Annotated in this window: 114 protein-coding genes, 1 tRNA gene, 1 pseudogene and 1 riboswitch (2 of these 117 cut by a window edge); of the genes and pseudogenes, 60 read left to right on the forward strand and 56 right to left on the reverse strand. The window is 68.0% G+C overall.

All coding sequences use genetic code 11. The features are described 5' to 3' along the window. A protein-coding gene (locus tag Q0044_RS02395) for a primosomal protein N' (protein ID WP_298159037.1) crosses the window boundary here: on the forward strand, positions 1-852 show its 3' end. Its footprint begins 1,311 nt before the window's first position; the window shows 852 of its 2,163 coding nt (coding positions 1,312-2,163); its start codon lies off the left edge, out of view; the stop codon is at positions 850-852. A gap of 15 nt (positions 853-867) precedes the next feature. Here the strand turns inward: Q0044_RS02395 and Q0044_RS02400 are convergent, their stop codons facing one another. The 3 genes from Q0044_RS02400 to Q0044_RS02410 form a co-directional block, all read right to left on the reverse strand. After that, positions 868-1,704, reverse strand: a complete 837-nt coding sequence (locus tag Q0044_RS02400; RefSeq protein WP_298159039.1) for a glutaminyl-peptide cyclotransferase — start codon at positions 1,702-1,704, stop codon at positions 868-870. After that, positions 1,704-2,534 (reverse strand): TerC family protein, encoded by an 831-nt coding sequence (locus Q0044_RS02405; RefSeq protein WP_298159042.1) that lies wholly within the window; start codon positions 2,532-2,534, stop codon positions 1,704-1,706. Before Q0044_RS02405 ends, Q0044_RS02400 begins: the two co-directional genes overlap by 1 nt. Positions 2,535-2,603: 69 nt before the next feature. Beyond that, positions 2,604-3,605, reverse strand: coding sequence for a cation diffusion facilitator family transporter (locus Q0044_RS02410; RefSeq protein ID WP_298159045.1), 1,002 nt, complete (start codon positions 3,603-3,605; stop codon positions 2,604-2,606). Between the two features lie 211 nt (positions 3,606-3,816). Between Q0044_RS02410 and Q0044_RS02415 the strand changes: the two genes are divergently transcribed. The 9 genes and pseudogenes from Q0044_RS02415 (at position 3,817) to Q0044_RS02455 (ending at position 10,991) form a co-directional block, all read left to right on the forward strand. Continuing rightward, a complete protein-coding gene (locus Q0044_RS02415; protein WP_298159048.1) occupies positions 3,817-4,371 on the forward strand; it encodes a F0F1 ATP synthase subunit delta in 555 nt (184 codons plus the stop codon). A 116-nt stretch (positions 4,372-4,487) separates the two neighbouring features. Continuing rightward, positions 4,488-6,023: a F0F1 ATP synthase subunit alpha gene (gene atpA, locus Q0044_RS02420; protein WP_298159051.1), complete on the forward strand. Its 1,536-nt coding sequence runs from the start codon at positions 4,488-4,490 to the stop codon at positions 6,021-6,023. A gap of 34 nt (positions 6,024-6,057) precedes the next feature. Further along, positions 6,058-6,936: a F0F1 ATP synthase subunit gamma gene (locus Q0044_RS02425; RefSeq protein ID WP_298159054.1), complete on the forward strand. Its 879-nt coding sequence runs from the start codon at positions 6,058-6,060 to the stop codon at positions 6,934-6,936. A 46-nt stretch (positions 6,937-6,982) separates the two neighbouring features. After that, positions 6,983-8,533 carry a F0F1 ATP synthase subunit beta gene (gene atpD / locus Q0044_RS02430; RefSeq protein ID WP_298159056.1) on the forward strand — a complete coding sequence of 517 codons (1,551 nt, stop codon included), beginning with the start codon at positions 6,983-6,985 and terminating at the stop codon, positions 8,531-8,533. A gap of 2 nt (positions 8,534-8,535) precedes the next feature. Continuing rightward, positions 8,536-8,805, forward strand: a complete 270-nt coding sequence (locus Q0044_RS02435) for an ATP synthase F1 subunit epsilon (RefSeq protein ID WP_298159059.1) — start codon at positions 8,536-8,538, stop codon at positions 8,803-8,805. A 280-nt stretch (positions 8,806-9,085) separates the two neighbouring features. Next, positions 9,086-9,424, forward strand: a pseudogene (locus Q0044_RS02440) (DMT family transporter); the annotation flags it as partial. 18 nt (positions 9,425-9,442) lie between these two features. After that, the gene (locus tag Q0044_RS02445) at positions 9,443-9,679 is read left to right on the forward strand and encodes a DUF1272 domain-containing protein (protein ID WP_298159065.1); all 237 of its coding nucleotides are present in this window, start codon (positions 9,443-9,445) and stop codon (positions 9,677-9,679) included. A 91-nt stretch (positions 9,680-9,770) separates the two neighbouring features. Then, the gene (locus tag Q0044_RS02450; RefSeq protein ID WP_298159068.1) at positions 9,771-10,337 is read left to right on the forward strand and encodes a hypothetical protein; all 567 of its coding nucleotides are present in this window, start codon (positions 9,771-9,773) and stop codon (positions 10,335-10,337) included. A gap of 93 nt (positions 10,338-10,430) precedes the next feature. Continuing rightward, positions 10,431-10,991: a hypothetical protein gene (locus tag Q0044_RS02455; protein WP_298159070.1), complete on the forward strand. Its 561-nt coding sequence runs from the start codon at positions 10,431-10,433 to the stop codon at positions 10,989-10,991. 80 nt (positions 10,992-11,071) lie between these two features. On the opposite strand, the gene Q0044_RS02460 is transcribed toward Q0044_RS02455, so the two are convergent. The 9 genes from Q0044_RS02460 to obgE all read right to left on the reverse strand — a co-directional run bounded on the left by Q0044_RS02460 (position 11,072) and on the right by obgE (position 19,326). Continuing rightward, positions 11,072-11,569: an RNA pyrophosphohydrolase gene (locus tag Q0044_RS02460; protein WP_298159072.1), complete on the reverse strand. Its 498-nt coding sequence runs from the start codon at positions 11,567-11,569 to the stop codon at positions 11,072-11,074. A gap of 140 nt (positions 11,570-11,709) precedes the next feature. After that, positions 11,710-12,909 carry a divergent polysaccharide deacetylase family protein gene (locus Q0044_RS02465; protein ID WP_298159075.1) on the reverse strand — a complete coding sequence of 400 codons (1,200 nt, stop codon included), beginning with the start codon at positions 12,907-12,909 and terminating at the stop codon, positions 11,710-11,712. Between the two features lie 121 nt (positions 12,910-13,030). Further along, positions 13,031-13,423 (reverse strand): hypothetical protein, encoded by a 393-nt coding sequence (locus Q0044_RS02470; RefSeq protein WP_298159077.1) that lies wholly within the window; start codon positions 13,421-13,423, stop codon positions 13,031-13,033. Positions 13,424-13,502: 79 nt separating this feature from the next. Beyond that, on the reverse strand, positions 13,503-14,873 hold the full coding sequence (locus Q0044_RS02475) for a S41 family peptidase (RefSeq protein WP_298159081.1): 1,371 nt from the start codon (positions 14,871-14,873) through the stop codon (positions 13,503-13,505). Between the two features lie 217 nt (positions 14,874-15,090). After that, the gene (locus tag Q0044_RS02480) at positions 15,091-16,140 is read right to left on the reverse strand and encodes a murein hydrolase activator EnvC family protein (protein WP_298159083.1); all 1,050 of its coding nucleotides are present in this window, start codon (positions 16,138-16,140) and stop codon (positions 15,091-15,093) included. Continuing rightward, the gene (gene rlmH / locus Q0044_RS02485; protein ID WP_298159087.1) at positions 16,140-16,604 is read right to left on the reverse strand and encodes a 23S rRNA (pseudouridine(1915)-N(3))-methyltransferase RlmH; all 465 of its coding nucleotides are present in this window, start codon (positions 16,602-16,604) and stop codon (positions 16,140-16,142) included. The genes Q0044_RS02480 and rlmH overlap by 1 nt, the downstream gene beginning before the upstream one ends. Positions 16,605-16,773: 169 nt before the next feature. Then, entirely contained in the window at positions 16,774-17,274 is a 501-nt protein-coding gene (rsfS, locus tag Q0044_RS02490; protein WP_298159089.1) for a ribosome silencing factor, read from the reverse strand. A 136-nt stretch (positions 17,275-17,410) separates the two neighbouring features. Further along, positions 17,411-18,058 carry a nicotinate-nucleotide adenylyltransferase gene (locus tag Q0044_RS02495; RefSeq protein ID WP_298159091.1) on the reverse strand — a complete coding sequence of 216 codons (648 nt, stop codon included), beginning with the start codon at positions 18,056-18,058 and terminating at the stop codon, positions 17,411-17,413. A 215-nt stretch (positions 18,059-18,273) separates the two neighbouring features. After that, positions 18,274-19,326: a GTPase ObgE gene (gene obgE / locus Q0044_RS02500; protein WP_298159092.1), complete on the reverse strand. Its 1,053-nt coding sequence runs from the start codon at positions 19,324-19,326 to the stop codon at positions 18,274-18,276. Between the two features lie 162 nt (positions 19,327-19,488). On the opposite strand from obgE, the gene Q0044_RS02505 reads away from it, so the two are divergent. Continuing rightward, positions 19,489-20,271 carry a hypothetical protein gene (locus Q0044_RS02505; protein ID WP_298159095.1) on the forward strand — a complete coding sequence of 261 codons (783 nt, stop codon included), beginning with the start codon at positions 19,489-19,491 and terminating at the stop codon, positions 20,269-20,271. Positions 20,272-20,455: 184 nt separating this feature from the next. Here the strand turns inward: Q0044_RS02505 and ald are convergent, their stop codons facing one another. Further along, complete coding sequence (gene ald, locus Q0044_RS02510; protein WP_298159097.1) at positions 20,456-21,574, reverse strand: alanine dehydrogenase; 1,119 nt, start codon at positions 21,572-21,574, stop codon at positions 20,456-20,458. 151 nt (positions 21,575-21,725) lie between these two features. Between ald and Q0044_RS02515 the strand changes: the two genes are divergently transcribed. Then, positions 21,726-22,202, forward strand: a complete 477-nt coding sequence (locus Q0044_RS02515) for an Lrp/AsnC family transcriptional regulator (protein ID WP_298159099.1) — start codon at positions 21,726-21,728, stop codon at positions 22,200-22,202. A gap of 22 nt (positions 22,203-22,224) precedes the next feature. Here the strand turns inward: Q0044_RS02515 and Q0044_RS02520 are convergent, their stop codons facing one another. From Q0044_RS02520 to nepR, 8 genes are all read right to left on the reverse strand, one after another. Continuing rightward, entirely contained in the window at positions 22,225-23,454 is a 1,230-nt protein-coding gene (locus Q0044_RS02520; protein ID WP_298159102.1) for a DUF418 domain-containing protein, read from the reverse strand. A 68-nt stretch (positions 23,455-23,522) separates the two neighbouring features. Continuing rightward, positions 23,523-23,744 carry a hypothetical protein gene (locus Q0044_RS02525; RefSeq protein ID WP_298159104.1) on the reverse strand — a complete coding sequence of 74 codons (222 nt, stop codon included), beginning with the start codon at positions 23,742-23,744 and terminating at the stop codon, positions 23,523-23,525. A 1-nt stretch (position 23,745) separates the two neighbouring features. Continuing rightward, positions 23,746-25,209: an NAD-dependent succinate-semialdehyde dehydrogenase gene (locus Q0044_RS02530; protein ID WP_298159107.1), complete on the reverse strand. Its 1,464-nt coding sequence runs from the start codon at positions 25,207-25,209 to the stop codon at positions 23,746-23,748. 66 nt (positions 25,210-25,275) lie between these two features. After that, positions 25,276-26,940, reverse strand: a complete 1,665-nt coding sequence (locus Q0044_RS02535) for an MFS transporter (protein WP_298159108.1) — start codon at positions 26,938-26,940, stop codon at positions 25,276-25,278. Between the two features lie 180 nt (positions 26,941-27,120). After that, the gene (locus Q0044_RS02540) at positions 27,121-27,258 is read right to left on the reverse strand and encodes an entericidin EcnA/B family protein (RefSeq protein WP_298159110.1); all 138 of its coding nucleotides are present in this window, start codon (positions 27,256-27,258) and stop codon (positions 27,121-27,123) included. Between the two features lie 49 nt (positions 27,259-27,307). Next, on the reverse strand, positions 27,308-29,023 hold the full coding sequence (phyK, locus tag Q0044_RS02545; RefSeq protein ID WP_298159113.1) for a sensor histidine kinase PhyK: 1,716 nt from the start codon (positions 29,021-29,023) through the stop codon (positions 27,308-27,310). Between the two features lie 128 nt (positions 29,024-29,151). Further along, positions 29,152-29,766, reverse strand: coding sequence for a sigma-70 family RNA polymerase sigma factor (locus Q0044_RS02550; protein WP_298159116.1), 615 nt, complete (start codon positions 29,764-29,766; stop codon positions 29,152-29,154). Continuing rightward, positions 29,763-29,972, reverse strand: a complete 210-nt coding sequence (gene nepR, locus Q0044_RS02555) for an anti-sigma T factor NepR (RefSeq protein ID WP_298159119.1) — start codon at positions 29,970-29,972, stop codon at positions 29,763-29,765. Before nepR ends, Q0044_RS02550 begins: the two co-directional genes overlap by 4 nt. A gap of 235 nt (positions 29,973-30,207) precedes the next feature. On the opposite strand from nepR, the gene phyR reads away from it, so the two are divergent. Beyond that, a complete protein-coding gene (gene phyR / locus Q0044_RS02560) occupies positions 30,208-31,002 on the forward strand; it encodes an anti-anti sigma factor/receiver protein PhyR (RefSeq protein WP_298159122.1) in 795 nt (264 codons plus the stop codon). 74 nt (positions 31,003-31,076) lie between these two features. Here the strand turns inward: phyR and Q0044_RS02565 are convergent, their stop codons facing one another. Then, positions 31,077-31,349, reverse strand: coding sequence for a hypothetical protein (locus tag Q0044_RS02565; RefSeq protein ID WP_298159125.1), 273 nt, complete (start codon positions 31,347-31,349; stop codon positions 31,077-31,079). A gap of 320 nt (positions 31,350-31,669) precedes the next feature. Here Q0044_RS02565 and Q0044_RS02570 point away from each other — a divergent pair, with 320 nt between their 5' ends. Together Q0044_RS02570 and Q0044_RS02575 are read left to right on the forward strand one after the other, a co-directional pair. Continuing rightward, on the forward strand, positions 31,670-32,689 hold the full coding sequence (locus Q0044_RS02570; RefSeq protein ID WP_298159128.1) for an NADP-dependent oxidoreductase: 1,020 nt from the start codon (positions 31,670-31,672) through the stop codon (positions 32,687-32,689). After that, the gene (locus Q0044_RS02575) at positions 32,689-33,096 is read left to right on the forward strand and encodes a MaoC family dehydratase (protein ID WP_298159131.1); all 408 of its coding nucleotides are present in this window, start codon (positions 32,689-32,691) and stop codon (positions 33,094-33,096) included. The genes Q0044_RS02570 and Q0044_RS02575 overlap by 1 nt, the downstream gene beginning before the upstream one ends. Positions 33,097-33,201: 105 nt before the next feature. On the opposite strand, the gene Q0044_RS02580 is transcribed toward Q0044_RS02575, so the two are convergent. Further along, positions 33,202-33,999: a SapC family protein gene (locus Q0044_RS02580; RefSeq protein ID WP_298159133.1), complete on the reverse strand. Its 798-nt coding sequence runs from the start codon at positions 33,997-33,999 to the stop codon at positions 33,202-33,204. 84 nt (positions 34,000-34,083) lie between these two features. Continuing rightward, complete coding sequence (locus tag Q0044_RS02585; RefSeq protein WP_298159135.1) at positions 34,084-36,105, reverse strand: TonB-dependent receptor; 2,022 nt, start codon at positions 36,103-36,105, stop codon at positions 34,084-34,086. A 103-nt stretch (positions 36,106-36,208) separates the two neighbouring features. On the opposite strand from Q0044_RS02585, the gene Q0044_RS02590 reads away from it, so the two are divergent. Then, on the forward strand, positions 36,209-36,694 hold the full coding sequence (locus tag Q0044_RS02590; RefSeq protein WP_298159137.1) for a transcriptional repressor: 486 nt from the start codon (positions 36,209-36,211) through the stop codon (positions 36,692-36,694). 71 nt (positions 36,695-36,765) lie between these two features. Then, positions 36,766-37,656 carry an alpha/beta fold hydrolase gene (locus Q0044_RS02595; protein WP_298159139.1) on the forward strand — a complete coding sequence of 297 codons (891 nt, stop codon included), beginning with the start codon at positions 36,766-36,768 and terminating at the stop codon, positions 37,654-37,656. Here the strand turns inward: Q0044_RS02595 and Q0044_RS02600 are convergent. After that, positions 37,653-37,994 (reverse strand): hypothetical protein, encoded by a 342-nt coding sequence (locus Q0044_RS02600; RefSeq protein ID WP_298159142.1) that lies wholly within the window; start codon positions 37,992-37,994, stop codon positions 37,653-37,655. The genes Q0044_RS02595 and Q0044_RS02600 overlap by 4 nt on opposite strands. A gap of 112 nt (positions 37,995-38,106) precedes the next feature. Between Q0044_RS02600 and Q0044_RS02605 the strand changes: the two genes are divergently transcribed. Both Q0044_RS02605 and Q0044_RS02610 read left to right on the forward strand, forming a co-directional pair. Then, positions 38,107-38,871: an electron transfer flavoprotein subunit beta/FixA family protein gene (locus Q0044_RS02605; RefSeq protein ID WP_298159145.1), complete on the forward strand. Its 765-nt coding sequence runs from the start codon at positions 38,107-38,109 to the stop codon at positions 38,869-38,871. Beyond that, a complete protein-coding gene (locus Q0044_RS02610) occupies positions 38,871-39,800 on the forward strand; it encodes an electron transfer flavoprotein subunit alpha/FixB family protein (RefSeq protein ID WP_298159148.1) in 930 nt (309 codons plus the stop codon). The genes Q0044_RS02605 and Q0044_RS02610 overlap by 1 nt, the downstream gene beginning before the upstream one ends. A gap of 68 nt (positions 39,801-39,868) precedes the next feature. Here the strand turns inward: Q0044_RS02610 and Q0044_RS02615 are convergent, their stop codons facing one another. Beyond that, positions 39,869-40,627 (reverse strand): SDR family oxidoreductase, encoded by a 759-nt coding sequence (locus tag Q0044_RS02615; RefSeq protein ID WP_298159152.1) that lies wholly within the window; start codon positions 40,625-40,627, stop codon positions 39,869-39,871. A gap of 95 nt (positions 40,628-40,722) precedes the next feature. On the opposite strand from Q0044_RS02615, the gene Q0044_RS02620 reads away from it, so the two are divergent. The 7 genes from Q0044_RS02620 (at position 40,723) to arfB (ending at position 45,684) form a co-directional block, all read left to right on the forward strand. After that, positions 40,723-41,019, forward strand: coding sequence for an autorepressor SdpR family transcription factor (locus Q0044_RS02620; protein ID WP_298159155.1), 297 nt, complete (start codon positions 40,723-40,725; stop codon positions 41,017-41,019). Next, a complete protein-coding gene (locus Q0044_RS02625; protein ID WP_298159157.1) occupies positions 41,016-41,393 on the forward strand; it encodes an SdpI family protein in 378 nt (125 codons plus the stop codon). Before Q0044_RS02620 ends, Q0044_RS02625 begins: the two co-directional genes overlap by 4 nt. A gap of 8 nt (positions 41,394-41,401) precedes the next feature. Then, positions 41,402-41,680 carry a DUF167 family protein gene (locus Q0044_RS02630; RefSeq protein WP_298159160.1) on the forward strand — a complete coding sequence of 93 codons (279 nt, stop codon included), beginning with the start codon at positions 41,402-41,404 and terminating at the stop codon, positions 41,678-41,680. 85 nt (positions 41,681-41,765) lie between these two features. Beyond that, the gene (locus Q0044_RS02635) at positions 41,766-43,256 is read left to right on the forward strand and encodes an amidohydrolase (RefSeq protein ID WP_298159162.1); all 1,491 of its coding nucleotides are present in this window, start codon (positions 41,766-41,768) and stop codon (positions 43,254-43,256) included. Then, complete coding sequence (locus Q0044_RS02640; protein WP_298159164.1) at positions 43,256-44,611, forward strand: amidohydrolase family protein; 1,356 nt, start codon at positions 43,256-43,258, stop codon at positions 44,609-44,611. Before Q0044_RS02635 ends, Q0044_RS02640 begins: the two co-directional genes overlap by 1 nt. Before the next feature lie 195 nt (positions 44,612-44,806). Next, complete coding sequence (locus tag Q0044_RS02645; protein ID WP_298159167.1) at positions 44,807-45,286, forward strand: YaiI/YqxD family protein; 480 nt, start codon at positions 44,807-44,809, stop codon at positions 45,284-45,286. Further along, positions 45,283-45,684: an alternative ribosome rescue aminoacyl-tRNA hydrolase ArfB gene (arfB, locus tag Q0044_RS02650; RefSeq protein ID WP_298159169.1), complete on the forward strand. Its 402-nt coding sequence runs from the start codon at positions 45,283-45,285 to the stop codon at positions 45,682-45,684. The genes Q0044_RS02645 and arfB overlap by 4 nt, the downstream gene beginning before the upstream one ends. Here the strand turns inward: arfB and Q0044_RS02655 are convergent. The 4 genes from Q0044_RS02655 to Q0044_RS02670 are packed head-to-tail and all read right to left on the reverse strand — an operon-like array spanning position 45,681 to position 49,378. Further along, positions 45,681-46,412, reverse strand: coding sequence for an EF-hand domain-containing protein (locus Q0044_RS02655; protein ID WP_298159172.1), 732 nt, complete (start codon positions 46,410-46,412; stop codon positions 45,681-45,683). The genes arfB and Q0044_RS02655 overlap by 4 nt on opposite strands. A gap of 38 nt (positions 46,413-46,450) precedes the next feature. Continuing rightward, positions 46,451-46,990, reverse strand: a complete 540-nt coding sequence (locus Q0044_RS02660) for a hypothetical protein (RefSeq protein WP_298159175.1) — start codon at positions 46,988-46,990, stop codon at positions 46,451-46,453. A gap of 16 nt (positions 46,991-47,006) precedes the next feature. After that, complete coding sequence (ubiB, locus tag Q0044_RS02665; RefSeq protein ID WP_298159178.1) at positions 47,007-48,548, reverse strand: 2-polyprenylphenol 6-hydroxylase; 1,542 nt, start codon at positions 48,546-48,548, stop codon at positions 47,007-47,009. A gap of 44 nt (positions 48,549-48,592) precedes the next feature. Beyond that, positions 48,593-49,378, reverse strand: a complete 786-nt coding sequence (locus tag Q0044_RS02670) for a class I SAM-dependent methyltransferase (protein ID WP_298159181.1) — start codon at positions 49,376-49,378, stop codon at positions 48,593-48,595. 182 nt (positions 49,379-49,560) lie between these two features. Between Q0044_RS02670 and Q0044_RS02675 the strand changes: the two genes are divergently transcribed. Then, a complete protein-coding gene (locus tag Q0044_RS02675; protein ID WP_298159184.1) occupies positions 49,561-49,863 on the forward strand; it encodes a 4a-hydroxytetrahydrobiopterin dehydratase in 303 nt (100 codons plus the stop codon). A 2-nt stretch (positions 49,864-49,865) separates the two neighbouring features. Beyond that, a complete protein-coding gene (locus Q0044_RS02680; protein ID WP_298159187.1) occupies positions 49,866-50,654 on the forward strand; it encodes an SDR family oxidoreductase in 789 nt (262 codons plus the stop codon). 434 nt (positions 50,655-51,088) lie between these two features. Here Q0044_RS02680 and Q0044_RS02685 read toward each other — a convergent pair whose 3' ends face one another. Further along, the gene (locus tag Q0044_RS02685; RefSeq protein ID WP_298159189.1) at positions 51,089-52,381 is read right to left on the reverse strand and encodes a hypothetical protein; all 1,293 of its coding nucleotides are present in this window, start codon (positions 52,379-52,381) and stop codon (positions 51,089-51,091) included. A gap of 167 nt (positions 52,382-52,548) precedes the next feature. Here Q0044_RS02685 and Q0044_RS02690 point away from each other — a divergent pair. The 5 genes from Q0044_RS02690 (at position 52,549) to Q0044_RS02710 (ending at position 57,727) form a co-directional block, all read left to right on the forward strand. Next, a tRNA-Arg gene (locus tag Q0044_RS02690) sits at positions 52,549-52,625 on the forward strand. An 87-nt stretch (positions 52,626-52,712) separates the two neighbouring features. After that, a riboswitch (cobalamin riboswitch) is annotated at positions 52,713-52,918 on the forward strand. A gap of 151 nt (positions 52,919-53,069) precedes the next feature. After that, a complete protein-coding gene (locus Q0044_RS02695; RefSeq protein WP_298159192.1) occupies positions 53,070-55,001 on the forward strand; it encodes a TonB-dependent receptor plug domain-containing protein in 1,932 nt (643 codons plus the stop codon). Positions 55,002-55,098: 97 nt separating this feature from the next. Beyond that, complete coding sequence (locus Q0044_RS02700) at positions 55,099-55,977, forward strand: ABC transporter substrate-binding protein (RefSeq protein WP_298159195.1); 879 nt, start codon at positions 55,099-55,101, stop codon at positions 55,975-55,977. Next, on the forward strand, positions 55,974-56,960 hold the full coding sequence (locus Q0044_RS02705) for a FecCD family ABC transporter permease (protein ID WP_298159198.1): 987 nt from the start codon (positions 55,974-55,976) through the stop codon (positions 56,958-56,960). The genes Q0044_RS02700 and Q0044_RS02705 overlap by 4 nt, the downstream gene beginning before the upstream one ends. Then, positions 56,957-57,727, forward strand: coding sequence for an ABC transporter ATP-binding protein (locus Q0044_RS02710; protein WP_298159201.1), 771 nt, complete (start codon positions 56,957-56,959; stop codon positions 57,725-57,727). Before Q0044_RS02705 ends, Q0044_RS02710 begins: the two co-directional genes overlap by 4 nt. A gap of 24 nt (positions 57,728-57,751) precedes the next feature. Here Q0044_RS02710 and Q0044_RS02715 read toward each other — a convergent pair whose 3' ends face one another. Together Q0044_RS02715 and Q0044_RS02720 are read right to left on the reverse strand one after the other, a co-directional pair. Further along, positions 57,752-59,989 carry a glycoside hydrolase family 3 N-terminal domain-containing protein gene (locus tag Q0044_RS02715; protein WP_298159204.1) on the reverse strand — a complete coding sequence of 746 codons (2,238 nt, stop codon included), beginning with the start codon at positions 59,987-59,989 and terminating at the stop codon, positions 57,752-57,754. Positions 59,990-60,172: 183 nt separating this feature from the next. Next, on the reverse strand, positions 60,173-60,436 hold the full coding sequence (locus tag Q0044_RS02720; protein ID WP_298159207.1) for a hypothetical protein: 264 nt from the start codon (positions 60,434-60,436) through the stop codon (positions 60,173-60,175). Between the two features lie 162 nt (positions 60,437-60,598). Between Q0044_RS02720 and Q0044_RS02725 the strand changes: the two genes are divergently transcribed. Next, positions 60,599-61,078 (forward strand): hypothetical protein, encoded by a 480-nt coding sequence (locus Q0044_RS02725; RefSeq protein ID WP_298159209.1) that lies wholly within the window; start codon positions 60,599-60,601, stop codon positions 61,076-61,078. Between the two features lie 56 nt (positions 61,079-61,134). On the opposite strand, the gene Q0044_RS02730 is transcribed toward Q0044_RS02725, so the two are convergent. Together Q0044_RS02730 and Q0044_RS02735 are read right to left on the reverse strand one after the other, a co-directional pair. Continuing rightward, a complete protein-coding gene (locus Q0044_RS02730; RefSeq protein ID WP_298159212.1) occupies positions 61,135-62,181 on the reverse strand; it encodes a ribonucleotide-diphosphate reductase subunit beta in 1,047 nt (348 codons plus the stop codon). Between the two features lie 485 nt (positions 62,182-62,666). Continuing rightward, positions 62,667-63,557 carry an Ig domain-containing protein gene (locus Q0044_RS02735; protein WP_298159215.1) on the reverse strand — a complete coding sequence of 297 codons (891 nt, stop codon included), beginning with the start codon at positions 63,555-63,557 and terminating at the stop codon, positions 62,667-62,669. A 517-nt stretch (positions 63,558-64,074) separates the two neighbouring features. On the opposite strand from Q0044_RS02735, the gene Q0044_RS02740 reads away from it, so the two are divergent. After that, positions 64,075-64,734, forward strand: a complete 660-nt coding sequence (locus Q0044_RS02740; RefSeq protein WP_298159217.1) for a glutathione S-transferase family protein — start codon at positions 64,075-64,077, stop codon at positions 64,732-64,734. A gap of 6 nt (positions 64,735-64,740) precedes the next feature. Here Q0044_RS02740 and Q0044_RS02745 read toward each other — a convergent pair whose 3' ends face one another. After that, positions 64,741-66,873, reverse strand: a complete 2,133-nt coding sequence (locus tag Q0044_RS02745; RefSeq protein WP_298159219.1) for a response regulator — start codon at positions 66,871-66,873, stop codon at positions 64,741-64,743. 337 nt (positions 66,874-67,210) lie between these two features. Here Q0044_RS02745 and Q0044_RS02750 point away from each other — a divergent pair, with 337 nt between their 5' ends. Then, a complete protein-coding gene (locus Q0044_RS02750; protein ID WP_298159222.1) occupies positions 67,211-67,672 on the forward strand; it encodes a hypothetical protein in 462 nt (153 codons plus the stop codon). A 142-nt stretch (positions 67,673-67,814) separates the two neighbouring features. On the opposite strand, the gene Q0044_RS02755 is transcribed toward Q0044_RS02750, so the two are convergent. Then, positions 67,815-68,648, reverse strand: a complete 834-nt coding sequence (locus Q0044_RS02755; RefSeq protein ID WP_298159225.1) for a class I SAM-dependent methyltransferase — start codon at positions 68,646-68,648, stop codon at positions 67,815-67,817. A 187-nt stretch (positions 68,649-68,835) separates the two neighbouring features. On the opposite strand from Q0044_RS02755, the gene Q0044_RS02760 reads away from it, so the two are divergent. Next, a complete protein-coding gene (locus tag Q0044_RS02760) occupies positions 68,836-69,534 on the forward strand; it encodes a winged helix-turn-helix transcriptional regulator (RefSeq protein WP_298159228.1) in 699 nt (232 codons plus the stop codon). A 105-nt stretch (positions 69,535-69,639) separates the two neighbouring features. Here Q0044_RS02760 and Q0044_RS02765 read toward each other — a convergent pair whose 3' ends face one another. Together Q0044_RS02765 and Q0044_RS02770 are read right to left on the reverse strand one after the other, a co-directional pair. Continuing rightward, positions 69,640-70,296: a hypothetical protein gene (locus Q0044_RS02765; protein WP_298159231.1), complete on the reverse strand. Its 657-nt coding sequence runs from the start codon at positions 70,294-70,296 to the stop codon at positions 69,640-69,642. A gap of 95 nt (positions 70,297-70,391) precedes the next feature. After that, a complete protein-coding gene (locus Q0044_RS02770; RefSeq protein WP_298159234.1) occupies positions 70,392-71,156 on the reverse strand; it encodes a phosphatase PAP2 family protein in 765 nt (254 codons plus the stop codon). Positions 71,157-71,415: 259 nt separating this feature from the next. Between Q0044_RS02770 and Q0044_RS02775 the strand changes: the two genes are divergently transcribed. Both Q0044_RS02775 and Q0044_RS02780 read left to right on the forward strand, forming a co-directional pair. Continuing rightward, positions 71,416-73,308, forward strand: coding sequence for a ribonucleoside-diphosphate reductase subunit alpha (locus Q0044_RS02775; RefSeq protein WP_298159237.1), 1,893 nt, complete (start codon positions 71,416-71,418; stop codon positions 73,306-73,308). Positions 73,309-73,539: 231 nt separating this feature from the next. Beyond that, positions 73,540-74,403: a lipid A-modifier LpxR family protein gene (locus tag Q0044_RS02780; protein ID WP_298159240.1), complete on the forward strand. Its 864-nt coding sequence runs from the start codon at positions 73,540-73,542 to the stop codon at positions 74,401-74,403. 87 nt (positions 74,404-74,490) lie between these two features. On the opposite strand, the gene Q0044_RS02785 is transcribed toward Q0044_RS02780, so the two are convergent. The 3 genes from Q0044_RS02785 to Q0044_RS02795 all read right to left on the reverse strand — a co-directional run bounded on the left by Q0044_RS02785 (position 74,491) and on the right by Q0044_RS02795 (position 77,185). After that, a complete protein-coding gene (locus tag Q0044_RS02785; protein WP_298159243.1) occupies positions 74,491-75,456 on the reverse strand; it encodes a magnesium transporter CorA family protein in 966 nt (321 codons plus the stop codon). 24 nt (positions 75,457-75,480) lie between these two features. Continuing rightward, positions 75,481-76,005: a CHAP domain-containing protein gene (locus tag Q0044_RS02790; RefSeq protein ID WP_298159246.1), complete on the reverse strand. Its 525-nt coding sequence runs from the start codon at positions 76,003-76,005 to the stop codon at positions 75,481-75,483. Between the two features lie 73 nt (positions 76,006-76,078). Beyond that, positions 76,079-77,185 carry an acyltransferase family protein gene (locus Q0044_RS02795; protein WP_298159249.1) on the reverse strand — a complete coding sequence of 369 codons (1,107 nt, stop codon included), beginning with the start codon at positions 77,183-77,185 and terminating at the stop codon, positions 76,079-76,081. Between the two features lie 61 nt (positions 77,186-77,246). Here Q0044_RS02795 and Q0044_RS02800 point away from each other — a divergent pair, with 61 nt between their 5' ends. Continuing rightward, positions 77,247-77,681, forward strand: a complete 435-nt coding sequence (locus Q0044_RS02800; RefSeq protein WP_298159253.1) for a hypothetical protein — start codon at positions 77,247-77,249, stop codon at positions 77,679-77,681. A gap of 21 nt (positions 77,682-77,702) precedes the next feature. On the opposite strand, the gene Q0044_RS02805 is transcribed toward Q0044_RS02800, so the two are convergent. The 5 genes from Q0044_RS02805 to Q0044_RS02825 form a co-directional block, all read right to left on the reverse strand. Continuing rightward, positions 77,703-78,002: a hypothetical protein gene (locus tag Q0044_RS02805; RefSeq protein WP_298159256.1), complete on the reverse strand. Its 300-nt coding sequence runs from the start codon at positions 78,000-78,002 to the stop codon at positions 77,703-77,705. A 9-nt stretch (positions 78,003-78,011) separates the two neighbouring features. Further along, on the reverse strand, positions 78,012-78,467 hold the full coding sequence (locus Q0044_RS02810) for a COG3650 family protein (protein WP_298159259.1): 456 nt from the start codon (positions 78,465-78,467) through the stop codon (positions 78,012-78,014). 22 nt (positions 78,468-78,489) lie between these two features. Continuing rightward, positions 78,490-78,948 (reverse strand): hypothetical protein, encoded by a 459-nt coding sequence (locus tag Q0044_RS02815; RefSeq protein ID WP_298159262.1) that lies wholly within the window; start codon positions 78,946-78,948, stop codon positions 78,490-78,492. An 86-nt stretch (positions 78,949-79,034) separates the two neighbouring features. Next, positions 79,035-79,307: a hypothetical protein gene (locus Q0044_RS02820; RefSeq protein ID WP_298159265.1), complete on the reverse strand. Its 273-nt coding sequence runs from the start codon at positions 79,305-79,307 to the stop codon at positions 79,035-79,037. A gap of 18 nt (positions 79,308-79,325) precedes the next feature. Continuing rightward, positions 79,326-80,153: a phosphatase PAP2 family protein gene (locus Q0044_RS02825; protein ID WP_298159268.1), complete on the reverse strand. Its 828-nt coding sequence runs from the start codon at positions 80,151-80,153 to the stop codon at positions 79,326-79,328. 179 nt (positions 80,154-80,332) lie between these two features. Between Q0044_RS02825 and mutM the strand changes: the two genes are divergently transcribed. The 7 genes from mutM (at position 80,333) to dnaA (ending at position 85,723) form a co-directional block, all read left to right on the forward strand. Beyond that, entirely contained in the window at positions 80,333-81,196 is an 864-nt protein-coding gene (gene mutM / locus Q0044_RS02830) for a bifunctional DNA-formamidopyrimidine glycosylase/DNA-(apurinic or apyrimidinic site) lyase (protein ID WP_298159271.1), read from the forward strand. Continuing rightward, positions 81,196-81,729 carry a DUF1697 domain-containing protein gene (locus Q0044_RS02835; RefSeq protein WP_298159275.1) on the forward strand — a complete coding sequence of 178 codons (534 nt, stop codon included), beginning with the start codon at positions 81,196-81,198 and terminating at the stop codon, positions 81,727-81,729. Before mutM ends, Q0044_RS02835 begins: the two co-directional genes overlap by 1 nt. An 87-nt stretch (positions 81,730-81,816) precedes the next feature. Next, complete coding sequence (locus Q0044_RS02840) at positions 81,817-82,305, forward strand: hypothetical protein (RefSeq protein WP_298159279.1); 489 nt, start codon at positions 81,817-81,819, stop codon at positions 82,303-82,305. After that, positions 82,302-82,520 (forward strand): helix-turn-helix transcriptional regulator, encoded by a 219-nt coding sequence (locus Q0044_RS02845; protein ID WP_298159282.1) that lies wholly within the window; start codon positions 82,302-82,304, stop codon positions 82,518-82,520. Before Q0044_RS02840 ends, Q0044_RS02845 begins: the two co-directional genes overlap by 4 nt. Before the next feature lie 37 nt (positions 82,521-82,557). Then, on the forward strand, positions 82,558-83,346 hold the full coding sequence (locus tag Q0044_RS02850; RefSeq protein ID WP_298159286.1) for an enoyl-CoA hydratase-related protein: 789 nt from the start codon (positions 82,558-82,560) through the stop codon (positions 83,344-83,346). Positions 83,347-83,519: 173 nt separating this feature from the next. Next, positions 83,520-83,789: a 30S ribosomal protein S20 gene (rpsT, locus tag Q0044_RS02855; RefSeq protein ID WP_298159288.1), complete on the forward strand. Its 270-nt coding sequence runs from the start codon at positions 83,520-83,522 to the stop codon at positions 83,787-83,789. Positions 83,790-84,301: 512 nt separating this feature from the next. Continuing rightward, complete coding sequence (gene dnaA, locus Q0044_RS02860) at positions 84,302-85,723, forward strand: chromosomal replication initiator protein DnaA (protein WP_298159290.1); 1,422 nt, start codon at positions 84,302-84,304, stop codon at positions 85,721-85,723. A 137-nt stretch (positions 85,724-85,860) separates the two neighbouring features. On the opposite strand, the gene Q0044_RS02865 is transcribed toward dnaA, so the two are convergent. Further along, positions 85,861-86,565 (reverse strand): glutathione binding-like protein, encoded by a 705-nt coding sequence (locus Q0044_RS02865; RefSeq protein WP_298159293.1) that lies wholly within the window; start codon positions 86,563-86,565, stop codon positions 85,861-85,863. Between the two features lie 167 nt (positions 86,566-86,732). On the opposite strand from Q0044_RS02865, the gene Q0044_RS02870 reads away from it, so the two are divergent. Continuing rightward, entirely contained in the window at positions 86,733-86,909 is a 177-nt protein-coding gene (locus Q0044_RS02870; protein WP_298159296.1) for a YegP family protein, read from the forward strand. On the opposite strand, the gene rimM is transcribed toward Q0044_RS02870, so the two are convergent. The 3 genes from rimM to ffh form a co-directional block, all read right to left on the reverse strand. Then, positions 86,910-87,437 carry a ribosome maturation factor RimM gene (gene rimM / locus Q0044_RS02875; RefSeq protein ID WP_298159299.1) on the reverse strand — a complete coding sequence of 176 codons (528 nt, stop codon included), beginning with the start codon at positions 87,435-87,437 and terminating at the stop codon, positions 86,910-86,912. Positions 87,438-87,541: 104 nt separating this feature from the next. Continuing rightward, positions 87,542-88,120: a 30S ribosomal protein S16 gene (gene rpsP, locus Q0044_RS02880; protein WP_298159302.1), complete on the reverse strand. Its 579-nt coding sequence runs from the start codon at positions 88,118-88,120 to the stop codon at positions 87,542-87,544. Positions 88,121-88,141: 21 nt separating this feature from the next. Next, the gene (gene ffh / locus Q0044_RS02885; RefSeq protein WP_298159305.1) at positions 88,142-89,686 is read right to left on the reverse strand and encodes a signal recognition particle protein; all 1,545 of its coding nucleotides are present in this window, start codon (positions 89,684-89,686) and stop codon (positions 88,142-88,144) included. Between the two features lie 317 nt (positions 89,687-90,003). Between ffh and ppc the strand changes: the two genes are divergently transcribed. From ppc to Q0044_RS02905, 4 genes are all read left to right on the forward strand, one after another. Beyond that, positions 90,004-92,712, forward strand: a complete 2,709-nt coding sequence (ppc, locus tag Q0044_RS02890; protein WP_298159308.1) for a phosphoenolpyruvate carboxylase — start codon at positions 90,004-90,006, stop codon at positions 92,710-92,712. 169 nt (positions 92,713-92,881) lie between these two features. Continuing rightward, entirely contained in the window at positions 92,882-93,193 is a 312-nt protein-coding gene (locus Q0044_RS02895) for a UrcA family protein (RefSeq protein WP_298159311.1), read from the forward strand. Between the two features lie 165 nt (positions 93,194-93,358). Beyond that, positions 93,359-93,673: a UrcA family protein gene (locus tag Q0044_RS02900; RefSeq protein WP_298159314.1), complete on the forward strand. Its 315-nt coding sequence runs from the start codon at positions 93,359-93,361 to the stop codon at positions 93,671-93,673. Between the two features lie 95 nt (positions 93,674-93,768). After that, entirely contained in the window at positions 93,769-95,712 is a 1,944-nt protein-coding gene (locus Q0044_RS02905) for a hybrid sensor histidine kinase/response regulator (RefSeq protein WP_298159317.1), read from the forward strand. A gap of 21 nt (positions 95,713-95,733) precedes the next feature. Here Q0044_RS02905 and Q0044_RS02910 read toward each other — a convergent pair whose 3' ends face one another. After that, positions 95,734-97,914: a M3 family metallopeptidase gene (locus Q0044_RS02910; RefSeq protein WP_298159321.1), complete on the reverse strand. Its 2,181-nt coding sequence runs from the start codon at positions 97,912-97,914 to the stop codon at positions 95,734-95,736. 121 nt (positions 97,915-98,035) lie between these two features. Here Q0044_RS02910 and Q0044_RS02915 point away from each other — a divergent pair, with 121 nt between their 5' ends. Next, positions 98,036-98,887, forward strand: coding sequence for a glutamate racemase (locus Q0044_RS02915; RefSeq protein ID WP_298159324.1), 852 nt, complete (start codon positions 98,036-98,038; stop codon positions 98,885-98,887). Between the two features lie 49 nt (positions 98,888-98,936). Beyond that, the gene (locus tag Q0044_RS02920) at positions 98,937-99,494 is read left to right on the forward strand and encodes an SRPBCC family protein (protein WP_298159326.1); all 558 of its coding nucleotides are present in this window, start codon (positions 98,937-98,939) and stop codon (positions 99,492-99,494) included. Here the strand turns inward: Q0044_RS02920 and ahpD are convergent. Together ahpD and Q0044_RS02930 are read right to left on the reverse strand one after the other, a co-directional pair. After that, positions 99,485-100,018 (reverse strand): alkylhydroperoxidase, AhpD family, encoded by a 534-nt coding sequence (ahpD, locus tag Q0044_RS02925; protein ID WP_298159329.1) that lies wholly within the window; start codon positions 100,016-100,018, stop codon positions 99,485-99,487. The genes Q0044_RS02920 and ahpD overlap by 10 nt on opposite strands. A gap of 178 nt (positions 100,019-100,196) precedes the next feature. Then, positions 100,197-100,751: a peroxiredoxin gene (locus tag Q0044_RS02930; protein WP_298159332.1), complete on the reverse strand. Its 555-nt coding sequence runs from the start codon at positions 100,749-100,751 to the stop codon at positions 100,197-100,199. A 154-nt stretch (positions 100,752-100,905) separates the two neighbouring features. Between Q0044_RS02930 and Q0044_RS02935 the strand changes: the two genes are divergently transcribed. Beyond that, the gene (locus Q0044_RS02935) at positions 100,906-101,793 is read left to right on the forward strand and encodes a hydrogen peroxide-inducible genes activator (RefSeq protein WP_298159335.1); all 888 of its coding nucleotides are present in this window, start codon (positions 100,906-100,908) and stop codon (positions 101,791-101,793) included. Between the two features lie 76 nt (positions 101,794-101,869). Beyond that, on the forward strand, positions 101,870-102,397 hold the full coding sequence (locus tag Q0044_RS02940; RefSeq protein WP_298159339.1) for a hypothetical protein: 528 nt from the start codon (positions 101,870-101,872) through the stop codon (positions 102,395-102,397). A gap of 98 nt (positions 102,398-102,495) precedes the next feature. On the opposite strand, the gene acnA is transcribed toward Q0044_RS02940, so the two are convergent. After that, complete coding sequence (acnA, locus tag Q0044_RS02945) at positions 102,496-105,192, reverse strand: aconitate hydratase AcnA (protein WP_298159342.1); 2,697 nt, start codon at positions 105,190-105,192, stop codon at positions 102,496-102,498. A 203-nt stretch (positions 105,193-105,395) separates the two neighbouring features. Between acnA and ccmA the strand changes: the two genes are divergently transcribed. Both ccmA and ccmB read left to right on the forward strand, forming a co-directional pair. Further along, complete coding sequence (ccmA, locus tag Q0044_RS02950; protein WP_298159348.1) at positions 105,396-106,019, forward strand: heme ABC exporter ATP-binding protein CcmA; 624 nt, start codon at positions 105,396-105,398, stop codon at positions 106,017-106,019. Then, entirely contained in the window at positions 106,016-106,681 is a 666-nt protein-coding gene (gene ccmB / locus Q0044_RS02955; protein WP_298159350.1) for a heme exporter protein CcmB, read from the forward strand. Before ccmA ends, ccmB begins: the two co-directional genes overlap by 4 nt. A 9-nt stretch (positions 106,682-106,690) precedes the next feature. Here the strand turns inward: ccmB and Q0044_RS02960 are convergent, their stop codons facing one another. Continuing rightward, complete coding sequence (locus tag Q0044_RS02960) at positions 106,691-107,005, reverse strand: hypothetical protein (RefSeq protein ID WP_298159354.1); 315 nt, start codon at positions 107,003-107,005, stop codon at positions 106,691-106,693. Between the two features lie 380 nt (positions 107,006-107,385). Between Q0044_RS02960 and Q0044_RS02965 the strand changes: the two genes are divergently transcribed. Together Q0044_RS02965 and Q0044_RS02970 are read left to right on the forward strand one after the other, a co-directional pair. Continuing rightward, complete coding sequence (locus Q0044_RS02965; protein WP_298159356.1) at positions 107,386-108,276, forward strand: alpha/beta hydrolase; 891 nt, start codon at positions 107,386-107,388, stop codon at positions 108,274-108,276. Positions 108,277-108,342: 66 nt separating this feature from the next. Continuing rightward, on the forward strand, positions 108,343-108,399 hold the start of the coding sequence (locus tag Q0044_RS02970; RefSeq protein ID WP_298159359.1) for an AMP nucleosidase. Its footprint extends 1,398 nt past the window's final position; the window shows 57 of its 1,455 coding nt (coding positions 1-57); the start codon lies at positions 108,343-108,345; its stop codon lies beyond the right edge, outside the window.

The raw sequence follows: 108,399 nt of genomic DNA on the forward strand, positions 1-108,399 counted from the left end.
TCGCCCGACACCGACAGCTGGCTGGTCGAGCATCGCTACACCGGACGGCTGGTCTGTCACCTGACCGGCTTTTCCATGGTGCGGCCGAAGCTGTGTCCGTCGTGTGGGGCCGAGGACAGTCTGGTTTCGGTCGGGCCGGGGGTGGAGCGGGTAGAGGAGGAGGTGCGCCAGCTCTTCCCCGAGGCCCGGACGGCGGTGTTCAGCTCGGACACCATTCCTGATCCGAAGGCGATGCGGGCCCTGATCCAGAGGATGACCGACGGGGAGATCGATATTCTGGTCGCGACCCAGGCGGCTGCCAAGGGGCACAATTTCCCGCATCTGACCCTGGTCGGGGTGGTGGATGCGGACCTCGGCCTGCGTGGCGGGGACCTGAGGGCGGCGGAGCGGACCTTCCAGCTGCTGACCCAGGCCACCGGTCGGGCGGGGCGGGCCGACAGGCCGGGCCGGGCCATCCTGCAGACCTGGACACCCGAGCATCCGGTGCTGATGGCGCTGGCGGCCGGGGATCGGGACGCCTTCGTCGAGGCCGAGATGGCTGAGCGGGAGGCGGCCTCCCTGCCGCCGCACGGCCGGCTGGCGGCGATCATCCTGTCGGGCATCGATGCGATGGCCGTGGAGAAGGTCGCCAACGACCTCGCGGCCGCGATCCCGAATGCGGAGCGGCTGGAGGTCTATGGGCCGGCCGACGCGCCCCTGGGGCTGATCCGGGGACGACGGCGCAAGCGGCTGCTGGTGCGGGCCGACCGGGATGTCGACCTGCAGGGGTTCCTGCGGTCCTGGCTCGGCCGGGTGAAGGTCCCGGGGTCGGTCAGGCTGACGGTGGACGTCGACCCCTACAGCTTCCTGTAGGCGCGACGGGGCCGATCAGCGGGGCCCGGTCAGCCGGATCTCGAACAATTTCGGCCAGTTCTTGCCCGTGACGAACAGACGGCGGTTCGCTGCGTCCCAGGCGATGCCGTTGAGGACGTCGTCGATCGGGTTGGCGACCGGATCGGGCAGGATGCCGGTCAGGTCGATGACGCCCGTGACCGCGCCCGTGGCCGGATTGATGCGGACGATGAAGCTGGTCTGCCAGACGTTGGCCCAGACCTCCCCGTCGATGAATTCCAGCTCGTTCAGCATGTTCAGCGGCCGGCCCATATAGGTGACGGGGACCGAACCGGTCTGTTGCAGGGTGACGGGGTCGAGGAAACGCAGCGAGGCGGTGCCGTCTGACAGGATCACCCGCGTGTCGTCGTGGGTCAGGCCCCAGCCTTCGCCGGAATAGGAGAAGGTCCCGGCCGGTTCGAGGTCGTCGATGTCCCAGACGAAACCGTGCCCGCCCTGCCAGGTCAGGGTCAGGATGCGGTCGCCGACAGCGGTCAGACCCTCACCGAAGAACTGGGTGTCCAGATCGTGCTTTGCGAGGACCACGCCGTCCTCGAGGCGCACGCGACGCACGCTGGAGGGGTGGCGGCCGGTGCTCTCCAGCAGGATGCCGTCGTGGAACTCCAGCCCCTGGGTGAATGCCGCCGGGTCGTGCGGATAGACGGCGACGATCTCGTAGCCGTAGCGCGGCGGTCTGGCGGGCTGGGTCGCGGGCGCGACGGCCTGAGCGACGGGGGCGGCGGGCGCCGACGTCTGTGCAACCACGGTCGGGGCGAAGGCGAGGCTGATCAGCCCCGCGAACGCGGCGATTAGACGGAGCGCCGGCCGGGTCATCAGTGCCTCGGATCGGCGGCGGCTTCCGCCTCCGCGGCCCTGGCGCGCTCTTCCGCCTGATCGGCGGCCTGACGCGCGATCCTGGCCTTCTCCTGTTTGGATGTGGCCGCCCGTCCCATCATGTTCAGCGCCTCCACGCCGGCCGAGAAGGCCATGGCGGCGTAGATATAGCCCTTGGGCACGTGGAAGCCGAAACCGTCGGCGATCAGGACCAGGCCGATCATCAGGAGGAAGCCGAGGGCCAGCATGACCACGGTCGGGTTCTTGGCGATGAAATTGGCCAGGGGGTCGGCCGCCAGCAGCATGACGGTGACGGCGGCGAGAACGGCGACCACCATGATCGGCAGGTGCTCGGTCATGCCGACGGCCGTCAGGATGGAGTCGATCGAGAAGACCAGGTCCAGGATGATGATCTGGACGATCGCCGCGCCGGCGTTGGAGATGACCACGTCCTTCTTGTCGAGGACGTCGTGCGACGGGGTCGGATCGACCGTGTGGTGGATCTCCTTGGTCGCCTTCCAGATCAGGAACAGGCCGCCCGCGATCAGGATCAGGTCCTTCCACGAGAATTCGTTGCCGAGGACCGAGAAGACCGGCTGGATGAGGCCGACCAGCCAGGCGATGATCGACAGCAGGCCCAGACGCATGATCAGGGCCAGGCCGATGCCGATGCGGCGGACCCTCTGCCGATGCTCGGGCGGGAGCTTGTTCGACAGGATCGAGATGAAGATCAGATTGTCGATGCCGAGCACGACCTCCATCACCACGAGGGTGACGAGGGCGGCCCAGGCGGCCGGGTCGCTAAGCAGCGGAAGAATGCTGTCGAACATCAAGGTCTCTCTGGCGGGAAGATTTTGTCCTGTAGCGCATGCCGCGCGACAGAGTTCAAGTTGACCTTATCACACAGTGCGCGACGAAGTGACTTCAGGAACCTGCTCGACCAGGGCTCCCGCCCCGCCGCCGGCCATCACCGCGGCCCGGACGGCCGCGTGGCTGGCCAGGCTCTGGGCCTCGACATAGATCCGGCCGGCCTGGGGGTAGGCGGCGCGGATGCGATGTTCCAGCCGGGCGACCGTGTCCTCGACGTCGGCAGCGGCGAGGTCGTCGCGGAAGTCGAGGCTGAGGCAGACGAGGATCTCGTTCGGGCCGAAATGCATGGTGCGGGCGTCGTTCAGCCCAATGACGCCGGGCTCGCTGCGGGCGATCGCCTCGATGCCCTCGCGCGTGGCGGGGTCGGCCGCCTCTCCGGTCAGCAGGCTCTGGCTCTCGACGGCGAGGAAGGCGGCGGTGGTCGCGAGGATGAGGCCGATGACGACCGAGGCGACGCCGTCCAATACCGGCAGGTCGAACAGATGGCTGCAGACGACCCCGGTGAGGGCGACGACCAGACCGGCCAGGGCGGCGGTGTCCTCGAACAGGACGGTGAAGATCGTCGGGTCCTTGGATGAGCGGATGACGGCGAAGAAGGGCCGGCCCTCGCGCTCCCTGTTGAACGCGTTCAGCGCCACCAGCCACGATGCGCCCTCGAACAGCACGGACAGGCCCAGAACGACATAGTTGACCCAGGCGTTCTGGATCGGCTCGGGCGACTGGATGCGCTCGATGCCGTGGGCGATGGAGATCACTGCGCCGACGCCGAAGATCAGGACCGCGACCACGAAGGTGTAGAAATAGAGCTGCAGTCCGTGGCCGAACGGGTGGCTGACGGTCGCCGGCCGGGCGGCGCGTCTGAGCCCGATCAGCAGGATGATCTGGTTGCCGGTGTCGACCGCCGAGTGGATCGCTTCCGACATCATGGCGGCCGAGCCCGTGAACAGGGCGGCGGCCAGCTTGGTCGTGGCGATGGCCAGGTTGCCGGCCAGGGCGGCGAAGATGACGTTCTTTGAGGTGGAGGCTGCCATAATGTCGCAGGGGTGAAAGCGGGTGCGACCGTATCGTTCCCCGGCTTCGGTTGCGACAGCGAAAAGCCCATGCTATCAGGCGCCCGGCTTCCAGGGGGCGTTTCTAGCGAGACGGCCCTTGGCGTGCTTTCCTTAAGCATTACAAGCCTTTGACCGGCGCGAGTTTCGCGGCCGGTCGTTTGAACAGATACGCACAGCGGACGGACAGGCCTTGGCTGACGATTTCAGAACGACGGAAGTCGGCGCGCGCTACGCTCAGGCGCTGTTCGACCTGGCCCTGGAAACCGGCCGCCTGGAGGCCGTTCGCGCCGACCTGAAGTCGCTGAAGGCCGCCTGGATCGAGAGCGCCGACCTGCGCCGTCTCGCCCACTCGCCGGTCATCGCCGCCGAAGACCAGCAGAAAGGCCTCGTCGCCATCGCGACCAAGGCGAAGTTCGAAACCACGACGAAGAACTTCCTCGGACTGCTGGCGCAGAATGGCCGCGCCCGCGACCTGGGCGCCGTGATCACCGGCTTCGAGACCCTGTATTCGGCCCACACCGGCGTCGTCGCCGCCGAGGTCGTCTCGGCCGTGGCCCTGTCGACCGCCCAGACGACCAAAATCCACTCGGCCCTGTCGCAGGCGCTGGGCAAGGCCCCCGAAATGACCGCCCGCGTCGATCCGTCGATCCTGGGCGGACTGAAGGTCAAGGTCGGCTCGAAACTCTTCGACGCCTCGCTGAAGACCAAGCTCGACCAGATGAAGTTCGCCCTCAAGCGGGCCTGACGTAAACTGCAATCCGCCGCTCGCGGGAAACGCCAACACTGCTGAACGGCTCCGCCGACAGCGCCAAGACAGCCGCCGACGCTGACAGCGCCGAACGACAAGACAGAGAGACAGACATGGACATCCGCGCCGCCGAGATTTCGGCCATCCTCAAGTCCCAGATCGCCAACTTCGGCGTTGAAGCCGACGTCTCGGACGTCGGTCAGGTTCTGTCGGTCGGCGACGGCATCGCCCGCATCCACGGTCTGGACAACGTCCAGGCCGGCGAGATGATCGAATTCCCCAAGGCCGGCGTGAAGGGCATGGCCCTGAACCTCGAGCGCGACAACGTCGGCGCCGTGATCTTCGGTCAGGACAGCCAGATCGCCGAGGGCGACGAGGTCCGCCGCCTGGGCGAGATCGTGGACGTTCCGGTCGGCAAGGGCCTCCTCGGCCGCGTCGTCAACCCGCTGGGCGAGCCGATCGACGGCAAGGGCCCGATCCAGTTCACCGAGCGTCGCCGCGTGGACGTGAAGGCGCCGGGCATCATCCCCCGGAAGTCGGTGCACGAGCCGATGCAGACCGGCCTGAAGGCCATCGACACCCTGATCCCCGTCGGCCGCGGCCAGCGCGAACTGATCATCGGCGACCGTCAGGTCGGCAAGACCGCCGTGGCGATCGACACCATCCTGAACCAGAAGTCGATCAACGTCGAAGGCGCGTCGGAAGGCGAGAAGCTCTACTGCATCTACGTCGCCATCGGCCAGAAGCGCTCGACCGTGGCCCAGATCGTCAAGACGCTCGAGGAGCGCGGCGCCCTGGACTACACCATCGTCGTCGCCGCCACGGCTTCGGAACCGGCCCCGCTGCAGTTCCTGGCCCCGTTCGCCGGCACCGCCATGGGCGAGTATTTCCGCGACAACGGCATGCACGCCCTGATCGTGTATGATGACCTTTCGAAACAGGCCGTCGCCTATCGCCAGATGTCCCTGCTGCTGCGCCGCCCGCCGGGCCGCGAAGCCTATCCGGGCGACGTCTTCTATCTGCACAGCCGCCTGCTGGAGCGTTCGGCCAAGCTGAACGAGGACAACGGTTCGGGCTCGATGACCGCCCTGCCGCTGATCGAGACCCAGGCCAACGACGTTTCGGCCTATATCCCGACCAATGTGATCTCGATCACCGACGGCCAGATCTTCCTGGAATCCGACCTGTTCTACCAGGGCATCCGCCCGGCCGTGAACGTCGGCATCTCGGTGTCGCGCGTGGGCTCCTCGGCCCAGATCAAGGCGATGAAACAGGTCGCCGGTTCGATCAAGGGCGAGCTGGCCCAGTATCGCGAGATGGCCGCCTTCGCCAAGTTCGGCTCGGACCTCGACGTCTCGACCCAGAACCTTCTGGCCCGCGGCGCGCGCCTGACGGAACTGCTGAAACAGCCCCAGTACTCGCCGCTGACCGTCGAAGAGCAGGTCGTGTCGATCTACGCCGGCACGCGCGGCTATCTCGACAAGATCGCGGTGGCCGACATCGCCCGCTTCGAACAGGAACTGCTGGCCCGCATGCACTCGGCGCACCAGTCGATCCTCGACGCGATCAAGTCGACCAAGGCTCTCTCCAAGGAGCTGGAAGCCGAGCTGAAGTCGGCGATCGAAGCCTTCGCCAAGACCTTCGCCTAAGCCTGACCCCCGGAAGCTGAAAGAGTAGCGCCCGATGGCCAGCCTCAAGGAAATGCGCAATCGGATCGACAGCGTGAAGTCCACGCAGAAGATCACGAAAGCCCTGAACATGGTCGCCGCGGCCAAGCTGAAGCGCGCCCAGGACCAGGCCGAAAGCGCCCGTCCGTACGCGAAGAAGATGGCCGCCGTGATCGCTAACCTGGCGGCCGGCGTGTCCGGCGACGGCGCGCCCAAGCTCCTGGCCGGCACCGGCAAGGATCAAAAGCACCTGATCGTCGTCGCCACCGGCGACAAGGGTCTCGCGGGGGGCTTCAACACCAACGTCATCCGCGCCGCCCGTGACCGGATCAACACCCTGATCTCCAACGGCAAGGATGTCCGCATCATCGCCGTGGGCCGCAAGCCGCGCGACGGCCTGACCCGCCTGTTCGGCGACAGGATCATCGAGACGTTCGAACTGTCGGACCACAAGGTCATCGGCATGGCCGCCGCCGAGCCGATCGCGAAACTGATCGCGGACGAGTTCGAGGCCGGAAACGCCGATGTCGTGACCCTGTTCTACAGCCGCTTCCAGTCGGTGATCTCCCAGATCGCGACGCCCAAACAGCTGATCCCGGCCGTCGTCGACGGCGACGCCCCGCCGATCAACCTGAACGGCGCCGTCTATGAGTACGAGCCGTCGGAAGAGGAAATCCTCGACGTCGTCCTGCCGCGCAACATCACGACCCAGGTGCTGGCCGCCCTGTACGAGAACCAGGCCAGCTTCTTCGCGGCCCAGATGGGCGCGATGGACAACGCCACGCGCAATGCGGGCGACCTCATCAATGCCCTGACCCTGCAGTACAACCGCAAGCGCCAGGCCCAGATCACCACCGAACTGATCGAGATCATCGCCGGCGCGGAAGCGCTCTGATCCTCCGATCCTGACAGACATAAAAGACCGAAACGGACCCCTCCCGATGACCGACACCGTCGCCAAGAAACCCGCCGCCCGGAAGCCTGCCGCTCCGAAGGCTCCCAAGGCCGCCGCCACCGGCAACACCGTGATCACGGCCGGCACCGGCGTGGGCAAGATCGCCCAGGTCATCGGCGCCGTCGTGGACGTCGAGTTCACCGGCCAGCTGCCGGCGATCCTCAACGCCCTGCACACCCAGAACGTCGACCAGAAGACGGGCGAGCCCTTCACCCTGGTCCTGGAAGTCGCCCAGCACCTGGGTGAGAACATGGTCCGCACCATCTCGATGGACACGACCGAAGGCCTGACGCGCGGCCAGGCCGTGACGGACACGGGCTCCTCGATCCAGGCCCCGGTTGGCCCAGGCACCCTCGGCCGCATCATGAACGTCGTCGGCGCGCCGATCGACGAACAGGGCCCGATCAAGACCACGATGTATCGCCCGATCCACCGCGAGGCGCCGTCGTTCGAAGAGCAGTCGACCTCGTCGGAAATCCTCGTCACGGGCATCAAGGTCATCGACCTGATGTGCCCCTATACCAAGGGCGGCAAGACCGGCCTGTTCGGCGGCGCCGGCGTGGGCAAGACCGTGACGATGCAGGAACTGATCAACAACATCGCAAAGGCCTACGGCGGCTATTCGGTGCTGGCCGGCGTGGGTGAGCGCACCCGCGAAGGCAACGACCTGTATCACGAGATGATCGAGTCCAACGTGAACGTGGACCCGGCCAAGAACGGCGGCTCGACCGAGGGCTCGAAATGCGCCCTCGTGTACGGCCAGATGAACGAGCCTCCCGGCGCCCGCGCCCGCGTCGCCCTGACCGGTCTGGCCCAGGCCGAGTACTTCCGCGACGAGGAAGGCAAGGACGTGCTGCTGTTCGTCGACAACATCTTCCGCTTCACCCAGGCCGGTTCGGAAATGTCCGCCCTGCTGGGCCGTATCCCGTCGGCCGTGGGCTATCAGCCCACCCTGGCGACCGAGATGGGCAATCTGCAGGAGCGGATCACCTCCACGAAGAAGGGCTCGATCACCTCGATCCAGGCCATCTACGTTCCCGCCGACGACCTGACCGACCCGGCCCCGGCCGCCTCGTTCGCCCACCTTGACGCCCGCACCGTTCTGTCGCGCGACATCGCCGCCCAGGCCATCTTCCCGGCCGTGGACCCGCTGGACTCCTCCTCGCGGATCATGGACCCGCTGGTTATCGGCGAAGAGCACTACAACGTCGCCCGTTCGGTCCAGGAAGTCCTGCAGCAGTACAAGGCCCTGAAGGACATCATCGCCATTCTGGGCATGGACGAGCTGTCGGAAGACGACAAGCTGATCGTGTCGCGCGCCCGCAAGATCTCGCGCTTCCTGTCGCAGCCGTTCTTCGTGGCCGAGCAGTTCACCAACTCGCCCGGCAAGTTCGTGTCGCTGGAAGACACGATCCGCTCGTTCAAGGGCATCGTGGCCGGTGAATACGACCACCTGCCGGAAGCCGCCTTCTACATGGTCGGCGCGATCGAAGAGGCCGTCGAGAAGGGCGCCAAGCTGGCCGCGGAAGCCGCCTGATCATGGCCGGCAAACTCTCCTTCTCGCTGGTGTCGCCTGAGCGCGAGGTCTTCAACGGCCTCGTCGATCAGGTCGACGCGCCGGGCGTCGAGGGCGACTTCGGCGTCCTCGCCGACCACGCGCCCTTCATGACCGCCTTGCGCGAAGGCCCGGTCACGGTGTTCGACGGCGCCTCGAAGCGCGTCTTCAACGTCCACGGGGGCTTCGCCGACGTGACCCCCGCCGGCCTGACCATCCTGGCCGAGGCGGCGACGGAAGTCGCAGCGGCCTGAGGCTTCGGCGCCGTCATGACGGCGCTCATCCATCTGCTGGCAGCCGGCGAGGACATCGCCGGCTGTTTTGCGTTTCGGTCGTGTCCGCCAGGGCAGGTCCGAAGGTGACCAATTTCCGTCGCCAAACTGGTCAAACCCCGACGCCAATCCCGCCAACCTGACCAATCGACTTGATCGGGGCCGAAACCGGACTAGATAACCGCCCCAAGACGAGGCCACGTCCTCGCCCCGGCGGCACGCCGGGCCAAGCCCGGGACGGCCCGGCCTTTCGCAAGGAGGGCCGAATCCGATGGCCTGGGTCTATCTTCTCATCGCCGGCCTGTTCGAGATCGTCTGGGCCTATTTCATGAAACAGTCCGAGGGTTTCACCCGGCTGTGGCCCAGCCTGGCGACGCTGGCCTTTATGGGCGTCAGTTTCGCCCTGTTGTCCCTGGCGATGAAGTCGCTGCCGATGGGGACGGCCTATGTGATCTGGACCGGGATCGGGGCCGTGGGGGCGTTCGTGGTCGGCGTGGTGCTGCTGGGCGAGAGCCTGACGGTGATGCGGGTCGTGGCGGCCTTGCTCGTCGTGACCGGTCTCGTCATCTTCCGGCTGGCCCCCGGCGGATCGTCGCACTGAGGCCCCGGGGAGGCGCGAATGCTGGAACTTCGGCCCAACTGCGAAGGCTGCGACCGGGATCTTCCGTTCGACAGTCCGGACGCCCGGATCTGCACCTTTGAGTGCACCTTCTGCGCCGACTGTGTGGCGGGGCCGCTGAAGGACGTCTGTCCGAACTGCGGGGGCAATTTCGTCCCGCGTCCGATCCGGCCCGCCGCCGCCCTGGCGCGCTTTCCCGCGAGCACCCGGCGGATCACGCGAGCGGCCGGTTCCTGACGGTTTCCGATGAAGGGGCCGGTCGCGATCCGCCCCTCTGGCTCCGCCCCGCGTCAATGGCTAGGCTTTCCCGGTCTTCAAGGGATCCGCCATGACGCGACCACGCCTGATCGCCCTCGCCCTCGTCCTGGCCTGTACGGCGCCGCCGCCGGTCCTGGCCCAGACGAACGACTCCCTGCCCGCCGATGCCCTGCTGCATGCCGTGCGCCATGTCTGCGGGCCCAATGTCGCCGGCCGGCTGCCGTTCGACATTCTGAACGCCGACCTGAACGGGCCTCGGGTCGTTCTGGCCGACGCCTCGGGCGATCCCGCCACCCTGGCGGCCTTCCACGACATGGAGACGGATCGTCTGGCCTTCGGCTTCGTCGTCTCGGACACCGGACGGATCAATATCGGCGTCGATGAGACCCTGGCCTGGTGCCGGGTGGCCGCGCTGGAGGTCACCCCGGCAGATGTCGAGGCCATGAAGGCCGGGCTCCAGACCCTCGACGACTGGGCCGAAACCGGTCAGGTCGCGCCGGGCGTGACCCAGTCTCTGGCCACCCTGGACGGAGACGTCGTCTTTGTCAGGGTCGCCGATCCGGCCGTCGCCCCCGGTTTCGGACCGTCAGCCGGCCTGATCGTCACGGTAATGAACCCGGCCGCCCAGGAGGAGTGAGCCTCTGGCCCCTCACTTTGCAAAACAACGATTTTCGACTCGCGGCCCGAGCGGATGCGGGTCTAGTCTGCGGCATCAGGACAGGAGAATGACATGACGACCTTCCGCTGCCTCGCTCTCGTGGCGACCCTCAGCCTCCTCGGGGCGTCCCACGCCCAGGCCCAGACCGCGACCGCCACGCCGGCCGAGGCGTTCATGTACGCCGTTCAGAGCGTGTGCGCGAAGAACGCCATGGGCGACCTGCCTCTGAACCCGCCCTCGGCCGCGCTGACGGCCGCCCATGTCGATCTGGTCGACGGCGGCAGCGATCCGGACACCCGGGGCGCCTTCCACGACATGCCGGCGACCATCGACTACGGCGCCGTGGCCTCGGCCAGCGGCCAGATCACCATCGGCGCCGACGAGGCGGGCAGCTGTCGCGTCGCCGCGATCAATGTCGCGGCCGCGGACGTCACGGCCATCACCGCCGCCCTGCGGGCCGCCGGGGGCGACTGGAACGAGATCGCGGCGGACGCCACGGCGGGGTCTGCCACCTTCAGCGGCACGATCGGGTCGGAATCTGCCATGATCGAGATCGTCACCCCGCCGGCCGGATCCCACTGGGGCAAGGCGGGCATCATGGCCACGGTGATGAACCCGGCCGCGGGGTCTTAAGAGACGCTACCGCTCGCGACGCGGTCGCTCGCTACTTGAGCACTTTCTTCGGGCGCTAACGCTCGCGACGCGGTCGCTCGCTACTTGAGCGCAGGGGCCGCAAACGGCTCGAAGGCCGCCACGACCTGTTCGTAGGCCTGGCGCTTGAACGGCACGATGAGGTCGCAGGCCTCTGACAGGTCGCCCCAGCGCCAGGCGTCGAACTCGATCTCGTCATGCCGGTCGAGTCGGATCTCGGCCTCGTCGCCGGTGAAGCGGAAGGCGAACCAGACCTGTTTCTGGCCGTCCCATGGCTTGCGGCCGTCGCGCCTGTGCTGAGCCTTCAGGGCCTCGGGGAAGTCGTAGACGATCCAGCCTTCGGTGCGGCCGATAAGGTCGGCGGAAACGACGCCCGTCTCCTCCTCCAGCTCACGGCGGGCGGCGGCCTCGATGTCCTCGCCCTTGTCGACACCGCCCTGAGGGAACTGCCAGGCGTGCGCGCCGTCCTGTCCGGCGCGGTGGCCGAACCAGACCTTGCCGTCCCGGTTGAACAGGACGACGCCGACGTTGGGGCGGTGGGTGGGGAAAAGATCAGCCATGGAGGCAGTAGGCAGTAGGCAGTAGGCAGCAGGAAGCAAGGAGAAATCGGGTGGCCCGCAACCCGTGCGCTGGCCAACACGCAGGCTGGGCGAAGATCTTACTGACTACTGCCTAATGCCTAATGCCTAATGCCTGCGCGTCAGCGTCCCGGCCGCTGCGTCATCGCCGAGGCCGGGGCCAGTTGCAGCCCGCGCGCGTCCAGACCGGCGGTCCAGCGGGCGGCGGCCTCGACCGTGACCGGATAGGCGAAGCCGGTGCCCAGGGCCGCGCCCCGCGCCTTGGCGGCGGCCTCGAGGGCGTTCAGGCGGCCGATGATGGCGGCGGGGGTCTGGGTCTCGTCGATGATGGTGTCGGCGCTGGCGCGGGCCCAGGCGCCCGGCCGGCGACGCGCCGTGCCGTCGTCTAGGAAGGCGACGCCGCGCTGGCGCAGGACGCCGAGGAAGGAGGCCATGCCGGTGTCCGAGGTCACGAACCGGTCGCCCAGATAGTTGGTGACGCCGAAATAGCCGGTCGCGCGGCCCAGCAGCCAGTTCATCCGGGCCGTGACGTCGTCGGGGGTGGCGTTGGCCAGCAGGGTGTAGGGGCCGGGATCGTTGTTGGGATAGCCGGTCGGCTCCATCGGGATCTCGATCATGACCTCATGCCCCTGGGCGCGGGCGAGGTTGATCCAGCCCTGAAGGCCCTGGGCGTAGGGCACGAAGCTGAGGGTCACGTCGGCCGGCAGGCGTTCGATGGCAGCGCGGGTGGTGACGGCGTTGAGGCCGAGGCCGCCGACGATCAGGGCGACGCGCGGCTTTCCGTTCGACTGGAAGGGACGGGCATAGGCCTGGGCCGGGACGCGGCCGTCGGTGGCGATGACCGGCAGGGCGCCTTGCGGACCCGGCTGGCTGAGGCCGGCGATGGGGGCCTCGGGCAGGGGCGAGGCGGGCAGGGCAGGGGCGGCGATGGCCGAGCCGCCGGCGACGGTGGCACCGTCGGGCAGGGTGATCAGGGCGTCGCCGCCGGCCGCGCCGGAGGGGTCGCCCATCGGATCGCCGCCGAGACCCTGCCAGGCGGCGAACCCGCCCATGGAGAAGGCTTCAAGACCGGAGGGGGCGGGGGCCTCGACCGGGGCCTCACGATGCAGGGCGACGCGGGCGGTCGGGGTTCCCGCGCGCGGATCGCCGAGCACCGTCAGGAACAGGGCGACCGTGCCGAGCAGCAGCAGGCCCGCGGCGCCGACGGCGACCGGCGGCTTCCTGAGTACGGCGAGGGCGGACTTAAGGTCGAGTTTCGGCAGCCGGCCGGTGGGCGCGGCGCCGGCCGTGGCGGCGAGGGCGGACTGACGCTTGGCGAACATGGACGGCGAACGCTCTGGAAGCTGGCGGCCGGACGGATTCCGGACGACGATCATCGCCTGCGACTATGAACGGGCGGCGGTTAAGAAAGCCTAACGCGCCGTTATCCATGTTTGCGGTCGGTCAGAGCGAATGCTCGAGGGCGCAGACCTCGGTGGCCAGTTCTACGAAGCCCGGGGTGTTTTCGCTCCAGGCCTCGCCGGTGGCGGCGGTGCCGTGCACGATCTCCGAGCCGTCGGCGGCGTAGTTCATGCCGGTCGTCCAGTCCGCCGTGCGCGCGGCGCAGTGGAAGGTGATCCGGTGAATCGAGTAGGCGACCGTGACCGAACTGTTCTCGACCGGCAGGGGGGTGACGTAGCGGGCGAGCACCGACGTCGTGTGGGCGTCGCCGTCGACCGTCACGTCCCCGGACGTGAACGACCAGGCGGCGAAGGTGTCTGAGCCGACCCCTTCATAGGCGGACAGGTCTTGCGGGGCGGCCAGCGCCAGGGCGCCGACGAACAACAGCAGGTTCACGTTCGCACTCCAATGTTATGCGAGTGCAGGATTCCGCCGATGGCGACGCTTTGCAAGCCGGGAAAGGCCGGTTTTCCGGTCAGTCCCCTTCGGGCTCCTCGGTCGACTCGACGGCGGCGACCTCGACGGTCCCTTCGCTGATCACAATGCCTTCCGGCGCGGCGGCGAGCCGGGTGAGGTCGCCGCCGGCGCGCAGGACGTCGAGGGCGCGCTGCAGCTGGTAGTCTGCGTCTTCGTCATAGTCCTCGCCCGGCGCCTCGCGCGGCGTGTGGGCGCCCTTGCGCTCGGCGCCGATGGAGGCGTCCAGGGCCGTGGCATAGGCGGCCTCCGAGTAGATGAAGCTGGAGCGGGACACGATCCGGGCCTCGGCCTCGGTGCGGGCGACCTCCAGATCGGGCTCAATGCCGATCTTCTGGATCGAGGCGCCGGAGGGGGTGTAGTAGCGCGCCGTCGTGATCGACAGGGCGCCGTCGCGACCGCCGCCGAGGGGGATGACGGTCTGGACGGAGCCCTTGCCGAAACTGGTCAGGCCCACGAGCGTCGCCCGCTCCTGGTCCTTCAGGGCGCCGGCGACGATCTCGGACGCCGAGGCGGATCCATAGTTGATCAGCACCACCAGGGGCAGGCCGCCGGTCAGGTCGCCCGGACGGGCGGCGTAGCGTTCGATCTGGTCGGGCTTCCTGCCGCGCTGGCTGACGATCTCGCCGCGCTCCAGGAAGGCGTCCGAGACGTCGATGGCCGCCGTCAGCAGGCCGCCGCCGTTGTTGCGCAGGTCGAGGACGAAGCCCTTCACGTCGGGATGGTCGCGCCGGATCTTCTCGATCGCGGTGGTCAGCTCCCGGCCGGTGTTCTCGTTGAAGGTCGAGATCCGCAGATAGCCGAAGTCGCCCTCCATCCGGCTGGTCACGGATTCGACCTTGATGACCTCGCGGACGAGGGTGACCACGCGCGGCTCCTCGCCGTCGCGCAGGAAGGTGACGGTGACCGAGGTGCCCATGGCGCCGCGCAGCTTCTCCGAGACCTGGGTCACGGTCATGCCTGACGCGTTCTGGCCCTCGATGGCCGAGATGACGTCGCCGGCCTGGACGCCAGCGCGGGCGGCGGGGCTGTCGTCCATCGGCGAGATGACCTTCACCAGGCCGCCCTCGGCGGTGATGGTCAGGCCGACGCCCGAATACTCGCCGCTGGTCCGCTCCTGCAGGTCTTCGAACCCCTGGGGCGGGAGGTAGTTGGAGTGGGGGTCCAGCGCGGTCATCATGCCCGCGAGCGCCGCCTCGATCAGCTTCTTGTTGTCGACCGGCACGACATAGGCCTGTTCCACGACCGCCAGGACGTCGCCGAACAGCTGCAGCATCCGGAAGGTTTCGTTGCGCGGCGTCTGGGACGCCACGGTCATGCCGCTGAGACCAAGGGCCGCGACGGCGGCGCCGGCGATGAGCAGTTTACGCATTCGGTCTCTTTCGGAGCCGCCGAAAGGCGGCGAGGCGGGAAGTCAGCCGCAGGACCTCACGATGAAATCGTGGCGGCCCCGCGTCCGCTGGATAAAATCAGCGTCATGTCGGCTTGGGAAGCGGTTTCGGCTTTGAGGAGGCAATAGGCAGTAGGCAATAGAAGCGTTGAGCCGCGCCATGCGGCAGCGCTTCGACCCTACCGCCTACTGCCTCGCTTCAAAGATACGGCTCCGGATCGACCGCCCGATCGTCGCGGCGGAGCTCGAAATAGACTTCGCCTCCGCGGCCTGCAGAGCCCAGGGCCTGACCGTCGGCGACGCGTTCGCCGGTCCCTACCGAGACCGTGTCGAGCCCGGCGATGACGGCCCGCCAGCCGCCGCCGAGATCGAGGATTACGACCTCGCCCCAGCCGCTGAGCGGGCCCGCATGATCCACCCGGCCCCCGGCGGGCGAAGCGACCGGCCCGGCGGGCGCGGCCCAACGGACGCCCTGACCTGATTTCGTCGACGCCCCGCTGACCGGGGTCGTCAGCCGGGCGCGGCCGGCGGGCAGGCGGCTGGAGGGCGTGGGCGCGTCTGTGGCTGTCGCGGGACGGCCGCCGAGGTTGCGGATGCGGGCCTCTAGGGCGGCGGCGGCGCGTTCGGCCCGGGCGGCGTCGGCGCGCAAAACGGCCAGGAGGGCGGTGCGGCGGGCGGACAGGTCCTCGATCTCGGCACGGCGGTCGCCCTGGGCGCTCTCTGTGGTCAGCAGGCGTTCCGAGGACAGGACGGCGAGGCGGCGGATGCGGGCGACCTCGGCCTGACGGGCGGCGAAGGCGGCGGCGCTTCGCTGCATCCCGGGGGCCATGGCCTTCATCAGGATGGCCGCCCGGACGGTGTCCACGGCCCGGTCGGCGGGGACCAGCAGGGGCGGCGGGGGCTTGCGGCTCATCATCTGCAGGGCGGACAGGAGGCGGCCCTGACCGTCCCGGGCCCGGGCCAGTTCGGAGACGATGGCGGCCTCGCGTCGGCCGAGCTCGCGCAGACGCTGGCGCTGGGCCGACAGCTGGAAGTCATCGGCTGTCTGGTCGGTGCGAAGGGTCGCCAGTTCGCGGTCGAGGGCGGTGATCTCGATCTGGGCATCGCGGGCGTCGGCGCGCAGACGGCGGGCGCGGACCTGCTCGTCGCGGTACCGGGTCTGGAGCTGTTCGAGATCGTCCTGGACCGAGGCGGCGGCGGGCAGGCCGGCGAGGGCGATCAGCAGGCTGAGGACGGCGGCGCGGTTCATCAATCGCGATGATAGGGTGATCCGGCCAGGATCGTCACGGCGCGATAGAGCTGTTCGGCCAGCATCGCCCGGGCGAGGGCATGGGGCCAGGTCTGGGGGCCGAAGGCCAGGGTCGATCCGGCGGCGGCGAGGACGCTCGCGTCCAGTCCGTCCGCCCCGCCGATGACGAAGACCAGACGCCGCTCGCCCCTGTCGCGCAGGGTCGCGATATGGTCGGCGAAGGCGCGGCTGGCCCAGGTCTTGCCGCGTTCGTCGCAGGCGATCAGATGCGCGCCCTCCGCCGCCGCCAGCAGCAGTTCAGCCTCGGGCGCCTTGCCGGTCTTGCGGGGCTCCAGATCAATCAGATCGAGCGGGCCGAGTCCCAGGGCCCGGCCGGCCGCCGTGGCCCGGTTCGCATAGTCCGAGGCGAGCGTCGCCTCGGGCCCGCGACCCGGCTTGCCGATGGCGGCGATGGCGAGTTTCATATGCGATCCTTCTCCCCTTGCGGGAGAAGGTGGCCGAGCGAAGCGAGGTCGGATGAGGGGTCACGCTGACGTTTGAAATCAGCCACGCCAGCCCTCACTCCAGCCATCGGTGTGACCCCTCATCCGTCAGCCTGCGGCTGCCACCTTCTCCCGCAAGGGGAGAAGGACCCTAGGCGTTCGCCGTTCTGTGGGCGCTGTCGACGGCCCAGATCTTTTCGATGTTGTAGAACATCCGCACTTCGGGCCGGAACAGGTGGACGATGACGTCGCCGGCGTCGATCAGGACCCAGTCGCAGTGCGGCAGGCCCTCGACCTTGGCGCGGCCGAGGCCGTTCTCCTTGAGCGTGCGCAACAGGTGGTCGGCGAGAGCGCCCACGTGGCGGTGCGAACGGCCCGAGGCCACGATCATGGTGTCGGCCATGGGCGACTTGCCGCGGAGGTCGATCAGGACGATGTCCTGCGCCTTGTCGTCGTCCAGCTTGGACAGCAGGGCGATCTCGAGCGGAGTCGTGCCGGTCGGGACGACGCCCTGGCGGTCGAAATTCGCGGCGTCTTCATCGCCGTCGTCGGCGCTGAACAGCGGGAAATCTTCGGCGGAATCGTCGGAGAGGTCTTCGTCGTGACCGTCTTCGGCCCCGTCTTCCGGGTGGATGGGCGCGATCGGCTCCATCTCGTGGGCCGTGTTCGAAACGGCGTCTTCTTGCGCGTCGTGCGCGGGCGAGGGGGTCAGCGGAAGGCTCCGGGAGGGTTCACTAAAGAGGCTCTCTAGCACGAAAGCCCGAAAACGTCACCCGGACCGCTCAAGGTCATTTCTGGGCACGAAGAGCCGTCGAGGAACTCGGGTTCAGCGGGGCCCGGAGATAGGTCCAGGCCGGGGCCGTCATCATGGGCAGGAGACGGGCCTCGCGCGATGAGACCCGGTGGCCGGCGAAGCGGCGGGCGGCGGGGGCGGCGCGGCTTTCCAGCAGGCTTCCCGGCCGGGCGATCACGGCCACGGGCATCATCCGCATGATGTCGGTCCAGCCCCGCCAGCGGTGGAAATTCTCCAGATTGTCCGAGCCCATCAGCCAGACGAAATGCACGCCCGGGTGCCGCCGCCTGAGCGCGCGCAGGGTGTCGACGGTCCAGGTCGTGCCGACCCGGGTCTCAAAGTCCGACACCACCATGTGCGGACCGCGCGCGAAGGTCCCGGCCGAGGCCATCCGGTCGGCCAGGGGGGCGGTCTGACGCGTCTCCTTCAGGGGGTTCTGAGGGGAAACGAGCCAGATCACGCGATCGAGATCGAGGCGCTGGAGCGCCGTTTCCGCCACATGGGCATGGCCGTCGTGGGCCGGATTGAAGGAGCCGCCGAACAGTCCGACCTTCATCCCGGCGGTCAGGCCCAGACCATCTCTCAGCCCCCCGGATCGGGGGCCGCTCGCCTGGGGCGCGGGACCGGCGTGGAAGAAGGGCAAGGCGGGCGGGCTCGCGGCGGACTTATGCTCACGGATGAGCAAACGAAAACGCAGCTAACACGACGGCGGTCGGCTTGTCGCCATGGAGGGCGAACTTCGCGACGGAGCGCAGCGCCGGGCGGGACCGGGTCGATGGCGCAAGCGCCCGCTTCGGTCCCCGTCCTCAGCCAGGCTGACGTCTCACCGTCCCTCCCGATGCAGGGAAGGAAGTCGGATCAGGGCTTCCAGCCTTCGGCGGAGGTCTCGATCTCGTCGCCCTCCTCGTCGATCTCGCCGCGCGTCTTGCGGACCTCGGCCCAGGCGGCGCGGAGCAGTTCGGGCACGCCCTCGCCCGAGACGCCCGAAACCAGCATGGGGCGACGTCCGGCGACGGCCTCCAGTTCGGCGGCCTTCTCCTCGCGCGCCTCGGGGGTCAGGGCGTCGATCTTGTTGAGGGCGAGGATCTCCTGCTTGTCGCCCAGGCCCTCGCCATAGGCGTCGAGCTCGCCGCGGATGATGCGATAGGCCTCGGCCACATCGTCCTGGGTGCCGTCGATCAGGTGGATCAGGGAGGCCGAGCGCTCGACATGGCCGAGGAAGCGGGTGCCGAGACCGGCGCCTTCGGACGCCCCCTCGATCAGGCCGGGGATGTCGGCGATCACGAACCGTTCGCCCGGGGACAGGTCGACCATGCCGAGGTTGGGGGCCAGGGTCGTGAACGGATAGTCGGCGATCTTGGGCCGGGCCGCCGACGCCGCCGCCAGGAAGGTCGATTTGCCGGCGTTGGGCAGGCCGGCCAGTCCGATGTCGGCGATCAGCTTCAGCCGCAGCCAGATCCACATCTCCTGGCCTTCCTGGCCGGGGTTGGCGTGGCGCGGGGCCTGGTTCTGGGGACCCTTGAAGCGGACATTGCCCCAGCCGCCGTTGCCGCCGGAAAGCAGCAGCTCGCGCTGGCCGACCTCGATCATGTCGAGCACGACCGTTTCCTTGTCCTCGCCCAGCACCTGGGTGCCGACGGGGACTTTCAGGACCACGTCCTCGCCCTTGGCGCCATGCATCTGGCGGCCCATGCCGTGCGTCCCGGTCGCGGCCTTGAAATGCTGCTGGTAGCGGTAGTCGATCAGGGTGTTCAGCCCCTCGACCGCCTCGACCCAGACATTGCCGCCATTGCCGCCGTCGCCGCCGTCCGGCCCGCCGTTGGGGATGAATTTCTCGCGCCGGAACGAGACGGAGCCCGCGCCCCCGTTGCCGGAGCGGATGTAGATCTTGGCCTGGTCGAGGAACTTCATCGAGGATTTCTAATCAGGGGCGCTGGCGCGTGCGACGCGATCGCGCGCTGCTTGACCGGGGGCCATAGCCCAAGAGAGCGGCGATTTACAGGCGGGTGCGTTTAAGCGGATCGAAAGCGTCCCCGGTGCACGGTGTCGGCGAACACTGATGGAGAGATCAGAATGATCTCGTTGACGACCGCTTCGGCCCAGCCGCTGCCGTTCTGGCGCACCCCTCTGCAGGGGAAGTCCCCGTCCGCCGGGGAGACGTCGCCGGGCTTCGGCCTGCCGTCGCTGACGGAGATGCGCGACAGCGCCCGGTCGATGAAGAAGGAGTTGGCCGCCAAAAAGGTCCAGGCCGTGCGGGAACGTATGGATGCGCTGAAGCTGATGGTGAAGATCGACCCGAAGGCGGGGCTGAAGATGACCGCCGAACTGGCCAAGGAGCTGAAGTCGGCGGTGAAGGACTATGTCGAGGCGGGCGGCAAGAACGTCACCGACGGCGAGATGGCGATGATGCGCCGCGACGCGAAGGACGCCCGCGAGGCCGCCGATACGGCGCTGAAGGGCCTTCCGGCGGAACCGACGGACGCCGACGGCGAAGCCGTCGAGGCGGAGGCCGGGGCTGAAACCGCGACGGTTGGTGCGGAGATCAAGCGGGCCCAGGCCGCCTATGCCGCCGCCTTCGAGATCGCCGACGGGCGCGACGAGACGGCGGACCGGGCCGAGGCCCTGCTCGGCGCGGCCATGGTCGACCGGGGCTTTTTCGAGCAGGTGAAGATGGCGGTCGCCGAGCTGAAGGAGGCGCGCGACAAGATCAAGGCCAACTGGACCCATCCGAGGTCGCCGGACAAGGACGACTGGAAGGCCGCCGACAAGGAGATGGCCGAGCTCGAGAAGGCGATCGACATGGCCCCGACCGGAGCGCCGGAGCTGACGTCGGGCGGGGCGTCGGTTCAGGCCTGAAGCGCAAAACCCTCTCCCATAGGGAGAGGGCTTGAGGCCCGCAGAGCGAAGCGATGCGTCTTCAGCCGAAAGGGTGAGGGGTTTGGTCGCCAGCCGGTGAGGGCATGACCCCTCACCCTTTCGCGCAAGGACGACGGCTATCGCCGTCGTGCGCTCAAGCCCTCTCCCTCCGGGAGAGGGAAGCTTACCCCTTGGCCCAGACGCCGAACGGATCGCTCCAGCCGAGGCCCATGGCCTCGGCCACGGCCGGATAGGTGATCTCGCCCTTGAGGACGTTCAGGCCGCGCGCCAGGTGCGGGTCCTTCTTCAGCGCTTCCAGACCGTGGTCGGCGAGGGCCAGACCGAAGGGCAGGGTGGCGTTGTTGAGCGCTTCCGACGAGGTGCGCGGGGCGGCGCCCGGCATGTTGGCGACGCAGTAGTGGACGACGCCGTCGACGGTGTAGGTCGGGTCCTCGTGGGTCGTGGCGTGGCTGGTCTCGAAACAGCCGCCCTGGTCGATGGCGACGTCGACGAGGACGCTGCCCGGCTTCATCGCCTTCAGGTGGGCCTTCTTGATCAGCTTGGGCGCCTCGGCGCCGGGGACCAGGACGGCGCCGATGACAACGTCGGCCTTGACCACCTCTTCATCGATCGCGCCGATCGAGGAGTAGCGGGTGATGACGCGGCCGTTGGTGACCTCGTCGATATAGGCCATCCGCGGGATCGAGCGTTCCAGCACCACGACCTCGGCGCCCAGGCCCATGGCCATGCGCGCGGCGTTCAGGCCGACGACACCGCCGCCGAGGACGAGGACGCGGGCCGGGGCCACGCCGGGCACGCCGCAGAACAGCAGGCCCATACCGCCGTTGTGCTTGAGCAGGGTCTCGGCGGCCGAGAAGACGGCGATCCGGCCGGCGACCTCGGACATCGGGGCCAGCAGGGGCAGGCCGCCGCGCGCGTCGGTGACGGTCTCATAGGCGATGGCGGCGCATTTGGAGGCCAGCAGGCCCTTCGTCTGTTCCGGATCGGGGGCCAGGTGGAGGTAGGTGTAGAGGATCTGGTCCTCGCGCAGCATCTCCCACTCGACCTTCTGGGGCTCCTTCACCTTCACGATCATGTCGGCGTTGGCGAAGATGGTCGCGGCGTCGGCGACGATCTCCGCACCGGCCCGGGTGTAGTCGTCGTCAGTGAAGCCGGCGCCGAGGCCGGCGCCCGTCTGGACCGAGACGGTGTGGCCGTGGGCGACGTATTCGCGGACCGCCGTGGGGGTCAGGCCGACCCGATGTTCGTTCTTCTTGATTTCCTTGGGAACGCCGACACGCATCAGATCTCTCCGGTTCAGACGATGGACCCCGCGAGACCGACGGCCGCCGCAGGCTATGGCTGCATCTTCTAGCGATCCGCGCCGTGCAGGTTCCTGTTCTTTTCAGCAAGTGAACAGCGTAAAGTCGCAGAAACTTGCGCAGAGTTTAGCTATGAAGACCGTTTCCGCCGTCGCTCTGGATGCGACCGACAGAAAGATGCTCCGTGCGCTGCAAACGGACGGGCGGATGACCAACACGGATCTGGCCAGGACGGTGGCCCTGTCCGAAAGCGCCTGCCTGCGTCGGCTGCGGGCTCTGGAGGGGGCGGGGGTGATCAGCCGCTACGCCGCCATCATCAACGAACGGGCCGTGGGCCTGCCGATCAGCGTCTTCGTCACCGTGACCCTGTCGTCCCAGGCCGAGAGCGCCCTCACCGCCTTCGAGACCGCGATCACGGGCGTGCCCGAGGTGGTCGAATGCTATCTGATGACCGGCGGATCGGACTATCTGCTGCGGCTGGTGGTGCGCGACGTCGACGATCTGGAGCGGGTCCACGCCAAGGCCCTGACGACCATTCCCGGGGTGACGCGGGTCTCGTCCAGCGTCGCGATGCGGACCGTGGTCAAGCGCGGGGCCCTGCCGGTCTGACGCACGCCGCCAAGAGGGCGATTCAGTCTTCCGCGCGGAGAAGGGGCTGCCATCGCCCGTAGGTGGCCGAGCGCCACAGCCATTCCGCCGGCCCGAAACGGAACCGCGCCAGCCACCACCGACTGATCACGATCTGGACGGCGTAGACGACGAGGGCGAGCGCCAGACAGAAGGTCGGTCCGGCATATTTCAGCCAGCCGAGACCGAGGCCGTAGAGCACGAACACGAAGACCAGGCTCTGGGTCAGATAGTTGGTCAGGGCCATCTGACCGGCGGCGCCGAGGCCGGACAGCAGCCGCCGCCAGACAGTGGTCTGGCACAGGACGACGATCCCTGCGGCATACCCCAGGGCGAGGACGAGTTGGCTCGCCTCATCCGCCAGCGTCCTGGGAATCTGGGACCAGCGGGGAAGGCGAAGGCCGGCCAGCTCAATGCCGGGCGTCACGGCCGCCAGACCCAGGCCGATGACCAGCAGCCACGGCGCCACCCGGCGAAAGGCGTCGGCATATCGGGCAGTGTCCTGCATCCAGCCCTGCCGGAACAGCCAGCTGCCCAGCATGAACCGCCCCAGGATGGTGGCCAGGAAGGCGGGCCCGATGGCCGTGAGGTAGAACTCCCGGCCGTTGGCGATCCACAATTCCCGGACCAGGGCGCTGTAGTCCTGGCCCATGAAGATCGGCCACCGACGTGCGGTCCCGGCCGCCTGCAGGGCGACGAAGTCGGGCGGACTGCCGCGCGGGGTCACCGCGACATACCAGGCGATGGCGGTCGTCAAAGCCCCGAGGGCGAGGACGAGACCGAGGATCAGCAGCAGGCGGGACGGCCAGCGCCGCGTCAGCATCAGCGCCAGACCCATCAGCGCATAGGCATGCAGGATATCGCCCATCCAGAGCAGGAACAGATGGGCCAGTCCGATGACCAGCAGGATCAGGACGCGACGCAGGTAGAGGGCGTGTCCGTCGACGCCCCTGGCCTCGGCCCTGTGGCTCAGAATGGCGAAGCCAAAGCCGAACAGGATCGAGAACAGACACTGGGCCTTGCCCTGGGCCAGCCAGTCTCCGACCAGACCGATCCAGCGATCGAGCCCGGCCGTCGGCAAGGCCGCCAGCACCTGCGGGGGGACGGCGAACTCCGCATTGCTGTTCAGATTCATCCACAGCACGCCGAACAGGGCGAGGCCGCGAATGATGTCGATCTCGCCGATCCGGTCCGCCTGGCGCGTCGGGATCGCCGCTGTCGTGCTTTCGGTCATGTCGTGAAGCCCCCTGACCCAAGGCGGCTATCATGCGACTCAGCGCTCGTCGATCGATGACCGGCGGTCTACGGGCCTGAGCGATCAGGGTCGCGGACCACGGCGACGACGGCCAGGACCAGCCACCCCGTCGCGATCAGAAACACGAGATCGCTGACCAGCTTGATCATCCCGTAAAGGGTGACGGTCTCGACCGACCGGGTCGTCGCCTCGGCCAGGAGCGCCGTCAGGCCGCCCGCGATCAGCAGGGCGAGCGGCCAGACGAGCGGCTTGAGGCGTCGGCGGTTCATGTCAACGCCCCTGTTTCAGGGCCAGGGTGACCTGTTTGATGTCGACATATTCCTCGATGCCGTGGGTCGAGCCCTCGCGGCCGTAGCCGGATTGCTTGACCCCGCCGAACGGGGCGACGGCGGTGGAGATCAGGCCGGTGTTGATCCCGATCATGCCCGCCTCGATCCGCCGGCCGATGCGCAGGGCGCGGTCGAGGTCGCGGGTGAACAGATAGGAGGCGAGGCCGAACTCACTGTCGTTGGCCTTGCCCAGGACCTCGTCTTCCGTGTCGAACGGGAAGACGGGGATCAGGGGGCCGAAGGTCTCTTCGTGGCGGAACAGGGTGTCGTCGCCGCCCAGGGTCACGGTCGGCTGGAAGAAGCGGCCGCCCAGTGCGTGCCGCGCCCCGCCGGTCAGGACCCTGCCGCCCGAGGCCTGGACCCGTTTCAGATGATCCTCGACCTTGGCGACGGCCCTGTCCTCGATCAGGGGGCCGACCTTGACGCCGTCCTCGAAGGCGGGGCCGACCGGGATCTTCGCGACTTCCGCCGCCAGTTTCGTCGCATAGGCCTCGGCGACCGAGGCCTGGACATAGACGCGGTTGGGGCAGACGCAGGTCTGGCCGGAGTTGCGGAACTTGCCCTTGATGGTCTCGGCCACCGCGAGGTCGAGATCGGCGTCCTCGAACACCATCAGGGGGGCGGCGCCGCCCAGCTCCATCGACACCCTCTTCAGGGTCGGGGCGCACTGTTCGGCCAGCTTGCGGCCCACGGGCGTCGAGCCGGTGAAGGACAGTTTGCGGATCAGGGGCGAGGCTGTCAGGACGCCGCCGATGGCGGCCGCATCGCCGGTGATGACGCTGAGCGCGCCCTTGGGCAGGCCGGCGGCGTAGGCGAGTTCGGCCAGGGCGATGGCGGTGAAGGGGGTCTGGCTGGCCGGCTTGACCACGGCGGTGCAGCCGGCGGCGAAGGCGGGGCCGAGCTTGCGCGTCAGCATGGCGGCCGGGAAGTTCCACGGGGTGATCAGGGCGCAGGGGCCGACCGCCTCGCGGAAGGTCAGGATGACATGGCCCAGCGGGCTGTCCTGGGTCTCGCCGATCAGACGCTCGGCCTCGCCGGCGAACCACTTGATGAAGCCGTTGGCGTAGGTGACCTCGCCCTTGGCCTCCTCGAACGGCTTGCCGTTTTCGATGGCCATCAGGGCGCCGAGACCCTCGACGTTCTCATCGATCAGGGCGGCCCAGTTGCGGAGGAATTTCGCGCGTCTGTGCGGGTCGGAGCGCGACCAGTCGGGGAAGGCGTCGTGGGCCGCCTGGATGGCGCGTTCGGTCTCGGCGATGCCGAGGTTCGGGATATGGCCGACGATCTCGCCGGTCGCGGGATCATCGACCGCGATGCCGTCGGCGCCGGCCGGGATCGTCTCGCCGGCGATCAAGGCATGTTCGCGCAGGAGCTTCAGTCCGGCGGTGCGGGCGGCGGTGTTCATAAGGGCGTCCTCGGTCTTGTCCCTCCCCCTGCGGGGGAGGGACAAGCCGTTGTCTGATCTAATGCCTCAGTCGCCGATCGTTTCCAGATCCCGGCCCCGGGTTTCGGGCAGGAACAACAGGGCGACCACGGCGGCGAGGGCGGTGAAGGCAGCCGCATACCAGAGGCCGAAATAGATATTCCCCGACCAGGCCACCAGGGCGAAACTGGCTGCAGGCAGGAGGCCGCCGACCCAGCCGGTGCCCACATGATAGGGAAGGCTCATGGCCGTATAGCGCACCCGGGTCGGGAACAGTTCGACGAGGGCCGCGGCCTGGGGCCCGTAAAGCGCCGTCGCCGCCACGATGAAGACCATCAGGATGGCGAAGATCATCGGCAGGTCGATCCGGTCAGGATCCGCCTTGTCAGGATAGCCCGCCGCCGTCAGGGCCCCCTTGATGCCGGTTTCGACCCCGGCCTTGGCGGTTTTCAGTTCGTCCGGCGACAGACCCACGCCCTCGACCGAGGCGATCGTCGTCTCGCCGATCCGCACCGCCGCGACCGAGCCCGGTTCGGCGGCGACGTTGACGTAGGAGACGCCGGCGTTGGACAGCACGGTCTTGGCGATGTCGCAGGAGCTGGCGAAGGCGGTCTTGCCGACCGGGTCGAACTGGAGCGCACAGGTCGCCGGGTCTGCGATGACAGATACGGGTGCGGACGCCTGGGCCTCCGCCAGGGCCGGATTGGCCGCCCGCGTCAGGGCCTGGAAGCCGGGGAAGAAGGCGACGAGCGCCAGGATCATGCCGAACAGCATGACGGGCTTGCGTCCGATCCTGTCTGACAGCCAGCCGAAGAAGACATAGAGGAAGGCCGACACCAAGGTCAGCGCCAGCATGATCATATCGACCGTGGCCACCTCGACCTTGAGGACCCGCTCCATGAAGAAGCGGGAATAGAAATAGCCACAGTACCAGACCGCGCCCTGGGCAATCATGATGCCGAACAGGGCCAGAAGGACGAATTTGCCGTTCTTCCAGGTCAGGAAGGATTCGCGGAACGGCGCACGCCGGGCCCCGCCCTCGGCCTCCATCTTGCGGAAGGCCGGGCTCTCGTTGAGCTTGAGCCGGATCCACAGGGAGACGATCAGGAGGAAGATCGAGAGCACGAACGGGATCCGCCAGCCCCATTCATTGAACGCCGTCTCGCCCACGATGGCGCGGGTCGTCAGGATGACGGTCAGGGCCCCGATCAGGCCGAGCGCCGCCGTCGTCTGGATCCAGCCGGTCAGGTATCCCCGTTTCGGGGCCGGCGAGTGCTCGGCCACATAGATGACCGCCCCGCCGTATTCTCCGCCGAGGGCGAAGCCCTGAAGGATGCGCAACACGATCAGCAGGATCGGCGCGGCTATGCCGATCGCCTCATAGTCCGGCAACAGACCGATGCCGACCGTCGCCACTCCCATCAGGGTGATGGTGACCAGGAAGGTTTTCTTGCGCCCCGTCCTGTCGCCGAACCAGCCGAAGACCAGGGCCCCGAGCGGTCGCACCACAAAGCCGACACCGAAGGTCAGAAGCGCCAGGATATATCCCGTCGCCTCACCCACATCGGCATAGAAATGGCTGGCGATCACCGCCGTCAGCGAGCCGAAGATGAAGAAGTCGTACCACTCGAACGCCGTGCCGGCGGCCGAGGCCGCGACGACGGTCCTGAGACCGGGCTCGCCCGCGTCGTCCTGGGTGGTGGTGTCGGTCATTGTCTTCCCCGCCTGCTATCCCGGGCGTCGTCTGCCGGACGCCTCCTCGCCAGCCTAGCGGCGGTTCGCGTCAGGGCAAGCGGACAAGCGCGCCGGACAAGCGAAGGCCCGCCGGACGGGGGGGACCAGCGGGCCTTCTTCACCGTTCCGCGCCCGAAGGGACGCGATGCGGGAAAGGGATCAGTTCTTGGCTTCTTCCGCCGCACCTGTGACGGCCTGGCCGGCGGCGGTGGTGTCGCGGCCGACGCCCGAGATGGTGTTGCAGGCAGCGGTGGTCAGGGCGGCGGCGGCGGCGATCAGCACGAAAATCTTGCGCATGGGAGACTCCTGAAACTCGCGGGCGGAAGGAGGCCCGCCCTCTGGGAGATCAACGCGATGTGCGGCTGAGAGTTCCCGGGGTCACCCTGGCGTCGCTGGGTTTGAGATCGTCGGGGTTGGTCGGGACGACGGCCTCGGGCGTGGCGAAGATCATGCGGGCGATCGTGCCGCCGCCCGGCGCTGGCAGCAGCTCGACCTCGCCGCGCAGCTGTTTGGCGAAGGCCCCCATCAGGGTGCGGCCGACCCCGCTCCGGACGGCGTCATTAGCCGACCCCGGACCGTCGTCCTGGACCTCCAGGGTCGAGGTGTCGCCGTGGACGCGGAAGCGGACCTGGAGCGCGCCGCCACGACCCGCGAAGGCGTGCTTCTGGGCATTGGTGATGGCTTCGACGAGCCAGAGGGCGAGCGGGGCCAGCTTGTCGGGATCGACCACCAGACTGTCGGCGTCGATCGAGGAGGTGACTGCGTACCCCCGCCCCGATTCCGAGGCCACCATCTGGCCGACCAGTTCGGTCAGGAACTCGCGCGCATCGGCGTGGCGGATGTCGTCGGACTGGTAGAGGGTGCGATAGATCAGGGCGAGGGCCGAGATGCGCTGGCGGGTGTCGCCGAGCGCCGCTCGGGCCGGCTCGTCCTTCAGCGCCCGCTGCTGCATCGACAGCAGGGACGAGATGATCTGCAGATTGTTCTTCACCCGGTGATGGATCTCGCGCATCAGGGCGTCCTTCTCCGACAGACTGTCGTTCAGGGAACGGTCGCGGGCGGCGATGGCCTCGGCCAGTTCGTCGAGCGTCCGGGCCAGGAGGCGGATTTCGGCGGGGGCGTGGGCGGCCTGGACGGGGCGCACGGAATAGCGGCCGCGCGCATAGAGGGCCGCGATCCGCTCCAGATAGTCGAGCCACCGCACCACGATCCGCTCGGACACCAGCATGACGGCCGCAAAGGCGGTCAGCCAGGCGGCCAGGGGCAGGATCAGGACGCCGATCGGGTTCAGGCGCGCCCAGGACAGGAGGCCGGGCGACGGGGCGGAGATGATCACATAGATGTCCCGACCGGCCAGGGCCGCCCCGGCGTAATCGCGATGCTCACCGGTGGCGTCGTCGGCCTCGAACACCGACGACCGGCCCTGGCGGGCGCGCTCGACCCAGCCCGGCAGGCCGGGGTGTTCGTCGAAGGTGAAGGCGCGGATGTCGGTGGAGACCAGGACGCGACCGCCGGCGTCGGTCAAGGCGGCCTGGGCGCCGTCGGGCAGGGCGGGATCGGTGATGTCGGGCTGAAGCTCGGCCAGGGGCAGGACCGCCGCCATGGCCCCGGCGAACACGCCACGCGGCTGCTCCCAGCGCACCCCGATGACCAGGGCCGGGGTGTCGCTGAGATCCGGCGACGCGCGCGCCAGGGCGATACTCTTTCCCGCTCTCAATCGCTGGAACCACGGCTCCCCGGCGAAAACCGGGCCGGCGGCGATCAGCGGGGCCGGTCGGGAATCGCAGACGATCTGACCGCCGGCACCGATCCGGTAGAGGGCTTCATAGTCATCAAGACGCTGCACCAGACCGGCCAGACGCGGCCCGCAGATCGTCTCTGACGCCTCGGGCGCCACGGCCGCGAGCAGTGCGGCGGCGGCGTCGAGCCGGAACCGGGCCGCCTCGGCGGTGCGTTCGGCTGCGAACTGCAGGTCCGAGCGGCGGTCCTCGGCCTGACGCCTGAATTCGACCTGGGTCTGGACGGCGCCCAGCAGCAGGATCGGCAACAGGGCGACGGCCATGGCAAGGCCCAGACGAAAGCGGATGCCTTGCGCGCGGGGCCTCGAAACCCCGCGCGCCCAGAACCGTCCGAGGGAGGAGGCTGCCCGCCGGGCGATGCGGCCCCGCGCGGGCCCGGAGGTCTCCATGGTCAGCCTTGTCGAGCGCCGCTCAGACGGTCGGCGTCTGCGAGGATGGATCGCATCGCGTCGCCGGCCGCACGGCCGTCACGGCCGTAGCCGCCGCGTTCCAGCGTGGCCTGAAGCGCCTTTCGGGCACGGCTGACGCGGCTCTTCACGGTGCCGACGGCGCACTGGCAGATCTCGGCCGCCTCTTCGTAGGCGAAGCCGCCGGCGCCGACGAGGATCAGGGCCTCCCGCTGTTCCTCGGGCAGGGTGTTCAGGGCCTGACGCAGTTCGTCCAGGGCGACCGGAGCCTCCGGATCGTCGACGGCGACCAGGGTCCGTTCGGCCGCCTCCTGGTCCAGCTGGGACGAGCGCCATGACCGGCGCTTCTCCGAGTAGAACTGGTTGCGCAGGATCATGAAGGTCCAGGCCTTCATATTGGTGCCCATCTGATAGGAGGCGCGCGCGTCCCACGCCTTCATCATGGCGTCCTGCGCCAGGTCGTCGGCGGCGGTCGGATCGCCGGTCAGGGTGCGGGCGAAGGCGCGCAGATGCGGGATCAACTGAACGAGTTCGCGCTTGAATCCTTCGTCGTCTGCGGAGGGGGGCTTGGGCGCAGTCGAACGACCGGAGCCGCTCACGCCTTGTCCTCGTCGATCTTTCGCTGGTCAGCGCGGCGCAGGATTTCGAGGAACTCGTCCGGTACAGGCTCGTTGACGACCTCGTCGAACATGTGGCGCAGCTTCACACCGATGGCCTGCTGGCGCAGACGGGCTTCCTCAAGCGGCGGCCCTGCATCCGGTCGGGCGGGTTTGGATTTGCGCCCGGGGTCCGAAGAATCGATCATGTCTGTCTGCGCCGCCAATCGTTGATCTCATTCACGCGTCTGGGCCGGCTTTGCCCGCCGGGCTCATTGTTCAGCGTGGTCAACGTCGCTGACAAACACGAGTTCCGTCGCTTGCTTATTTTATGGTGAAGCTAAATCGCAAGCCTCGGGAACCGTGGCGGTAGTGATACGTTTGAACCGCCAAGCGAGCCGCCATGGACGGCGCGCAGTGTCGAATTTTGTCGGGGATACCTAGATGAGCCTATTGGCCAGACTCGCGCCGCACCTGCCCTACGTCCGTCGCTATGCCCGGGCCCTGACGGGCGATCAGGCGACGGGTGACAACTATGTGCGTGTGGCGCTGGAGGCCCTGGCCGCCGGCGAACGTCAGCTGTCCTCCGACATGACGCCGCGCGTGGCGCTGTACCATGTCTTCCACACCATCTGGTCGACGACCGGCGCCCAGCTGGAAGACGCCAGCGGCCTCGAAGCCCGGACCGACGCGTCCAGCCGCCTGATGCGGATCGCCCCGCGCTCGCGCCAGGCCTTCCTGCTGACCGCCCTGGAGGGGTTCACCCCGTCCGAAGCCGCCCAGATCCTGTCGGCGGACGCCCATTCGGTCGAGCGGCTGATCGGGGACGCCCAGGCCGAGATCGATGCGGAACTGGCCACCGACGTCCTGATCATTGAGGACGAGGCCATTATTTCGGCCGACATCGAGAGCCTGGTCCGCGAACTGGGGCACAATGTCACCGCCACCGCCACGACCCACGACGAGGCTGTCGACGCTGTCGCCCGTCACCGTCCGGGTCTGGTCCTGGCCGATATCCAGCTGGCCGACGGTTCGTCGGGGATCGACGCCGTCAAGGACATCCTCAAGAAGTTCGACGTGCCGGTGATCTTCATCACCGCCTTCCCGGAACGGCTGCTGACCGGCGAGCGTCCGGAACCGACCTTCCTGATCACCAAGCCCTTCCAGCCGGAAACGGTGAAGGCGGCCATCAGTCAGGCCCTGTTCTTCCACCCCACGCGTCAGAAGGAAGCCGCCTGACCCCGAGGCGCGTCTCCAGCGATTGAAGAAAGCCCCGCCGGATCGATCCGGCGGGGCTTAATGTTGAGCCGAAGTCAGTTCGTGGGGGCCGTGGGCGTCGGCGGCGCTGAATCGTCGAACGCCGCCGTGTCGACGGCCTGATCGCCGGTGTTGGCGTTGGTGGTCGCGAAGCCGCCGTTGGACACGAACCACATGCCGAGCAGCAGGACCGCTGCAGCCCCGGCCGAGACGATCAACAGAATCAGAATGCGTTTGCCCGGCCGGGCGCCGCGCACATACTGGGCGTCGACGGGTCGGCCCTCATGGACGGCGTCGGCCGCTTCGGAATGAGGATCGTGATGGGTCATGGGCTTGCCTTCCGACGGTGACTCTCAGGCCCGGACAACGCTGCGGCGAACGCGGCCGTTCCGTCGCCGTTGCCGCTCAAGCGCGATGCGAAAAAAGTTCAACGGCCAGGGGAACGGTTATCGGATGTCGCCGTTCTCAATCCGTGGAGGCGGCGACGCCCCCCCGACCTGGACCGGCCTCAGCTGGTCCTGCCGCCTCCACGCCTCATTCTCGATGTTGCCACTTCAAAGGCGATCCTCACGGATCGCCTTTTTCTTTGGTCCCGGACCGCGGCTGGGCCATTATGGGTCTGCAAAAGAAACCATCCGGAGACGACGCCATGACCCTGACCAACCGCCAGTGGGTGCTGCGCCAGCGGCCGCAGGGCCTGATCAAGGACGGTGATCTGGAGCTGGTCTCGAACGTGGTGCCCGAGCTCAAGGACGGCGAGGTCCTGGTCCGCACCATCTATCTGTCGCTGGACCCGACCAACCGGACCTGGATGAACGACGCCGTCGGCTATCTGCCGCCCGTCGGCCTCGGCGACGTGATGCGCGGTCTGACCCTCGGCGTCATCGAGCAGTCGAAATCCGGAAGGTTCGCGGAAGGCGACCTCGTCACCACGGCCATGGGCGGCTGGAGTGATTACGGCGTGGTGCCGGACTCGGGCGTCAGCCGCGTGCACCGCGCGCCGGGCCTGCCGCTGACGGCGAACATGTCGGTGCTGGGCATGACGGGCCTGACCGCCTGGGCCGGCGTCACCGATGTTCTGCGGCCCGAGCCCGGCCAGGTCATGGTCATCTCGGCGGCGGCCGGCGCCGTCGGCTCGATCGCCGGCCAGATCGCCAAGCAGAAGGGGGCCCATGTCATCGGCATCGCCGGCGGACCCGAAAAGTGCCGCTGGCTGACCGAAGACCTCGGGTTCGACGCCGCCGTCGACTACAAGAACGAGGATGTGGGGGAGGCGCTGGACCGTCTGGCCCCGAACGGCATCGACCTGAATTTCGAGAATGTCGGCGGCGACATCATGGTTGCGGTGTGGAACCGGCTGAACATCCACGCCCGGATGGCCGTCTGCGGCATGGTCTCGGCCTACAATGCCACCAGGCGCCCGCCCTCGCCCGACCTCAGCCGGCTGATCACCCACCGGATGACCATGCAGGGGTTCCTGGTGATGGACTATTCGCCGCGCGCCAAGGAGTTCATCGCCGAGGTCGGACCGTGGCTGGCGTCCGGCAAGGTGCAGTGGAAGGTCCACGTCGACAACGGCCTGGAAGGCGCCGTGACATCGCTGAACCGGCTGTTCACCGGCGACCACGACGGCAAGCTGCTGGTCCGCGTGTCCGAAGAGCCCGCCTGATGGCGGACCCGCTCCACGTCCATTTCGAGGATCTCGAGGTCGGTCAGGTGCTTCAGCTCGGCGCCTGCGCCGCGGACGAGGCGGCGATCGAACTGTTCGTGGCGCATTTCTCCCCCGGCTGGGACGCCGCCTATGGCGCACCCGACGCCCTCGTCTATGCGCTGTGGAGCCGTCTGGCGGCCGACAAGGCGGCCGGCTGGGCCCAGTCGAAACTGCTGGCCGTCGACGGCCTGCGCTTCATGCGCAATCCGCCTGCGGGCGAACTTCTGCGCGGACGGATGACGGTGATGGGCAAGGACCCCGTGGGCGACGAGAAGGGGATCGTCATCGCCCAGCATGACCTCCTCGATGAAGGCGGCCGGCTGGTCTTCTCCTGCCTGACGCGGGGCGTGTTCGTCAGGAGATAGGCAGTAGGCAGTAGGCAGTAGGCAGTAGGCAGTAGGCAGTATCGCAAGGGCGGTGGGCCCATCAAGACCGCTACTGCCTAACTCCTACTGCCTACTGCCTTATCCTCAGGCGTTGCCGGCGATCTCGCCGTTGTCGTTCGCGCGCTGGAAGGCCAGGGCGATCAGGCGATCCCAGCCGAGCAGCGACACCAGGTGGGCGTAGATCTGGCCCAGGGCGCCGTTGTCGCGCAGTTCGGCCAGCTTCTCGGCCGGCAGGGCCTTCAGCTTTTCTTCCGAGACGGCGAAATAGTCGGCCAGCTTCTGCGGCTGGCCCGCCTCGCCGCGCTCGTTGCGTGGGGTGAAGACGGCCTCGCGGACGTCGAACAGGTCAAGATCGGTGAGCAGCTTGACGAAGCTGTCGGTGCGCTGGCGCTCCTGCTCGAAGTTGTTGCAGAACTCCATGGCCTGATTGACGTAGTCCGACGGCTTGCCGTCGTTGAACAGGGGAGCCTGACCGCCTTCGACGATGAAGGGCGCGTCGCGGTCGATGCACAGGATCAGGCGCTGGTTCTGCGGGTCGTTGGCGAAGACGAATGGATAGCGGCGGACATAGGCCGGGATGTAGGCCTCGGGGCGGAAGTCGCCCGTGGCGGTCACGTACAGGTTCTCGGACTGGCGCAGGCCCATGACGGCGACCGGCTGTTTGGAATCGCCGAGGAAGACGACCGGGTAGCTGAGGGCGGCCGGAGCGAACTCGGTCACGGTCAGCGGCACGACGTGCGACGCCGCGACGAAGGCGTAAGGCTTTTCGACCGGGTTGACGCCCAGCTTGCCGTGCAGGTCGCTCGAGAGCGGCTCGGGCTTGCTGTAGAACAGGACATTGCCGTCGAGGCCGGTGTCTTGGGGTGCGGTGGTGTCGGTCATGAACGCGAGAGCTCTGCGAATGGCGGGAAGGCGGGCCTTCTAGCGGAACCCGCCCGCCGCCGCAAACCGGTGCGCCTGTGAGGCTTAAAACCGGTAGGTGACGCCGACCCGAAGATTCCGTCCGGCCTGGGGCGCGATGTCCTTAAGGAAGGAGGCGTGTTCGCGCGCCTCTTCGTCAGTCAGGTTGTGGGCCTCGGCGAAGACGGTGACGTTGCGGTCCGCGAACGGCCGGATCGAGCCCGACAGATTGACCATGGTGTAGCCGTCGGTCGGCAGTTCGAAGGCGGCGGTCTCGTCCTGTTCGCCGACGTGGCGGACCTCCAGCTCCGTGTCCCAGTTGCTGTCGGTCCAGGTCAGGCGGCCGGTGATTGAATACGGCGGGATGCGCGCGGCGGGGCCCAGGTCGGTGTCGGCCTTCACATAGTCGGCGGCGGCGCCGAGCTTCAGGCTGCGCGCGCCGGATTCCCAGAGGGCATAGTCGCCTTCCAGCTCGAAGCCGGTGAAGGTGGCGTCGGTCTGGACATAGGCGAAGATCGGGAAGGGCTCGCCGTCGAAATCGAAATCGGCGCCGGTCGGCCGCTGGTCGATGAAGCCGTCGTATTCCGCCCGATAGATGTGCAGGTCGCCGTCGAGCGGTCCGCGCGAGAGGTGGACGGTCCCCTCGAGGGTCAGGACCTTCTCGGAATCGAGGGTCGGGTCGCCCAGCTCATAGGCTGCGGTGGCCACGTGGACGCCGTCGGAGAACAGTTCGACCTCGCTGGGGGCCCGCTCGCTGGAGGACAGGCTGAGGCCCAGGAACAGGCCCTGGGCCGGTTTGAAGAAGACGGAACCCGAGGCGGACCAGTTGTCGAACTGGCGGTCGATGTTCGTCGAACCGCCGATCGGAGTGGCGGACAGTTCGCGCCGGTCGTAGCGGAGGCCGCCCTCGAAGCCGTAGGCGCCGAGGTCCAGCCGCTGGACCGTGTAGAGGCCGGTTTCCTTGATCGAGGTCGCAGGCACGAAGGCCTCCTCGCCGATGGCGTCGAAGTCGCGGTCCAGCACCTGGAGGCCGACGACACCCTGCCAGCCGTCGCGCTGGCGCTGGATCAGTTCGGCCCGGCCCTCATAGCCCGAAGACTGGAAGATTGTGCCGACCTTCGGGCCTTCGAATTCGGTGTGCTCGTAGTCGGCGTAGCCGGCCGAGAGGTTGAACGACTGGAACCAGGCCGTGTCGATGTCGCGTCGGGCACGGAAGTCGTAGCGGGTCTGTTCCAGATCGATCGAGACCTCGGGTTCGGCCACCGTGCCGTAGTTGGACTGCGTGTTCTTGACCGAGACGCCGATGAAGCCGCGGTCATCGACCCGGGAAACACCGGCCCCGACCTGTTCGATCTCCGCGTAGGAGTTGATCACGGTTCCTGCATTGTCACGGGCCACGCCTTCGGCGTCCGCGAGACGCTGAGAGATCGCCGAACCGGGGATGTCGTAGTCGCCGCTGTCGCGCTTGAACCCGTCGATGGTGAAGACGAACGGACCGACGTTGGCCGCGAGACGGGCGCCGAGACCATAGCCGTCGTCGACGCTGGAATACTGGGTCGAGACATGGCCGTCGACGCCGCCCTCGACGGCGTGGGTCGGGATGCGTTCGTCAAGGATGTTGACCACCCCGCCGATGGCCGAGCCGCCGAAGGTCAGGGTCGAGGGGCCGCGCACGACCTCGATGCGGTTGGCCTCGGCCGGATCCACGGCGACCTGGTGATCCGGCGAGACGGCGGAGGCGTCGATCATGCCCAGCCCGTTGGTCAGGACCTGGACGCGCGGACCGGACAGGCCCCGGATCACGGGACGGCTGGCGCCCGGCGCGAAGCTGGAGGAGCGCACGCCCGGCAGGCCAGCGACCAGATCGCCGAGGGTCTGGACCGGGGCGACCGCCAGGGCTTCCTCATCCATCACGTCCACGGCGATGAGGCTGGCATTGTCCGTGACGCCGAAGGGTCGGCCCGTGACGATCACGTCCTCGACCGAGTCCTCCTGTTGCGGCGCGTTTTGCGCATGGGCGGCGCCGGCCAGGGCGCTCGCGGCGACGGCGACGAGGAGGGCGGAGCGGGATACGGAAACAGGGCGCATGACGATCTCTCGGGGAGGAGGAGATCAAGTGTTATGAGATAACATCACGCACAGTCAAGCGGCGGTGGTTGCGGCGGGGCGTCAGGCGGCCTAGCTCTGGGCCATGGGTTCCCATTGCGACCATGAGCACCACGAGACCGGCCTGACCGCCGGTGAGGTCGACCGGGCCCTGGCCTCGGCCGAGGCGCGCTGCGTCCTGCAGGGCGAACGGATGACCGCGCCGCGCAAACGGGTGCTGGAACTGCTGCTCCAGGCGGGTGAGGCCGTGAAGGCCTATGACCTGATCGCCCGCTACGGCGTCGACGGCGTGGCCGCCAAGCCGCCGACCGTCTACCGGGCGCTGGAATTCCTCGAAAAGACCGGCCTGGCCCACCGCATCGCCTCGATCAGCGCCTATGTCGCCTGTTCGGTCGGGGACCGGGCCCATGCCGCAGCCTTCCTGATCTGCGACTGCTGCGGCGCCACCGAGGAGGTCACCCCGCCCGAGGGCGAGGCCCTCCAGCAGGCCGCCATAGCCGCGGGCTATGCCCTCGAACGGACAACGATCGAAGGTCACGGGCGCTGCCCGGCCTGCCGGGTCGCGGCTTAGGCGGGACGTCGCGTCGCCGCACAGGCCGATAGACGCTGGCGTCGGGGGCTCCGGCTCCCTAGATTCCCGACATGGACGCTGCCCGGCTCTCCCCGCCCCGCCGCATGACCGTGCCCATCGACAACCGATGGGGCGTGGGCGAACTGTCGGTGCTCGATTTCGGCGATCCGAAGCGGCCGGTCGACCTGGTCTTCTGTCACGCCAACGGGTTCAACGCCCGGACCTATCGCTCCATCCTGGCGCCTCTGGCCTCGTCCCTGCGGATCCTCGCCCCCGATCTGCGCGGCCATGGCGCAACGACCCTGCCGACGAACCGCCAGGGCCGGAAGGGCTGGCAAGATCACCGCGACGATCTCGTCGCCCTGCTCGACAGCCTCGACGGCCCGCCGGTGGTCATTGCCGGCCATTCGATGGGGGCGACCAGCGCCATTCTCGCGGCCGCCGAACGGCCTGCGAAAGTCTCCCGGGTGGTCGCCCTCGATCCGGTGATCTGGAGACGGTGGGTGGTGGCTGCGCTCCAGCTGCCGCTGATCAGCCGGCTGCCCGGACACATTCCGCTGGTGAAGGGCGCCCTCCGGCGCCGGTCACGGTTCGACAGCCGTGAACAGGCCCTGGCGGCCTATCGCAACCGGGGTGCCTTCAAGGGCTGGTCCGACATCATGGTGGTCGACTACCTCGGCGCCGGTCTGACCGAGGACGGCGAGGGGTTCGCCCTGACCTGCCCGCCGGAATGGGAGGCTTCGAACTATTCGGTCCAGGGCCACGACCCGTGGAAGGCCATGCGCGACAGTGGAAGGCCGATCCGCATCCTCAAGGCCGAGGCCCATTCGACCTGCGCCGTGAAGGCCGCGCCGCGCGGCCTGCCTCTCGTCTCGGTGGAGACGGTCGAGGGCGGCACTCATTTCTTCCCGATGCTGCGACCCGATATCGTGCGGGACGCCCTGTTCGACGCGGCGGTCTAGTTTCCGGTCTTGGCCGTGTAGTCGGCGCGGTCGCGCTCGGTGGCGGCGGCGCGGGCGGCCTTCTCGGCGGCCAGACGATCCTCGATGGCCAGCAGTTCGCGGTTTTGCTCATCCGAGGCCTGGGCCCGCGTCACACCGGCGGGACGGCCGGTGATGTCCGGCAGATAGATCGGCTGAACGCACTCGCGTCCCTCGGCATACCACCAGCGGCCGCTCTGCTCGCACCGGTCCGCAGGCGCGACATAGAATCGCTGGAAGGCGAAGGCTCCGGCGACGAGGACGGCGAACAGACCGAAGAACAGGATCGACAGGCGGCGCATGGTCAGGAAGCGGTTCATCGATTTTCCACTCGCGGCGACGTCCCAAGTTCACGTCGCGTTACGTTGACAGGCTCCTTCGCCCGTTCCATTCCCTGCCGCAACATTCCGGCGATCCTATGGACAGTCAAACATGAAGGTTCTCGTCCCCGTCAAACGGGTGATCGACTATAACGTCAAGGCCCGCGTGAAGGCGGACCAGACCGGCGTCGATCTGGCCAACGTCAAGATGAGCATGAATCCTTTCGACGAAATCGCCGTCGAGGAGGCGGTTCGTCTGAAGGAAGGCAAGGAACACCACGCCGCCGGCACCGCGACCGAGATCGTGGTCGTCTCCATCGGCGTGACCCAGGCCCAGGAAACCATCCGCACCGCCCTGGCCATGGGCGCCGATCGCGGCATCCTGATCCAGTCCGACGCGGACCTTGAGCCCCTGGCCGTCGCCAAGCTCCTGGCCGCCGTCGTGGCCGAGGAAAAGCCGGACCTGGTCCTGATGGGCAAACAGTCCATCGACGGCGACAACAATGCGGTCGGCCAGATGCTGGCCGCCCTGCTCGACTGGCCCCAGGCCACTTTCGCCGCGAAGATCGAGATCGCGGGCGGCACGGCCAACGTCACCCGTGAAGTGGACGGCGGCAACCAGACCCTGTCGGCGGCCCTGCCGGCCGTGATCACGGTGGACCTGCGCCTCAACACGCCGCGCTACGCCTCCCTGCCGAACATCATGAAGGCCAAGAAGAAGGAGATCGCGATGAAGGCGGTCGCCGACTACGGGGTCGATACGGCCGACCGGCTGACGGTGGTCAAGGTGACGGCCCCGCCGACCCGCTCGGCCGGGATCAAGGTGGCTGACGCCGCCGAACTGGTATCCAAACTCAAGACCGCAGGAGCCCTGTAATGGCCGTCCTCGTCATCGCCGACCATGACGGGTCGGCCGTCCGCGACTCCACGAACAAGACCGTGACCGCGGCCCTCGCCCTGTCCTCCGACGTGGACATCCTGGTCGTCGGCTCGGCCGCCAAGGCCGCCGCCGATGCGGCTGCGAAGATCGCCGGGGTCCGCAAGGTCTTGCTGGCCGAGAGCGGCGAACTGGGTCACCAGCTGGCCGAGGCCGTGACGGCCACGGTCGTCGCCCTCGCCGGCGGCTATGATGCGATCCTGTCGCCGGCCTCGATGGACGGCAAGAACTTCATGCCCCGGATCGCGGCGAAGCTGGACGTCGCCCCGATCTCGGACATCATCGAGGTCGTCTCGGCCGATACCTTCGTGCGCCCGATCTATGCCGGCAACGCCCTGGAGACCGTCCGGTCCTCGGACGCCAAAAAGGTCATCACCGTCCGCCCGACCGCCTTCGCCCCGGCCGCCGAGGGCGGTTCGGCCCCGGTCGAGAGCGTGGCCGGTTCGGACGCCGGCAAGGCGGCTTTCGTCGGCGAGGAGATGGTCAAGTCAGACCGTCCCGAACTGGGCGCGGCCAAGATCGTCGTCTCCGGCGGTCGCGCCCTCGGCTCGGCCGAGGAATTCCATGCGGTGATCGAGCCCCTGGCCGACAAGCTGGGTGCCGCCGTCGGCGCCTCGCGCGCCGCCGTGGACGCCGGCTATGCACCCAACGATTACCAGGTCGGCCAGACCGGCAAGGTCGTCGCTCCGGGCCTCTACATCGCCGTCGGCATCTCGGGCGCCATCCAGCATCTCGCCGGGATGAAGGATTCGAAGATCATCGTCGCCATCAACAAGGACGCCGACGCCCCGATCTTCCAGGTCGCCGACTTCGGCATCGTCGGCGACTACAAGACGGTCGTGCCGGAGCTGATGGCCGCCCTGGGGTAGGGTTCAGACCCGGACTTCGAACAGGGGCGCGGCGCCGCAGGGTCCGCGCCCTTTTCGTTGGGCGTCCGTCAGAGCGTCGGACGGGCGGGTCCGAACGGCCATCCGCCGGAAAAGTCGATGACGGCGCCGGTCAGGAACCGGGTGCGGACCGTAGCGAGGAAGGCGATCACCTCGCCGATTTCCTCAGGCTCGGCGAGCCGGCCCACCGGAACATTCTGCCGGACATAGGCCCGTCCCTGTTCGGACTCACGGAACAGGGCTCGCGGGTAATAGGCCTCGCTGTAGAGGAAGTTGGGCGCCACAGCGTTCACCACGATCCCGTCCGCGGCGCAGTCGACGGCCAGCGACCGCACCATGGCGTTCGCCGCCGCCCGGGCGGCGTCTGGAAAAGCGCCCCCCGACAGAGGCAGTCGCGTGCGGTTGGACGTGATCATGACGATATTGGCGCCGCCCCGGGACCGCAGGTGGGGCAGGGCGGCCTGGATGAGCCGGAACGGCCATTCGACGAGGCGGGCCAGATTGTCCTGCAGGACCGACGTCGGCGCCGTTTCCGGACTGTGGGCTGTGGCGGGGAAGTGGTCGTTGCTGACGATCACCTGAAGTCGCGGCGCGCGGCGGAGCGCGTCCGCGACGACCTCCTCCGGATCAGTCGCCACGACAGGCTCGAGATGGGGTCTTCCGGCGCGGTACCGGGCCCAGGTCTCGCCATCGGCAAAGCCGGTGTCGTGGGCCAGAACGTGAAATCCCGCCTCCAGCAGGGCGGTGACGGCGGGCGGCCCGGCGTAGCCGGCGGCATGGGTTACAAGGGCGCAAGGTCGGTCGCTCATGGACCCAGCCTCGCGCCATCGCGGTGCTGACGCAACGGGCGGACGGTTCACAGGGGTCGCTTGACTCATTTCGATGATTAGCTAAACATCTCAGTATGAGCAGTGTCTTCAGGGCCCTTTCCGATCCGACCCGCCGGCGCGTGCTTCAGCTCCTGCGGCAGGGACCGATGACGGCCGGCGAACTCAGCGACCGCTTCGACGTGTCCAAACCGACCATGTCGGCGCATTTCGCGGTGCTGAAGGAGGCCGATCTGGTCCACGCCGAGAAGGCCGGAAAGTCCGTCATCTACCACCTGAAGCTCTCTGTGCTCGAAGAGGCCCTGCTGGGCTTTGTCCATTCATTCGGCCTCGACGCTGAACCGTCGCCGTCCAAAGAGGAGCCTGCCCAATGACCAAGGACCTGATCAACAGCCTCGCCTGGGGCGGCGGAATCGTCGCCCTGGCGTTGGCTGCGGCCCTCGCCCGCAATCTCGGCTATATCGACCAGGAGACGACGATGCGGATCGTTCTGGGCGCGACAGGACTGATGGTCGCCTCGTTCGGCGACCGCATTCCCAAGACGTTCGCGCCGAGCGCCGGCGCCCGGAAGGCCCAGCGCGTCGCCGCCTGGTCCATGGTGCTCAGCGGCCTCGTCTATGCGGGGGCGTTTATCCTCGCGCCGACGATGATGACCGCGATGGTGATCGGTTGCGGCGCGGTGATCCTCGGCCTGGCGGTGACCTTCGGTTATTGCCTGTCGCTGCGGAACCGGGCGAAGGCCGCCTGAGGCGGTCGATGGCCCGCCTCGCCATCAAACTCACGCCCGGCGCGTCCGCCGACCGCATCGACGGCTGGGATGTGGACGCCGACGGACGGTCCGTCCTCAAGGTCCGGGTGCGCGCCCGCCCGGTCGAGGGCGAGGCAAACGCCGCCCTGATCCTTCTGCTCTCGAAATCCCTCGGCGTGTCGCGCTCGTCCGTGTCCGTGGCGCGCGGCGGACAGTCGCGGCTGAAGATGATCGAGATCGAAGGCGTCGATGACGAAGCCCTGCGCGCCCGCCTTACAGGAATGTAATGTTTCCGCCTTTGACGGACGGGTTGAGACGCTTTTGTAATCCGCCCCGTTCCGCGCCGTCGGCGCGACAGGGGAGCGTCCAACCATGATCCGTCACGCCTTGCGGGGGCCCAGCCTCGCCGTCGTCGCCTGCGCGCTTGCGCTGGCCGGTTGCGCCACCACGGACACCGCCAGTCCCCCGGCGGCCGACAGCCCGACCAGCGGCGACGCCGGCGCTGAACGGACCCTGGCGCGCGGTCTGGATTATGCCGCCAACCCCGACCCCTATCCCTCCACCTACCAGCCCCTGCCGCGCGACAACGTCGCCATCGTCGGCGGGACGGTCCTGACCGGGACGGACCAGAAGATCGAGAACGGCGTCGTCCTGATGTCGGACGGCAAGGTCGAGGCCGTGGGCCCGGCCTCGACGCCGGTGCCCGCCGGCTACCGTGTCGTCGACGCGCGCGGCCGGTTCGTGACGCCCGGCATCATCGACGTCCACTCGCACCTGGGCGTCTATCCTTCGCCCGGCGTCAGCGGCATGAGCGACGGCAACGAGGCGACCAGCCCGAACACCGCCCAGGTCTGGGCCGAGCATTCGATCTGGCCCCAGGACCCGGGCTTCAACACCGCCCGGGCCGGCGGCGTCACCACCCTCCAGATCCTGCCCGGTTCCGCCAATCTGTTCGGCGGGCGGTCTGTGACGGTGCGCAACATCCCGTCGATCACCATGCAGGGGATGAAGTTCCCCGGCGCCCCCTATGGCGTGAAGATGGCCTGCGGCGAGAACCCGAGCCGCGTCTATGGCGGTCGCAACCAGTCGCCGGCCACCGGCATGGGCAATGTCGCCGGCTATCGCGCCGCCTTCATCGCCGCCCAGGACTATCGCGACAAATGGGACAAATGGCGCGAGACGGGCGAAGGCGCGCCGCCCACCCGCAACCTCCAGAACGAGACCCTGGCCGGGGTTCTGGACGGGTCGATCCTGGTCCAGAACCACTGCTACCGCGCCGATGAAATGATGGTGATGCTCGATATCGCCAATGAGTTCGGCTACCGCGTCACCGCCTTCCACCACGCCATCGAGGCCTACAAGATCGCGCCGCAACTGGCCGCCGCCGGCGTCTGCGCCGACATGTGGACCGGCTGGTGGGGCTTCAAGATGGAGGCCCTCGACGCGGTCGAGGCCAACGCCGCCCTCGTCGACGCACCCGAGGGCTCCTGCGCCGTCATCCATTCGGACGACGCCCAGCTGACCCAACGCCTGAATCAGGAGGCCGCCGCGGCGCTCGCCGCCGGTCGTAGCGCCGGGCTGAACATCGCCGAGGAGCATGCGATCAGCTGGATCACCTCCAACGCCGCCCGTTCGATCGGTATCGGCGACGAGACCGGCTCGCTGGAGGCCGGAAAACGTGGCGACCTGGTGATCTGGAGCGCCAACCCGTTCTCGGTCTACGCCCGCGCCGACCAGGTCTTCATCGACGGAGCCCTGACCTTCGATCGCTTCAACCCCCGCTACCAGCCTGTCTCGGACTTCGAGCTGGGCCAGCCCGGCTTCGGCATCGCCGCCGCCAACATCGCTCCGGGAGCCCGCTGATGCGCCGCCTTGCCCTCATCTCCCTGACCGCCCTCGCCCTGTCGGCCCTGCCCGCGCTCGCTCAACAGGTGACCGCGATCACCGGCGGGCGGGTCCTGACCGGCACGTCCGTCATCGAGAACGGCACGGTCGTCATCTCCGGCGGCCGGATCGTCTCGGTCGGGACCGGCGCGGCCCCGGCCGGCGCCCGTGTCATCGACGCGCGCGGCAAGATCGTCACGCCCGGCTTCGTGGCGGTCGATTCGGGCCTCGGCCTGACCGAGATCTCGTCCGTCGACGGGTCCGACGACCAGTCCAACTCGGCCAACACCATCTCGGCCTCGTTCGACGTCAGCTACGGCCTTGACCCCTGGTCCATCGCTATCCCGGTCGCGCGCCTGGGCGGCATCACCCGCGCCATCGTCGTGCCCAACCATCCGGGCGGCTCGGGCGGTCACCAGCATCAGGACGACAGTGACTTCGCCGGCGCGGGCGACAGCGGCTTCCAGTCGCCCGGCCTGTTCGCCGGCACGGCCTCGGTCATCCATCTGGCCGCCGGGACCGACATTCTGGTCAAGCCGCGCGTGGCCATGGTCGCGCCGTTCGGCGAGGCTGGAGCGGGCGTCGCCGGGGGGGCGCGCGGCGCCGAGTTCACGCAGTTCCGGGAGACGCTCGCCGAGGTCCGCCTCTATGCCCGCAACAAGGCCGCCTATGACCGGGCGGGGCTGCGCGACCTCTCCCTGTCGCGCGCCGATCTGGAGGCCCTGATCCCGGTCGCCAACGGGACCATGCCCCTGATCGTCACCGTTCACCGCGCGGCCGATATCCAGCAGGTCCTGCGCCTCGGTCGCGAAGAGGGGGTGAAGCTCATCCTCGACGGCGCCGAGGAGGGCTGGCTGGTCGCCGCCGACATCGCCGCCGCCGATGTACCGGTCCTGCTGAATCCGATCTCCAACCTGCCCGGCAATCTCGAGACCCGGGCCGCGCGGATGGAGAATGCGGCGGCCCTGAACGCGGCCGGTGTGGTCATCGCCATCAAGGGCAATGAGGGCTCGGTCCACCGGGCGCGCGAGGCCCGCTACAACGCCGGCAACGCCGTCTCCCACGGCCTGCCGTTCGAGGCGGCGATCGCGGCCCTGACCGTCAACCCGGCGCGCATCTTCGGCATGGAAGGCCAGTTCGGCGAGCTTCGCGCGGGCGCGGCGGCCGATGTGGTCGTCTGGTCCGGCGATCCGCTCGAGCCCCTGTCGTCGGTGACGGCGGAGTTCATCAACGGCCAGGAACAGTCCCTGACCAGCCGCCAGATCCTGCTGCGCGACCGCTATCGCACCGGCGGACGTCAGGCCGGGGGGATGCCGGTCGCCTACGGAAACTAATGCCCTCTCCCCTTGCGGGAGAGGGAGCCGGCGCACGAGAGCGAAGCGATCGTTCTTGCGCAGGCGGGTGAGGGGTCACGCCTTCGGTCAGGACAAGTCCTGGCTGCGCTGATCGGTCAGGTCGGCGTGACCCCTCATCCGTCAGCCTTAGGCTGCCACCTTCTCCCGCAAGGGGAGAAGGGCTATCTCCCGCTCATGTCCGCTGCCCCCCGCATCTTCATCGACGCCGACGCCTGTCCGGTGAAGGACGAGGTCTACCGCGTGGCGGCCCGCTATGGCCTGCATGTGTTCGTGGTCTCGAACAGCTGGATCAACACGCCGCGCGAAAAGTGGATCGAACAGATCGTCGTCGATGCCGGCCCCGACATCGCCGACGACTGGATCGCCGAGCGGGCCGGGCCGGGCGACATCGTCGTGACCGCCGACATCCCGCTGGCCGACCGCTGCCTGAAGTCCGGGGCCCAGGCGCTGAAGTCGAACGGTCAGCCCTTCACTCCGGACTCCATCGGCTCGGCCCTGGCCGGGCGGATGGTGGGCGAGCACCTGCGCTCCATGGGCGTGGCGACGTCCGGTCCGCCACCGTTCGGGCCGAAGGACCGTTCGGCCTTTCTTCAGGCGCTGGACCGCGCGGTGGTCATGGCGAAGCGCGCCTTTCCCGCACAGGGGGGCCGATGACCACCATCCCCGAGAGCGAGCTGGAGTTCCATTTCTACCGCGCCGGCGGGCCGGGCGGCCAGAACGTCAACAAGGTCTCGACCGCGGTGCAGATGCGGTTCGATGCGAAGAACTCGCCGTCGCTTCGCGAGCCCGTGCGTGAGCGGCTGATGAAACTGGCCGGCAGCCGGCTGACGCTGGACGGCGTCATCCTGATCACCGCCGTCCGTTATCGCACCCAGGACCGCAACCGCGCCGACGCCATCGAACGACTGCAGGCGCTGGTCGACAAGGCGTCCGTCGCCCCGACCTACCGCGTCCCCACCCGCCCCACGCGTGCGTCGAAGGAACGTCGGCTTCAGGCCAAGTCGGGCCGCGCCACGATCAAGAGCGGGCGCGGCAAGCCCTCGCTGGACTAACGCGGACGGTCCATCATCTGCTGCAGGGGCGTGCGCGGAAGGCTCGCCAGGGTCAGGGCCCCGTCCTGATCGGTGTCCAGAGCGATGAACCAGCGGTTGGTCGCCTGCGCCCATTCCTCAGCTGTCACGGTCTGGTTGGTGTCGAGGTCCGCGGCCTTGACCGGCTGCGGATAGTTGAAGAAGCCGGCCGCCGCGATCGGTCCATAGGCCAGGGGACCCGTCGGCGCGCGCTGGCGGGGACCGCCGCGGCTGCCCTGTTGCTGGCCGGATTCGGCGAGGCCCAGGTTTCGATCGCCGCCGAAGCCTTCCAGACGCCGTCCCGGGCCGCGCTGCCCGCCTTCCATGCCCGGCAGACGGGCGCGGGCCTGCGCCAGATCCTGCTCATAGGCGGCGATTTCGTCGGGGGTCAGCCGTTCGTCGCGGCGCACGTCCAGCGTCCGGAACTGGCGCAGGCCGTCGGCGGTGAACTCCTCCGACGTCAGGCGACCGTCGCTGTCAGCGTCGGCGCCCGAGAACCAGGCCGTCACCGGCCAGGGCTCACCCGGTTCCGAGTAGAACAGCTCGCCGAAGGGGCTGACGAACAGGCCGGGCCTCGGTCCCTGGGGGCCGCCCGGACCGCCGGGTCCGCCAGGCCCGCCGGCGAAACCTGGCCCGCCCGGGCCTCCGGGGGCAGAGGCGCAGCCGGAAAGGACGACGAGGCCGAGGGCGGCGAGGGCGAACAGCTTCATGCTTCGATTCCGGGGGAGAGGAAGGGGCGAAGGACGGATCAGGCGCCGGGCGCGGCCGGTTCGGAGGATTCGGGCGGCGCCTCGCGGAACCGGAGCGCGGCGACGAGGCCGCCCTCTTCGAGCCCGACCTGCCACTGGGTGGCGGCGTTGTCGAAGATCACCAGGAACTGGCCGACGCCGTTGGCAGCGCCCTGGGCCTCGATGGACTGGACGGCGCCGTAGCCCCGGATCAGCCGGGCATAGGCGGCCAGCTGACCGTTCAGCTGGGTCGCGACCCCGGGGGTGAACAGCCGCTCGTCGATGTCGGCGACGCGGAACTGTTCGATCACCGCACGCAGGGCACCCTCGGCCATCTCGGCTTCGGTCACCTGGGGCGCCGGAGCAGCCGGCGCGGGCACCACGGGCCGGGGCTGTGCGGCCGGGGCGTCGAAGGTGTTCGGAATCGTGGCGGCGGCCCCGGCCGTAGGCGCGAGCGACCGGCTCTGGTTCAGGGACTGGGTCGACGTCGTCTGGGCCAGCGCCGGACCGGCGGCGACGAGGGCGAGAACGAGGGCGGCGGTCTGGATCGAAACAGTCATGCGGACTCCGGCGGTGTCAGCCTACCATCCCGGGCCAAAGCGACAGAACGAGGGCGGCGGCCGAAAGGCAGGTTGCAACAACGACACAGACGGCCAGCCAGGTCGGGGTCCTGATCCGCTCGACGATCACCGTCTGGCTCGTCGGCGGCTCCTGCACGAGCCGCGACAGCGCCCGGGCGCCGGACAGGATTTCGCGCAGGCCGTCGCGCACCTGGGCCCCTGGACCCAGTTCGCGTGTGATCCAGCGTTCGACGACCGGCTGGGATGCCGCCCACAGGTCATGGTCGGGGTTCAGCCGCCGGGCGACCCCCTCAACCGAGACCATGGTCTTCTGCAGCAGGATCAGTTCAGGGCGCAGGTGCATGTCGAACAGGGCGGTGATCTCGAACAGCTGGCCGAGCAGCCGCCCCATCGACACCTGGGACGCGGCCCGGCCGATGACCGGCTCGCCGACGGCCCGCAGGGCCTGGGCGAAGGCCTCGACCGAATGGTGCGGCGGCACATAGCCGGCCTCGAAATGGACCCGCGCGATACGGGGATAGTCACGGGTCAGGAAGCCCCACAGGATCTCGGCGAGGTAGCGCCGCTCTCCGGGGTTCAGCCGGCCGATGATGCCGAAGTCGACGGCCATCAGTTCGGCGGGGGCCGAGGCGAACAGGTTTCCCTCATGCAGGTCGGCGTGGAAGGTGCCGTAGTCCAGCGCCTGGACGAGGAAGGCCCGCACGACGTTGTCGGCCAGGGCGTTGATGTCCATGCCCGGCTGTTCGATCGCGGCCGGATCGGTCATGGGCAGGCCCGCCGCCCACTCCAGGGTCAGCACCCGTTTGCCGACCCCGTCCCAGACGACTTTCGGCGCGGTCATGTGAGCCCCGTCGGCGCGGGCCTTCTCCATGATGTCGTGGAGTTCCGAGGCGGCGGCGGCCTCCAGCCGCATGTCGAGCTCCAGATACATCGACCGCGCCACGGTCTCGACGAAGGCCTCGGGCTCGAGCCTTCGGGCCGCAGGGACCAGTCTGTGGACCAGGCCGGCCGCCAGACGCATGGCGTCCAGCCCCTGGACCACGCGCCGCTCGACGCCGGGCCGCAGCACCTTGACCGCCACCTTGCGGCCATCGGCCAGCCAGGCGGGATGGGCCTGGGCCAGGGAGGCGGCGCCGATCGGATCGCCGAAATCGAGGAACAGACTCTCGACCGGCCGGCCCAGCGAGCGCTCGATCTCGCGTCGCGCCTCCGCCGTCGGGAAGGGCGGAAGCTTGTCCTTGAGCCGCCCGAGATCGCGCGCGAATGCGATGCCGAAGATGTCGGCGCGGGTGGCCATGACCTGGCCGAGCTTGATCGCCACCGGCCCCAGGGTCTCGAACGCCCGACCCAGACGCTGGCCCGGACGTCCGTCACGGCTATCGCGTCCGGCGAACAGATGCACGAACCCCGCCAGCACCCTGGCCCAGGCGGGCAAGAGAGGCGTGATCTCGCGCGGAATCAGGGCGTCGTGCCGGGCCAGGGCCGCGCCCCAGCGGATCAGACGCCAGGTCGCGCCGAGGGGATCGCGCACGGCCACGGTCGGCGGCGGCGCAGGGGCGACCCGGTATGACGGCGGAAAGCTCAGACCGCCCACCCGAAGTGGATGGCGGCGACGCCGCCCGACAGATTGGTCACGGCGACCCGGCTGAAACCGGCCTCCTCGATCATGGCCTTGAAGGTCGCCTGGTCGGGGAAGCGGCGGATGCTTTCGACCAGATATTGATAGCTGTCGCGATCCTTTGCGACCCATTCACCGATGCGGGGAATGGCGTGGAAGGACCAGGCGTCATAGGCCTTGCGCACCGCCTCGGCCGTGGGTCGGGAAAACTCCAGGCACAGGAACCGGCCGCCCGGCTTCAGCACACGCCGCGCCTCCTTCAGGGCCACGGCGATGTCCGACACGTTGCGGATGCCGAAACTGATCGAATAGGCGTCGACCGAGGCGTCCGGGAGGGGCAGGGCCATGGCGTCGCCGACGGTCCAGATCATCTCCGGCTCTCCGCCCTTCTGGACGCCCGCCAGGATCATCTCGGCATTGTAGTCCAGCACGATGACCGAGGCGTCCTCGCCGCCGCGCCGTTCCTGGGCTCGCCGCGCCATCTTCGAATAGCGGCGCGCCATGTCGCCGGTCCCGCCGGCGACGTCCAGGATCGTCTCGCCCGGCCGCGGGTTTAGCCTCGCGGCGGCCGCGTCCTTCCACAGCCGGTGCACGCCCCCGCTCATCAGGTCGTTCATCAGGTCGTAGCTGGAGGCGACGCTGTCGAACACGCCCCGCACCATCCGCACCTTTTCGCGCGCATCCACGTCGCGGAAGCCGAAAGAAGAGGTGTCGCCCGACGAGTGCGGACCAAAGGAGGAGGCGGTCATGCGCGCGGTCTAGCGCGCCGCGACGCCCGCGTCACCGGGCCTCACGGTCGCGGCGTCCGGTTCACGCCTTGGGCCCCCCGGGAGATCGTGCCGGCAGTGGTCTGTGGCGCCAGGCCGTTGACGCTGCGGCACCTTGCGGGCGGAGGGCCAGACCGTTACCCCCGGCCGACAGGAGAGCTCTCATGGCCAGACCGACCCTCGATCCCGCCGCTGCGCTGAAAGACCTGACCGGCTGGTCGGTCCATGACGGCGACCGGCCCGCCATCGAGCGGACCCTGAAATTCGCCGACTTCAACACCGCCTTCGCCTTCATGACGCGCGTGGCGCTGAAGGCCGAGACGATGGACCACCATCCGGAATGGTCGAACGTCTACAACCGGGTGACCGTCCTTCTGACGACCCACGACGCGGGCGGCGTCACCGATCTCGACACAACGATGGCGCGCTTCATCGACGCCGCCGCAGAAACCCTGGGAGGGGAATGACCATGAGCAAATCGGGACGCGTCGCGGGCAAGGCCGCGCTGATCACGGGCGGGGCCCAGGGCCTGGGCGAGGCCATCGCCTGGATGCTGGCGCGTGAGGGTTCGAAGGTCGCCATCACCGACATCAACGGCGCGGGCGCGGAAGCCCTGGCGGCACGGATCAATGCCGAGATTCCGGGCTCGGCCCTCGGCTTCACCCATGACGTGGCCTCGGAGGCCCAGTGGATCGATGTCGTCGGCAAGGCGGCGGAGGCCATGGGCGGCCTGTCGATCCTGGTCAACAACGCCGGCGTGGGCGACGTGCTGCTCTTCTCCGAGGCCGACACGGCCGAGAACTGGCAGCGTCAGTACGAGATCAACCTGCGCTCGGTCATGTTCGGCTGCAAACACGCCATGCCGCATCTGCGGGCCTCGGGCTCGGCGGCCATCGTCAACATCTCGTCGATCGCGGGCCTGGCCGCGGGGCCGGGCATGGGCGCCTACAACGCCACCAAGGCCGGCGTCTGGATGTACACCAAGACCGTCGCCCTCGAGGCCGCAAAGATGGACTGGAACGTGCGGGTCAACTCCGTCCACCCGGTCTTCATCAAGACCGCCATCCTGGATCCCTTCATCGCCATGGCCGGCGGCGACGAGCAGAAGGCCCATGAGCGCCTCGCGCGCGGCATCCCTCTGAAGCGGATCGGCGAGCCGAACGACGTGGCCTACTGCGTCCTCTACCTCGCCTCCGACGAAGCCAAATTCGTCACCGGCGCCGAGTTCAAGATCGACGGCGGCATGACGGCGCAGTGACTGCCCCTCTCCCCTTGCGGGAGAGGGAGATCGCGCACGGCGGCGAAGCCGTCGTCCTTGCGCGGTCGGGTGAGGGGTCACGCCATCCTCGCCGATGAGCTTGCCAGCGCCTACGTCAGCCGCAGGTGTGACCCCTCATCCGACTTCGCTTCGCTCAGCCACCTTCTCCCGCAAGGGGAGAAGGAACCCTACACCGTACCCATCAACGGATCGTCTGATTTCTTCAACCGGATCAACGGCCGGCGCGGACTTACAGGTTTATCTCAGGCGCCCCCTGAAAACCGTGAGACACTGTCTCCGGTCTTTGGCATCGCAATCGCAAACCCGCCAACCGACGTTGACTCCGTCGACTCCGTTTTCGGAGTCGCCTGCCTCTCATCCGATCGCTTCGGACGCATCGGACGCTTCGGACGGTGTTTTCCCGTCCGGAGCCTTCAAAGAAGATCCACCGGCAGGATCTGGCTCGCCAGCAGGGTCTCCATCCCCTCCCAGCGATCCGGCCCCTGACGCTCGACCCAGGCCTGCACCGTGTCCCGGCCGAGGCCGTAGTTGATGATATAGCTGCGATAGGTCTCGATGAAGCGGACGCGCTGGGCGGCCCGCTCCGGCGTGGTCAGCATGTATTTCGACAGGTTCGCGATCGTGTCCTCGCGGTTCACCCGTCCGGCCAGATAGGCGTCGGCGATCGTGTATTCGGCCCGCGCCAGCTGGCGAACCAGTGCGTTCAGCTCGTCCTTTTCGTGGACCGGGGCACCCGTCAGGCCCGCGAGGGGCAGCAGCACCTCGCGCTCGAACAGCTCGGCCTCGTCGCCGGGGAAGGCCAGGTCGATGCCGTAGTTGGCGCTGCCCTCGGCCACGAAGGACATGGGCGAATACAGGGGATAGACGCTCATCTCGACCCAGCCGCGATCGACCACGAAGGTCTTTTCCAGCAGGGCGTTGTAGACGTGGTGGCCGGGGTAGCCCTCGTGACAGCCCAGATCGATGGCCCGGTCGGTGAAGATGGGCTGGTCGGTGTTGATCTCGATCTTCGAGGCCGCGTCGCCCTGGAAATAGTTGTAGCCGGACCACGGCTTGTCGGTGACGAAGGCCAGGGTGAACCGCTCGTTCGCCGGCAGGGGGATGTGGCGCAGCGTCCGCGTCCGGCACTCGGCGATGGCGGCGTCCATCACCGCCTGCAGCCGGTCGGTCGGAATGACGAACTGGTTGCGGAAGGTCGCGACCCTTGCGGCCAGCGGTCCCTCGCCGGGCACCAGGGCGTCGATCCGCGCGAGGATGGGGTCGTAGTCGGTCAGCGGCTTCAGCTCGGGCCGGACGCCAAACAGGGCGTAGGCCTCGTCGGCGAAGCTCATCCGCTCCCCGCCGATCATGCGCAGCCGCGCTGAGGCGGCCGAGACATGGGCCAGCAGATAGGACTTTCGCTGCACGACGGCGGGCTCGGCCCCCCGGGTCGACAGGGCGTTCAGCCGTTCGGTCAGGGCGGCGGCCCCCTCGATCAGGGCCGGGACCTCCCGCGGATTGGCCCTGGCCGCCTCGGCCCATTCCGCCGGCCCGTAGTAGGCGTCGACATAGCCGGGCTCGCGCTCGCCGATCTCCAGGATCAGGGCGACATAGTCCCGCGCCACGGCGTCCAGACTGTCGCCGGAGTGAGCCGGGGCAGAGGCCGTCGCGCAGGCGGCGATCAGCGACAGGGGCAGGGCGAGGGCGGCCAGGAAAAGACGACGCATGGGCGGGCTCCGAAAGGCCGTTCCACGCTAGGCGGACCGGCGGCCTCCGCCAAGTCGTTCCATGCCCCGCCTTTCCGGGTCACGCCTTTCCGGGCCCCGCCTTTCCGGGATTGAGGCCGAACGCGACCTGCTGTAAGGCCCTTCGTCCAGCCGCGAGGCTGGCGGATGCACCCGTAGCTCAGCTGGATAGAGTACTGCCCTCCGAAGGCAGGGGTCAGAGGTTCGAATCCTCTCGGGTGCGCCACTTTTTCCGGACATGACGCAGGACTTCCGACGTCCCTCTCCACAGGGCGTCTGGCCGTGAGCATTGCCGCCGCGGGCGCGATGGCCTAAGGGCCGACCTGCGACAGGTTCCCCAGAGATGGGGATGAAAAGGGAACTCGGGTGCGAAACCCGGGCTGCCCACGCAACTGTAAGCGGCGAGCCCGCGCGTCATTTGCCACTGGGTCCGATGGTTTCGACCAAAGGATCTGGGAAGGCGACGTGCACCGGCATTGACCCGCGAGCCAGGAGACCTGCCCGTCGTGGTCGTCCTTCGCGCGGACGTGGTGTGCCGGGCGGAACGGGTCTTTTCCCGAATGGCGACGTCTGTTGGGCTGCGTGAGCGCGCGGTCGCGACCGGGCGTGTCCGCATGTCCGATCACGGCTGTCCGCGAGCCGGCTCGTTGTCAAACGAGGGATTGGACCCATGAGAAACGAACTGATCGCCAGCGCCGCCACGGCCGCGCTCCTGCTCGCCGCCGACGCCGCGAGCGCTCAGACCGCAACCGCCGCCGCCGACCCCAACCTGCTCGACGATGTGGTCGTCACGGCCAACCGTTCGGCCCAGGCCGCCGACCGCGTGGGCCAGTCGGTCACCATTCTGACCGCAGCGGAGATCCAGTCCAGCCAGACGGTCGTCGTGTCGGACCTGCTGACCCGCACGCCGGGTGTGACGGTGTCACGCAACGGTGGCGTCGGCTCCGTCACGGCCCTGCGCATTCGCGGCGCCGAGAGCGACCAGACCGTCGCGATCGTCGACGGCGTGAAGCTGAACGACCCGTCAGGCACCGGCGGCGGCTACAATTTCGGCAATCTCCTGATCGGCGACGTCGCCCGGATCGAGGTCCTGCGCGGCGCCCAGTCGACCCTGTGGGGATCGCAAGCCATCGGCGGCGTCGTCAATATCGTCACCGCCGAACCGACCCGCCCCTTCCAGGCGAGCCTTGATGCCGAGGCCGGATCGCGGGGTACGACCTACCTGCGGGGCTCGGTCGGCGGCACGGGTGAACGCGCCACCTGGCGGCTGGGGGCCTCCCGCTATCAGACCGACGGCTTCTCGGCCTTCGCACGCGGGACCGAGGATGACGGCTACGAAAACTTCGGCCTGAGCGGCCGGGCCAACATCCGGATCGTCGAAGGCGTCTCGGTCGACCTCCGCGCGGTCTATTCGGACGGGACCGTCGACGTCGACGGCTTCCCGGCGCCGCTCTTCGCCTTCGGCGACACGCGGGAGACTTCCAGCACGAAGGAACTGGTCGCCTATACGGGCCTGAACTTCGACCTGTTTGACGGCCGTCTGAGCAACCGCGTCGCCTATGGCTACACCCGCACGGACCGTCAGAACCTGAACCCCGATCAGGCCGGGTCCGGCATCACCTTCGAGGCCGAGGGGCTGAACAGGCGCTATGAATACCAGGGCGTGTTCGACGTCCGCGAGGGCTGGACCGCGACCTTCGGCGCCGAGCACGAGGAGTCCGAGTTCTCCGCCGCCCCGGATGCGGCCGAGGTCGGTCTCGACGGCGTCTATGCCCAGCTCCAGGCTGAGGTCGTCGACGGCCTGACCCTGACCGGCGGCGTGCGTCGCGACGAGCACGACACCTTCGGCGGCAAGACCCTGGGCCAGGTCGCCGCCGCCTGGTCTCTGAACGACGGCTCGACCGTTCTGCGCGCCAGCTTCGGCCAGGGCTTCAAGGCACCGAGCCTGTACCAACTCTACAGCCAGTACGGAAACCTGACCCTGCGGCCGGAAGAGGCGGACGGCTGGGACGCGGGCGTGGAACAGCATCTGCTGGACGATGCCCTGATCCTGTCGGCGACATATTTCTCGCGCGAGACGACCAACCAGATCGACTTCGTCTCCTGCTCGGGCACGGCCACGCCGGCGACGGCGCCGCTCTGCTTCAGGAACGGGGCGCGCCGGTTCGGCTACTATTCGAACATCGCCCTGACCGAGGCGGACGGCGTCGAGCTGGCGGCGGACTATGAGATCGGGTCGTTTTCGATCAACGCCAACTACACCCGGACCAACACCGAGAACCGCACGCCCGGACCCAATCTGGGGCGCCGGCTCGCGCGGCGTCCCGAAGAGGTCGCGAACCTGAGCGTCGGCCATGTCTGGCCGTTCGGCCTGTCGACCTCTGTCGCCGTCCAGCATGTGGGCGAGAGCTTCGACAACGCCTCGAACGCCACGCGGCTGGACGCCTACACCCTGGTCGATCTGCGGGCCTCGTATCCGGTCAATGAGACGCTCGAGGTCTATGGCCGGATCGAGAACGCGGGCGACGAGACCTATGCGACCACCGCCAACTACGGCGTCGCGGGTCGCGGCGCCTTCGTGGGCGTCCGCGCCCGGTTCTAGGGCCACGACGGGTGCGAACGGGCCCTCCGTTCGCGCCCTCTGGCGCAGGCGCCTACGGGCGGCGCACACTCGGGCTCGCCGGGAAGGAGATGTATCGATGACAGCACCCGATCGTCGCGCCCTGGTCGCCGGCGGACTGGCCGCGGGCCTCGGCCTCGGGTCCGCGCGCGCCGCGCCGGCGCCGCCGCCGCCGCTGGCCGAGCCCCGGCGCGTCGTCTCGCTCAATCCCTGTCTGGATGTGATCCTCGCCCATGTCGCGGACAGGAACCGGATCGTCGCGCTGAGCCACTATTCCCGCGACCGCTATGGCTCGACCATCGCCGATATCGCCCGGACCCTGCCCTTCACCTATGGGACGGCGGAAGAGGTCATCGCCCTAGAGCCCGACCTGGTCCTGACGGGGCGCCCGTCTCCGCCGTCTCTGCTCAACACCCTTGATCGCGTCGGCATCCGGACCCTCCCGTTCAGCGTGCCGGAGACCGTCGCCGACAGTCTGGCACAGGTGCGCGAGGTGTCCGCCCTCGTCGGTCGCCCGGATCGTGGCGAAGCGGTCGTCCGCAGGATCGAAGCGGCACTGGCCGCCGCAGCGCCCTTGCCCGGGACACGCCGCGTGTCCGCCCTCGTCTTCATGCCCGGAGGCTTCGCGTCGGGGCCCGGCACCCTGATGGACGAGATGATGCGGCGGGCGGGGCTGGATAACGTCATCGCGCGCTACGGTCTTCGCGGATCCGCCAATGTGCCGCTGGAGTTCGTCATCGCCGATCCCCCCGAACTGTTGCTGTCCGGCGAGCCGTCGCGCGGCCTGCCGAGCCGGGCCCAGCGGGTGATGGAGCATCCGGCCCTCGCCCGCGTCGCCGGCGGCATGGAGCGGGCCGTCTTCCCGGAACGGCTGCTGTTCTGCGGCGGCCCGGTCCTGATCCAGACGGCGGCGGCCCTGTCCCTCGCGCGCGACGCCGCACTGGCGAGGCCCGCATGAAGCCTGTGAGCCGACCGCTTCTGTATGCGGGGCTGGTCGCCCTGTTGTTGATCCTGTCCTTCGTCAGCCTGATCGCCGGTAAGGTCTGGGTGCCGTGGAGCGCCTGGGTCGCGCCGGACGTCGACCCCCGCTGGGCCATCGTGTTTGAACTGCGCCTGCCGCGCACCATCCTCGGCATCGTGGTAGGCGCCGCGCTCGGCCTCTCCGGAGCCGTGCTGCAGGGCTATACGCGGAACCCGCTGGCCGATCCCGGCGTGCTCGGGGTCTCCGCCATGGCGGCGCTGGGCGCGGTATTGACGCTCTACTACGGGGTGACGGCGGTCGCGCCCTGGGCCCTGCCTGTCGCAGCGATCAGCGGAGCCTTGGTCAGTGTCGCCGTCCTGATGCTGCTGTCCGGCTCGGCCTCGAGTCTGGTCACCTTCGTCCTGGCCGGGGCCATCCTCAACATCCTGTCCAGCGCGGGCGTGTCCCTGGCTCTGTCGCTGGCGCCCAATCCGTGGGCGGTGAGCGAGATCGTCGACTGGCTGATGGGGTCTCTGGCGGATCGCAGCTTCGAGGAGGTGGCGATGGCCCTGCCCTTCATCATTGTCGGCTGCGGACTGCTCCTGACGACGGGCCGGGCTCTGGATGCGTTGACCCTGGGAGAGATCGGGGCGCGATCGCTGGGGATCTCGATGCCGCAGACCCGGTGGACCCTGGCGCTCGGCGTGGCCCTGGCAGCCGGAGCCAGCGTCGCCGTCACAGGCGTGATCGGGTTCGTCGGACTGGTGACGCCGCACCTGCTGAGACCCCTGGTCGGCGCCCGACCCGGCGCCCTTCTCGTGCCGAGCATCCTCGGCGGCGCGGTCATCGTACTGGCCGGCGACATCCTTGTGCGTATGACCCCGGCTGCGGGCGAGGTGAAGCTGGGCGTCGCCATGGCGGTCCTTGGCGCGCCCTTCTTCCTGATCCTGCTGCTGCGTCTGCGGAGGACGATCGCATGAGCGTCCTGTCCTGTACAGACCTGACCGTCGATATCGGCGGCAAGTCGATCCTCTCGGCGGTCAGCCTGTCGATCGAGGCAGGCAAGGTCACGGCGGTCGTCGGTCCCAACGGCGCCGGCAAGTCGACGCTGCTGGGCTGTCTGGCGGGCCTGCGCGCGCCGACCTCGGGCGCGGTGCGGCTGGATGGCGTCAGCCTCACCGGCATGAGGCCGCGTGACCGGGCGAAACGGCTGGCCTTCTTGCCCCAGACGCCAGAGATCGCCTGGCCGATCGAGGCCCGGACCCTGGTCGAGCTGGGACGGACCCCCTTCATCGGCGCGCGCGGTCAGGCCGGGGAGGACCATGCGGCGGTCGACCGGGCTATGGCGGCGGCCAATGTCGCCGGCTTCGAACACCGGATCGTCGACACCCTGTCGGGTGGCGAGCGGGCGCGGGTCCTGATCGCACGGGCGCTGGCCGGAGAGCCCGAGTGGCTGCTGGCCGACGAGCCCCTGACCGGGCTCGACCCGGCGCACCAGCTGGATGCCGCCGTTCTGTTTCGGCGGCTGGCCGACGAGGGCGTGGGCGTGATCGTGACCCTGCACGATCTGTCCATGGCGTTGCGCATGGCCGACCGGATCATCGTCCTCGCCGATGGCGAGGTTCTGGCCGATGACCCGCCGGCGACAGCCTTGTCGCCGGATGTCCTGAGGCGCGTCTATGGCGTCGAGGCGACCCTGACCCGGGGTGCGGGCGGCCCGCTGATCGACGTGATCCGCCGTGCGTAGCCGCTGGGGCCTGCCGCTAAAGCGCTACTGACCGACGAGGACCAGCGTCACCGGTTCGCCGGCCTGGGCCGAGGAGGTCAGCCAGATGTCGAAGGCACCCGGCTGCACGGCCGGCCGGCCGTCGGCCCCGACATACTCCAGACGCTCGCGCCGCAGGGTGAAGGCCACGGTCTTCGTCTCGCCCGCCGCCAGTTCGACCTTGCGGAAGTCGCGCAGGCGACGGCCGGGCTGGGTCAGGTCAGCGACCCGGTCGCGGATATAGAGCTGGACGGTTTCCTCGACCGCACGGTCGCCGGCGTTGGTCACATCGACCGAGATCTCGACCTCACTGTTCCAGTCCAGCGTCGTATTCGCCGGCGTGACCGCGCCGTAGGTGACCGCGCCATAGGTCAGGCCGTGACCGAACGGATAGAGGGCGGTGTTGGTCGTCTCGCGATAGCGGGCGACATACTCCTGCGAGGCCAGGGCGTTGTTCGCCGGGCGGCCCGTGATCTTGTGGTCGTAGCTGAAGGGCTGCTGTCCCGAGCGGTGCGGGAAGCTGACCGGCAGGCGACCCGAAGGCGAGGCCAGGCCGAACACGACGTCGGCGACGGCGTGGCCCATCTCTCCGCCCAGGAACCAGGTGACGACGATCGCCCCGGCGTCCTTGATCGGTCCCGACAGCTCCATGGCGCGGCCGTTTCTCAGCAGAACGACGACGGGCTTGCCGGTCGCAGCGACGGCCTCGGCCAGGGCGCGCTGGGGGGCGGGGACATCGATCTCGGTGCGCGACTGGGCTTCGCCCGACATGCGCGAGCTCTCCCCGATGGCGAGGACGACGACGTCGGCCTGGGCCGCGGCCAGCACGGCCGCCTCGATGCCGCCGGGCAGGGACGCCTCGACGTCGGAACCCTTGACCACGACGAGGTCGGCCTCCTCGTCCATGGCGGCGCGGAAGCCTGCTTCCAGCGAAATGCGACGCGTCTCGTCGCCCCAGATCGTCCAGGGGCCGAAGACATTGTCGACATCGGCGCCGAACGGTCCGATCAGGGCGATCTTCTGGCCGGAGGGCTTCAGCGGCAGCAGGCCGCCCTCGTTCTTCAGAAGCACGATGGATTTGACGCCGGCCTCGCGGGCCAGATCGCGATGCTCGCGCGAGCCGACCACCCGCCGCTCCCGCTCGGGATCGCAGCCGCGATAGGGATCGTCGAACAGGCCGAGCGCCGCCTTGGTCATCAGGACGCGCCGCACCGCCTGGTCGACGCGCGCCACGGGAACGTCGCCGGTCGCGACCAGATCGGGAATGTGTTCGAGGAACAGGCCGGAGACCATCGACATGTCCATGCCGGCCAGAAGCGCGATGCGGGCCGCGTCGCGGCCGTCGACGGCGAAGCCGTGGGCGATCAGTTCCTGCTCGGCCGTGTAGTCGGACACGACGAAGCCGTCGAAACCCCATTCGTCGCGCAGGATGTCGGTCAGCAGAAACGGATTGCCCGACGCGGGCACGCCGTTCAGGTCGTTGAAGGCGGTCATGACCGACAGGGCGCCGGCGTTGAACGCGGCCCGGAACGGCGGCAGGAAGGTCCCGCGCAGCGTCGCCTCGGACATGTCGGTCGTGTTGTAATCCATGCCGGCGATGGCGGCGGAATAGGCGGCGAAATGCTTGGGCGTCGCCAGCAGGGCGTCGCGGTCGGCCAGGCCCTTGTCACCCTGGAAGCCGTGCACGCGGGCGACGGCCAGGACCTCGTTCAGCCAGACGTCCTCGCCCGCGCCCTCGACCCCGCGACCCCAGCGCTGATCCCGCGCCACGTCAACCATGGGGGCGTAGGTCTGGTGGATGCCCGAGGCCGCGCCCTCCACCGCCGCCGCCCGCGCCGTGCGCCGCGCCAGGTCGGCGTCGAAGGCGGCCGCTTCCGCCAGCGGCACCGGGAAGACGGTCTTCAGCCCGTGAATGATGTCGGCCGCGAACAGCAGGGGGATGCCCAGCCGGCTCTCCTCGACCGCAATTCTTTGGATGCGACGGCCGGCCTCGGCGCCGACGCCGTTGAACAGATTGCCGACGAGACCCTCGCGGATCATCCGGGTCACACGCGCCGGGTCGCCCTGACCGTCCAGCGGATTCACATTCATCGGCCGGAACCGGAACGGATCGCCCAGCAGGTTCAGCTGGCCCGCCTTCTCCTGGATCGTCATGCGCGCGATCAGGGCGTCGACGCGGTCCCGGTCGGCCTGGGCCTTGCCCGGCGATATCCTCGGCGCGGCGACAACACTGCTCGCGAACATTCCCAATCCCGCTGCCGCCATGGCCAGAACCAATCTACGCGAAGAAGGATAGGCCGGACGGTTCAATACTGGAATCCCTATGAGTTCGCCGTGGAATAGACGCATGGCGGAGATGAGTCAGATCACACCCGGTTGCAGGCGCTTCTCGCCAGTACGGCGACGCGGGATTGAGGTTCCCGTCGGTCAGTCGAGCCCGTCTTCCGTCACCACGAAGGTGCGGCCTTCGGCGCGGGCGGCCGCGGCGAGCTGGTTCTGGACCAGATGCCAGCGGCGCAGGCGTTCGAAGTCGATCGTGTGGCTGGGCTCGGCGTCGAGCCAGTGAGTGAAGGCGCGGCGCGCCTTGCGATACTGGGGCGCCGTGGGGTCCGGCACGGGCGGAACTCTCGGCAGCCGGGTGGCGACGTCCGGCGGGATGGGAAAGTCGCCAGAACTCGTGGAGAGGATCATCGGGCGCGACTCGCGGGGGAGGGGTAGAATTCCCCTATTTAACTCCTCCACGGAGCCGGGCGCCACCTTTCGACGCGAACGACGTTCCGGGAAGTACGCCGCCCTGATATGGCCAGGCTTCCGCGGCAGGGTCAGGCCGGGGGCCGCGAGAGGAATGGTATCATGAGCATGACCCGGACACTGGCGGCGACCCTGGCCTTCGCGCTGGCGGCCGGGGCGGCCCAGGCGCAGACCCCGCCCGCCCAGGCCCGGTCGGCGGACCCGGTCGACCAGCTGCTGAGCCCCGCTCCGACCACCGACAATCCGCCCCCCGTCAATGACGGAGAGGCCTACCACCGGGCCGATGATTCCGAGCAGACGCCTGAAGAGCTGCGCATCACCCGGGCGCTCAATGACGAGGTCGTCTCGCGCAACCAGCTGGTCGAGAACCAGGAACAGGCCGAGCGGATCAAGCACGAAGAAATCGTCGCGGCGGCCACCCGGGCCCGGCTGGCCTATGAGGAAGAGGCTCGCCGGGCCGACGCCGCCGAGAGCGACTGGCAGGCGGAACAAGCCCGATGGCAGGCCGAACGCGCCCGCTGGGAGGCCGATGTCCGCGCCTGCCGGGCGGGCGACCGGAGCCGCTGCGTTCCGCCGCACTAGCTGTTAGCTGAACCGCGCGGCGTGAGGCGAGGCTGATCGGCTCGGGCGTTCGCGGATCAGCCCGGGACCAGGCTCATGTCGCGACGGGCCATCATCTTGTCGAACTCGCCCCAGACGCCGTCGGCGCCATGCCAGGCGCCGGTGGTGGCGGCCTTGGAATATTCCGTGGCGCGGGCCTCGAAGAAGTTGGCGTGCTCCACGCCCGACAGCAGGGACTGCAGCCAGGGCAGGGGGTTTTCCTTCACGCCGTAGAGCTCGGGCAGCTTGAGCTGACGCAGGCGCCAGTCGGCGATGAAGCGGATGTACTGTTTGATGTCCTCGGGCGTCATGCCGTTCACGTCGCCGGCCTCGAAGGCCAGATCGATGAACTTGTCTTCCAGACCGACCACGGTGCGGCAGCATTCGACGATGTCGTCGGCGACCGTCGGGGTGACGCAGCCCGTCTCGGCGTTGAAGGCGTGGTACAGCTTGATGATGCCGTCGCAATGCAGGCTCTCGTCGCGCACCGACCAGCTGACGATCTGGCCCATGCCCTTCATCTTGTTCTGACGCGGGAAGTTCATCAGCATCGCGAAGGAGGCGAACAGCTGCAGCCCCTCGGTGAAGCCGCCGAACATGGCGAGCGTCCGGGCGATGTCGGCGTCGGTCTCGACCCCGAACTGGCCCATATAGTCATGCTTGTCCCGCATGGCCTCGTACTCCATGAAGGCGCCGAACTCGCTTTCGGGCATGCCGATGGTCTCGAGCAGCAGGGCGTAGGCCGCGATATGGATGGTCTCCATATTGGCGAAGGATGAGAGCATCATCTTCACCTCGGTCGGTTTGAACACCCGACCGTATTTTTCCATGTAGTTGTCCGCGACCTCGATGTCCGACTGGGTGAAGAAGCGGAAGATCTGCGTCAGCAGATTGCGCTCCTTGTCGTTCAGGTTCGCCGCCCAGTCCTTGCAGTCCTCGCCCAGGGGCACCTCTTCGGGCATCCAGTGGACCTGCTGCTGCTTCTTCCACATGTCGAAGGCCCACGGATAGCGGAACGGCTTGTAGGCCGCCGAGGGGGTCAGCAGGCCGGCGCGGGCGGGCGTGATGATCGTGTGGGCGTTCATGGCAGGGCTCGGAAGGCTGGCGCGGGAAGGACTGGAGCCACTGAACTCCAGAATCGCACCGAAAGCTACCGGTTGATGGTTAACGATCCCCAACATCAACATCTTGTGTCGGGCGGGGGATGGTTTGGTCCGTCCGGACAGAAAACACCCTGACGAAACGGACGAAACGGACGAAACGGACGAAAGTCGGCGACAAGGCCGGGCGGCCTCTCCCCTCCCGGCGTCCGGTTCCTGTTGAGGATCGGCATGGATCATGCCGCCAGTGTCGCCCCGTTTCAGACCAGGGCGCGGATAAAGGCTCTCATTCGGGCCGGCCGTTGAATTCAAAAGCGTCCTGGGCCGATCCGCGCCTCACATCGGGGCTGTCGCATAAAGAGACCGACCCGAAAGCGGATCCGCCGGAGGTCCGCCAAGGGTGGATATCAGACATGAAAACGGCCCCGCCGTCGCCAGCGGGGCCGTTCCAAACCGGGGCGTGACGTCGCCTAGGCGATCAACTGTCGCCGCTGGATGTAGAGAGCCGCGCCGCCCGCCAGAAGCAGACCGAACAGGATCATGGCCCATTCCGACAGGGTGGGGACAGGTTCCGCGACGCTGCCCGAGAAGGTCCGGGTGCCCTCGCTGCCGGCCGTATCCGAGGCGACGATGGTAAAGCTGTATGAGCCGGTCGTCGTCGGAATACCACTGATCGTGCAGCCGCCCGTGCCGGACTGCACGAGGCCAGCAGGAAGGGAGCCGGCCGATACCGTGCAGGTGTAGGTGCCGTTACCGCCCGTTATGGTGAGGGGCTGGCTGAAGCTATTGCTCTGATGCGGTGCCAGGGTCGTCGGCGTAATGGACAGGGGGGGGAGAGACGAAATAATTCCCGTACCAAAACCGCTGCTCAAAATTACGCGCGGGGCAAAGAACTGAACACACGGTCCCATGGTGTTGTCACAAGTCGCAACCTGAGTATTGGTCAGGCTCGAAACATTGAACGCGTCGTTGCCCGCAGGAGGGGTGGGGAAATTTATCTGAAATAACGCCACACCCCCTGCCCGCCCCGAAGGTCCTGCGAAAAAGAAGAATCCCCTGTCTGATGCGTATGCACAATCCGGAGCTGTGTTGTAAGTAAGCTGAGGCGTCCAGCCCGCCCCGGGCCCGGCGGCGACAGTGATGTTGATGTTGGATACGCCATTGCACATCGCCACGGCACCAAGCGCCGGGTTGTAATCGAACGACCCCGTGATCGACACGGGAGCTGCAGTGGTGACGCCATTAGCGTTGATGGGCGTTCCGGTCACATTCACGAACCGGTAGGTTACAGTCTGTGCCTGTGCTGCGTCTGCCGCGAAAAGACAGAGCAAGGCCCCCAGTAAGGCCGCCAAAAAACGCATCTCGATCCCCCTCTCGATTTTATTCCCGTGACGGTCATGCGACGAGCAGCCGAGCCAGCGAGACTACCGGCCGAGATATCAATGTTTTTAACCAACTGTCCACAGAGGCGGAGCTGTTTTTTTGCCAATGCGCCCGTCACAGACCACGGAGCCGTGGTCCTGCCGGCGATGTGGCCCAGGGATCGGGTCGGGCGAAAACCAAAGTGTTGCCCGAGGGATCCGACGGTCGCATTTTCTTCTGGGCTTGCGCCGCTGTAGCCGAAGCGATGTTCGGTCTGGGCGCCAGCGGCATGGGTTTCTTGAAGACGCGCCAAGCGAGTCACAGACCAGAATAGCAGTGACCACAAGGGGTCGAACCCAGACTCCGTGATCGTGTTGACAGACGGAGGTTGAAGCGATCGCCGTAAGGCCGCGCGCCGCGCCGCGCCTCGTCCGGTCGCAGGGTCAGCGCCGACGCCCCCTCATCTCCCTCGCGGCGGGGATTTCCCTGTAGGATGGGCGAAATGCGGGAGGGGCGATGACGGGCGAATATCGGGTCTATGGCGCGGAGGGGTCGGGCTCGGTCGCGGTCGAGGCGGCGCTGACCCTGATCGGAGCGCCTTACCGGCTGGAGGAGATCGTCACATATGCCTCCGAAGAGGAGCGCCGGCGGATGGCTCCGCACAACCCCATGCGGCAGGTGCCGGTGCTGGTCACGCCTGAAGGAGAAACGATCACCGAGAGCGCGGCGATCCTGATCTGGCTGGCCGAGCGGCATCCGGAGGCGAACCTGGCGCCGCCGCCGGGCGATCCCCGGCGGGCGCAGTTCCTGCGCTGGATGTGTTTCATCCCGGCCTCGATCTATTCAATCTACTGGGTTCGGGACGTGCCCTCGCGCCTCGTCGGCGACGACCCCGGGGCCCAGGCCGAGATGGACCGGCGCACGCTGGAGCGCATCTCTGACTGCTGGGCGGTGATGGAGAGCCAGATCACGCCCGCCGGACGGTTCCTGCTCGGAGACGAGGTGTCCGTGCTGGATCTCTATATGGCGGTGGTCAGTCGCTGGCGACCGCTGCGGGCGCGATTCCACGCGGTCGCTCCGCGCCTCGGGGCGGTGGCGCGACGGGTGGACGCCCTGCCTGAACTGGCGGCGTTCTGGCCGAAGCGTTTCGCCTTTGAGGGCGACTACGCCGACTGACAGGGTTCAGGCCGCTTCCCCGATCGGGGCGTCGGCGCCGGCGCCCGCCATTGCGGCGTCGATGGCGGCGAACAGGCTGGCGTGGGTCAGGGGTTTGGCGACGTGGCCGTCCATGCCGGCGGCGGTGCACCGGGCCGCATCGTCCGGCATGGTGTCGGCGGTGACGGCCAGGATCGGCGTGCGGGCGCAGTCGCCGCCCAGGGCGCGGATCGCCTGGGTCGCGGCCAGTCCGTCCATGCGGGGCATCCGCACGTCCATCAGGATCAGGTCGAACGGCGCGGCCGAGGCCATCTCCACCGCCTCGAGTCCGTCGACGGCCTCGAATATCTCGCAGCCCAGCGGGGCCAGCATCAGCCGGGCCACCTCACGGTTGGTCGGATGGTCGTCGACGATCAGCACCCGGGCCGCGCTGTCCGTGGCGGCCAGGGCGGGGTCAGAGCCCTGTGTCGGCGCCGCCTCGTCCGCCAGCGGCAGGGGCAGGCGGACGACGAAGGTCGAGCCTTCGGACGAGGTGCTTTCCAGCTCGATCCGGCCGCCCATGGCGCCGGTGAGACGACGCGCGACCGCGAGGCCTATGCCGCAGCCGACGTTGGCGCGGCTGATGGAGTCATCGGCCTGGGCGAAGGCATCGAACAGGCTCGGGACCAGGTCGGGATCAACCCCGGGGCCGGTGTCAGTGACCCTGAACACGGTCAGGGGGCCTTCCCGAACGATACTCACGACGATCTCGCCGGCAGTCGTGAATTTGACGGCGTTGGACACCAGCCGGTGCAGAATCTGGCGCAGGCGGCGCCGGTCGGCCAGCAGTGGCGTCTCGGCGCCCGGCAGGACCCGGATGTGTATGGGCAAGGATTTGGCGGCGGCGGAATCGCGGCTCGCGGCCGCGACCTCGGCCAGAAGGGCGGCGGGGTCGATCGCTTCCAGGTCGCCGAGGACCGCCCCGTGCGAGACCTCCAGCAGGTCCTCGACCAGGGTCAGCAGGGCTGCGCCCGACCGCTGGATCTCCTCGACCTGGGCGCGGGCGTCCCGGGGCAGGCCCGATCGGCGGGACAGGATCTCGGCATAGCCGACCACCCCGTGCAGGGGCGTCCGCATCTCGTGGCTCATCAGGGCCAGGAAGCGAGACTTCGCGGCGTCTGCAGCCTCGGCCCGACGCCGCGCGTCCTGGGCCGCAAGGGTGCGCGTCTTCAGCCTCAGGACCATGCGTCGGCGTTCGGACACGATGGTCGAGATCGGCAGGGCGACGGCGATCAGGGTCAGAAGGAAGCCGTAGAAAACGTTCAGCTGACGCACGAGGTCAGGCAGGTGGGCCAGCTCGGGGTCTGCGGCCAGCCGCTGGAGCGTGACGGGGCCGTGGCCGTTGACGGTGGCGAAGCCGCCGATCACCGTGACCAGCAGGACGGCCAGGGCCGAACCCGTCGTCGACACCCGAAGCACCAGCAGCAGGAGGGCCGGGAAGATCAGATAGGTGATCGGCAGGCTGGACTGAAAGAAGACGACCAGGGTGGTCGCGGTCAGCAGGCTGAACAGGGCGATGGTCTCTTTCGCTCCGGCGACTTCACGCGTGTCGGCGAAACGGTGGCGCCGCGCCAGCAGAAGCAGGATCGGAGCAATGGTCAGCAGGCCCAGGGCCTCCATCGCGAAATAGCGCTCGAGTGTGAAGAGATAGAGCCCCGGCGAATAGTCACGCATCGCCGCCGCCAGGCCGACGAGGAAGAGGGTGCAGAACAGGACCGCAGGGGTCACGGCCGCGATGGCGAAGAAGGCCAGGCGCCTCGGGCGACGCAGGTCCAGGGCCGCGCCGCAGACCCGACGGGCCAGGACGCCGGCGATCACGACCTCTACGATGTTCATCACCGCATTGAGCCACAGGAAGGGCATGGGATCGCCGCGGACGATGTTCGAGGCGAGATTGACCGCGAAACAGACGGCGAGGACGGTGATCGCCTTCCTGCGATGCAGCTGGAGGAAGGCGGCGAGCAGGATGCCGTTGGCCGGCCAGATGACCACGGCGCCGAACCTGTGCGCGCTCCACATGCCGATGAGGAGGCTCGCGCAGAACAGCGCAACATAGGCCCAGGCCGGTGGGCCTGCCTCGCGTCCTGTTTCGTGGCGGAAGACCCGCCAACGGCCATGCATCAGCGTTTTCCTCTGCCGCGCTTTGACGTGGTCATGCCATATGAGGGTTAATGCATTGGTGGTCGGACGATCCGTAGTTGCCCTTAGTCGCGCCTGGCGTCGGCGGGCCGGAAGCATCCGGACGCCGGTCGCGGCCAGGGAGGGATTCAGGCGCGCGGCCGCCGGGATCCCGGCCGCAATCGGGGCCGATCACCGCCGGTCAAACGCGGGCGACGGTCGACGGTAGACAGGTCGAAATGGTTAATATAACGCTGATTACGCGGCTCGCCCGCCTTTTGCAGGGTTCGCCTGTGAGGGGAAATAGCGAGGTCTCGCAAGGACTTGAGGGGAGCTGAACATGGATCCGATCACTTCGATCGTGGCCGCCATGCTGATCTCCGGCGCCGCGGCGCCGGCGGACGGCCATGGCTGTCCCGAAGCGCCACATTACGGCGATGTGCCCTGCTCGTGCACGCGCGTCGTTGACTTCTACGGCCCCTGGACCGGCGGCGGCGCCGGCTGGCCGGGACCGGGGGGCTGGGGCCCGCCGATCAACAATCCGGGACCCGCCATCCACGTCGCTTCGCCGGGCGTTCGCGTGATCGGCCGTCCGATCAACGTCGCCGGCCCGACCGTCTACATCGACGGACCTCCGGTCTATGTCGACGCGCCGCCGATCCGCATCGCGCCGGCCCAGATCTACGTCCAGCGTCCGGAAGTTCACGTCCGGCCGTCGGAAATCCTGGTCGAGCCGCCTGAAGTCCACTTCTCGGACTGCGCCGACGGCACCACCTGCACCCCGGTGACCCCGGGTCACTGATCCGGCCAGACTGAAATGACGAAGGGCCCCGGCGGAAACGCCGGGGCCCTTTTCCTTGGGGAGATACTGGCGACGCAATCCGGTTTCGACCTTCACCAGCCGCTCGCAACGACATTCAACAGATCGCGCCCGCCCGGCTCTGTCAGGCCTTAAGCACTATGACCTTGAGGAACGTCGCGGGGATCTCGGTGTCGGTCTCTCCACCACGATTGCTGGCGATGAAAAGGCGGGCAAGTTCGGCTTCGAGCGCATCGGCGCGGTCGTCCTTTTCGGCGGCTTCGAAGGCATTCATCGTCGGTCCATAGTAGTCCTTGAAGGTGTGCAACAACTCCAGCGGCGGCCCCTTGCGTCGGAAGACGTAGGTCGCGCGTTCGCAGGTTATGTTCTCGACGGGCACCCCGGCGGCCACGAACCTTTCGCGGACGATCTCTTCGGAACCCCAGGTCATCGGGCTGACGAAGCCTTCAGGGGGCGGCGGCGTATAGGCAGCACTGGTTTTCAGGATCTGCGCAACCAGGGTCGGATCGCCGGGAATCCAGTTGCCCATGACGATCCTGCCGCCGTTACGCGTAACCCGCGTCATCTCCTTGGCCACGTCCATCGGCCGAGGCGCGAACATGGCCCCGAAGATACTGACCACCAGGTCGAAACTCTCATCGGCCAGCCCCCTCAAATCCGAGGCGTCGCCCTGCTGGAAGCGCAGATTGGTCAGACCGGCCGCAGTTGCCCGGGCATTCCCTGCCGCGACCAGATTCTCGGCGATGTCGACCCCGAGGACATTCGCGCCGCGCTGGGCTGCCGGCAGAGCCGTGGTTCCGTCTCCACACCCCAGGTCCAGAACATCCATTGCAGGGCCCACGCCCAGGCTGTCGACCAGGGCAGCACCGCTTTCTCGCATCGATTGGGCGATCCGGGTGAAGTCGCCCTTCTCCCAGAGCATCTTGTTGGGATTGGACGGTGTGATCCCAATCGACATGGACTGTTCCTTCAGCATGATCACGCTCCCTGTTCGGCTGACGATTTTCGCCAACCGCAGGATCTACCTAGGCCACGGGACCGGACGGCAACCAGTTCTGGAACTGTACCGATCAGCTACAGAATCTGAACTGTTCGGCCCGCTGCTATGGGTGTAGATCAAACTTTACATTTCGAGGGGAACGGTGATGGCGACCCGCGGGCATCGACAGTTCTGTCCTCTGGCAATGGCGTCCGACCTCCTCTGCTCTCGCTGGACAATGATGCTGCTGAGCGAGCTGCTCAGCGGCACGACGCGCTTCAATGATCTGCGCCGCGGACTTCCCAGAATGTCGCCCGCATTGCTGTCCAAGAGGCTCAAGGACCTCGAGAGCGCAGGCATCGTCTCGCGGCGCCTGGCTACCGACGGGACCGACCTTCACGAATATTCCTTAACGGAAGCGGGCCGCGCCATCGAGCCCGTCATCGACGCGATGGGTGACTGGGGCCACCGCTGGATCACCACCCAGGCGACGCTCGCCCATCTCGACGTGAAACTCCTGATGTGGAACATGCGCCGCAAGATCAATCCCGATCCCCTGCCGCTGCGCCGCAGCACCATCCAGTTCATCTACCGGGATCTTCCGACCGCGACGCGCAATTGGTGGCTGCTCGTTCAGCCGGGCAGGGAGGTCGATCTCTGCTCGGTCGAGCCGGGTTACGATGTCGATCTCTATGTCACGACGGACCTGAGAACGCTGACAGAGGTCTGGATGGGCTATGCGCCGATCGGGGCAGCGATGGAGGACGGCCGGCTGGTGGTGGTCGGCAACCGGGAACTGGAAAGCAGTTTCCAGACCTGGTTGGGCGCCAGTCGTTTCGCCAGCCTCGAGAAATGCGTCGCCTGATCGATCCGCGCGCCGGCCAGACCTGCCTTGATGCTTGCTAGCCCATGTCCGGTCCCAATCCCTGGCAGACCCTCGTGGTGTCTGCTCGCGGGAACGGTTTGACGCCTAGTCTTCAGCCTCGTCGGCTCCCGCTTCAACCTTGACGGCTTCTGTCCCGTTTGTCTCTGCGGAGCCCGTCGCCGGCGCACTGCAGTAATCCCGCGCCTCGCGCGCCAGACCCAGATACCCGCCGTCAAGCGCGGCCTTGACTGCGGCGTCGCAGTCATCGTCGCCCAGCAGCCGGGCGACCTCCCGACGGACGGCGAGATAGGCGTCCTGTTTGTCGCGCAGGGTGCGGGCCGCGCGGCGGTCGTCGGGCAGGCACAGGGACACCCATCCGGCGTCGGCGCAGCGCGAGACCAGTCGCGCCTCGCGCTCGGTCAGGACGCCGGTGTCGATCGGCCGGATCGGGCCGGGGTCGGCGGCGACCAACGGCGACGTGACGGACGGGCTGACCGGAGGCGCAGCGGGTTCTTCGACGGTCGGCGTCAGCGGCAGGGTCTCGGGCGAGGCCGCTTCCGGGCCGGATCCGCTCTCCAGGACGGTCGCGGGAGCATCGGCGACGATGTCGGTTCCCGGGACAGGCACGATGACGATGTCGGGTACGGCATAGCGGCAGACATAGCGGCCGTGTTCGAGGGCGCAGGACTGCAGGGTGGCCTGGACGGCCTGCGGCTCGACCAGGGCCGGTCCGGAGAGCAGGGCGAACATCAGGCCGATCATGGAAGCCTCCTGCCGCTGAGCCGGGGACGGACGGGCCCGGGCGGTCGGTTGACGCGGATATTAACTCTTTTGGAGCGGGCGGACCTAGTAAAATCTCAGCTTTCGGCGACCGCTGTTTCGTCGCCCGGGGGCGGTTCATCGACGAGATGGGCGTGGTGGCGTTTCTGCCTGCGCTCCACCGCATAGCTGACCAGCCACAGGGCCATGGCCCAGGCCGCGCCGACGCACCAGCCGGCCAGGACGTCCGAGGCCCAGTGGGCGCCGAGATAGACGCGGGTCAGGCCGACAATCAGGGCGAAAACCATGCCGACGCCGAGCACATAGGCCTTGAGCCGCCGCCTCGGGAAGGCGCGGGTCATCATCACCGCGACGGACAGGTAGAAGACCGTCGACAGCAGGGCGTGGCCGGACGGGAAGCTGGCGTTCAAGGTCTCGACCGCCTGGAAATCGGCCGGCGGACGTTCACGTCCGAACGCGGCCTTCAGGCCCTCGCTGAGCCCGACGCCCCCGGCCAGGCCCACGACCAGCAGCAGGGCCGACAGTCGCTTCCTGAGGATCAGGAGCATGCCCAGGGCGACGACCGCGAACAGGGTCAGGACGGCGATGCCGCCGAGGGAGGTCAGGTCGGTCGCCGCCTCATGCAGCCACCAGGGCCCGCGCGGCTGGCCGGCGACCGGCTGCATCCAGTGCAGGATCCCCTGATCGAAGGCCTGGCCGTCCGCCTCGGTCATGTCGTCGGCGAGCTCGACGAAGGTCACGATCCCCAGGGTGATGACGGCGAGGGCCCCCAGGGCGGCGAACTCGGCCCGCGCCACGGTGAGCGCGCGGCGGAGAAAAGGGACGAGATCGGAAGATTGCATCGCTCGCTAACGGCCAAGCTGGGGCCGTGTTCCCGATCACGGCTTCGTGAATCCGCGGCCGATGCTGCGTCGCACGGCCGTCGCGGCTTTTACACAGGCTCATCCCCCGTCACGAAGTGATTCGAGACGAATTCCGCCGTCAAGCCCGTTGACGGTTGGTTAGGCATCTGCGCCCCATATGTTGGTTCGGGGAGCGCTTCGGCCACTAGATGCAGTGGTTCGGAGCGCAGGCGTCTAACTTCGATTTTTGTTCAGGGCGATGACGATTATGGCTGGCGGCGAAGCGTTGAAGACTGTGGAATTCGAGGCCCTCAAGGCTGCGCCGAGCTCTGAGAGGCCCCATCTGACCGTGGTGCGCAGCCTCGAACTGGACCGGACCCGCGACGACCTCCTGACCGACTTCGGCAAGAAGACGCTGGAAGATCGCTACCTGCTGGCCGGCGAGAGCTATCAGGACATGTTTGCGCGCGTCGCCACGGCCTATGCCGACGACGCCGACCACGCCCAGCGCGTCTACGACTATATGTCGAAGCTGTGGTTCATGCCCTCGACGCCGGTCCTCTCCAACGGCGGCGCAAACCGCGGCCTGCCGATCTCCTGCTTCCTGAACTCGGTCCAGGACAGCCTGGACGGCATCCAGCGCGTCTGGAACGAGAACGTCTCCCTGGCCTCCAACGGCGGCGGCATCGGCACCTACTGGGGCGGCGTCCGGTCGATCGGCGAGAAGGTCAAGGGCGCAGGCCAGACCTCGGGCATCATTCCCTTCATCCGGGTGATGGACTCCCTGACCCTGGCGATCTCGCAGGGGTCGCTGCGTCGCGGCTCGGCGGCGGTCTATCTCGATGTCCACCATCCGGAGATCGAGGAGTTCCTGGAGATCCGCAAACCCTCGGGCGACTTCAACCGCAAGTCCCTGAACCTGCACCACGGCCTGAACATCACCGACGAGTTCATGGAGGCGGTGAAGGCCGGGGCCCAGTTCGGCCTGCGCTCGCCCAAGAACGACGAGGTCCTGAAGACCGTCGACGCCCGCTCGCTGTGGCAGAAGATCCTCGAGATCCGCCTGCAGACGGGCGAGCCCTATCTGATCTTCTCCGACACGGTGAACCGCCAGATGCCCCGCCACCAGCGCGAGCTGGGGCTGAAGGTCAAACAGTCGAACCTGTGCAGCGAGATCATGCTGCACACCGGACCTGACCACCTCGGCATCGACCGCACCGCCGTCTGCTGCCTGTCGTCGGTCAACGCCGAGATGTTCCTGGAATGGCGCGAGGAGCCCCGCTTCATCGAGGACGTGATGCGTTTCCTGGACAATGTCCTTGAGGACTTCATCACCCGCGCCCCGCCGGAAATGGCCGCCGCCGTCTATTCGGCCAGGCGCGAGCGTTCGGTGGGTCTGGGCCTGATGGGCTTCCACTCCTTCCTGCAGGCCCAGGGCGTGGCGTTTGAATCCGCCATGGCCAAGTCATGGAACATGCGGCTGTTCAAACACCTGCGTCGCGAGGCCGACAAGGCCAGCGTCAAACTGGCCGAGGAGAAGGGCGCCTGCGAGGACGCCGCCGAGCGCGGCATTATGGAGCGGTTCAGTCACAAGCTGGCCATCGCCCCGACCGCCTCGATCTCGATCATCTGCGGCGGGACCTCGGCCGGCATCGAGCCGATCCCGGCCAATATCTACACCCACAAGACCCTGTCGGGCTCTTTCGCGGTCAAGAACCCGTACCTGGAGAAGCTGCTGGACGGCTACGGCGCCAATACCGACGCGGTGTGGAACTCGATTCTCGAGAACGAGGGCTCGGTCCAGCACCTGACCATGCTGAACGACGACGAGAAGGGGATCTTCAAGACCGCCTTTGAACTGGACCAGCGCTGGGTCGTCGAACTGTCGGCCGACCGCTCGCCGGAAATCTGCCAGGCCCAGTCGATCAACCTGTTCATCCCGGGCGACGTCAACAAATGGGACCTGCACATGCTGCACTGGTCCGCCTGGGAGAAGGGCGTGAAATCGCTCTACTATCTGCGCTCCAAGTCGGTCCAGCGCGCCGCCTTCGCCGGGGCGGAGGACAAGGCCGAGGCCGAGGTCGATCCGAACCAGCCCGACCTCTTCTCCGCGGCCCCGACCGACTACGAAGAATGCCTGGCCTGCCAGTGATCCACGGCGCAGCGTCCCGCAGAGTGTGCTGATTGTGACGAGCGGCCCTCCCCGAGGCGCCGCTCGTTTCGCGTCCGGCAGCTGGACGCCCCTTCGCATCCCCTGACGGGGGAACACGGGCGGGCAAAATCGCGTTGCGGGATCATGTCAGGAAGCTGTTGCAAAAACACGGTTGGCCCTGACGGGATTCCGGTGCAGGGTGCAGCCTGTTAACGGACTGTGAGGGGACCGTTGATCCACCTGAGGTCACTTGTTCCGGGCGTAATCGCACTGGCGGCCATGGCCGTTCCAGCGAGCGCCCAGACATGGGTGAACCAGAACTGGTCCGAGGCCGAGCAGGAAACCTCTGCCAACATCACCGCCCGGCTGAACCGGCAGGCCGCTTTCAACGTCGCGGCGGGTCGCGAGTTCGGGCCGACGCTGGAGTTCGCCACCGACTATGCGCCGATCGAGGCGCACAACCCCTTCGCCGCCACCACGACCCGCGACGTCTGGCGCGAGGGTGACGGATTCAGCGATCGCCTGCGCCTGCGGACCCGGGGCGAACTGCGCCGTGCCGACGGCTCGCCCGTCCCGCCGACGCCGATGGATCCGGCGATGATCGATTCCGACGGCTATGAGGTCAGCTACACGCGCGGATGGACGACCGCGCGCGGCTATACGGCCTCGGGCCTCGAGGTGACCCTGACGCCCCATCTCGGGATCGGCGCGGGCGACCGGGGCGGCACGGCCGAGGCCGGGGCCACCCTGCGGATCGGTTCGACGGCGGACCGCATCCTTCCGGAGGGTTCGGCCGCCTTCGGAGAGCGCGCCCGCTGGTACATCTACGCCGCGGGATCCGGCACGGCGGTCGGCTATAATTTCGCGCGGACGCGGGACGGCGAATACGCCCACTCCGGCTACAGCCGCGACAGCGGATCCTTCCTCGGCGACGCCTCGGTCGGCGTGGCCATGCGTCGCGGGGACATGCAGGGCTCGTTCGGCCTCGTCTATCGCGAAATCGAGGCCGAGGGCATGCACGCGGGACACGGCATCGACAACGACGTCTCAGAGGGCCTTGTCGCCTTCCAGCTGTCGATCAAGCCGGAGTGGTGAGAGAGGCAGTAGGGCTTAGGCAATAGGCAGTAGGGACGCGCCCTTGCCCGCTGACACGCCGCATCCATCTACTGCCTACTGCCTCTTCTATATCCAGCCCCGTCGCCGGAAATACAACAGGGGCGCGATGGCCGAGATGACCATCAGGCCGAGTGCCATCGGATAGCCCTCGATCCAGCGCAACTCGGGCATATGCTCGAAATTCATGCCGTAGATCGCCCCGATCAGGGTCGGAGGCATCAGCACCGCCGTGAAGATCGAGAACATCTTGAAGATCGACGACTGCTCGATGTTGATCAGGCCGAGCGCGGCCGAGAGCTGGAAATTGATCCCCGAAGCGACAGCCTGATTGTGGGCGATCAGGCTGGTCGCGTCGCGGCTGAGCGAACGCAGATGCTCCCGGGGGTCGCCCACGGCCTCGAACCAGTCGTCCACGGCGACGAAGGCGAAGACCCGGCTCAGGCCGGCCAGGCTCTGTTCGATCCGGGCATTGGCCATGTGCGCCCGGCCCAGCTTGGTCACCAGATGTTTGAAGCCGACGCCCTTGCCCTCGGAGAAGACGTGGGTTCCGACACCCTCGACCTTGGCGGCCAGGCCTGACAGGACGTCGGAGGCCCGGTCGATGATCGCCTCCATCAGGTTCAGGAACATGTCGGCCCCGGTGCTGCACAGGGCCGGGTCGCGCTCGAGCTTGTCGGTGAACAGGGTGAAGGGGCGGGGGTCGAAATAGCGGATGGTGACCATGGGGCCCCTGGTCAGGACGAAGGTCACGGGGTCGATGCCGGGCAGGTCGTCGTCGCCGCGATGCAGGATGTCGGCGGTGACATAGGTGGCGCCGCCCTCGCGATAGAGCCGGCTGGAGGCCTCCAGCTCGCTCATCTCGGCGCGTGTCGGGATGGAGATGCCCAGGGCCTTCTCGACCGCGGCGTCCTCGCCGTGGCTGGGCTCGATCAGGTCGATCCACAGGGTGTCGGGCGGCATTTCCCAGCCGCCGATGACGTCGATCTCGACCGCCTCGCAGGCGGCGCAGCCCGAACGATACAGCCGGATCATTCGGGCAGGATCATTCAGACCGGATCAGGGCTGGCCGGATGCCGAGGCGGTCGAGGCCATCTGCCGGCCGGCGTCATAGGCGTCGCGCGCGCCGTTGTAGATGAAGCCGTAGGTCGGATAGACGGTCGAGCCGAGGTCGTTGATCGGGTTGTACCAGACCTTCACCTGGGACCAGTCGTTCTGGCCCGAGACGTCGACGACAGTGACGTTCTCCTCGACGCGGCCGCGGCTGCCGCCCCAGTTGGCGTGGGTCACGCGGATGACGCGGTCGGTCAGGATGTCGGAGACGACGGCGACGTGACCCCGGCTCATCCGGCCTTCGGGACGGAACACCAGGACCGAGCCGGTCTCCGGCGCACGGCCCGTGCGGAAGCGGTCGACGGCCTGGTTCCACCAGGTCCAGGCGTCACCGAAGATGTTGATGCCCGAGAACATGCGGGCGAACGTCACGCACTGCCAGTAGGGATCCTCGGCCTTCGCAGGAGCGGGCGACAGGGCGAAAAAGCCCAGGCAGGCGGCAACAAGCGCGGCGGTGATCCGTTTCGTCATGTTCGAATTGTTTCCGACTGTTACGCCCGGGACTATCCCTAGACGATAGTTAGCGTGGCGTGAAAGCCCCTTTTCAGGCGAGCTGCGCTCCGCCTGTGCGCGCTTTCGCCCGCGCCGCGCGCCGTTGCGCCAGACCCCGAAGCGCCCGCCGGGCGGGGAATTCGACGAGGTGATAGGACACTGCGGCGACCACCGGCAGGGTCAGGACGACGGCCAGCCACACAAAAAGTTGAAGCTTGTCGCCCCCGCCCGTGAGCTTTGACGCCGCATTCACGGCCAGCAGCTTCCACGGCACCACGACCATATAGACCGAATAGCTGATCTCCCCGAGATAGACGGCGGGCTTCGACGCCAGCCATCCGGCGCGTTCGTTGGGCAGGCCGGCCAAAGCCAGGATCAGGGCGCCGCACAGGGGCACGATGACTGCGTCCGGCGCCGACAGCGATCCCGCGACGGCGATGGCCACGGCGACCCCGGCGGCGATCCAGCCGGGACGCGGCAGGCTCACCTTGCGATGCATCAGATAGAGGGCGCAGCCGAGGGCGAAACAGGGAACGATCCGCAGGGCGCCCCACAGGATGGTGGCCTGGGTCAGGGGGAAGCCGGCCAGGATCTGGAAGACGATGTAGAGGCCCACGAGGAAGGCGACGGCGCCGAGGACGGCGGCGATCGGCCGCTCGCGCAGTCGCCAGGCGACGAAGGCGAACAGCGGGAAGCAGAGGTAGGCGAACCACTCCGCCGAGATCGACCAGGACGGATGGTTCCAGCCGGCCACGGGCGCGAAGCCCCAGGCGTGGACCATCAGGAGATTGGCGGGCAGGGCCGACCAGCTGAGGATATTGCCGTTGACGCTCATCCCGGCGGCCAGGGCCCCGAAGGCGAGCACGCCGACACCGGCCAGGGTGGCGATATGCAGCGGATAGACCCGCGCGATCCGGGCCCACAGGAAGGCCCCGTAGCTGAACCGCTTCTCGCCATGGGCCGCCAGATAGACGTGGCACAGGATGAAGCCGGACAGGACGAAGAAGAGCTCGACCCCGAGATAGCCCTTGGCCACCAGGTTCGGCATCCAGCTGACGTCGAGGTCCGGCCAGAAGGCGAACAGGGCCACCCAGATGGCGGCTCCGAAGCGCAGCGCGGTGAGAGGACGCAGGTCCTGCGGCGTTTCCAGCTGGGTCATTCCTCCCCTATGCAGCAGACCCGGTTCCAGAACCGTTAAGTGACCGACGAAAGAGGCCGACGTGTCCCCGACCCTGACCTTCGACGCCGTCATCGCCGCAGCGGCGGCCGATGCGGGCCTGACCGGGGCCCAGGCCCGGGCCGCCCTGACCGGGGCCCTGGGCCTGCTGGATCGCCATGCCGGACGCGACGCCCTGGCCGCCCTCTATGCCGCCGTGGAAGGCGCGGAGACGGCGGCGCGCTCAAAGGCCGCCGAACGTCCGAGGCGCGGCCTGTTCGGCGGGATCATGGCCTCGGCCGGAGGCGTCTCGGGCGCGGCGGTGGCCGAGGCCATGGGGCTGCTGGACCGGCTGAAGGACGAAGGCGTGGACAAGGCGGCGCTGAAACAGCTCTTGCCCGCCGCGCGGGACCGGGTATGCGCGGCGACCGGGCGCGACCTGCTGGGTGAGGCAGTGCGCAGCGTCCCGGGCGTCGGGCCGATGCTGGGCGATGGGTAGGTCCGAAACCCGCCCACAGATTTACGGATAAACGCCGCTGACCCACATCGTCGCGATCAGTGCCGTCAACAAGCATATCAATGCATTCAGTGTCGCCAATACAGAGACGACCTTTCGGACCCTGTCGGCCTTTTTCACCGCCAGAATGGTCAGCGCCGTGGTTACGATGATGGTGGTCCACACGGGACCCGATGCGTCAACGGTGGCAGGTGGATCGCCGAACAAGCGTTGATGACCTTGGGCCCAAGTCCTGAGCGAGATCCATGGGATCGGCAACAGTAGCGCAGGCCAAATCCGGACCAGCCAGACTTTGACCTTCATCCGCACCAACTACGGTGCCGGCTGGCTGTTCAGGAAGGCCACCGAGGCTGCGCAGCCGTTCAGGGTTTCCGGCCCGAGCTCGACCCGGGCGGTCAGGGGGTAGAGCCGGTCGCTCATGCCGTCCGAGCATTCCGTCGCGATCAGGGTGACCACAAGGGCCGTGCCGTCGGGTGCGGCGGCGGCATAAACGGCCGTGGTGCCCTGGACTGTCGGGCCCGGGTTGGAGGCCCGCACCTCGACCGCATCGACGGCCGTATAGGCCAGGTCCTGCGGCGTGATCTCGACGGCCCAGAAGGGCTCTGTGCCCAGGGCCCGCAGCGGCTGGTTCAGATCGACGTCGCCGAGCATCGTCGGCGCCGGGGCCGGCGGGGCCTCGGGCCCTGTCGGCGCCGGATCGGAACAGGCGACGAGGGTCAGGCCGAGGATGAGGGCCGGGATCGGCAGGCCGGCGCGGAACTGGCGCATGACAGGAAACTCCTTGGGTCGATCAGGCCTCGGGCGGATAGGCGCTGCGGGCGTCGGCGCAGGCCTCTTGCGTCATCGTGCCCGGGATGGCCAGGCTGGCCGTCAGGGCGCGGGTCTCCTCGCCGATGTCGGGGCATTCGGTCGCCGTCAGCGTCAGGGTCAGGGTCTTTCCGTCGCTGAGCGTCACGGCATAGACGGCGGTGTCGCCGGTCACGACCGGAGCGGCCGGGCCGGTGCGCGGGGTCGTGATGTCGCCGCCGAAATCCTCAATGTCCCGATAGGTCAGGACGCCGTCGGCGATGTCGATGGTCCAGAACGGCTCGGTCCCGGCCGCCCGGATCGGCTGCGTCAGGTCTATCGCGCCCAGCTGGCTCGGGGCCACTGCCGGCGCAACGGGCTCGGCCTCGGTCTTCGCCGGCTCGGCGGCGGGCGAACAGGCGGCGAGGATCAGGACGAGGGCGGAGGCTGTGAAGGCGCGCATAGGGTCGGCTCCGGAAGGACGATGGGGCAGAAACGCAGTCCGTAAGCCCGGGGTCAAGTCCGGGCGGCGGGAGCGGCCGGTATCCCCTAATAGACTTCGGGTTCGTCGCGCCCGGGGTCGAGGGAGTTGTCGACCTGGTCGTCCCAGCCCTCGCGGTGCGACTTGAAGGCCAGGGCCATCAGGACCCAGCTCAGCCCGACCGTTCCGGTGACCCCCAACGCCATGGCGATCCAGCCGTGAAGGGGCAGATCCCCGCCGCCGATCGCGATCCAGAACAGGCCCAGCCCCCAGGTCGCCGCGCCCGCGAGGACGAGCGCGATCAGGGCGTAGATGCAGAATTTCAGGAACTGGCCGGGCATGGCCCGCCATAGCAGGTTTCAGGCGGCCGTACTGCTCCGGCGGCGGGCGCGGCGAATCTGTCGCGCGGCCCGGGGACAGGCGAGCGCGAGCCGGTGCAGGGCGGCGATCACCAGCCCGGTGAGCGCCCACGACAGGAGGACGTCAGACAGGAAATGGCCGCCGAAGGCGATCCTGTTTAGCGACAGGGCCGCGGCATAGGTGATGACGGCGGGCAGGGCCCAGCGACGCCAGGGGGCCGGAACCATCAGGACGACCACGGCCACCATCCAGGCGGCGGACGATCCTTCGCCCGAGACGAAGGAACAGTTGGACAGGCAGTTGTCCGAAACCTGCCAGGCGCGGGTGAAGTCGGCGTCGCCGCCGAAGGCCTCGATCTGGATCGGCCGGGCGCGGCCCCACATCGACTTCAGGACGCCGTTGACCAGGAACCCCGAGGCGATGACCAGCCCGATCAGCAGGACGGCGGCGCGACGCCCCCAGCCGGTGAGCCGGCGGGGATTGCGGCGCAGGGCGAGGATGATCTCACCGGAGAGGCCCAGAAGCATCAGTCCGAGCACCCAGGTCGAGGATTTGCGCAGTCCCTTCAGGACGGGATTGTCGGCCAGGATGAAGCCCGCGCCGGGGCTGTAGAACAGGGCGCTGACCGCCATGTCGACGCCGGGCAGAAGGGCGAAATACAGCGACAGGACGACAACCGTCACAAAGGCCACGGTCACGGGCTCGTCGGCGCGGACGCCCGAGGCCAGCGACAACCGCAGCCGAGTCGCGCTCCGCCGCAAGGCGTGGATATTGAACAGACGGCGCGCGCGCCGTCCCCGTTCGCCGATGGCTGTGACGTCCGTCATCGATCCCCCAACCGAGCCGTAGGACGGGGATGACTGAAACGTGCGGCGGGCGCGTTACGGAAACATGGGCTTTCCGCTGCGGTTCGGCGTCAGTCGCGTGTAGAGCCGTCCGTGGCCGCACGGCTTGTCACGATGCGCCTGCGGCTTCACCCGGATCGGACGACAGGCTAGACGGGGCCATGCCTGAACTTCCCGAGGTCGAGACGGTCCGACGCGGCCTGGAGCCGGTCCTGGTCGGGGCGCGGCTGACGAAGGTGCGACAGAATCGGCCGGACCTGCGCTTTCCTTTTCCCGACCGGTTCGTCGAACGGCTGGAGGGGGCCACGGTCGAACGGATCGACCGGCGGGCCAAATATCTGCTCGCGACCCTGTCGACTGGCGAGACCTGGGTGACCCACCTGGGGATGACCGGCCGGTTCACGGTCGACGGCGAACAACTGGGCGAGTTCGAGGAGCCGGCCCCGATCGCCGGCAAGCATGAGCATATGAGTTTCTGCGCCCTGCAGGACGGCCGCGCCACAAGGGTGGGGTTCGCCGACGCCCGCCGGTTCGGCTTCATGGGCCTGATCCCTGCCGATCAGGTCGAGATCCATCCCTGGTTCGCCGCCATGGGGCCGGAGCCGCTCGGCAACGGCTTTTCCGGCGCCCATCTGGCCGAGGCGTTCGACGGCAAGAAGCAGACTATCAAGGTCAGCCTGCTGGACCAGCGGAACGTCGCCGGCCTGGGCAATATCTATGTCTGCGAGGCCCTGTACCGGGCGCGGATCTCGCCCCTGATCGCGGCCGGAAAGGTGTCGAAGGCGCGTCTGGAGACCCTGGCCTCGGTCATCCGCGACGTCCTGAACGACGCCATCGCGGCGGGCGGTTCGACCCTGAAGGATTTCGCCAACGCCGAGGGCGGCCAAGGCTATTTCCAGCACCGCTTCGACGTCTACGGCCGGGAGGGCCAGCCCTGTCTGGCGGACGGCTGCGCCGGTGTCGTCAAACGCGTCGTCCAGGGCGGTCGGTCCACATTCTACTGTCCTTCCTGCCAGAGGCGCTGATGACCCACCGCATCATCCTGTTCCGCGGCATGAATACCGGCGGCGTCCGCGCGCCGGTCGGGGAGCAGCGCGCCATGGCCGAGGCGATGGGGCTGAAGAACCCGCGCACCCTTCTGGCCAGCGGCAATCTGGTGGTCGAAAGCGACCGCGATCCGGCCGGGCTCGAGACCGACATCGAACACGAGATGGAGCGCCGCTTCGGCGTCAAGGTCGCCGCCATGGTCCGCACGTCGGAGCAGTGGGCCGAACTCATCGCCGCCAACCCCTTTTCCGCCGAGGCCGCCGACCAGCCTTCGAAGATGGTCGCCATGGTCATGAAGGACGGGATCAAGGCCGGGGCGCTCGAGGCCTGTCGCGCCCTGGCCGAGGGCGGCGAGGCGGTCGAGGCCGTCGGGGATGTCCTCTATTTCTGGTTCCCCAACGGCCAGGGCGAAAGCGGCATCTTCAAAAAGGCGACGCCGAAGAACCTGGGCATGGGCACCGGGCGGAACTGGAACACAGTGCTCAAGTTGGGCCAGATGGTCGGCGTCTGAAAAATCAGACGAGATGTAAAAAATAATCGACATAATGTCTGCTGTATGTGACACGTCCCTCGCCGCCTGTCGCGGCGGGAGAGCGTCATGTCGTTTCGCGAGAAGCATCTATGGATCAGCATCGTCGCCTCGGTGGCGGTCTGGGGCTGGTATTTCTGGTTCCTGATCCAGCATGTCGCCGCCGAGAAACTGGTCAGTGATCAGTTCACCGGCGATGTCAGCCTGGCCTTCATGGGCAGTCTGGTCGTGGTCGTGCTGGTCGAGGTGGCGCTGACCCTCATCGCCACGGCGACCACGCCGAAGTCCGAGCGGGATGCGCGCGACGAACGCGAGATGCTGGCGTCCCTCAAGGCCAGCCATGTCGCCCTGATGGCGCTGATCGGTCTGATCTTCTGTGTCTCGGCAGGGGCCTGGTTCGCCGGCCTGCTGGACGACAACCTCGTCGGCGGGGCGGCGGTCTTCTCGATCACCGGAGAGATGATGGTGTTGCTGGCCAACGTCCTGCTGGCCTGTCTGGTTCTGGCCGAGATGGTCCGCGCCGGGGTCACATTGATGCTGCTGCGGGCCCTGCGGTGACCAAGGGTCCGCCGCCGATCCGGAACCGCATTCGCGAGCTGCGCTTCCACGCCGGGGAGATGACCCAGGCCGATCTGGCCACGCGCATCGGCATGACGCGCCAGACGATCGTCGCCATGGAACAGGGCAAATACTCGCCCAGCCTCGAGGCCGCCTTCCGCATCGCCGCCGTCTTCGGCGTGGCGATCACCGAGGTGTTCCAGTGGGAGGGGTGAGGCGCTAGACCGGGTCCGAAACACCGGAGACCGCACCATGTCCGACACCTATTCCAACATCCTGATCGAGCGGCACGCCGACGGATACGCCGTGGTCATCCTGAACCGGCCGGAGGCGCTGAACGCCCTGAACTCGGCTCTGTTCAAGGATCTCGCCGACTTCCTGGATGCGGTCGAGCATGACGACAGCGTGCGCTGCCTGGTCCTGACGGGGTCGGGCGACAAGGCCTTCGCGGCCGGCGCCGACATCAAGGAGATGGCGGACCAGTCCTATGCCGACATGTACAGGGGCAATTTCTTCGCCCTCGGGCAGGACCGGATCATGCGGTTCCGCAAGCCGGTCATCGCGGCCGTCAACGGCTTCGCCCTCGGCGGCGGCTGCGAACTGGCCATGCTGTGTGACTTCATCGTCGCCTCGGACAGGGCGAAGTTCGGCCAGCCCGAGATCAACCTCGGCGTCGCCCCCGGCATCGGCGGCTCCCAGCGGCTGACGCGTCTGGTCGGCAAGTCCAAGGCCATGGACATGGTCCTGACCGCCCGGATGATGGACGCGGCCGAGGCCGAGCGCTCCGGCCTGGCCAGCCGCGTCTTCCCGCACGAGACCCTGATGGACGAGGTCCGCAAGATCGCCGCCAAGATCGCGTCCCAGAGCCCGCTGGCGGTCATGGCCAACAAGGAGATGGTCAACGCCGCGCTGGAGACGACCCTGACCCAGGGCGTCCAGTTCGAACGCCGCCTGTTCCACTCCCTGTTCGCCTTCGACGACCAGAAGGAAGGCATGGCCGCCTTCGTCGAGAAGCGTAAGCCGGTGTTCACGGGGCGGTAGGGCCGGGTGAGCGGGGCTCTGGTCCTTGAGGCAAGACCGGGTGGCCCTCAGGCGCCGAGCCCTCCGACTCTTCTCGTTGACCCCTGCGGCCCCTTCCGCTATAGCCGCCCGCTCTTGAAGATTTTCCGCGCCGTGGACGGGTGTCTGCGGCGTTTCCGTTGATAGGTTTGACGATGGCCAACAATCCCGGCGCCAAGAAAGCGATCCGCAAGATCGCCGCGCGCACCGAAGTGAACAAGTCGCGCCGCACGCGCGTTCGCACCTTCCTCCGCAAGTTCCAGGAAGCCGTGACCGGTGGTGACGCCGCCGCCGCCCAGGGCGCCTTTGTCGAGGCCCAGTCCGAGCTGATGCGCGCCGTCACCAAGGGCGTCGTTCACAAGAACACCGGCTCGCGCAAAGTGAGCCGTCTGCACGCCCAGCTGAAGAAGATGTCGGCGGCGTAAAACCCGCTAGGTACGACTACGTACCGAAGAGGTTCTCAGAGGCGCTTCACGCCTCTGTCATATGAAAATCGAACGATTTCAACGGCGAGTAAGCTCAAGCTTACTCGCCGTTTCGCCGTGTGCGGATAAGTGTTCGCAGGGAGAATCGCGCTCGCCGAACAGGCGAAATCGACATTTTCCTAAGCCTGATTTGGCTTTAGCGGAGTCAAACAATTTAACTGCGAATCGCCTCGCGAATCAGCGTTGACCCATGCCGCGTCGGGCGTAAGTTTTGGGCTCTAACGCACTTCCATCCCCACACGGATGAAGACGGAGCGGGGGCGAACCCCTGCGCCGGCGGGAGACGTCTGTCCGCGAGGTCGCCCCCGCTTTCGAAGCTCACGCTTCGGAGGTCAGGAGAACGCGTCCCTGGACCGACCGACCCGGCGTGGACTTCGGAACAGAAGGTTCCGGTGCGGCATGACTTTTTGAAGGCGGGTGTAACGACGATGGGGGGCTTGGCGTTGGCGAACATGACGGACCCGGACCGGATCTGGAACGAGGCCTCGCTGAGGCTCCGGGCCGAAATCGGCGACGGACCGTTCAGCTCCTATATCGCGCCGTCGGCGGTGCGTATGGACGGCGCCGGCCAGCTGATCCTGGTGACCCCGACCGGCTATGCCCGTGACTGGGTGCGCAAGAACGCGCTGCGGCGCCTGAACGAGCTGTGGCTGGGCCTGGACGGCCTGTCGCGTCGTCTGGAGGTCCGTTGCCGCGCCGAGGTGACTTCGGCCCCGCCGGCCTCGTCCGTGGCCCTTCAGGCCCTGTCCGCGGTCCAGGGCGAGACACCGGTGTCGCCGGCGACCCTGGCTCCGACCGTCGGACCCGTGACCGACGGCGCCCGGGCCGTGCGTGCCGCGGGCCTGCAGGAGCGTCTGACCTTCGACAGCTTCGTGGAGGGACAGGGCAACGCCTTCGCCCTGGCGATCGCCCGCCAGACGGCCTCCTGGGCCGACGGCCATTTCAACCCGATCTTCTTCTGCGGCCCCTATGGCTACGGCAAGACCCACCTGCTTAACGCCATCGCCTGGGAGGCGCAGCGCCTGCGTCCCGACGCGAAGGTCGTCTATCTGACCGCCGAGCGGTTCCTCTCGACCTTCGTCAAGGCGATGCAGGACCGTTCGACCGCCGCCTTCAAGGAAAGCCTGCGCTCGGCCGATATGCTGCTGCTGGACGACGTCCAGTTCGTCGGCGGCAAGGCCTCGACCCAGGAGGAACTGCTGTCGACCCTGACGGCCCTGATCGAGGACGGAAAACGCATCGTCCTCTCGGCCGACCGTCCGCCGATGGCCCTGACCGAGGTCGAGCCGCGCCTGCGCAGCCACCTGGCCGCCGGCCTGACCTGCCCGGTGGAACCGGCCGATCGCGCGCTGAAGATCGCCGTGGCCGAGAACCGTCTCGCCGCCTTCGCCCGCATGGGCGTGGTGTCCGGAGAAGCCTCGCGCGAGGTTCTGGAACAGGTCGTCGACCGCACCCCGGGTTCGGTGCGCGAGCTGGAAGGCGCCGTGAACACCCTGGCCGCCGCCGCCGGATCGCGGCTGTCGTCCCTGGGCGTCGAGGAGACCCTGACCCTGCTCGGCTCGGCCCTGCGCGGCGGGCCCGAGCGCCGCATCACCGTGGACGAGATCCAGAAGACGGTGGCCGAGCATTTCAACATGAAGCAGGCGGACCTGCTGTCGGAACGCCGCACCCGCGCCGTGGCCCGCCCGCGCCAGATCGCTATGTGGCTGTGCAAACAGCACACGACCCGATCCTATCCCGACATCGGCCGTCGCTTCGGCGGGCGCGACCACACCACGGTCCTGCACGGCGTGCGCAAGATCGAGGAACTGATGCCCCAGGACGACCAGATCGCCCGCGACGTCGAGGCCCTGACGCGGAAGCTGCGGGGTTAGGCGAGCGGCTTGCGCTGTCGGCGGTCCATGCCGTGCAGATGGCGGTGTCTGCGGTTCACGTCCCGGACAGATTGCCGTTCACAGGCGCCCCGGATCGGCGGTCCGGACATCATCCGGGACCGCCGCCGGTTCGATGATCAGGGCCGCGCAGGGATGTTCAGGCCGCGCGCCACGGCGGGGCGGGCCTCGCACCTCGCGACCCACGCCTGGACGGCCGTCAGCGATGCCCAGTCGACCAGATCGCCGGCCCCGTAGAAGCCCGGTACCGCCCGGGCCCAGCCGATCAGGGCGATGTCGGCGATGGTGAAGTCGTCGCCCATGATGAAGGCGCGGTCCTTCAGACGGTCCTCGAGCACGCCCAGCAGGCGCTTGCTCTCCGTGACGTAGCGGTCGCGCGGACGCTTGTCCTCGTAGTCCTTGCCCGCGAACTTGTGGAAGAAGCCGAGCTGGCCGAGCATCGGGCCGACGGCCCCCATCTGCCAGAAGACCCACTGCAGGGTCTCGTAGCGGGCGGCGGGATCGGTCGGGATCAGCCGGCCGGTCTTGTCTGCCAGATAGACCAGGATGGCGCCGGATTCCCACAGGCCCATCGGCGCCCCGCCCGGGCCGTCCGGATCGAGGATGGCCGGGATCTTGCCGTTCGGATTCAGCGACAGATAGTCGGGCGTCCAGGTCTCGTTCTTCATGATGTCCACCAGGTGGACCTCATAGGGGAGGCCGATCTCCTCCAGCATGATCGAGACCTTCACCCCGTTGGGCGTCGGCAGGGAATAGAGCTGCAGCCGGTCGGGGTGGGCGGCCGGAAACTGGCGCGTGATCGGGAAGGCGGAAAGGTCGGCCATGAGGCACCGTGTCGGTTGCTGATAGCCGGCATGTCGGGAGACGGGCGGGTCACCGCAAGGGGCCACGGCCACGCTTCACGCGGCTGTGTACGCCGTCAGACATTGTCAGGTTGTCGCCCGGCGGGAAGCGGGGCTTTATCCGTGCCTCACAAACGAGGAGGCGCCCGATGGCCCACAAGTTCGAAGTCTACAAGGACAAGGCCGGCGAGTTCCGCGTCCGGTTCAAATACAACTCGGAAATCATCTTCTCGACCGAGGGCTACTCGGACAAGTCGGGCGCCAAGCGCGCGATCGAGTCGATCAAGAAATACGTCGGCGACGCCGAAACCGTCGAGATCGAATAGTCAGTCGGGCTCACGCTCGCCGACCTCCTCCGGGCGGACGGCGAGCAGCCAGCCGTCGGACAGGTGCAGGTCCGGCACGGCCGCCCGGGTGAAGGGCAGGTACCAGGTCTGTCCACCCGCGACCGGAGCGATCTCCAGAATGTCGTCGGCGCCGAAATTCTGCACCGCCTTGACGGTGCCAAGCACCACGCCCTGCGGATCCCTGGCCTCGACGCCGATCAGGTCGGCCAGGTAGAATTCGTCCTCTTCGGGCGCCGGGAAGGCGTCGCGCGGGACATAGAGTTTCAGATTGCGAAGGGCGTCGGCCTCTTCCTTGGTGGCGATCTCCTTCGCCCGCCCGACGACGCCGTCCTTCGTCGCCCGCGTCTGGGTCAGGGTCAGGCCGTGGGAGCCGTCGCCGCGCAGCAGCGGCCCGTAGGCGGTCAGGGCCAGCGGGTCGGCTGTATAGGCCGTGATCCGGACCTCGCCCTTGACCCCGAACCCGCCGGCGACGTGGCCGACGAGGATGAGTTTCTGGTCAGTCGGCATCGGCGCGTCTCCGTTCATCCTCACACCAGATAGCAGAAGGGCAGCGTTCGAACCGAACGCCGCCCTCCGCCATCCAGACCCCGACGTGCGTCGGGGCGAGACCCTTAGGCCTCGGTCTTTTCTTCTTCGGCGGCGCCTTCGGCCGGAGCCTCTTCGACGCTGACCTCGGCGGAGCCTTCGCTGTCGGCGGCCGGGGCCTCTTCAGCCGGGGCTTCTTCGACGGCCGGGGCGTTCCTGGCGGCTTCCGCAGCAGCGGCGGCCTCTTCCTTGGCCCGGACAGCGGCTTCAGCGGCTTCGATCTTCGCAGCGGCTTCAGCCTCGGCGCGGTCGGCTTCGCGCTGGGCGCGCTCGGCCGAACGTTCCTGGGCCTTCTTGCCCGGAGCGCCCTTGTTCGGGTTGTTCGACTGGGTCCACTTGACCTTGCCGACCAGGGCTTCGTCGGTGCTCTGCGAGATGAAGCGCGCGACGCGGTCGGTCGGCTGGGCGCCCTTGGCGAGCCATTCCGAGACGCGGTCGGCCTTCAGGGTGACGCGCGGCTTGTCGCCGTCCTTGGCCAGCATCGGGTTGTAGGTGCCGACGCGCTCGATGAACTTGCCGTCGCGGGGAGCGTGGGAGTCGGCAACGACGATGTAGTAGTAGGGGCGCTTCTTGGCACCGCCGCGGGCCAGACGAATCTTCAGCATTTCGGGTCTCTTTCTACGGGATCAGTTTTTCTTGGTGGGTAGACCGGGAAGGCCCGGAAGGCCTCCCGGGAGTTGTCCGCCACCCAGTCCGGCGAGCCGGTCCTGAATGGCTTTCATTTCGTCGGCCGAGGGATCAGGCATCTTGCCGCCTCCCATGGCCTTCAAACGGTTGAGGTCGGGGCCGCCCATGCCGCCCATTCCCGGAGCGCCGCCGCCGCCGAGACCGCCCAGCATGGCGGCCATCTGCTGCATCTTGCGCGGGCCGCCCTTGGACATGGACTTGACCATGTCGGCCATCTGGCGGTGCTGTTTGAGCAGGCGGTTGATGTCCTGGACCTCGACGCCCGCACCCGCGGCGATCCGCTTGCGGCGCGAGGCGTTGAGCAGGTCGGGCTTCTTGCGCTCGGCCCTGGTCATCGAGGAGATGATGGCTTCCTGGCGCAGGATCATGCGGTCGTCGACGCCGCTCTCCGCCATCTGGTTCTTCATCTTGGCCACGCCGGGCAGCATGCCCATGATGCCCTGAAGACCGCCCATCCGCTTCATCTGCTGCAGCTGGGCGGCGAGGTCGTTGAGATCGAACTGGCCCTTGGCCAGCTTCCGGGCCATGGCCTCGGCCTTGGACTGGTCGAGTTCCTGCGACGCCTTCTCGACGAGGGCGACGATGTCCCCCTGGCCCAGGATGCGGCCGGCGACGCGACGGGCGTCGAACACCTCCAGCGCGTCGACCTTCTCGCCGGCGCCCATGTATTTGATCGGCAGGCCGGTGACGGCCCGCATCGACAGCATGGCGCCGCCCCGACCGTCGCCGTCGGCGCGGGTCAGGATCAGGCCGGTCAGGGGCAGGCGTTCGTGGAAGGCTTTTGCGGTGCGGACGGCGTCCTGGCCGGTCAGGCTGTCGGCGACCAGCAGGGTCTCGACAGGCTTCGAAATGTCGGCGACCTCGGCGACCTCGGCCATCAGACCTTCGTCGAGGGTGATGCGGCCGGCGGTGTCGAGGATCAGGACGTCGAAGCCCTGAAGCTTGGCTGACGTCAGGGCCCGGCGGGTGATCTGGACCGCGCTCTCGCCCGCCACGATCGGCAGGGTCACGACCTCGATCTGTTTGCCCAGCTGGGCGAGCTGTTCCATGGCGGCCGGACGACGTGTGTCCAGCGAGGCCATCATGACCTTCTTGCGATCGAACTTCGTCAGGCGCAGCGCCAGCTTGGCCGAGGAGGTCGTCTTGCCCGAGCCCTGCAGGCCGGCCATCAGGATCACGGCGGGCGGCGCAGCGTTCAGGTTGAGCGGGGTCGGTTCCTCGCCGCCCAGCATCTCGACCAGGCCGTCATAGACGATCTTGACCACCTGATCGGCCGGTTTGACCGAACGGATGACCTCTTCGCCGGTGGCCTTCTCGGTGGCGAAGGCGATGAAGTCCTTGACGACCGGCAGGGCGACGTCGGCCTCCAGCAGGGCCACGCGCACTTCGCGCATCGCCTCGGAGACGTCTTTTTCGGACAGGGCGCCGCGGCCGGTGATCCGGTCGAAAACGCCTGTCAGCCGCTCGTTCAGAGCCTCGAACATTCACTACCTCATTGGACGCCTGAACCATGCTCCATAGCGAAACGACCTCTGGCGACGATCACGTCGGCAGAGGGTTCTCGCCTGCCTCGTCCGGTCGAAACCGGGGACGTGCAGGTGGAGACGCAGGTTCAATTGCGTCGGAAGGCGCGGCTTATGGGGGAAAACAGGCGATTTGTCGAATCCCGGAGAACGACATTTCCGAAGGCTGCCGCCGAAACAGCATCGCACATCCGGTTTCAGCGTTGCTCTTTGCAAGGACCGATCGGCAAACCGCTGATACGGTCGCGCTTCCAGCCTCCCCGCTGAACGAGATCGACATGCCTGTTTCCGCCGAACCCGCCGCCGACGATCGCCTGCGCGAGGAGGTCCGGTTGCTCGGCGGCCTGCTGGGCGAGGTGATCCGCGATGAGGGCGGACAGGATCTCTACGACCGGATCGAGGCGGTGCGGGTGGCCTCCGTCGCCTATCATCGACACCCGGGGGCCAAGGGCTCGGCCGAACTGGAGCGGCTGCTGAACGAACTGTCGCTGGATGACGCTGTCGGACTCGCGCACGGGTTCGCGGTTTTCTCCCTGCTGGCCAATGTCGCAGAGGACCGCGCAGGAAAGCGAAGGGCGCGCAGCCAGACCGCCGAGGGTGCCCGGCCCGACACGCCGGAGGGGGCGCTGGCCCGGTTGGCGGCGGCGGGCCGGACGGTCGCGGAAGCGCGAGATCTGCTTTCCGAGGCCCTGATCTCGCCCGTCCTGACGGCCCACCCGTCGGAGGTGCGCCGCAAGAGCGTCATCGACCGGATCGCGACCGTGTCGGACCTGCTCGACGCCTGCGACCGCGACGACGTCGCCTGCGCGCCCGAAGTGATGATCAACGGTCTGCGCCGTCAGACCGTGATCCTGTGGGCGACCCGGCTGGTCCGGACGACAGGGCTGGTGGTGCAGGACGAGATCGACACGGTCGTTTCGTTCCTCGAGCGGGTCTTCCTCAAGGTCGCGCCGGAACAGCTGATCGACTGGCGTCGCCGCCTGGACGCGCCGGAGCTCAAGCCCTTCGTCCGCATCGGCGCCTGGGTCGGCGGCGACCGGGACGGCAACCCCAATGTCGACGCCCATGCGCTGAGAGCCGCCTTCGCCACCCCGGCCAAGGCCGTGATGCGGCACTATCTGGAAGCGACCAACGCCCTGGGCGCGGAGCTCAGCCTGTCGGGATCTCTGGCGGAAATCAGTCCGGCGCTGAAGGCCCTGGCCGAAGGGTCGGGAGACCTGTCGCCGCACCGGGCCGACGAACCCTATCGCAGGGCTCTGAGCCAGATCTACGCCCGTCTGTCGGCGACCCACCCGATCCTGACGGGCCAGACCGCGCCGCGTCCGGCGCCGTTCGAGGCCCCGCCCTATGCGGGGCCGGGCGAGTTCCGGGCCGATCTGGCCGTGCTGCAGGACAGTCTGGTGGCCAGCCACGGGGCGGTGTTCGCCGACGACGGCCTGTCGCGCCTGATCGCCACGGTCGATGTGTTCGGCTTCCACATGGCCACGCTCGATCTGCGCCAGAACTCCGACGTCCATGCGCGGGTCGTGGGCGACCTGCTGAAGGTGGCGGGGGTCTGTTCCGACTATGCGGCGCTGGACGAGGAGGGGCGGCTGGCCCTGCTGGCGGCAGAGCTGGCGGCGCCCCGCCTGCTGTTCAGCCCCTATGCGACCTATGCCCCGGAGACCCTGAAGGAACGGGCCATCCTCCAGGCCGCAGCCGAGGCCCTGTCGAGGTTCGGGCCGGATGCGATCCGCACCCATATCGTGTCCAAGACCGACGCGGCCTCCGACATGCTGGAGGTCTATCTTCTGCTCAAGGAGGTCGGCCTCTACCGGCCCGATGCACCGGGCGAGTGCCCGATCCAGGCCGCGCCCCTGTTCGAGACCATCGACGACCTGCGCGCCGCAAAGCCGACTCTGGAGCGCCTCTTCAGAGAGCCGTCCGCCCTCGCCGTCGCCCGGGCGCGCGGGGTGCAGGAGGTGATGATCGGCTATTCCGACTCGAACAAGGACGGCTCCTACCTGACCTCGACCTGGGAGCTGCACGAGGCGTCCAGGGCCCTGCTCAGCGTCACCCAGGCAGCGGGACTGCGGCTGCAGCTGTTCCATGGCCGGGGCGGCGCCGTGGGGCGCGGCGGGGGCTCGAGCTTCGCCGGCGTCCTGTCACAGCCGACGGGCACGGTGGCCGGGCGGATCCGCATCACCGAACAGGGCGAGGTCATCGCCAACAAATACGGCGAGCCCGATGTGGCGCGCCGGAACCTGGACGCCCTCACCGCCGGGACCCTGATCGCCTCCCTGGCTCCGCCTCCGGACGAGGCGATGACGGCCAGGCACGGCAAGACCGCCTCGGCCCTGTCGGCCGCCTCGATGGCCGCCTACCGGGCTCTGGTCTACGAGACGTCCGGCTTTGTCGACTATTTCCGCGCCGCCACACCGATCAACGAAATCGCCGAGCTGAAGATCGGCTCGCGGCCCACGTCGCGCACGGCCTCAACCGCGATCGAGGATCTGCGCGCCATTCCCTGGGTGCTCAGCTGGTCCCAGAGCCGGGTGATGTTGCCGGGCTGGTTCGGCTTCGGCTCCGCCGTCCAGGGCCAGGACATGGCCGAGTTACAGGCCATGGCGAAGGAGTGGCCCTTCTTCCGGACCCTGGTCCAGAACATGGAGATGATCATGGCCAAGTCGGACATGACCATCGCCCGTCGCTACGCCTCGCTCGTTCCGGACCAGACGCTGGCGGCGGCCATCTTCGGCGTCCTGCAGGCCGAATGGGACCGGACGCGCGACGCGGTCCTCGGGATCAACGGTCAGACGGAACTGCTGGGCGGCCAGCCGGAACTGAACAGGCTGATCCGGCTGCGCATGCCCTATGTCGAGCCGCTGAACCATGTGCAGATCGAGCTCATCCGCCGGCGACGGGCGGGTGACGACGATCCGCTGGTGCGCGAAGGCATTCTGCTGGCGATCAACGGCGTGGCGGCTGGATTGCGGAACAGCGGCTAGGCTCGCGAAATGAACGTGCTGTCCGTGGGCGGAATGAACACGATTTAACGCTCAAGGCGGGATTGTCGGAAAGGATTCATCGCAGCGTCACCATGCAAGGTCAGCCCTGTCACCGAAGGACGTCATAGGGGCCGCGTCGTCTCCCCGCGACGTTCAGCAGGATACCGTCATGCACCGGTTCGCCATCGCCGCCCTCTCGGCCGCTCTTCTTGTCTCCGCCGGCGCCGCATCGGCGCAGGACTACCGCATTCCGTTCGGCGACCTTGATCTCGGTTCGCTTGAAGGCGCCGCCGCCTTCGACGCCCGGGTCAACGACGCCGCCGGCCGCGCCTGCCGCCTCGGCGCGCCGCTGCTGGACGCCCGGTGCCGGACCCGGTTCCGCGCGGAAGCCATGCGCCAGCTGCCGGCCGCCCGTCGGGACGACTACGCTCGTGCGCGCGGCGGTCGTATCCTGGCCATGGTCCCGATCGTCTACGGCTGAGCCGACTCCCGGGACGGCGACGTCGTCCCGGGAACCGCCGCGCTTCATGGCGGCGATTTCATCATCTGTCGCTTTTCGGCCCCGGGTTTCTCACGGCGGAGAAACAATCGGCCCGCACTGGAACGGGGTCGCCGCAACGAGCGACGAATCTGAGGAGTTCAAACGATGATCCGTATCGCCGCCGTTACGGCCGCCATGGCTGTCGCTGTCCTTTCTGCCGGGGCCGCATCGGCCTCTGACTACCGTGTCGGCTTCGGCGACCTCGACCTTGCGACCAGCGAGGGAGCTGCCCGGTTCGACCGTCGGGTCGGCCGCGCCGCCCGCGCCGCGTGCCAGACCGGCTCACCGCTGCTCGAGGTCAGGTGCCGGGCCCGGTTCCGTTCCGAGGCGATGCGTCTCCTGCCGGACGGCCGGCGGGAGGATTATGCCCGCGCCCGCGGCGACCGGATCGTCGTGCGGACCCCGACCGACCAGGGCTGAACCGGCCCCAGTCGGCGACGGGCAGGCAAAACGCCGATCGTTTAGGGCTTTGAAGCCAATTGGTGCGAGGCTGGCCGCCTAACATGGCAGTCCGCATGATCGAGCACACCCCCGAGACCGCGTCTGAGTCCATTGCCCTGACGGCGCTGGAAAGCTCCGGTGCGGGCTGGTGGCGGGTGCTGGACAACGAGACGGCCTGGTGGTCGCCGAGGATGTTCGACCTGTTCGGCCTGCCCCGCGACAGCGGCGTGCCGACCATCGGGGATCTGTACCGGCTCTACCATCCGGATGACGCGGACATGGTGGCGCGCGCCTTCATGACGCTGTTCCGGTCAGACGAGCCTGTCACGCTGCGCTACCGAACGGTGCACCCTTCGGGCGAGGTCCGGCAGCACATGACCTGGGGCCGTCGCCAACCCGTCGACGCCGACGGGAATCGCTGGCTGGCCGGCATGGTCATGGATGTGACCGAACATGTCGATGACGCCCGGCTGATCGAGGACCAGCGCGCCTTCCGGTTCGTCGCTGATCACACCTCGGACATGGTCGTGCGTCATCGTATGGGCGTTGGTCTGACCTACGTCTCGCCGGCATCCCGTACGGTGTTCGGCTATTCGCCGACCGAGATGTTGGGCAAGGACCCGGCCGATCTGGCGGTGCCTGAGGACGTGGTCCGCATCCGCGGCCTGCTGGCCGAACGGATCGCCCGGGGCGAGACCGTCTCGGCGGAAGGCTATGAGTACCGGGGTATCCACAAGGATGGACATCAGGTCTGGCTGGAAGCCAATCCGCGTCTGGTGATCAACGGCGCCGGCGAAATGACCGAGATCGTCGATGTCGTCCGCGATATCTCGGCGCGCAAACAGGCAGAGGCCGAACTCCATGCCGCCCGTATCGAGGCCGAGGCGGCGTCTCGGGCCAAGAGCGAATTCCTGGCCAATATGAGCCATGAGTTGCGCACGCCCCTGACCAGTATTCTCGGCTTCTCCCGCCTGATCGGCGCGGGCGGCGGTCTGTCGGAGGGCGACAGGGGCTACCTCGATCTGATCCGCAGCGCGGGCGAGACCCTTCTGACGGTGGTCAACGACATTCTCGACTTCTCCAAGCTGGAGGCCGGCGCCCTGACGCTGGATCCCGAGCCCTTCTCGATCGCGGCCCTCGGGGATGGGGCGACAGCCCTTTTGCGCGACCAGGCGGACGGCAAGGGGCTGACCCTGACCTGCGAGGTCGCTGACGACGTGCGCCTGACCGGCGATGTGACGCGCCTGCGCCAGGTGCTGCTCAACCTGCTCAGCAATGCGGTGAAGTTCACGGACGCCGGGTCGGTCCGGCTGGCTCTGTCGACAGAAGACGGCGTCGATGGATCGCCCGTACTGGTCGCCAGCGTCACCGATACCGGCTGCGGCCTGGACCCGGCCCATATCGACCAGATGTTCGACCGCTTCACCCAGGCGGACGGTTCGGTGTCGCGCAAGTTCGGGGGCACAGGTCTTGGCCTCGCCATCTCGCGCCGGCTCATGGACATCATGGGCGGCGAGATCGGGGCGTCCAGCGACGGCGCGACGGGTTCGACCTTCTGGTTCCGTGTGCCGCTGTCCCTGGCCGCCGACGAGGCGGCGCAGGTTTCCGAGGCCCCGGGCGGCGGGCTGGACCGTCCGTTGCGTGTTCTGCTGGCCGAAGACAATGCAGCCAACCGGACCCTCGTCGCGGCCCTGCTCGGCGCGATGGATGTCGCCCTCGACATGGTCGAGAACGGTGAGGAGGCCGTCCGGGCGGTTGCGGCCACCGCCTACGATCTGGTCCTGATGGACATGCAGATGCCGGTGATGGACGGACCGGCGGCGACCCGCGCCATCCGCGCACTGGGCGATCAAACGCCGATCGTGGCCCTGACCGCCAACGTCCTGCCCGAACAGATCGACCAGTGCCGTGCGGCCGGGATGCAGGGCCATGTCGCCAAGCCCATCGACCCGCTGGCCCTGATGGCGGCCCTGTCTGAACACGCCCGCCCCGCGCACGAAAAAGCCGCCGCAGCCTGAGCTGCGACGGCTGATTGTCGGCTACGAGACCGGGAAGCCCCGGACCCGGAGCAGGGCGGCGACGTCGGGGGCGCGTCCCCGGAAGGCCCGGTAGGCGTCGCCCCGGTCGGTGGTGTTGCCCGGGGCCAGGATGATCGACTTGAACCGGCCGCCGATGTCCGGATCGAACACGTCGCCCGACTGTTCGAAATAGGCCCAGGTGTCGGCGTCCATCACTTCCGACCACAGGTAGCTGTAGTATCCGGCCGAGTAGGCGTCGGACGTGAAGAGGTGATTGAACTGCGGCAGGCGGTGCCGCATCACGATCTCATGCGGCATGCCGAGACGGTCCAGAGAGGCCTTCTCGAAGGCGTCGATATCGGTCGGCGGCGTGGCCTGGGTGTGCAGGTCCATATCGACCATGGCCGATGACAGATAGCTGACCGTCGCATACCCCTGGTTGAAGGTGGCCGAGGCCTCGACCTTGTCGACCAGCGCCTGGGGCATGGGCTCTCCGGTCTCATAGTGTTTCATGAACCGGTCGAGGATCGGCCGGCTCAGCACCCAGTGCTCGTGCACCTGGGACGGATATTCCACAAAGTCGCGCGGGGTGTTGCCGAAGCTCGGATAGGTCACGACCGACGAGAAATAGTGCAGGGCGTGGCCGAACTCGTGGAACAGCGTCTGGGCGTCATCCAGCGAGATCAGCAGAGGCTCGCCCGGTCCCGGCTTGACGAAGTTATTGTTGTTCGAGGCCAGGATCGGCTTCGACCCGTCGAGCGTCGAGAACGACCGGTAGGTGGTCATCCAGGCGCCGGAACGCTTGCCTGCGCGGGCGAAGTCGTCGGCGTAGTAGAGGCCGATCAGGCGGCCCGAGGCCTTGTCGGTGACCTCGTACAGAGTGACGTCGTCCTGGAAGACCGGGGCGGTCGACTGCGGCTTCTGGGTGAAGACGAAGCCGTAGAGGCGTTCGGCCATGTAGAAGGAGGCGTTCCGCACCGCCCCGAGTTCGAAATAGGGCTTCAGCTGGTTCTGATCGAGATCGTACTTCTGCTTGCGGACCTTCTCGGCGAAATAGAGGTAGTCCCACGGTTCGATGTCGAAGCCGGCGATGGCCTTCATGTCCGCGACCTCTTCGGCGACGCGCGCCTTGGCCGGTTCCCACACGCGGTTCATCAACGACTGGGCGGCGGCCGGGGTCCTGGCCATGGTGTCCTGCATCCGCCATTCGGCGTGGCTGCCGTAACCCAGCAGGGTGGCGCGCTGCTTCCTGAGGCGAACGATCTCGGCGATGGTCGCATTGGTGTCATTGCGGTCGCCGTTGTCGCCGCGGTTGACGAACTTCCTCCAGACCTGTTCGCGCAAGGCGCGGTCGTCGGCGAAGGTCAGGAAGGGATCCACGCTGGAGCGGGTGTTGACGATCACCCAGCCCTGGAGGTTCCGTGACTGGGCGGCAGCGCGGGCGGCGGCCTTGTTCGAGTCGGGCAGTCCGGCGACCCCGGCTTCGTTCGGGATGACTGTCCAGGTGTTCTCGTCGGCCACGACCTTCTGGCCGAAGGCGGTGAAGGCGTTGGACAGGGCGGTGTTGATCCGGCCCAGCTCGGCCTTGCCGGCTGCGTCCAGATTGGCGCCCGAGCGGATGAAGGCGTCGCGGCTGCGTTCGGCGAGGCGCTTCTGCTGGGCGTTGAGACCGTCCCGATCGGCATTGTCGGCGACCGTCTTGATCCGCTGGAACAGGGCGGCGTTGAAGGTGATCTCGTCGCCGGCGGCGGACAGCAGGGGCGAGACCTCAGTGTCCATCGCGTCATAGGCCTCGCCGCCGATATTGGACGTGGCGACGCCGTACAGGTTCACGGCGCGATCGAGAGGCTGGCCGGCCAGCTCCATCGCCACGATCGTGTTGGCGAAGGTCGGCGCTTCCGGATTGCCGGCGATGGCGTTGATGTCGGCACGGTTCAGCTCGATGCCTTCGATAATCGCGGCCTTGAGCTTCTCGGCGGTCATCCTGTTCCAGGGCGGCACGCCTTCGTAGGGGCCGGTCCAGGGCTGCAGCAGCTCGGCGCGCGGCGTCTGGGCAGGCAGGACAGCGCGGGCGATGCGCGCCTCCCCGGCAACCGAGGCGGGGTCCGGAGCGGTGAAACCGGCGGAGCCGGTGCCCGCTGTGGCGCATCCCGAGAGGGCCATCAGGCTCGCGCCGCCGATAAGGACCTGGCGTCTGTGCATGGGGAAATCCTGTTCATCTGACTCTTGCTGTGCGGCACCCTAGGCCTCTGTCGCCTGACCGTCACCTGAACAGCAGGTAATCCCGTTGGACGAGGACGCAAGGCGACGCTAAAGCGCAGGCATGGCGATAGGCGTATTCGATAGCGGCGTGGGCGGGCTGACGGTCCATCGTGAACTGACCCGACGGTTCCCGACGCGGGACTTCATCTACCTCGCCGATCAGGCCAATGCGCCGATAGGGTCGAAGACGGGTGAGGAGATCGTCGACATCACCCGCAGCGGCTGCGAGCGGCTGTTCCAGGCGGGGGCCAGCGTCATCGTCCTGGCCTGCAACACAGCGTCGGCCGTCGCCCTGCGCCGGCTGCAGCAGACCTGGGTGCCCGAGGCCTCGAAACGGCACGGGCGGCGGGTCAATGTGCTGGGCATCATCGTCCCGACCATCGAGGCGGCCACGGGCCTGCCCTGGACCTATGAGGCCGAACGCCGTGGCGACAAGGTCGAGGCCATCGACATCACCGGCGTCTTCTGCACCGCCGCCACGGCGATCAGCCGCGTCTACGAGATCGAGATCGACAAGCGGCGCGAGGACCTGGCCGTCTTCTCCGAGCCCTGCCCCGGTCTGGCCGGCCTGATCGAACTGGGCGCCCCGACCGAGGAGCTGACAGTGGTGATCGGCGACCATGTCGACGCCCTGCGCCGCCGCATCGGCCGTTATCCGGACAAGGCGATCCTCGGCTGCACCCACTACGAGATCGTGGCCGACATCTTCGCCAGCCACCTGCCGCCGGGCACGCCCCTGATCCACCAGCCCACGGCCGTGGCCGATGCCCTCGAGCGGTATTTCCAGCGCCACCCGGAATATGGCCTGGGAGACAGCGGCCGCCGCGCCTTCCTGACAACCGGCAAGACGGGTCCGCAGTCGGACAGGGTCAGCCAGTTCTGGGGCTCGCCCCTGAGCTTCGACGCGGCCTGACTTGACGGATCGGCGCTCCGGGAGCCCGATGCGGGCGGGAGGACCGGCCATGATCCGAAACGCCAAAATCGCCATGGGCGTGCTGCTATGCGTCGCCTTCGTGATGCTGGTCGTCCTGATGGCGACCGCGACCGCCCGGGCCGAGGTCATCTCGCGATCCGCCGACGGGTTCATCCTGCGGTTCGCCGTACCGCTGGAGACGACGGCTGAGGATGTCGCCACCTCGATCGCCGCAGTCCCCGCATGGTGGGACCCGGCCCACACCTACACCGGCGACGCCTCCAACCTGTCCCTGGCCTTCGAGCCGGGCGGATGCTGGTGCGAGACGATGGCCGACGGCGCCGAGTTCCGTCACGCGGAGATCGTTTCGATCACGCCCGACAAGGTGGTGATGAACGCGCCGCTCGGGCCACTGAACGGCAAGGCGACCCGGGCAGAACTGACCTTCTCGTCCACGCCCGAGAACAGGGGCCGCGTGGTGACGATGGAGTTTGTCGTCGAAGGGCCCGGCCTCGGCGCCTTCGCCGACCCCGTCCACGGCGTGATGAACGGAGCGTTCGACCGCTACGTTCATCACATCGAATACGGCGAAGCGCCTCAGCCCTGAAGCGCGGTCTCGGAGGCCGCGATGCGGCTGGCGGCGTGGACTACGGATGCGATGCGCAGGGCCGTCTGGACCTGGGCGGCCGGCACGCCGTGCTTGCGCAGTTCGCTCTCGTGGGCGTCCATGCAGGCGCCGCAACCGTTGATGGCCGAGACGGCCGTCGACCAGAGCTCGAAGTCCATCTTGTCGACACCCGGATTGGCCAGGATGTTCATCCTCAGGCGTGCCGGGAGGGTCGTGTATTCCTGGTTCTTCATCAGGTGCAGCGACCGGTAGTAGATGTTGTTCATGCCCATGATGGCGGCCGCGGATTTGGCGGCGGTCATGGCCTCGGGCGACAGCTTTTCGGCCGCGGCGGCCTCGATGGCCTTCACGACCGGGGCGACGCCCACGGCATGGGCGGAGGCCAGGAAACAGCCCCACTTCTGCTGGTCTGTGAGCACGGTCTCGGAGGCGAGGGAGCCGAGGTTCAGCGAGATGTCCTTGGCGTAGGCCGGCATCAGATCGCGGAGGGTGTCGATGGACATCTTTGTTCCTTGGTGGGCTATCGCTCGCGACGCGGTCGCTCCGCTACTTCAGCCCGTATGGTGCACAAGCCGACCGTGCCTCGTGCTCAAGCAGCGAGGCGCCGCGCGTCGAGCGGTAGCACCCAAAAAAATGAGGCGAACGGCGACGGCATCACTGCCGCCGCCGTCACATACGGCCTTAGGCCGCGAGCGTCTCGCCGCCGACGGGGCGGTTACAGGCGCACAGTTCGTCGGTCTGCAGGGCGTCGACGACACGCAGGGTATCGGCCGGGGCGCGACCCACGTTCAGGTTGGTGACATAGACGTGCTGGACGACGTTGTGCGGGTCGACGACGAAGGTGGCGCGCAGGGCGACGCCCTCTTCCTCGTTCAGGATGCCCAGCTGCCGGGCGAACTTGCCGCCGTTGTCGGCGAACTGCCAGATCGGCAGCTTCGACAGGTCGGCGTGGTCGCGGCGCCAGGCCAGCTTCACGAACTCGTTGTCGGTCGAGCCGCCGAGGACGACGGTGTCGCGGTCTTCGAAATCGCGCGCCAGCGAGGCGAACTCGGCGATCTCGGTCGGGCAGACGAAGGTGAAGTCCTTCGGATAGAAGAAGATGACCTTCCACTTGCCTTCGAACGACTCGTTGGTGACGGGCTCGAAGGCCGACACGCCGTTTTCTTCGTGGGAGTTGAAGCCCGGCTTCACACCGATGACTTTGAATTCAGGCAGTTTTTCGCCAACGCCGAGCATGGGGTATCCCTTCCGGAGGAAACAAGAATGTCTATGGGGCGGTCGCCGGGGAGGGCCTGCCGCAGCTGCGAAATGGCTGTTGCGCCGCACAAAGTCAACCGATAGAACCTCTTATGACCATAGATAACATCTATGCATTCGAGAGAGGCCGCCTATGCTCCCGACCCTTCGCCAGCTGCAGTATCTGAAGCTGTTGTCCGAGCACGGCTCGTTCAGCCGCGCCGCCGAGGCGGCGCATGTCAGCCAGCCCGCCCTGTCGTCGGGCGTGCAGGAACTGGAGCGGGTTCTGGGCGCGCCGGTGGTCGAAAGAACGCGGGGGAACGTCCAGTTGACGGCTGTCGGGGCCGAGGCCTGTCGTCGGGCCGAGGACGTGCTGGCGCGAACGGAGGACCTCGTCGAGGCAGCGAGGAATGCAGGCCGTCCGCTGTCCGGGCGACTGCGGCTGGGCGTCATTCCGACGGTGGCCCCCTTCCTGTTGCCCGCGACCCTGCCGGGACTGAAGCAGGCCTATCCGGCGTTGCGACTGTTCATCCGCGAGGACCTGACGCCGCGCCTGATCGCCGGGCTGAAGGCGGGGCAGCTGGACTGTGCCGTGATCGCCCTGCCGTATGAGGCCGCCGGCATCGAACACGCGCGCATCGGCGATGACGAGATCCTCGCCGTCGCCCCGGTCGGCCATGCCCTGGCCGCGCCCGGCGACATCCAGCCGGGCGCGTTGAAGGCCGGGGATCTGATCCTGCTGGAGGACGGCCACTGCCTGCGCGACCAGGCTCTCGCCGGGATCGACATGGAGGCCCCGCGCGGCGAGGACGTGTTCGCGGCGACATCCCTGCACACCCTGGTGCAGATGGTCTCGTCCGGGCTCGGCGTGTCCTTCCTGCCGGCCATGGCCGTGCGGGCCGGTCTCGCCGACGACAAGGGCGTGGTCATCCGCCATTTCGCCGCCGAGGCCCCGCGCCGGGAGATCGTCGTGGCCTGGCGCTCGGGGTCGAGCCGGGCGGCGGAAGCCCGCCTTCTCGCCGAGGCCATGAGATTGGACTGAGCATTGCAGAAAAGAAACTAGGCCGTTCGGCGACGGGGCGGCATCAGGTGGCAAGACACTGTTTCTGGAACCCGCCATGAAGACCCTCGCTCTCCCGCCGCTTCTCGCCGTCCTCGCCTGTGCGGCCTGCGCTCCCGTCGTGCAGGGCGGGCCGCCCCTTGCCCTGCCGTCAGGCCTCACCGAGACCGCGTCCATCGGCACGGTCTACGTCTCGACCGGATGGGTGAACGCAGACGAGGAATTCGCCTCGACCTTCGCCGAGGAGGTGGATCAGGAGATGCAGTCCTGCGCCTATGGAACCTATCCTCTCGACCTCCGCATCCATGTTGAGGAGGTTCACCGCGCCGGTCGTCTCCAGACGGCTCTGACCGGCGAAGGCGAACACGGGATTCGGGCGGTCGCCGAACTGGTCGACCCCCGCAGGGACAACCAGATCATGGGCCGCTATCCGCTGGTCGTTCGTGCCGACGCCGGAGGCCGACTCGCCGGGCTGCTCGGTGACCGTCAGATGATCGCGTCCGAGGCCTTCGGGCGCGCCCTGTGCGACGCCGCCTTCTCGCGCAATCCTCGCCGTTCCGGCCCGCACAACGCTACGGCGGGATAGGCGGACAAACGAAAGGGCCGGCGGATCGCTCCGCCGGCCCCTGTTCTTTCCGTGGCGCGCCGTACGGCACGCAACGGCTCACGGCGTGAGGCCGGGCCTCAGCCCGCGGCCAGGTTCCGCAGCACGTAGGGCATGACGCCCCCGGCCTTGAAGTAGTCGAGCTCGGTCTGGTTATCGATGCGGCAGCGGACCGGGAAGCGGGCCATCTTGCCGTCCGACGGGCGGAACAGCTCGACCCACAGGTCCTGACGCGGACGCAGCTTGCCGACGTTGACGTCGGACAGGCCGCGGATGGTGACGATCTCCTCGCCGGTCAGACCCAGCTTGGACCAGCCGTCCGCCTTGAACTGCAGCGGCACGACGCCCATTCCGACCAGGTTCGAACGGTGGATCCGCTCGTAGCTCTCGGCGATGACGGCGCGGACGCCCAGCAGGCGGGTGCCCTTGGCCGCCCAGTCGCGCGATGAGCCGGTGCCGTACTCCTTGCCGGCGAAGACGACCAGCGGACGCCCTTCCGACTGGTAGCGCATGGCGGCGTCATAGATCGACATCGTGTCTTGCGAGGGGAAGTGTTTGGTCACCCCGCCCTCGATGTCCGGCGTGATCTTGTTGCGGATGCGGATGTTGGCGAAGGTGCCGCGCATCATGACTTCGTGGTGGCCGCGGCGCGCGCCGTAGGAGTTGAACTCCTCGGACTCGACGCCCCGGTTGGTCAGGTACTGGCCGGCAGGCGAGGTCTTCTTGATCGAACCGGCCGGGGAGATGTGGTCGGTCGTGATCGAGTCGCCGAAGATGGCCAGGACGCGGCCCTCGACGATGTCGGTGACCGGGGTCGGCTCCATCGACAGGCCCTCGAAATAAGGTGGGTTGGCGACATAGGTCGAGGCGGCGTCCCACTCGTAGGTCTGGCCGCCTTCGACCGAGATGCCCTGCCAGTGCGCGTCGCCCTTGAAGACGTCGGCGTAGCGTTTGGCGAACATGGCCGAGGTGACCGACTTCTTCTGGATCGCGGCGATCTCGGCGGAGGTCGGCCACACGTCCTTCAGGAAGACGTCCTTGCCCTTCTTGTCCTGACCGATCGGATCCTTGGTGATGTCGATCCGCATCGAGCCGGCGAGGGCGTAGGCGACGACCAGCGGCGGCGAGGCCAGGTAGTTGGCCTGGACGTCCGGGTTCACCCGGCCTTCGAAGTTGCGGTTGCCCGACAGGACGGAGGTGGCGACGATGCCGTTGTCGTTGATCGTCTGCGAGATCGCCGGGTCCAGCGGGCCCGAGTTGCCGATGCAGGTGGTGCAGCCGTAGCCGACCAGGTTGAAGCCCAGGGCGTCCAGCTCCTTCTGCAGACCGGCGGCCGTCAGGTAGTCGGTGACGACCTGCGAGCCGGGGGCCAGCGAGGTCTTGACCCAGGGCTTGGACTTCAGGCCCAGCTTGTTGGCCTTCTGGGCCACCAGGCCGGCGGCGATCAGGACCGACGGGTTGGAGGTGTTGGTGCAGGAGGTGATGGCGGCGATGACCACATCGCCGTCGCCGAGGTCGAATTTCTCACCGGCGACCGGCATGCGCGGGGCGTCGACGGCGCGGTTGAACACCTCGCCCAGCGCCGTCTCGAACGCCGGGGCGGCGATGGTCAGTTCGACCTTGTCCTGGGGACGTTTGGGGCCGGCCAGCGACGGCACGACCGTCGAGATGTCCAGTTCCAGAACGTCGGAGAAGACGGGGTCTTCCGAGGTTTCGTCGATCCACAACCCTTGCGCCTTCGCATAGGCCTCGACCAGGGCGACGCGCGCCTTGTCGCGGCCCGTGGCGGTCAGATAGCCGATGGTGGCGGCCGAGACCGGGAAGAAGCCGCAGGTGGCGCCGTATTCCGGGGCCATGTTGGCGATGGTCGCCTGGTCCTCGATCGTCATGTTCGGCAGGGCGTCGCCGAAGAACTCGACGAACTTGCCGACCACGCCCTTCTTGCGCAGCATCTGGGTGACCGTCAGGACCAGGTCAGTCGCGGTCGTGCCTTCCGGCATGGCGCCGGTCAGCTTGAAGCCGATCACCTCGGGAATCAGCATCGGGATCGGCTGGCCCAGCATGGCCGCCTCAGCCTCGATGCCGCCGACGCCCCAGCCCAGGACGGCCAGGCCGTTGATCATGGTGGTGTGTGAATCGGTGCCGACCACGGTGTCCGGATAGGCGACGGTCGCCTTGCCCTCAGCGAGGGTCCAGACGGTCTGGGCCAGGTTCTCAAGATTGACCTGGTGGCAGATGCCGGTCCCGGGGGGGACGACGCGGAAATTGTTGAAGGCCGAGGAGCCCCAGCGCAGGAATTTGTAGCGCTCGATGTTGCGCTCGTACTCGCGTTCGACGTTCTGGCCGAAGGCTTTCGAGGTGCCGAAATTGTCGACCATGACCGAGTGGTCGATGACCAGGTCGACGGGGACGAGCGGGTTGATCTTGGCGGCGTCGGCGCCGAGCGCGGCCATGGCGTCGCGCATGGCGGCCAGGTCGACGACGGCGGGCACGCCGGTGAAGTCCTGCATCAGGACGCGGGCGGGGCGGAAGGCGATCTCGTGCTCGACGGCGCCCTTGTTCTCGATCCAGGCCGCGACGGCCTTGAGGTCGGCCTCGGTGACCGAGACGCCGTCCTCGTTGCGCAGCAGGTTCTCCAGAAGCACCTTCATGGAGCGCGGCAGGCGCGAGATCCCGGCCAGACCGGCTTCCTCGGCGGCGGGAAGGCTGTAATAGGCGTATTTCTTGCGCCCGACGGTCAGGTCCCGGCGGGTGGAAAGGCTGTCGACTGACGGCATGGGAGTTTTCCTCTGGTCAAAGCCGCCCGAAGATCCGGTCGCGCCGTCTCGCGGCAAACGACGGGGCGCACAGGTCCCCGGCGCGCGCGGCGACAGCCTGCTGCGGCGGGGCCGGATATAGCCGTGGTTGCGGGGTGCGTCCATGTATCCACGTCCTGTGTGGGGACATTGATAACGGGTCGCAACATGATCGGTCTGCGGACGTGATTTCCAACGTTTCCGTCACTGGCCTCAACCTCACCCGGGGCGAGCGCACCCTGTTCAGCGCCCTGTCGTTCGCGGTGTCGTCGGGAGAGGCCGTAGCCCTGACCGGGGCGAACGGGGCAGGCAAGACCTCCCTGCTGCGCGCCATCGCCGGATTCATCCGCCCGGAGGCCGGCGAGATCGTCTTCCGCGATGCCGATCAGGAGACGATCGACCCTGATCTGGCGCGGGCGCACGAGGTCCATCTGCTGGGCCATCTCGACGGATTGAAGGGTCAGAGGACGGCGCGGGACGAACTGATGTTCCAATCCCGGTGGCTGGGGCACAGTCACGACGGCATCGACGAGGCGATCGAGACCCTCGGCCTGAAGCCGCTGCTGGATCTGGAAGTGCGCAAACTGTCGGCCGGGCAGAGACGTCGTCTGGCCCTGGCCCGGCTGATCGGATCGCCGCGAGCCCTGTGGCTGCTGGACGAGCCCTTGAGCCCGCTGGATTCTCGCTGGCGCGAGGCGGTCGGGGCGATGATGGAGCGACATCTGGCGGGCGGTGGCCTTATCCTGGCGGCGGTGCATGATCCCCTGCCCGTTCCGACGCGTTCGCTGGATCTGGGGACGGGACGATGAGCGCGGCGTCCGTCCTGTTCCGGCGGGAACTGGCCCTGGCCTGGGGTGGCGGCGGCGGGCCGCTATTGGCCTGCGGCTTCTTCGCCTGTCTGACGACCGTCGTGCCGCTGGCCTCAGGCGGCGATCCGGACGTTCTGAAACCGGTCGCGGCGGGGATCGCCTGGCTGGCCCTGGCCCTGTCGAGCCTGTTGTCGCTGGAGCGGCTGTTCGAGCGGGATATGGAGGACGGGGCGCTGGATTTGCTGGCGACCGGTCCGCTGCCGCTGGAAGCGGTGTTCGCGATCAAGGCGGTCAGTCAGTGGCTGGCGACGGGCCTGCCGTTGGCCCTGACCGCGCCTGTGGCGGCCCTGGCCCTGGGGCAGTCGGTCGAACTGGCACCGCTGACGGCGCTGTCGGCCCTGATCGGAGGGTTGGGGTTCGCCTTTACGGGCGCGCTGGGCGCGGCTCTCGCCCTGGGGGCGAAGCGGGGCGGGCTGCTGATCGCGGTGGTGGTCCTGCCGCTCTTCATTCCGCCCGTGGTGTTCGGATCGGGCGCGCTGGACAGGGCGGCGGCGGGCCTGAGCCCGCTTCCGGCGCTGGCCTTGTTGACGGCCTATGTGCTGTTCGCGGCCGTCATCGCCCCGCCGGCGGGCGCTGCGGCGATCCGCAGCGCCCAGGGCTAGGCTTAAGTTCTAACGGACGGCGGCGTAGGTATTCAGCGTCTGCTGCAGGCGACCGTGCTCGCGCGCGTTCATGCAGCGGGGCGCCGGCCAGGTCTCGCCGGTGGCGCGGGCCTGAAGCGCCTGTTCAGCGGTCACGAAGACGGGTCGCGTGCCGAAATCCCGGCGATACGCGCTTCGCGTCGCCATGTCGGAATCGCATATCATCACGACACGCTGGGCGCCGGCAGGTGCGTCTGTCGGCAGGCGTGTCTGTTGGGCCAGGGCGGGGACGGCTGCGGACGCTGCGAGGGCTGCGACGGCGGCGATAGTGGTGAAACGGTTCATGGCGGGCTCCTCCTCAAGACCCGAAAGACGTCTGGGTTCGGAGCAATAATGCGCGTGATCGCGTCCATGTAAAGAAAATAAGACAACTCGACTGCAAACGGATGAAATTGGCTCGGGCTCGTAGCCGTCCCCCAGGACCATCAGCGCCTTTCCAGTGTCCGGGGCCGTGGGCGCCGTCGTGAAGCCGATCTCGAGCAAATACCTGAATTACCGACAGAATGATCGAGGGGCTTCGCGGCGGTCGCCGCCCGTTTCGTCCTGGCCAATCCGGGCCTGGCCGAGGCCGCCGATTGCCGGGCGTTGATCGCCAGTGCACGGTGAGGCCGGACGGCGGGTTCCGCCGTATCTGTCGGCGTCCCGTTCCTGAGAAAGCCGTTCCGATGACCCGAAGAGGCCTGTTCGCTCCCGCGCTCGGCGCAGTTGTCGCATCCGTCGCCGCAGCCTGCAGCCCCCTGGGCGTGCTGAACGCCGTTGGCCCGCGCGACCCCGGCGTGCGGCGAGTGGCGCGCGACCTGGACTATGGCGAAGACCCGCGCCAGAGGTTCGATATCTATGCCCCGGGTTCGGCGGGCAGGGGATCTCCGCTGCCGGTGCTGGTCTTCTTCTACGGCGGCGGCTGGGATTCCGGGTCGAAGGACCTTTACGGCTGGGCGGCCCAGGCGCTGGCGGCCCGGGGATTCGTGGTCGCCATCGCCGACTACCGGCTGGTTCCCGAGGTCCTGTTCCCGGACTTCATCGAGGACGCGGCCGCCGCCACCGCACGCGTGGCTGAGGTCGCGGCGCAGTACAGCGGCGATCCGGCGCGGCTGGGCGTCCTGGGTCATTCGGCGGGCGCCCATCTGGCCATGATGATCACGCTGGACCGACGCTATATGGCGGCCGTCGGTCAGCCGGACCTGATCAAGGCGGCGGCGGGACTGGCCGGGCCCTACGACTTCCTGCCGTTCGACGTGGCGTCCTCGATCAACGCCTTCGGCCAGGCGCCCGACCCGGAGCAGACCCAGCCGCTTCATTTCGCCCGCGCCGACGCCCCGCCCCTGTGGCTGGGCCACGGCACGGCCGACGTCATCGTCCATGAGGAGGACACCCGCCTGCTGGAAGCCCGGATGCTTGAACTGGGCGGGCGCTGCGAGGCGAAACTCTATCCCGGACTCAGCCACGAGGACCTGATCGCGACCTTCTCTCCGCTGTTCCGCAAGAAGGCGCCGGTGTTGGCCGACGTTTCCGGCTTCTTCCATCATCGGCTGGGCCAGGTCGCCGGCGGCGGGTAACGGACGCTCACACAAGATGAAGCGTGGCTGTCTCGCCAGCGCCATGATGATCCGCTAGAGGAGGTCATGACAGAACAGAAAAACGGGGCGCTGTCGGCGCCCGAGGCGCTGGATCGCCTCGAA

The organism is Brevundimonas sp. (genome assembly GCF_027484365.1).
Taxonomy (GTDB): Bacteria; Pseudomonadota; Alphaproteobacteria; order Caulobacterales; family Caulobacteraceae; genus Brevundimonas.

What these genes read in the sequence shown, in the direction of transcription:
- Q0044_RS02400 (WP_298159039.1), bottom strand. Translation starts at nt 1,704, where the DNA reads ATGACCCGGCCGGCGCTCCGTCTAATCGCCGCGTTCGCGGGGCTGATC.
- Q0044_RS02405 (WP_298159042.1), bottom strand. Translation starts at nt 2,534, where the DNA reads ATGTTCGACAGCATTCTTCCGCTGCTTAGCGACCCGGCCGCCTGGGCC.
- Q0044_RS02410 (WP_298159045.1), bottom strand. Translation starts at nt 3,605, where the DNA reads ATGGCAGCCTCCACCTCAAAGAACGTCATCTTCGCCGCCCTGGCCGGC.
- atpA (WP_298159051.1), top strand. Translation starts at nt 4,488, where the DNA reads ATGGACATCCGCGCCGCCGAGATTTCGGCCATCCTCAAGTCCCAGATC.
- Q0044_RS02425 (WP_298159054.1), top strand. Translation starts at nt 6,058, where the DNA reads ATGGCCAGCCTCAAGGAAATGCGCAATCGGATCGACAGCGTGAAGTCC.
- atpD (WP_298159056.1), top strand. Translation starts at nt 6,983, where the DNA reads ATGACCGACACCGTCGCCAAGAAACCCGCCGCCCGGAAGCCTGCCGCT.
- Q0044_RS02435 (WP_298159059.1), top strand. Translation starts at nt 8,536, where the DNA reads ATGGCCGGCAAACTCTCCTTCTCGCTGGTGTCGCCTGAGCGCGAGGTC.
- Q0044_RS02445 (WP_298159065.1), top strand. Translation starts at nt 9,443, where the DNA reads ATGCTGGAACTTCGGCCCAACTGCGAAGGCTGCGACCGGGATCTTCCG.
- Q0044_RS02450 (WP_298159068.1), top strand. Translation starts at nt 9,771, where the DNA reads ATGACGCGACCACGCCTGATCGCCCTCGCCCTCGTCCTGGCCTGTACG.
- Q0044_RS02455 (WP_298159070.1), top strand. Translation starts at nt 10,431, where the DNA reads ATGACGACCTTCCGCTGCCTCGCTCTCGTGGCGACCCTCAGCCTCCTC.
- Q0044_RS02460 (WP_298159072.1), bottom strand. Translation starts at nt 11,569, where the DNA reads ATGGCTGATCTTTTCCCCACCCACCGCCCCAACGTCGGCGTCGTCCTG.
- Q0044_RS02465 (WP_298159075.1), bottom strand. Translation starts at nt 12,909, where the DNA reads ATGTTCGCCAAGCGTCAGTCCGCCCTCGCCGCCACGGCCGGCGCCGCG.
- Q0044_RS02475 (WP_298159081.1), bottom strand. Translation starts at nt 14,873, where the DNA reads ATGCGTAAACTGCTCATCGCCGGCGCCGCCGTCGCGGCCCTTGGTCTC.
- Q0044_RS02480 (WP_298159083.1), bottom strand. Translation starts at nt 16,140, where the DNA reads ATGAACCGCGCCGCCGTCCTCAGCCTGCTGATCGCCCTCGCCGGCCTG.
- rlmH (WP_298159087.1), bottom strand. Translation starts at nt 16,604, where the DNA reads ATGAAACTCGCCATCGCCGCCATCGGCAAGCCGGGTCGCGGGCCCGAG.
- rsfS (WP_298159089.1), bottom strand. Translation starts at nt 17,274, where the DNA reads ATGGAGCCGATCGCGCCCATCCACCCGGAAGACGGGGCCGAAGACGGT.
- obgE (WP_298159092.1), bottom strand. Translation starts at nt 19,326, where the DNA reads ATGAAGTTCCTCGACCAGGCCAAGATCTACATCCGCTCCGGCAACGGG.
- Q0044_RS02505 (WP_298159095.1), top strand. Translation starts at nt 19,489, where the DNA reads ATGATCTCGTTGACGACCGCTTCGGCCCAGCCGCTGCCGTTCTGGCGC.
- ald (WP_298159097.1), bottom strand. Translation starts at nt 21,574, where the DNA reads ATGCGTGTCGGCGTTCCCAAGGAAATCAAGAAGAACGAACATCGGGTC.
- Q0044_RS02515 (WP_298159099.1), top strand. Translation starts at nt 21,726, where the DNA reads ATGAAGACCGTTTCCGCCGTCGCTCTGGATGCGACCGACAGAAAGATG.
- Q0044_RS02520 (WP_298159102.1), bottom strand. Translation starts at nt 23,454, where the DNA reads ATGACCGAAAGCACGACAGCGGCGATCCCGACGCGCCAGGCGGACCGG.
- Q0044_RS02525 (WP_298159104.1), bottom strand. Translation starts at nt 23,744, where the DNA reads ATGAACCGCCGACGCCTCAAGCCGCTCGTCTGGCCGCTCGCCCTGCTG.
- Q0044_RS02530 (WP_298159107.1), bottom strand. Translation starts at nt 25,209, where the DNA reads ATGAACACCGCCGCCCGCACCGCCGGACTGAAGCTCCTGCGCGAACAT.
- Q0044_RS02535 (WP_298159108.1), bottom strand. Translation starts at nt 26,940, where the DNA reads ATGACCGACACCACCACCCAGGACGACGCGGGCGAGCCCGGTCTCAGG.
- Q0044_RS02540 (WP_298159110.1), bottom strand. Translation starts at nt 27,258, where the DNA reads ATGCGCAAGATTTTCGTGCTGATCGCCGCCGCCGCCGCCCTGACCACC.
- phyK (WP_298159113.1), bottom strand. Translation starts at nt 29,023, where the DNA reads ATGGCCGTCGCCCTGTTGCCGATCCTGCTGCTGGGCGCCGTCCAGACC.
- nepR (WP_298159119.1), bottom strand. Translation starts at nt 29,972, where the DNA reads ATGATCGATTCTTCGGACCCCGGGCGCAAATCCAAACCCGCCCGACCG.
- phyR (WP_298159122.1), top strand. Translation starts at nt 30,208, where the DNA reads ATGAGCCTATTGGCCAGACTCGCGCCGCACCTGCCCTACGTCCGTCGC.
- Q0044_RS02565 (WP_298159125.1), bottom strand. Translation starts at nt 31,349, where the DNA reads ATGACCCATCACGATCCTCATTCCGAAGCGGCCGACGCCGTCCATGAG.
- Q0044_RS02570 (WP_298159128.1), top strand. Translation starts at nt 31,670, where the DNA reads ATGACCCTGACCAACCGCCAGTGGGTGCTGCGCCAGCGGCCGCAGGGC.
- Q0044_RS02575 (WP_298159131.1), top strand. Translation starts at nt 32,689, where the DNA reads ATGGCGGACCCGCTCCACGTCCATTTCGAGGATCTCGAGGTCGGTCAG.
- Q0044_RS02580 (WP_298159133.1), bottom strand. Translation starts at nt 33,999, where the DNA reads ATGACCGACACCACCGCACCCCAAGACACCGGCCTCGACGGCAATGTC.
- Q0044_RS02585 (WP_298159135.1), bottom strand. Translation starts at nt 36,105, where the DNA reads ATGCGCCCTGTTTCCGTATCCCGCTCCGCCCTCCTCGTCGCCGTCGCC.
- Q0044_RS02590 (WP_298159137.1), top strand. Translation starts at nt 36,209, where the DNA reads ATGGGTTCCCATTGCGACCATGAGCACCACGAGACCGGCCTGACCGCC.
- Q0044_RS02595 (WP_298159139.1), top strand. Translation starts at nt 36,766, where the DNA reads ATGGACGCTGCCCGGCTCTCCCCGCCCCGCCGCATGACCGTGCCCATC.
- Q0044_RS02600 (WP_298159142.1), bottom strand. Translation starts at nt 37,994, where the DNA reads ATGAACCGCTTCCTGACCATGCGCCGCCTGTCGATCCTGTTCTTCGGT.
- Q0044_RS02605 (WP_298159145.1), top strand. Translation starts at nt 38,107, where the DNA reads ATGAAGGTTCTCGTCCCCGTCAAACGGGTGATCGACTATAACGTCAAG.
- Q0044_RS02610 (WP_298159148.1), top strand. Translation starts at nt 38,871, where the DNA reads ATGGCCGTCCTCGTCATCGCCGACCATGACGGGTCGGCCGTCCGCGAC.
- Q0044_RS02615 (WP_298159152.1), bottom strand. Translation starts at nt 40,627, where the DNA reads ATGAGCGACCGACCTTGCGCCCTTGTAACCCATGCCGCCGGCTACGCC.
- Q0044_RS02620 (WP_298159155.1), top strand. Translation starts at nt 40,723, where the DNA reads ATGAGCAGTGTCTTCAGGGCCCTTTCCGATCCGACCCGCCGGCGCGTG.
- Q0044_RS02625 (WP_298159157.1), top strand. Translation starts at nt 41,016, where the DNA reads ATGACCAAGGACCTGATCAACAGCCTCGCCTGGGGCGGCGGAATCGTC.
- Q0044_RS02630 (WP_298159160.1), top strand. Translation starts at nt 41,402, where the DNA reads ATGGCCCGCCTCGCCATCAAACTCACGCCCGGCGCGTCCGCCGACCGC.
- Q0044_RS02635 (WP_298159162.1), top strand. Translation starts at nt 41,766, where the DNA reads ATGATCCGTCACGCCTTGCGGGGGCCCAGCCTCGCCGTCGTCGCCTGC.
- Q0044_RS02640 (WP_298159164.1), top strand. Translation starts at nt 43,256, where the DNA reads ATGCGCCGCCTTGCCCTCATCTCCCTGACCGCCCTCGCCCTGTCGGCC.
- Q0044_RS02645 (WP_298159167.1), top strand. Translation starts at nt 44,807, where the DNA reads ATGTCCGCTGCCCCCCGCATCTTCATCGACGCCGACGCCTGTCCGGTG.
- arfB (WP_298159169.1), top strand. Translation starts at nt 45,283, where the DNA reads ATGACCACCATCCCCGAGAGCGAGCTGGAGTTCCATTTCTACCGCGCC.
- Q0044_RS02655 (WP_298159172.1), bottom strand. Translation starts at nt 46,412, where the DNA reads ATGAAGCTGTTCGCCCTCGCCGCCCTCGGCCTCGTCGTCCTTTCCGGC.
- Q0044_RS02660 (WP_298159175.1), bottom strand. Translation starts at nt 46,990, where the DNA reads ATGACTGTTTCGATCCAGACCGCCGCCCTCGTTCTCGCCCTCGTCGCC.
- Q0044_RS02670 (WP_298159181.1), bottom strand. Translation starts at nt 49,378, where the DNA reads ATGACCGCCTCCTCCTTTGGTCCGCACTCGTCGGGCGACACCTCTTCT.
- Q0044_RS02675 (WP_298159184.1), top strand. Translation starts at nt 49,561, where the DNA reads ATGGCCAGACCGACCCTCGATCCCGCCGCTGCGCTGAAAGACCTGACC.
- Q0044_RS02680 (WP_298159187.1), top strand. Translation starts at nt 49,866, where the DNA reads ATGAGCAAATCGGGACGCGTCGCGGGCAAGGCCGCGCTGATCACGGGC.
- Q0044_RS02685 (WP_298159189.1), bottom strand. Translation starts at nt 52,381, where the DNA reads ATGCGTCGTCTTTTCCTGGCCGCCCTCGCCCTGCCCCTGTCGCTGATC.
- Q0044_RS02695 (WP_298159192.1), top strand. Translation starts at nt 53,070, where the DNA reads ATGAGAAACGAACTGATCGCCAGCGCCGCCACGGCCGCGCTCCTGCTC.
- Q0044_RS02700 (WP_298159195.1), top strand. Translation starts at nt 55,099, where the DNA reads ATGACAGCACCCGATCGTCGCGCCCTGGTCGCCGGCGGACTGGCCGCG.
- Q0044_RS02705 (WP_298159198.1), top strand. Translation starts at nt 55,974, where the DNA reads ATGAAGCCTGTGAGCCGACCGCTTCTGTATGCGGGGCTGGTCGCCCTG.
- Q0044_RS02710 (WP_298159201.1), top strand. Translation starts at nt 56,957, where the DNA reads ATGAGCGTCCTGTCCTGTACAGACCTGACCGTCGATATCGGCGGCAAG.
- Q0044_RS02715 (WP_298159204.1), bottom strand. Translation starts at nt 59,989, where the DNA reads ATGTTCGCGAGCAGTGTTGTCGCCGCGCCGAGGATATCGCCGGGCAAG.
- Q0044_RS02720 (WP_298159207.1), bottom strand. Translation starts at nt 60,436, where the DNA reads ATGATCCTCTCCACGAGTTCTGGCGACTTTCCCATCCCGCCGGACGTC.
- Q0044_RS02725 (WP_298159209.1), top strand. Translation starts at nt 60,599, where the DNA reads ATGAGCATGACCCGGACACTGGCGGCGACCCTGGCCTTCGCGCTGGCG.
- Q0044_RS02730 (WP_298159212.1), bottom strand. Translation starts at nt 62,181, where the DNA reads ATGAACGCCCACACGATCATCACGCCCGCCCGCGCCGGCCTGCTGACC.
- Q0044_RS02735 (WP_298159215.1), bottom strand. Translation starts at nt 63,557, where the DNA reads ATGCGTTTTTTGGCGGCCTTACTGGGGGCCTTGCTCTGTCTTTTCGCG.
- Q0044_RS02740 (WP_298159217.1), top strand. Translation starts at nt 64,075, where the DNA reads ATGACGGGCGAATATCGGGTCTATGGCGCGGAGGGGTCGGGCTCGGTC.
- Q0044_RS02745 (WP_298159219.1), bottom strand. Translation starts at nt 66,873, where the DNA reads ATGCATGGCCGTTGGCGGGTCTTCCGCCACGAAACAGGACGCGAGGCA.
- Q0044_RS02750 (WP_298159222.1), top strand. Translation starts at nt 67,211, where the DNA reads ATGGATCCGATCACTTCGATCGTGGCCGCCATGCTGATCTCCGGCGCC.
- Q0044_RS02755 (WP_298159225.1), bottom strand. Translation starts at nt 68,648, where the DNA reads ATGTCGATTGGGATCACACCGTCCAATCCCAACAAGATGCTCTGGGAG.
- Q0044_RS02760 (WP_298159228.1), top strand. Translation starts at nt 68,836, where the DNA reads ATGGCGACCCGCGGGCATCGACAGTTCTGTCCTCTGGCAATGGCGTCC.
- Q0044_RS02765 (WP_298159231.1), bottom strand. Translation starts at nt 70,296, where the DNA reads ATGATCGGCCTGATGTTCGCCCTGCTCTCCGGACCGGCCCTGGTCGAG.
- Q0044_RS02770 (WP_298159234.1), bottom strand. Translation starts at nt 71,156, where the DNA reads ATGCAATCTTCCGATCTCGTCCCTTTTCTCCGCCGCGCGCTCACCGTG.
- Q0044_RS02775 (WP_298159237.1), top strand. Translation starts at nt 71,416, where the DNA reads ATGACGATTATGGCTGGCGGCGAAGCGTTGAAGACTGTGGAATTCGAG.
- Q0044_RS02785 (WP_298159243.1), bottom strand. Translation starts at nt 75,456, where the DNA reads ATGATCCGGCTGTATCGTTCGGGCTGCGCCGCCTGCGAGGCGGTCGAG.
- Q0044_RS02790 (WP_298159246.1), bottom strand. Translation starts at nt 76,005, where the DNA reads ATGACGAAACGGATCACCGCCGCGCTTGTTGCCGCCTGCCTGGGCTTT.
- Q0044_RS02795 (WP_298159249.1), bottom strand. Translation starts at nt 77,185, where the DNA reads ATGACCCAGCTGGAAACGCCGCAGGACCTGCGTCCTCTCACCGCGCTG.
- Q0044_RS02805 (WP_298159256.1), bottom strand. Translation starts at nt 78,002, where the DNA reads ATGAAGGTCAAAGTCTGGCTGGTCCGGATTTGGCCTGCGCTACTGTTG.
- Q0044_RS02810 (WP_298159259.1), bottom strand. Translation starts at nt 78,467, where the DNA reads ATGCGCCAGTTCCGCGCCGGCCTGCCGATCCCGGCCCTCATCCTCGGC.
- Q0044_RS02815 (WP_298159262.1), bottom strand. Translation starts at nt 78,948, where the DNA reads ATGCGCGCCTTCACAGCCTCCGCCCTCGTCCTGATCCTCGCCGCCTGT.
- Q0044_RS02820 (WP_298159265.1), bottom strand. Translation starts at nt 79,307, where the DNA reads ATGCCCGGCCAGTTCCTGAAATTCTGCATCTACGCCCTGATCGCGCTC.
- Q0044_RS02825 (WP_298159268.1), bottom strand. Translation starts at nt 80,153, where the DNA reads ATGACGGACGTCACAGCCATCGGCGAACGGGGACGGCGCGCGCGCCGT.
- mutM (WP_298159271.1), top strand. Translation starts at nt 80,333, where the DNA reads ATGCCTGAACTTCCCGAGGTCGAGACGGTCCGACGCGGCCTGGAGCCG.
- Q0044_RS02835 (WP_298159275.1), top strand. Translation starts at nt 81,196, where the DNA reads ATGACCCACCGCATCATCCTGTTCCGCGGCATGAATACCGGCGGCGTC.
- Q0044_RS02840 (WP_298159279.1), top strand. Translation starts at nt 81,817, where the DNA reads ATGTCGTTTCGCGAGAAGCATCTATGGATCAGCATCGTCGCCTCGGTG.
- Q0044_RS02850 (WP_298159286.1), top strand. Translation starts at nt 82,558, where the DNA reads ATGTCCGACACCTATTCCAACATCCTGATCGAGCGGCACGCCGACGGA.
- rpsT (WP_298159288.1), top strand. Translation starts at nt 83,520, where the DNA reads ATGGCCAACAATCCCGGCGCCAAGAAAGCGATCCGCAAGATCGCCGCG.
- dnaA (WP_298159290.1), top strand. Translation starts at nt 84,302, where the DNA reads ATGACGGACCCGGACCGGATCTGGAACGAGGCCTCGCTGAGGCTCCGG.
- Q0044_RS02865 (WP_298159293.1), bottom strand. Translation starts at nt 86,565, where the DNA reads ATGGCCGACCTTTCCGCCTTCCCGATCACGCGCCAGTTTCCGGCCGCC.
- Q0044_RS02870 (WP_298159296.1), top strand. Translation starts at nt 86,733, where the DNA reads ATGGCCCACAAGTTCGAAGTCTACAAGGACAAGGCCGGCGAGTTCCGC.
- rimM (WP_298159299.1), bottom strand. Translation starts at nt 87,437, where the DNA reads ATGCCGACTGACCAGAAACTCATCCTCGTCGGCCACGTCGCCGGCGGG.
- rpsP (WP_298159302.1), bottom strand. Translation starts at nt 88,120, where the DNA reads ATGCTGAAGATTCGTCTGGCCCGCGGCGGTGCCAAGAAGCGCCCCTAC.
- ffh (WP_298159305.1), bottom strand. Translation starts at nt 89,686, where the DNA reads ATGTTCGAGGCTCTGAACGAGCGGCTGACAGGCGTTTTCGACCGGATC.
- ppc (WP_298159308.1), top strand. Translation starts at nt 90,004, where the DNA reads ATGCCTGTTTCCGCCGAACCCGCCGCCGACGATCGCCTGCGCGAGGAG.
- Q0044_RS02895 (WP_298159311.1), top strand. Translation starts at nt 92,882, where the DNA reads ATGCACCGGTTCGCCATCGCCGCCCTCTCGGCCGCTCTTCTTGTCTCC.
- Q0044_RS02900 (WP_298159314.1), top strand. Translation starts at nt 93,359, where the DNA reads ATGATCCGTATCGCCGCCGTTACGGCCGCCATGGCTGTCGCTGTCCTT.
- Q0044_RS02905 (WP_298159317.1), top strand. Translation starts at nt 93,769, where the DNA reads ATGATCGAGCACACCCCCGAGACCGCGTCTGAGTCCATTGCCCTGACG.
- Q0044_RS02910 (WP_298159321.1), bottom strand. Translation starts at nt 97,914, where the DNA reads ATGCACAGACGCCAGGTCCTTATCGGCGGCGCGAGCCTGATGGCCCTC.
- Q0044_RS02915 (WP_298159324.1), top strand. Translation starts at nt 98,036, where the DNA reads ATGGCGATAGGCGTATTCGATAGCGGCGTGGGCGGGCTGACGGTCCAT.
- Q0044_RS02920 (WP_298159326.1), top strand. Translation starts at nt 98,937, where the DNA reads ATGATCCGAAACGCCAAAATCGCCATGGGCGTGCTGCTATGCGTCGCC.
- ahpD (WP_298159329.1), bottom strand. Translation starts at nt 100,018, where the DNA reads ATGTCCATCGACACCCTCCGCGATCTGATGCCGGCCTACGCCAAGGAC.
- Q0044_RS02930 (WP_298159332.1), bottom strand. Translation starts at nt 100,751, where the DNA reads ATGCTCGGCGTTGGCGAAAAACTGCCTGAATTCAAAGTCATCGGTGTG.
- Q0044_RS02935 (WP_298159335.1), top strand. Translation starts at nt 100,906, where the DNA reads ATGCTCCCGACCCTTCGCCAGCTGCAGTATCTGAAGCTGTTGTCCGAG.
- Q0044_RS02940 (WP_298159339.1), top strand. Translation starts at nt 101,870, where the DNA reads ATGAAGACCCTCGCTCTCCCGCCGCTTCTCGCCGTCCTCGCCTGTGCG.
- acnA (WP_298159342.1), bottom strand. Translation starts at nt 105,192, where the DNA reads ATGCCGTCAGTCGACAGCCTTTCCACCCGCCGGGACCTGACCGTCGGG.
- ccmB (WP_298159350.1), top strand. Translation starts at nt 106,016, where the DNA reads ATGAGCGCGGCGTCCGTCCTGTTCCGGCGGGAACTGGCCCTGGCCTGG.
- Q0044_RS02960 (WP_298159354.1), bottom strand. Translation starts at nt 107,005, where the DNA reads ATGAACCGTTTCACCACTATCGCCGCCGTCGCAGCCCTCGCAGCGTCC.
- Q0044_RS02965 (WP_298159356.1), top strand. Translation starts at nt 107,386, where the DNA reads ATGACCCGAAGAGGCCTGTTCGCTCCCGCGCTCGGCGCAGTTGTCGCA.